General features: G+C 73.4%; 105 protein-coding genes (2 of these 105 cut by a window edge). 72 read left to right on the top strand and 33 right to left on the bottom strand.

What is annotated here, in order from left to right; genetic code table 11:
- The 3 genes in view from rsmA to PIR53_20065 are tightly spaced (each overlapping or abutting the next) and all read left to right on the top strand, a layout consistent with a single transcriptional unit that may run on beyond the window.
- Positions 1-775 carry the 3' portion of a 16S rRNA (adenine(1518)-N(6)/adenine(1519)-N(6))-dimethyltransferase RsmA gene (gene rsmA, locus PIR53_20055; GenBank protein ID WZH52293.1) on the top strand. Its footprint begins 155 nt before the window's first position, so only the last 775 of its 930 coding nucleotides appear in the window; its start codon lies off the left edge, out of view; the stop codon is at positions 773-775.
- Positions 772-1725, top strand: a complete 954-nt coding sequence (locus tag PIR53_20060; protein ID WZH52294.1) for a 4-(cytidine 5'-diphospho)-2-C-methyl-D-erythritol kinase — start codon at positions 772-774, stop codon at positions 1723-1725. The genes rsmA and PIR53_20060 overlap by 4 nt, the downstream gene beginning before the upstream one ends.
- Entirely contained in the window at positions 1725-3536 is a 1812-nt protein-coding gene (locus PIR53_20065; protein WZH52295.1) for an ABC-F family ATP-binding cassette domain-containing protein, read from the top strand. The genes PIR53_20060 and PIR53_20065 overlap by 1 nt, the downstream gene beginning before the upstream one ends.
- Before the next feature lie 394 nt (positions 3537-3930).
- On the opposite strand, the gene PIR53_20070 is transcribed toward PIR53_20065, so the two are convergent.
- Entirely contained in the window at positions 3931-4416 is a 486-nt protein-coding gene (locus PIR53_20070) for a MarR family transcriptional regulator (GenBank protein ID WZH52296.1), read from the bottom strand.
- A 64-nt stretch (positions 4417-4480) separates the two neighbouring features.
- Between PIR53_20070 and PIR53_20075 the strand changes: the two genes are divergently transcribed.
- Positions 4481-5290 (top strand): methyltransferase domain-containing protein, encoded by an 810-nt coding sequence (locus tag PIR53_20075; protein WZH52297.1) that lies wholly within the window; start codon positions 4481-4483, stop codon positions 5288-5290.
- Positions 5291-5300: 10 nt separating this feature from the next.
- Positions 5301-5780, top strand: coding sequence for a hotdog fold domain-containing protein (locus PIR53_20080; protein WZH52298.1), 480 nt, complete (start codon positions 5301-5303; stop codon positions 5778-5780).
- A 45-nt stretch (positions 5781-5825) separates the two neighbouring features.
- On the opposite strand, the gene PIR53_20085 is transcribed toward PIR53_20080, so the two are convergent.
- The 4 genes from PIR53_20085 to PIR53_20100 form a co-directional block, all read right to left on the bottom strand.
- Positions 5826-6677, bottom strand: a complete 852-nt coding sequence (locus tag PIR53_20085) for an amino acid ABC transporter permease (GenBank protein ID WZH52299.1) — start codon at positions 6675-6677, stop codon at positions 5826-5828.
- Positions 6674-7372 (bottom strand): ABC transporter permease subunit, encoded by a 699-nt coding sequence (locus PIR53_20090; protein ID WZH52300.1) that lies wholly within the window; start codon positions 7370-7372, stop codon positions 6674-6676. The genes PIR53_20085 and PIR53_20090 overlap by 4 nt, the downstream gene beginning before the upstream one ends.
- An 88-nt stretch (positions 7373-7460) precedes the next feature.
- Complete coding sequence (locus tag PIR53_20095) at positions 7461-8366, bottom strand: glutamate ABC transporter substrate-binding protein (protein ID WZH52301.1); 906 nt, start codon at positions 8364-8366, stop codon at positions 7461-7463.
- A 92-nt stretch (positions 8367-8458) separates the two neighbouring features.
- Positions 8459-9187 carry an amino acid ABC transporter ATP-binding protein gene (locus PIR53_20100; protein WZH54483.1) on the bottom strand — a complete coding sequence of 243 codons (729 nt, stop codon included), beginning with the start codon at positions 9185-9187 and terminating at the stop codon, positions 8459-8461.
- A 198-nt stretch (positions 9188-9385) separates the two neighbouring features.
- On the opposite strand from PIR53_20100, the gene miaB reads away from it, so the two are divergent.
- On the top strand, positions 9386-10894 hold the full coding sequence (gene miaB, locus PIR53_20105; GenBank protein ID WZH52302.1) for a tRNA (N6-isopentenyl adenosine(37)-C2)-methylthiotransferase MiaB: 1509 nt from the start codon (positions 9386-9388) through the stop codon (positions 10892-10894).
- A 70-nt stretch (positions 10895-10964) separates the two neighbouring features.
- On the opposite strand, the gene PIR53_20110 is transcribed toward miaB, so the two are convergent.
- From PIR53_20110 to PIR53_20125, 4 genes are all read right to left on the bottom strand, one after another.
- Positions 10965-11942, bottom strand: a complete 978-nt coding sequence (locus PIR53_20110) for a hypothetical protein (GenBank protein WZH52303.1) — start codon at positions 11940-11942, stop codon at positions 10965-10967.
- A gap of 116 nt (positions 11943-12058) precedes the next feature.
- On the bottom strand, positions 12059-12322 hold the full coding sequence (locus PIR53_20115) for a hypothetical protein (GenBank protein WZH52304.1): 264 nt from the start codon (positions 12320-12322) through the stop codon (positions 12059-12061).
- A 37-nt stretch (positions 12323-12359) separates the two neighbouring features.
- A complete protein-coding gene (locus PIR53_20120; GenBank protein WZH52305.1) occupies positions 12360-12911 on the bottom strand; it encodes an NUDIX domain-containing protein in 552 nt (183 codons plus the stop codon).
- Positions 12908-13174 carry an antitoxin gene (locus PIR53_20125; GenBank protein ID WZH52306.1) on the bottom strand — a complete coding sequence of 89 codons (267 nt, stop codon included), beginning with the start codon at positions 13172-13174 and terminating at the stop codon, positions 12908-12910. Before PIR53_20125 ends, PIR53_20120 begins: the two co-directional genes overlap by 4 nt.
- An 83-nt stretch (positions 13175-13257) precedes the next feature.
- On the opposite strand from PIR53_20125, the gene miaA reads away from it, so the two are divergent.
- Positions 13258-14190 carry a tRNA (adenosine(37)-N6)-dimethylallyltransferase MiaA gene (miaA, locus tag PIR53_20130; protein ID WZH52307.1) on the top strand — a complete coding sequence of 311 codons (933 nt, stop codon included), beginning with the start codon at positions 13258-13260 and terminating at the stop codon, positions 14188-14190.
- Positions 14187-14756 carry a dihydrofolate reductase family protein gene (locus tag PIR53_20135; GenBank protein ID WZH52308.1) on the top strand — a complete coding sequence of 190 codons (570 nt, stop codon included), beginning with the start codon at positions 14187-14189 and terminating at the stop codon, positions 14754-14756. The genes miaA and PIR53_20135 overlap by 4 nt, the downstream gene beginning before the upstream one ends.
- Here PIR53_20135 and PIR53_20140 read toward each other — a convergent pair.
- Positions 14728-15636, bottom strand: a complete 909-nt coding sequence (locus PIR53_20140) for a sterol desaturase family protein (GenBank protein ID WZH52309.1) — start codon at positions 15634-15636, stop codon at positions 14728-14730. The genes PIR53_20135 and PIR53_20140 overlap by 29 nt on opposite strands.
- 68 nt (positions 15637-15704) lie before the next feature.
- Between PIR53_20140 and PIR53_20145 the strand changes: the two genes are divergently transcribed.
- A complete protein-coding gene (locus PIR53_20145; protein ID WZH52310.1) occupies positions 15705-16316 on the top strand; it encodes a TetR/AcrR family transcriptional regulator in 612 nt (203 codons plus the stop codon).
- Between the two features lie 22 nt (positions 16317-16338).
- Here PIR53_20145 and PIR53_20150 read toward each other — a convergent pair whose 3' ends face one another.
- Positions 16339-17388 (bottom strand): lipase family protein, encoded by a 1050-nt coding sequence (locus PIR53_20150; GenBank protein WZH52311.1) that lies wholly within the window; start codon positions 17386-17388, stop codon positions 16339-16341.
- Entirely contained in the window at positions 17385-18821 is a 1437-nt protein-coding gene (locus PIR53_20155) for a M28 family peptidase (protein WZH52312.1), read from the bottom strand. Before PIR53_20155 ends, PIR53_20150 begins: the two co-directional genes overlap by 4 nt.
- 87 nt (positions 18822-18908) lie before the next feature.
- Here PIR53_20155 and PIR53_20160 point away from each other — a divergent pair, with 87 nt between their 5' ends.
- Positions 18909-19898, top strand: a complete 990-nt coding sequence (locus tag PIR53_20160; GenBank protein ID WZH52313.1) for an AsnC family protein — start codon at positions 18909-18911, stop codon at positions 19896-19898.
- Here the strand turns inward: PIR53_20160 and PIR53_20165 are convergent.
- On the bottom strand, positions 19882-21207 hold the full coding sequence (locus tag PIR53_20165; GenBank protein WZH52314.1) for an MFS transporter: 1326 nt from the start codon (positions 21205-21207) through the stop codon (positions 19882-19884). The two genes, PIR53_20160 and PIR53_20165, sit on opposite strands and share 17 nt — an antisense overlap.
- A gap of 170 nt (positions 21208-21377) precedes the next feature.
- Here PIR53_20165 and dapF point away from each other — a divergent pair, with 170 nt between their 5' ends.
- The 6 genes from dapF to PIR53_20195 all read left to right on the top strand — a co-directional run bounded on the left by dapF (position 21378) and on the right by PIR53_20195 (position 31059).
- Entirely contained in the window at positions 21378-22259 is an 882-nt protein-coding gene (dapF, locus tag PIR53_20170) for a diaminopimelate epimerase (GenBank protein ID WZH52315.1), read from the top strand.
- A gap of 134 nt (positions 22260-22393) precedes the next feature.
- Complete coding sequence (locus tag PIR53_20175; GenBank protein ID WZH52316.1) at positions 22394-23995, top strand: alkaline phosphatase D family protein; 1602 nt, start codon at positions 22394-22396, stop codon at positions 23993-23995.
- Positions 23996-24037: 42 nt separating this feature from the next.
- Positions 24038-25561, top strand: coding sequence for a GTPase HflX (gene hflX / locus PIR53_20180; protein WZH52317.1), 1524 nt, complete (start codon positions 24038-24040; stop codon positions 25559-25561).
- A gap of 127 nt (positions 25562-25688) precedes the next feature.
- A complete protein-coding gene (gene secD, locus PIR53_20185; GenBank protein WZH52318.1) occupies positions 25689-28127 on the top strand; it encodes a protein translocase subunit SecD in 2439 nt (812 codons plus the stop codon).
- An 86-nt stretch (positions 28128-28213) separates the two neighbouring features.
- Complete coding sequence (locus tag PIR53_20190) at positions 28214-28900, top strand: hypothetical protein (protein ID WZH52319.1); 687 nt, start codon at positions 28214-28216, stop codon at positions 28898-28900.
- Between the two features lie 194 nt (positions 28901-29094).
- The gene (locus PIR53_20195) at positions 29095-31059 is read left to right on the top strand and encodes an ATP-dependent DNA helicase (protein ID WZH54484.1); all 1965 of its coding nucleotides are present in this window, start codon (positions 29095-29097) and stop codon (positions 31057-31059) included.
- Here PIR53_20195 and PIR53_20200 read toward each other — a convergent pair.
- The 5 genes from PIR53_20200 to lexA all read right to left on the bottom strand — a co-directional run bounded on the left by PIR53_20200 (position 31045) and on the right by lexA (position 37738).
- Positions 31045-32394: an alkaline phosphatase family protein gene (locus tag PIR53_20200; GenBank protein ID WZH52320.1), complete on the bottom strand. Its 1350-nt coding sequence runs from the start codon at positions 32392-32394 to the stop codon at positions 31045-31047. The two genes, PIR53_20195 and PIR53_20200, sit on opposite strands and share 15 nt — an antisense overlap.
- A 1-nt stretch (position 32395) precedes the next feature.
- Positions 32396-34111, bottom strand: coding sequence for an alkaline phosphatase D family protein (locus tag PIR53_20205; GenBank protein WZH52321.1), 1716 nt, complete (start codon positions 34109-34111; stop codon positions 32396-32398).
- Positions 34112-34201: 90 nt separating this feature from the next.
- Positions 34202-36364, bottom strand: coding sequence for a hypothetical protein (locus PIR53_20210; protein ID WZH52322.1), 2163 nt, complete (start codon positions 36362-36364; stop codon positions 34202-34204).
- A 105-nt stretch (positions 36365-36469) separates the two neighbouring features.
- Positions 36470-36913, bottom strand: a complete 444-nt coding sequence (locus PIR53_20215; GenBank protein WZH52323.1) for a hypothetical protein — start codon at positions 36911-36913, stop codon at positions 36470-36472.
- 81 nt (positions 36914-36994) lie between these two features.
- Positions 36995-37738 carry a transcriptional repressor LexA gene (gene lexA / locus PIR53_20220; GenBank protein WZH52324.1) on the bottom strand — a complete coding sequence of 248 codons (744 nt, stop codon included), beginning with the start codon at positions 37736-37738 and terminating at the stop codon, positions 36995-36997.
- A gap of 355 nt (positions 37739-38093) precedes the next feature.
- Between lexA and PIR53_20225 the strand changes: the two genes are divergently transcribed.
- Positions 38094-38486, top strand: a complete 393-nt coding sequence (locus tag PIR53_20225) for a LysM peptidoglycan-binding domain-containing protein (protein WZH52325.1) — start codon at positions 38094-38096, stop codon at positions 38484-38486.
- A gap of 167 nt (positions 38487-38653) precedes the next feature.
- On the opposite strand, the gene PIR53_20230 is transcribed toward PIR53_20225, so the two are convergent.
- Positions 38654-38989 carry a hypothetical protein gene (locus tag PIR53_20230; GenBank protein WZH52326.1) on the bottom strand — a complete coding sequence of 112 codons (336 nt, stop codon included), beginning with the start codon at positions 38987-38989 and terminating at the stop codon, positions 38654-38656.
- Positions 38990-39263: 274 nt separating this feature from the next.
- Between PIR53_20230 and nrdR the strand changes: the two genes are divergently transcribed.
- From nrdR to PIR53_20300, 14 genes are all read left to right on the top strand, one after another.
- Positions 39264-39821 carry a transcriptional regulator NrdR gene (gene nrdR / locus PIR53_20235; protein ID WZH52327.1) on the top strand — a complete coding sequence of 186 codons (558 nt, stop codon included), beginning with the start codon at positions 39264-39266 and terminating at the stop codon, positions 39819-39821.
- A 205-nt stretch (positions 39822-40026) separates the two neighbouring features.
- Entirely contained in the window at positions 40027-42927 is a 2901-nt protein-coding gene (locus PIR53_20240; protein ID WZH52328.1) for a vitamin B12-dependent ribonucleotide reductase, read from the top strand.
- Positions 42928-43126: 199 nt separating this feature from the next.
- Positions 43127-44047 carry an alpha/beta hydrolase gene (locus tag PIR53_20245; protein WZH52329.1) on the top strand — a complete coding sequence of 307 codons (921 nt, stop codon included), beginning with the start codon at positions 43127-43129 and terminating at the stop codon, positions 44045-44047.
- 35 nt (positions 44048-44082) lie between these two features.
- On the top strand, positions 44083-44610 hold the full coding sequence (locus PIR53_20250; GenBank protein ID WZH52330.1) for a VOC family protein: 528 nt from the start codon (positions 44083-44085) through the stop codon (positions 44608-44610).
- Between the two features lie 73 nt (positions 44611-44683).
- Complete coding sequence (locus PIR53_20255; GenBank protein ID WZH52331.1) at positions 44684-45841, top strand: LLM class flavin-dependent oxidoreductase; 1158 nt, start codon at positions 44684-44686, stop codon at positions 45839-45841.
- Positions 45842-45857: 16 nt separating this feature from the next.
- Positions 45858-46880, top strand: coding sequence for an alcohol dehydrogenase catalytic domain-containing protein (locus PIR53_20260; GenBank protein WZH54485.1), 1023 nt, complete (start codon positions 45858-45860; stop codon positions 46878-46880).
- Positions 46873-48516: an NAD(P)/FAD-dependent oxidoreductase gene (locus tag PIR53_20265; GenBank protein ID WZH52332.1), complete on the top strand. Its 1644-nt coding sequence runs from the start codon at positions 46873-46875 to the stop codon at positions 48514-48516. Before PIR53_20260 ends, PIR53_20265 begins: the two co-directional genes overlap by 8 nt.
- Positions 48513-49088: a flavin reductase family protein gene (locus PIR53_20270; GenBank protein WZH52333.1), complete on the top strand. Its 576-nt coding sequence runs from the start codon at positions 48513-48515 to the stop codon at positions 49086-49088. The genes PIR53_20265 and PIR53_20270 overlap by 4 nt, the downstream gene beginning before the upstream one ends.
- A 55-nt stretch (positions 49089-49143) precedes the next feature.
- Positions 49144-49437 carry a hypothetical protein gene (locus PIR53_20275; GenBank protein ID WZH52334.1) on the top strand — a complete coding sequence of 98 codons (294 nt, stop codon included), beginning with the start codon at positions 49144-49146 and terminating at the stop codon, positions 49435-49437.
- A 36-nt stretch (positions 49438-49473) separates the two neighbouring features.
- The gene (locus PIR53_20280) at positions 49474-50445 is read left to right on the top strand and encodes an AraC family transcriptional regulator (GenBank protein ID WZH52335.1); all 972 of its coding nucleotides are present in this window, start codon (positions 49474-49476) and stop codon (positions 50443-50445) included.
- A gap of 293 nt (positions 50446-50738) precedes the next feature.
- Positions 50739-51866, top strand: a complete 1128-nt coding sequence (locus PIR53_20285) for a substrate-binding domain-containing protein (protein ID WZH52336.1) — start codon at positions 50739-50741, stop codon at positions 51864-51866.
- A gap of 32 nt (positions 51867-51898) precedes the next feature.
- Positions 51899-52915, top strand: coding sequence for an ABC transporter permease (locus PIR53_20290; GenBank protein WZH52337.1), 1017 nt, complete (start codon positions 51899-51901; stop codon positions 52913-52915).
- Positions 52915-54507, top strand: coding sequence for a sugar ABC transporter ATP-binding protein (locus tag PIR53_20295; GenBank protein WZH52338.1), 1593 nt, complete (start codon positions 52915-52917; stop codon positions 54505-54507). Before PIR53_20290 ends, PIR53_20295 begins: the two co-directional genes overlap by 1 nt.
- On the top strand, positions 54504-55325 hold the full coding sequence (locus tag PIR53_20300; protein ID WZH52339.1) for an SDR family NAD(P)-dependent oxidoreductase: 822 nt from the start codon (positions 54504-54506) through the stop codon (positions 55323-55325). The genes PIR53_20295 and PIR53_20300 overlap by 4 nt, the downstream gene beginning before the upstream one ends.
- Before the next feature lie 6 nt (positions 55326-55331).
- Here PIR53_20300 and PIR53_20305 read toward each other — a convergent pair whose 3' ends face one another.
- Genes PIR53_20305 through PIR53_20325 form a run of 5 tightly spaced genes read right to left on the bottom strand, consistent with a single transcriptional unit; the run spans position 55332 to position 62821 of the window.
- The gene (locus PIR53_20305) at positions 55332-56507 is read right to left on the bottom strand and encodes a VWA domain-containing protein (GenBank protein ID WZH52340.1); all 1176 of its coding nucleotides are present in this window, start codon (positions 56505-56507) and stop codon (positions 55332-55334) included.
- Complete coding sequence (locus PIR53_20310) at positions 56504-58735, bottom strand: DUF5682 family protein (GenBank protein ID WZH52341.1); 2232 nt, start codon at positions 58733-58735, stop codon at positions 56504-56506. The genes PIR53_20305 and PIR53_20310 overlap by 4 nt, the downstream gene beginning before the upstream one ends.
- Before the next feature lie 11 nt (positions 58736-58746).
- The gene (locus tag PIR53_20315; GenBank protein ID WZH52342.1) at positions 58747-59874 is read right to left on the bottom strand and encodes an AAA family ATPase; all 1128 of its coding nucleotides are present in this window, start codon (positions 59872-59874) and stop codon (positions 58747-58749) included.
- Positions 59871-61424 carry a DUF5691 domain-containing protein gene (locus PIR53_20320; protein ID WZH52343.1) on the bottom strand — a complete coding sequence of 518 codons (1554 nt, stop codon included), beginning with the start codon at positions 61422-61424 and terminating at the stop codon, positions 59871-59873. Before PIR53_20320 ends, PIR53_20315 begins: the two co-directional genes overlap by 4 nt.
- A complete protein-coding gene (locus tag PIR53_20325) occupies positions 61421-62821 on the bottom strand; it encodes an SWIM zinc finger domain-containing protein (GenBank protein ID WZH52344.1) in 1401 nt (466 codons plus the stop codon). The genes PIR53_20320 and PIR53_20325 overlap by 4 nt, the downstream gene beginning before the upstream one ends.
- A gap of 97 nt (positions 62822-62918) precedes the next feature.
- Here PIR53_20325 and PIR53_20330 point away from each other — a divergent pair, with 97 nt between their 5' ends.
- The 8 genes from PIR53_20330 to PIR53_20365 all read left to right on the top strand — a co-directional run bounded on the left by PIR53_20330 (position 62919) and on the right by PIR53_20365 (position 69454).
- Complete coding sequence (locus PIR53_20330; protein ID WZH52345.1) at positions 62919-63428, top strand: pyridoxamine 5'-phosphate oxidase family protein; 510 nt, start codon at positions 62919-62921, stop codon at positions 63426-63428.
- Entirely contained in the window at positions 63425-63790 is a 366-nt protein-coding gene (locus PIR53_20335; GenBank protein ID WZH52346.1) for a hypothetical protein, read from the top strand. The genes PIR53_20330 and PIR53_20335 overlap by 4 nt, the downstream gene beginning before the upstream one ends.
- Positions 63791-63816: 26 nt before the next feature.
- Complete coding sequence (locus tag PIR53_20340; protein WZH52347.1) at positions 63817-64347, top strand: 2'-5' RNA ligase family protein; 531 nt, start codon at positions 63817-63819, stop codon at positions 64345-64347.
- Positions 64348-64384: 37 nt separating this feature from the next.
- Positions 64385-65437, top strand: coding sequence for an iron chelate uptake ABC transporter family permease subunit (locus PIR53_20345; protein WZH52348.1), 1053 nt, complete (start codon positions 64385-64387; stop codon positions 65435-65437).
- Positions 65434-66519 carry an iron chelate uptake ABC transporter family permease subunit gene (locus PIR53_20350; protein ID WZH52349.1) on the top strand — a complete coding sequence of 362 codons (1086 nt, stop codon included), beginning with the start codon at positions 65434-65436 and terminating at the stop codon, positions 66517-66519. Before PIR53_20345 ends, PIR53_20350 begins: the two co-directional genes overlap by 4 nt.
- 14 nt (positions 66520-66533) lie before the next feature.
- Positions 66534-67361 carry an ABC transporter ATP-binding protein gene (locus PIR53_20355; protein ID WZH52350.1) on the top strand — a complete coding sequence of 276 codons (828 nt, stop codon included), beginning with the start codon at positions 66534-66536 and terminating at the stop codon, positions 67359-67361.
- 32 nt (positions 67362-67393) lie between these two features.
- A complete protein-coding gene (locus PIR53_20360) occupies positions 67394-67960 on the top strand; it encodes a hypothetical protein (protein WZH52351.1) in 567 nt (188 codons plus the stop codon).
- Positions 67961-68050: 90 nt separating this feature from the next.
- On the top strand, positions 68051-69454 hold the full coding sequence (locus PIR53_20365; GenBank protein WZH52352.1) for a PepSY domain-containing protein: 1404 nt from the start codon (positions 68051-68053) through the stop codon (positions 69452-69454).
- Position 69455: 1 nt separating this feature from the next.
- Here the strand turns inward: PIR53_20365 and PIR53_20370 are convergent, their stop codons facing one another.
- Positions 69456-69680, bottom strand: coding sequence for a DUF3099 domain-containing protein (locus PIR53_20370; protein ID WZH52353.1), 225 nt, complete (start codon positions 69678-69680; stop codon positions 69456-69458).
- 144 nt (positions 69681-69824) lie between these two features.
- Here PIR53_20370 and glnT point away from each other — a divergent pair, with 144 nt between their 5' ends.
- The 11 genes from glnT (at position 69825) to tsaD (ending at position 80817) form a co-directional block, all read left to right on the top strand.
- Positions 69825-71147 carry a type III glutamate--ammonia ligase gene (glnT, locus tag PIR53_20375; GenBank protein WZH52354.1) on the top strand — a complete coding sequence of 441 codons (1323 nt, stop codon included), beginning with the start codon at positions 69825-69827 and terminating at the stop codon, positions 71145-71147.
- A gap of 55 nt (positions 71148-71202) precedes the next feature.
- Positions 71203-72132: a hypothetical protein gene (locus PIR53_20380; protein WZH52355.1), complete on the top strand. Its 930-nt coding sequence runs from the start codon at positions 71203-71205 to the stop codon at positions 72130-72132.
- Positions 72120-72842, top strand: a complete 723-nt coding sequence (locus tag PIR53_20385; protein ID WZH52356.1) for a hypothetical protein — start codon at positions 72120-72122, stop codon at positions 72840-72842. Before PIR53_20380 ends, PIR53_20385 begins: the two co-directional genes overlap by 13 nt.
- Before the next feature lie 13 nt (positions 72843-72855).
- Positions 72856-74205: an FMN-binding glutamate synthase family protein gene (locus PIR53_20390; GenBank protein WZH52357.1), complete on the top strand. Its 1350-nt coding sequence runs from the start codon at positions 72856-72858 to the stop codon at positions 74203-74205.
- Positions 74206-74252: 47 nt separating this feature from the next.
- A complete protein-coding gene (locus PIR53_20395) occupies positions 74253-74675 on the top strand; it encodes a HutD family protein (protein ID WZH52358.1) in 423 nt (140 codons plus the stop codon).
- A gap of 33 nt (positions 74676-74708) precedes the next feature.
- Entirely contained in the window at positions 74709-75839 is a 1131-nt protein-coding gene (locus tag PIR53_20400; GenBank protein WZH52359.1) for an FAD-dependent oxidoreductase, read from the top strand.
- The gene (locus PIR53_20405) at positions 75836-77107 is read left to right on the top strand and encodes an allantoate amidohydrolase (protein WZH52360.1); all 1272 of its coding nucleotides are present in this window, start codon (positions 75836-75838) and stop codon (positions 77105-77107) included. Before PIR53_20400 ends, PIR53_20405 begins: the two co-directional genes overlap by 4 nt.
- A 9-nt stretch (positions 77108-77116) precedes the next feature.
- Positions 77117-77776, top strand: coding sequence for an XRE family transcriptional regulator (locus tag PIR53_20410; GenBank protein ID WZH52361.1), 660 nt, complete (start codon positions 77117-77119; stop codon positions 77774-77776).
- 23 nt (positions 77777-77799) lie between these two features.
- Positions 77800-78225 carry a membrane protein insertion efficiency factor YidD gene (gene yidD / locus PIR53_20415; protein WZH52362.1) on the top strand — a complete coding sequence of 142 codons (426 nt, stop codon included), beginning with the start codon at positions 77800-77802 and terminating at the stop codon, positions 78223-78225.
- Between the two features lie 121 nt (positions 78226-78346).
- The gene (locus tag PIR53_20420; protein WZH52363.1) at positions 78347-79777 is read left to right on the top strand and encodes a hypothetical protein; all 1431 of its coding nucleotides are present in this window, start codon (positions 78347-78349) and stop codon (positions 79775-79777) included.
- Positions 79774-80817 (top strand): tRNA (adenosine(37)-N6)-threonylcarbamoyltransferase complex transferase subunit TsaD, encoded by a 1044-nt coding sequence (gene tsaD / locus PIR53_20425; protein WZH52364.1) that lies wholly within the window; start codon positions 79774-79776, stop codon positions 80815-80817. The genes PIR53_20420 and tsaD overlap by 4 nt, the downstream gene beginning before the upstream one ends.
- Positions 80818-80839: 22 nt before the next feature.
- On the opposite strand, the gene PIR53_20430 is transcribed toward tsaD, so the two are convergent.
- Together PIR53_20430 and PIR53_20435 are read right to left on the bottom strand one after the other, a co-directional pair.
- Entirely contained in the window at positions 80840-82132 is a 1293-nt protein-coding gene (locus PIR53_20430; protein ID WZH52365.1) for a hypothetical protein, read from the bottom strand.
- Positions 82129-82671 (bottom strand): SigE family RNA polymerase sigma factor, encoded by a 543-nt coding sequence (locus PIR53_20435; protein ID WZH52366.1) that lies wholly within the window; start codon positions 82669-82671, stop codon positions 82129-82131. The genes PIR53_20430 and PIR53_20435 overlap by 4 nt, the downstream gene beginning before the upstream one ends.
- 106 nt (positions 82672-82777) lie before the next feature.
- On the opposite strand from PIR53_20435, the gene PIR53_20440 reads away from it, so the two are divergent.
- From PIR53_20440 to PIR53_20450, 3 genes are all read left to right on the top strand, one after another.
- On the top strand, positions 82778-83884 hold the full coding sequence (locus PIR53_20440; protein WZH52367.1) for an S-(hydroxymethyl)mycothiol dehydrogenase: 1107 nt from the start codon (positions 82778-82780) through the stop codon (positions 83882-83884).
- Entirely contained in the window at positions 83884-84516 is a 633-nt protein-coding gene (locus PIR53_20445; protein WZH52368.1) for an MBL fold metallo-hydrolase, read from the top strand. The genes PIR53_20440 and PIR53_20445 overlap by 1 nt, the downstream gene beginning before the upstream one ends.
- Positions 84517-84625: 109 nt before the next feature.
- Entirely contained in the window at positions 84626-85843 is a 1218-nt protein-coding gene (locus PIR53_20450) for an acetyl-CoA C-acetyltransferase (GenBank protein ID WZH52369.1), read from the top strand.
- Between the two features lie 15 nt (positions 85844-85858).
- On the opposite strand, the gene PIR53_20455 is transcribed toward PIR53_20450, so the two are convergent.
- Positions 85859-87046, bottom strand: a complete 1188-nt coding sequence (locus PIR53_20455; GenBank protein ID WZH52370.1) for an SAM-dependent methyltransferase — start codon at positions 87044-87046, stop codon at positions 85859-85861.
- 207 nt (positions 87047-87253) lie between these two features.
- On the opposite strand from PIR53_20455, the gene groES reads away from it, so the two are divergent.
- The 10 genes from groES (at position 87254) to guaA (ending at position 100722) form a co-directional block, all read left to right on the top strand.
- Positions 87254-87550: a co-chaperone GroES gene (gene groES, locus PIR53_20460; GenBank protein WZH54486.1), complete on the top strand. Its 297-nt coding sequence runs from the start codon at positions 87254-87256 to the stop codon at positions 87548-87550.
- 110 nt (positions 87551-87660) lie between these two features.
- On the top strand, positions 87661-89280 hold the full coding sequence (groL, locus tag PIR53_20465) for a chaperonin GroEL (GenBank protein WZH52371.1): 1620 nt from the start codon (positions 87661-87663) through the stop codon (positions 89278-89280).
- Between the two features lie 127 nt (positions 89281-89407).
- Positions 89408-90307: a GNAT family N-acetyltransferase gene (locus PIR53_20470; protein WZH52372.1), complete on the top strand. Its 900-nt coding sequence runs from the start codon at positions 89408-89410 to the stop codon at positions 90305-90307.
- Between the two features lie 10 nt (positions 90308-90317).
- Positions 90318-91832 (top strand): IMP dehydrogenase, encoded by a 1515-nt coding sequence (guaB, locus tag PIR53_20475; protein ID WZH52373.1) that lies wholly within the window; start codon positions 90318-90320, stop codon positions 91830-91832.
- 18 nt (positions 91833-91850) lie between these two features.
- Complete coding sequence (locus PIR53_20480; protein ID WZH52374.1) at positions 91851-92957, top strand: GuaB3 family IMP dehydrogenase-related protein; 1107 nt, start codon at positions 91851-91853, stop codon at positions 92955-92957.
- An 18-nt stretch (positions 92958-92975) separates the two neighbouring features.
- Positions 92976-93770 (top strand): carbon-nitrogen hydrolase family protein, encoded by a 795-nt coding sequence (locus PIR53_20485; protein WZH52375.1) that lies wholly within the window; start codon positions 92976-92978, stop codon positions 93768-93770.
- Between the two features lie 14 nt (positions 93771-93784).
- Positions 93785-95515: a glycerol-3-phosphate dehydrogenase/oxidase gene (locus PIR53_20490; GenBank protein ID WZH52376.1), complete on the top strand. Its 1731-nt coding sequence runs from the start codon at positions 93785-93787 to the stop codon at positions 95513-95515.
- Positions 95516-95606: 91 nt separating this feature from the next.
- Positions 95607-97223, top strand: coding sequence for a succinic semialdehyde dehydrogenase (locus PIR53_20495; GenBank protein WZH52377.1), 1617 nt, complete (start codon positions 95607-95609; stop codon positions 97221-97223).
- On the top strand, positions 97220-98941 hold the full coding sequence (locus PIR53_20500; GenBank protein WZH52378.1) for a GMC family oxidoreductase: 1722 nt from the start codon (positions 97220-97222) through the stop codon (positions 98939-98941). Before PIR53_20495 ends, PIR53_20500 begins: the two co-directional genes overlap by 4 nt.
- Before the next feature lie 215 nt (positions 98942-99156).
- Positions 99157-100722 (top strand): glutamine-hydrolyzing GMP synthase, encoded by a 1566-nt coding sequence (guaA, locus tag PIR53_20505; GenBank protein ID WZH52379.1) that lies wholly within the window; start codon positions 99157-99159, stop codon positions 100720-100722.
- A 21-nt stretch (positions 100723-100743) separates the two neighbouring features.
- On the opposite strand, the gene PIR53_20510 is transcribed toward guaA, so the two are convergent.
- Together PIR53_20510 and PIR53_20515 are read right to left on the bottom strand one after the other, a co-directional pair.
- Positions 100744-101130, bottom strand: coding sequence for a LapA family protein (locus PIR53_20510; protein WZH52380.1), 387 nt, complete (start codon positions 101128-101130; stop codon positions 100744-100746).
- A gap of 188 nt (positions 101131-101318) precedes the next feature.
- Positions 101319-102506, bottom strand: a complete 1188-nt coding sequence (locus tag PIR53_20515; GenBank protein ID WZH52381.1) for an ROK family transcriptional regulator — start codon at positions 102504-102506, stop codon at positions 101319-101321.
- Positions 102507-102680: 174 nt separating this feature from the next.
- On the opposite strand from PIR53_20515, the gene PIR53_20520 reads away from it, so the two are divergent.
- The 4 genes from PIR53_20520 (at position 102681) to PIR53_20535 (ending at position 107233) form a co-directional block, all read left to right on the top strand.
- Positions 102681-103754 carry a substrate-binding domain-containing protein gene (locus PIR53_20520; GenBank protein ID WZH52382.1) on the top strand — a complete coding sequence of 358 codons (1074 nt, stop codon included), beginning with the start codon at positions 102681-102683 and terminating at the stop codon, positions 103752-103754.
- Positions 103751-104566 (top strand): ATP-binding cassette domain-containing protein, encoded by an 816-nt coding sequence (locus tag PIR53_20525; GenBank protein WZH52383.1) that lies wholly within the window; start codon positions 103751-103753, stop codon positions 104564-104566. Before PIR53_20520 ends, PIR53_20525 begins: the two co-directional genes overlap by 4 nt.
- The gene (locus PIR53_20530) at positions 104563-105792 is read left to right on the top strand and encodes a sugar ABC transporter permease (GenBank protein WZH52384.1); all 1230 of its coding nucleotides are present in this window, start codon (positions 104563-104565) and stop codon (positions 105790-105792) included. Before PIR53_20525 ends, PIR53_20530 begins: the two co-directional genes overlap by 4 nt.
- 115 nt (positions 105793-105907) lie before the next feature.
- Entirely contained in the window at positions 105908-107233 is a 1326-nt protein-coding gene (locus tag PIR53_20535; protein WZH52385.1) for a cytochrome P450, read from the top strand.
- Between the two features lie 61 nt (positions 107234-107294).
- Here PIR53_20535 and PIR53_20540 read toward each other — a convergent pair whose 3' ends face one another.
- Positions 107295-108257 (bottom strand): type IV toxin-antitoxin system AbiEi family antitoxin domain-containing protein, encoded by a 963-nt coding sequence (locus tag PIR53_20540; GenBank protein ID WZH52386.1) that lies wholly within the window; start codon positions 108255-108257, stop codon positions 107295-107297.
- A gap of 305 nt (positions 108258-108562) precedes the next feature.
- Between PIR53_20540 and PIR53_20545 the strand changes: the two genes are divergently transcribed.
- From PIR53_20545 to PIR53_20565, 5 genes are read left to right on the top strand one after another with little or no spacing between them, the layout of a single operon-like run.
- Complete coding sequence (locus tag PIR53_20545) at positions 108563-109576, top strand: extracellular solute-binding protein (protein WZH52387.1); 1014 nt, start codon at positions 108563-108565, stop codon at positions 109574-109576.
- Between the two features lie 2 nt (positions 109577-109578).
- Positions 109579-110748: an ABC transporter ATP-binding protein gene (locus PIR53_20550; GenBank protein ID WZH52388.1), complete on the top strand. Its 1170-nt coding sequence runs from the start codon at positions 109579-109581 to the stop codon at positions 110746-110748.
- Positions 110745-112562: an iron ABC transporter permease gene (locus tag PIR53_20555; GenBank protein WZH52389.1), complete on the top strand. Its 1818-nt coding sequence runs from the start codon at positions 110745-110747 to the stop codon at positions 112560-112562. The genes PIR53_20550 and PIR53_20555 overlap by 4 nt, the downstream gene beginning before the upstream one ends.
- A 41-nt stretch (positions 112563-112603) precedes the next feature.
- Positions 112604-113167 carry a nuclear transport factor 2 family protein gene (locus PIR53_20560; protein ID WZH52390.1) on the top strand — a complete coding sequence of 188 codons (564 nt, stop codon included), beginning with the start codon at positions 112604-112606 and terminating at the stop codon, positions 113165-113167.
- Between the two features lie 23 nt (positions 113168-113190).
- Positions 113191-113691 carry a hypothetical protein gene (locus PIR53_20565; GenBank protein ID WZH52391.1) on the top strand — a complete coding sequence of 167 codons (501 nt, stop codon included), beginning with the start codon at positions 113191-113193 and terminating at the stop codon, positions 113689-113691.
- Between the two features lie 165 nt (positions 113692-113856).
- On the opposite strand, the gene PIR53_20570 is transcribed toward PIR53_20565, so the two are convergent.
- Entirely contained in the window at positions 113857-115095 is a 1239-nt protein-coding gene (locus tag PIR53_20570; protein ID WZH52392.1) for an MFS transporter, read from the bottom strand.
- A protein-coding gene (locus PIR53_20575) for an FAD-dependent oxidoreductase (GenBank protein WZH52393.1) crosses the window boundary here: on the bottom strand, positions 115092-115343 show its end. The gene runs 999 nt beyond the window's last position; 252 of the gene's 1251 nt are visible here — the last part of the coding sequence; the start codon falls outside the window, past its right edge; its stop codon occupies positions 115092-115094. Before PIR53_20575 ends, PIR53_20570 begins: the two co-directional genes overlap by 4 nt.

A 115343-nucleotide genomic window follows, 5' to 3' on the forward strand; every position in this document is an offset into this window, starting at 1 on the left:
CGAGGACGTGGTGGTCGAGGTCGGTCCCGGCCTGGGCTCGCTGACGTTGGCGCTGCTGGGCGCCGTACGCCGCGTCGTCGCCGTCGAGGTCGACCCGCTGCTCGCCGAGCGGTTGCCGGCCACCATCGCCGAGCACGCGCCCGCGCAGGCCGACACCCTCGAGGTCGTGCTCGCCGACGCGATGCGGGTGGACGAGATCCCCGGACCACCGCCCACCGCGCTCGTGGCCAACCTGCCCTACAACGTGTCGGTCCCGGTGCTGCTGCACCTCATGGCGCTCCTGCCGTCGCTGGAGCGCGGGCTCGTCATGGTGCAGTCCGAGGTCGCCGACCGCTTGGCCGCGGGGCCGGGCTCGCGCATCTACGGCGTGCCGTCGGTGAAGGCGGCCTGGTATGCCGACGTGCGCCGCGCCGGCGCCATCGGTCGCAACGTCTTCTGGCCCGCGCCCAACGTGGACTCGGGCCTCGTGGCCTGGACGCGCCGCGAGCCCCCCGCTGCCGTCGCCTCCCGCGCGGACGTGTTCCGCGTCGTCGACGCCGCCTTCGCCCAGCGCCGCAAGACGCTGCGGGCGGCGCTGCGGCCGATGACGGCGGCGTCGGGCGAGGGGGCGGCCGATCGGCTCGAGGCCGCGTTCGCGCAGGCGGGCCTGGCCGCCACGGTGCGTGGGGAGCAGCTCGAGGTCGAGCAGTTCGCCGCCCTCACCGACGCGCTCGTCGCGACCGGTGCGCTGGTGCCCGCCGACGCGACCGGTCCGACCCGCGGGAGCCGCGCGTGAGCAGCCGCAGCCGGGCGACGACGGCGGTGACGGTGCGCGCCCCCGCCAAGATCAACCTCTACCTGGCGGTGGGCGCGGTCCGCCCCGACGGCTTCCACCCGGTGGCGACGGTCTACCAGGCCATCGGGCTCTACGACGACCTCACCGCCCGCCCCGGCGGCTCGGGCACCAACCCGGTCCGGCTCGCCCTCCACGCCGCCGACCACGTCGACGCCGGCGCCGTACCGCTCGCCCCGGGCACCAACCTCGTGCACCGCGCCGCGCAGCTCCTCGGCGCGCACCACGGGCGGACGCTACGGGCGGACGTCGAGATCGCCAAGGCGGTCCCCGTCGCGGGCGGGCTCGCCGGCGGGTCCGCGGACGCCGCCGCCGCACTCGTGGCGCTCGACCGCCTCCACGACCTGCGCACCCCGGACGACGCGCTGCTGGCGATCGCGGCCGAGCTGGGCAGCGACGTGCCGTTCTCCCTGCTGGGCGGCACCGCGGCCGGGGTCGGCCGGGGGGAGCAGGTGACGCCCTACAGCGACCCCGCCATCGCCGACGCCGCCTGGTGGTGGGTCGTCGTGCCGCAGGCGCTCGGGCTGTCGACGCCGAGCGTCTACCAGCACTTCGACCGGATGCGGCCCGACGCGGAGGAGTCGGTCGTCGTGCCCGACCGCGTCATCGCGGCCCTCGCCTCGCAGGACCCCGTCACGCTCGCGGCGGTGCTGCACAACGACCTCCAGGCCCCCGCCCTCGACCTCCGTCCCGAGCTGGCCGACGTGCTCGCCGACGGCGAGGCCGCCGGGGCGCTGCGGGGCATCGTGTCCGGCTCCGGCCCCACCTGCGTCTTCCTCTGCGGCTCGCCCGACGAGGCGCGGGAGGTCGCCGCGCGCCTGCAGGCGTCGTACGACGTCGTGCTCGTCGCCACCGGCCCGGTGGCCGGTGCCCACCGTGTGGAGTACGTCTGATGGCCGCCCCGAACCTCGTCAACCTCGAGAAGGTCTCGAAGTCCTTCGGCGTGCGGCCCTTGCTGACGGAGGTCTCGCTCGGCATCGGCGAGGGCCAGCGGATCGGCGTCGTCGGCCGCAACGGCGACGGCAAGTCGACGCTGCTCAACGTCTTCACGGGCACGGAGGAACCGGACACCGGCCGCGTGTCGCAGACCCGCGGCCTCCTCGTCGGGCACCTGCACCAGGGCGACCGGCTCGACGACACCCACTCCGTGCGCGAGGCGGTGCTCGGCGGCAAGGCCGACCACGAGTGGGCCGCCGACGCCACGACGCGCGAGGTCGTCGAGGTGCTGCTGGCCGGCGTCGAGCTCGACCGGCCCGTCGTGGGGCTGTCCGGCGGCGAGCGGCGGCGCTGCGCGCTGGCGGAACTGCTCCTCGACCAGCACGACCTGCTCGTGCTCGACGAGCCGACCAACCACCTCGACGTCGAGGCCGTCGCCTGGCTCGCGCAGCACGTCGCGGGGCTTCCGTCGGCGCTCCTCGTCGTCACCCACGACCGCTGGTTCCTCGACGCCGTCTGCCAGTGGACCTGGGAGGTCCACGACGGGGTCGTGGACGTCTACGAGGGCGGGTACGCCGCGTTCACCCTCGCCCGCGCCGAGCGCGCCCGCGTGGCCGCCGCGGTCGAGTCGCGGCGGGCCAACCTCGCCCGCAAGGAGCTCGCGTGGCTGCGCCGGGGTGCCCCCGCGCGCACGTCGAAGCCCAAGTTCCGCATCGACGCCGCCAACGCGCTCATCGAGGACGAGCCGCCGCCGCGCGACACCTTGGCGCTCCAGCGGTTCGCCACCCAGCGGCTCGGCAAGGACGTCGTCGACCTCGAGCACGTCGACCTGCGCCGGGGCGACCGGATGCTGCTGCGCGACGCCACCTGGCGGCTCGGACCGGGCGACCGGGTCGGGATCGTCGGTGTCAACGGCGCCGGCAAGACCTCGGTGCTGTCACTGGTCGCGGGGGCGCTCGCTCCGGACGCGGGCAAGGTGAAGCGGGGCCGCACGGTCGCGCTCGCCCACCTCACCCAGCAGCTCGACGACCTCGACCCCACCGCGCGCGTGCTTCCGATGGTCGAGTCGATCCGCCGGGTGACCACGACGGCCGACGGCGAGATCACCGCGACGTCCCTGCTCGAGCGGTTCGGCTTCACCGGCGACCGGCTGACCGCCCGGATCGGCGACCTCTCCGGCGGGGAGCGGCGGCGCTTCCAGCTGCTCTGCCTGCTGCTGGAGGAGCCCAACGTGCTGCTCCTCGACGAGCCCACCAACGACCTCGACATCGAGACCCTGCAGGTGCTCGAGGACTTCCTCGACGGCTGGCCCGGGACGCTGCTCGTGGTGAGCCACGACCGCTACTTCCTCGAGCGCGCGACCGACTCCGTCTGGGCGCTGCTCGGCGACGGGCAGCTGTCGATGCTGCCGCGGGGCGTGGACGAGTACCTCGAGCGCCGCGCCGCGTCGACCTCGGCGAAGGGCGCGCTGCCGGAGTCGCCGGCCGTGGTCGGTGCTCCCTCGGCGGGTGCTCCCTCGGCGGGTGCTCCCGCCCGCGGGGCCAAGTCCGGCAGCGCCGAGGAGCGCGCCGCCCGGAAGACCGTCGCCCGTGTGGAGAAGCGCCTCGCGCGGATCGCCGCCGACGAGGCGGCGCTCAACGCCGAGGCCGTCGAGCACGCGGCCGACTACGAGCGTCTCGCCGACATCGGGGCCCGCCTGCAGGCGCTGGCCGACGAGCGCGAGGAGCTCGAGCTCGAGTGGCTCGAGGCCGCCGAGCTGTTGGGCTGAGGTGGGGCTCGGCTGGGCTGGGCTCGGCTGGGCTCGGCTGGGCTCGGCTGGGATGCGAAATGTGCGGCCGGGACATCGCCGGCCGTCCGGGAGCCGCACCGACGTCCCAGTTTCGCGACTCCTCTCGGACCGGCCCCGACCAACGCCGTGCCGCATCCGCGGCCCCGTCAGGCGTCCTCGCGGAAGATCCAGGGCAGCGGGTGGACCGGATCCTCCGCGGCCCGTCGGTCGGCCAGCTGTGGAGGACGCCGCTCACATCGCGTCCTGGGGATGACTCGCGGGCCGGTTCGCAGCGTACTGGCGAGGGTTGAAGCATCAACACGCCGCTTTGACCATCAACGTTGATGGTCAAAGCGGCGTGTTCCCCGGCTAGCCGGGGAAAGTGCCGGCCCCCTCAGCGGAACGGCCGCATGAGCTCCCGCAGCAACCCGGCGAGCGCGTCGCGCTCGTCGGCGGGGAGCTCGGCGAGCAGGGCGGCCTCGGCGGCGACGAGCGCGGCGAACGCGTTGTCGACGGCCGCCTTGCCCTCCGCCGCGAGCCGCACGAGCACGCCGCGGCGGTCGTGGGGGTCGGGGAGGCGCTCGACGAGGCCGCGGGACACGAGGCGGTCGACGCGGTTGGTCATCGTCCCGCTCGTCACCAGCGTCTCGCGCAGGAGGCGGCCGGGGGAGAGCTCGTAGGGCTCACCCGCACGGCGGAGGGCGGCGAGCACGTCGAACTCCCACGTCTCGATGCCGTGCTCCGCGAACGCTCGGCGCCGGGCGAGGTCGAGGTGCTTGGAGAGCCGGCTGATCCGGCTGAAGACCTCGACGGGGCCGAGGTCGAGGTCGGGCCGCTCGCGCGCCCACGCCTCCACCAGGTCGTCCACCTCGTCCCGCATGGCGGCATCGTAGCCGCGATCGAGAATCTTGACATCAAGATGTTTCGGGTGGACCGTGGTCGGCATGGCCTGGGACCCGAGCGACTACCTGACCTACGCCGACGAGCGCGGCCGTCCGTACGGCGAGCTCCTCGCCCGCGTCGCCGTGGAGCCCGACCGGGTCCGGCGCGTCGTCGACCTCGGGTGCGGCCCCGGCAACCTCACGGCGCTGCTCGGCCGCCGCTGGCCCGACGCCGCCGTCGTCGGTGTCGACTCCTCGCCCGAGATGCTCGAGCGCGCCCGTCGCGACCACGCCGACGTGCCCGGGCTCTCCTTCGCACTCGGTGACGTCCGCACGTGGACCGCGACGGCCCCCGTCGACGTGGTGGTCTCCAACGCGACGTACCAGTGGGTGCCGGGGCACCTCGACCTGCTGCCGGGCCTGCTCGCGCAGGTCGCGCCCGGGGGCACGCTGGCGTTCTCGGTGCCGGGCAACTTCGACGAGCCGAGCCACGTGCTGCGCCGCGAGCTGGCGGCGACCGCGCCGTACGCCATGTTCACCGCCGGCGTCGCCGACCCCGCGGCGCACGACGCGGCGACGTACCTCGGCGTGCTCGCCGCCGCGGGCGCCGAGGTCGACGCGTGGGAGACCACCTACCTGCACGTGCTCCGCGGCGATGACCCTGTGTTGACGTGGATCGCCTCGACCGGCGCCCGACCGACGCTCGAGGCGCTGCCCGCGGACCTGCGGGCACGGTTCCGGGCGGAGCTGGGGGAGCTGCTGCGGGCGGCGTACCCCACCACGGAGGTCGGCGGCGAGCCCGCCGTCGTGCTGCCCTTCCGGCGGGTGTTCGTGGTCGCGAGGCGTGTGGACGGCGTGGTTACCGAGCAGTAAGGTTCGCGTCATGTCCGCCGTGCTGAACCTCTGGAAGCAGACCACGCAGCTGCCCGTCGTCGGGTCCCTCGTGGGGAAGCGAGTGTTCTCGCTGGCGTTCGCGCAGAAGGCGCCCTACTTCGCGACGATCCGGCCGCGCTTCACCGAGCTGCGGCCCAACTACGCCGAGCTGCTCATCCCGAAGCGCCGCGGCGTGCACAACCACATCGGCACGGTGCACGCGATCGCGCTGTGCAACGGGCTCGAGGCCGCGATGGGCGCGCTCGCGGAGGCCACCATCCCTGCGGACAAGCGCTGGATCCCCAAGGGCATGGACGTGGCCTACACGGCCAAGGCCGACAGCGACATCCGGTGCATCGCCGAGACCGACCCGGAGCAGTGGACGGGCGACGACCCCGACCTGCCGGTGCGCGTGCGCGGCGTGCGGGCCGACGGCGAGGTCGTCATCGAGGGCGTCATCCGCCTCTGGGTGACGCCGAAGAAGCGCTGAGCCCTCCGGCGTCGCCCGCAGCGCCCGCCCGCTGGCGGGTCGCGCTCAGACCGTGCGCTGGTCGGCCGTGCCCACGGCCGACACCTCCAGCTGCTTCTTCTCGCCGACGAAGCGTCGCTGCACGACGTTGGCGAGCGCGGTGAGCAGCAGGTTGAGCACGAGGTAGATGGCCGCGATGACGATGAACACGGGCACGTGGTTCTGGAACTCCAGGTAGAGCGGCCGCGCGAGCGCGGTCAGGCCGGGTGCGGCGATCGCGTAGCCCAGGCTCGTGTCCTTCAGCGTCACCACGCACTGGCTGATGATCGCCGGGATCATGATCTTGACGGCCTGCGGCAGCAGGATGATCCAGACGACCTGCGTCTTGCGCATGCCGATGGCGTACGCCGCTTCCGCCTGCCCCGACGGCACCGCCAGGATGCCCGCGCGGAACACCTCGGCGAGCACGGCGCCGTTGTAGAGCGACAGCGCCCACACGACGCACCAGAACGGGCCGGAGTCCCCGTTGTAGATGCCGTAGACCGAGAAGAAGAAGATCATCAGCATCAGCACGGGCACCGCGCGGAAGAACTCGACGAGAGCCCACGACGGGACCCGCACGACGGCGTGGTCCGACAGCTTGCCGATGCCGAGCACGAGACCGAGGACGACGGCGCCGACGATGCCGCCGGCCGCCATCTTCAGGGTCTCGAGCACACCGTCGACGAGGATGCGCTCCAGGTAGGCGGGGGTCACGAAGACCTCCCACTTGTCGCCCTCGAGCTGCCCGCTCGAGGCGAGGCGCCAGGCCACCACCGCGAGGACGGCGACGAGTCCGACGATCGTCAGGACCGTGTAGAGACGGTGCCGCCGGACGGTCTTCGGGCCGGGGGCGTCGAACAGGACACTCGTGCTCATCGCGCGACCCTCCAACGTCGTTCCATGCGGTTGCTGGCGAAGGACACGATCTCGACGAGCAGCACGAAGCCGCCGGCGAACACCGCGAGCAGCCACCACCGGTCGCCGGGGTTGGCGTCGGTGAGCTGCTTGAGCTGGTAGGCCGTCTCGAGCACCGTGATGGCGATCGCCACCGTCGTGTTCTTCAGCAGCGCGATCTGGGTGCTCGCCAGCGGCGGCAGCGCGGCGCGGAAGGCCTGGGGCAGCACCACCTGGCGCATGACGCCGGAGAACGGCAGGCCGATCGCCCGGGCCGCCTCGGCCTGGCCCACCGGCACGGCGTTGATGCCGGAGCGGATGGCCTCGCAGACGAAGCAGGACGTGTAGAGCGTCAGGCCGACGACCGCCGTGGCGAACGCGTTGGTCATGCGGATGTCGCCCCACCCGGTGGGGATGACGATGTCGACGAACCGGAAGGTCACGCCGATCTTCGGTCCCGCGTAGTACAGGAACAGCAGCACGACCAGGAGCGGGATGTTCCGCACCGACGTGACGTAGACGCCTGCGGCGCGGCGCATGATCGCCACCGGTCCGACGCGCAGGGCCGCCAGGAACGTGCCGAGCAGGAGCGAGCCGATGCCGGAGACGACGAACAGCAGGATCGCGGTGACGAAGCTGATGACGATCGCCTGGTAGTTCTCGGTGATCGCGGTCATGCGGCTCCTCGGGGGTCAGGGCCTCGGCGCCCACCGGCCCGGGACGACGCAGCGCCGTCCCGGGCCAGCGGCCGCAGGGGGAGGTGGATCAGGAGCAGGAGTCGAGCGTCGGGGGCTCGGGGGTCTCGGCACCGGAGGCGCCCAGGGTCTCCTCGAAGGCGTCCGCCCACGAGCCGTCCTCGAACGACTCCTCGAGCACACCGTTGATCCACTCGCACATCTCGGGGCGCTCGAGGCTGTAGCCGATGCCGATGCGCTCCTCGGAGAACTCGTCGCCGACGACCTTGAGCGCGCCGTCGTACTGCGCCGCGAGGCCCAGCAGGATCGAGCCGTCGGTCGACATGGCGGGCACGGTGCCGTCCGCGACCTGCTCGGCGCAGAGGCTGTAGGTGTCGGCGGGGACGCCGACCGCGCCGGCCTCGGTGACGTTCTCGAGCGAGGTCGAGCCGGAGGCCGAGCAGACCTCCTGGCCCTGGAGGTCCTCGATCGACTCGACGTCGCTGTCCTCGGGCACGAGCACCTGCTGGCCGGTGAGGAAGTAGGGACCCGCCTGGCCGACGAGCTCACGGCGCGCGTCGGTGATCGAGTACGACGCGGCGACCAGGTCGACGCGGCCCGACTGCAGGTAGGGCTCGCGGTTGTCGGAGATGGTCTCCTCGTAGGTCACCTTGCTGGTGTCGTCCGGGTCGATGCACAGGTCGGCGATGAGCAGCTTCGCGATCGCGACGTCGAAGCCGCGCGGCAGGTCGTCGTTGGTGCCCTTGAAGCCGAGGCCCGGCTGGTCGAAGCGCACGCCCACGTTGATCTCGCCCGCGTCGGCGAGCTCGGCCATGCGCGAGCCCTCCTCGAACTTGCCGTCGCAGTCGTCGTCGGCCTCGACGGTGGTGTCGGCACCGCCCACGGCGTCGTCGTCGCTGCCGGCGTCGCCGCAGGCCGCCAGGGACGCGGCGAGCACCACGCCCGAAGCCGCGGCCATCATCCTCTTGAGTCGCATCTGTTCCTCCTCGCTCCCCCTCGGTGGGGAGCAGATCGATCCGGTGGGTGGGTCCCGGCGCAGGGAACGCGCCGGATCAGGTCAGGTGCAGGTCAGTGCTTGAGGATCTTCCCGAGGAAGTCCCGGGCCCGCTCGCTCTGCGGGTCGGTGAAGAACTCCTCGGGGGTGTTCTCCTCGACGATCTGACCGTCGGCCATGAACACGACGCGGTCGGCGGCCGTGCGGGCGAAGCCCATCTCGTGGGTCACGACGATCATCGTCATGCCGCCCTGCGCGAGGCTGACCATGACGTCGAGGACCTCCTTGATCATCTCCGGGTCGAGCGCCGAGGTGGGCTCGTCGAAGAGCATGACCTTGGGCTCCATCGCCAGCGCGCGGGCGATGGCCACGCGCTGCTGCTGGCCGCCGGAGAGCTGGGCCGGGTACTTGTCCGCCTGGTGGCCGACGCCCACCCGGTCGAGGAGCTCGCGGGCCTTGCGCTCGGCGTCGGCCTTCGACTGGCCGCGCACCTTGATCGGGCCCAGCGTCACGTTCTCGAGGATCGTCTTGTGGGCGAAGAGGTTGAAGCTCTGGAACACCATGCCGACCTCGGCGCGCAGGTTCGCCAGCGCCTTGCCCTCCTGGGGGAGCGGCTGGCCGTCGAGCGTGATGGTGCCCTCGCCGACGGTCTCGAGGCGGTTGATGGTGCGGCACAGCGTCGACTTGCCCGAGCCCGACGGGCCGATGACCACCACGACCTCGCCGCGGTGGACCGTCAGCTCGATGTCCTGGAGCACGTGGAGCTGGCCGAACCACTTCTGCACGCCCGTCAGCACGACCAGGGGCTCGCCCTGGCCCGCCGGCGCCGGGCCTTTCTCCAGCGTCGTCATGGCGCTGGAACCTAGTGCTGCATGGTCCTTCCGGGCCAGTCCCCCTGGTCCGGCGGGATCAATCGGGACCGATTCGTGACCGTCGGCCGGGACGCGGCGGGCGTTCCCGACTCGGCGGGGGGCCGTTCCGCGCCGTACCCTGGACCGGTCATGCCTGAGACCGCCACGCCCGCCCCGCGCACCTACGACGTCCGCACGTTCGGCTGCCAGATGAACGTGCACGACTCCGAGCGCCTGACCGGCCTGCTCGAGGACGCCGGGATGGTCAAGGCCCCGGCCGGCGAGGACGCCGACGTCGTCGTGCTCAACACCTGCGCGGTGCGGGAGAACGCGGACAACAAGCTCTACGGCAACCTCGGCCACCTCGCGCCGGTGAAGGCGCGCCGGCCCGGGATGCAGATCGCCGTCGGCGGCTGCCTCGCGCAGAAGGACCGCGGCGAGATCACGCGCAAGGCCCCCTGGGTCGATGTCGTCTTCGGCACCCACAACATCGGGTCGCTCCCGGTGCTGCTGGAGCGCGCGCGGGTGGCGGAGGAGGCGCAGGTCGAGATCCTCGAGAGCCTCGACGTCTTCCCCTCGACGCTGCCGACGAAGCGGGAGTCGGCCTACGCCGCGTGGGTGTCCATCTCGGTCGGGTGCAACAACACGTGCACCTTCTGCATCGTCCCCAGCCTCCGCGGCAAGGAGAAGGACCGCCGCCCGGGCGATGTGCTCGCCGAGATCGAGGCGCTCGTCGCCGAGGGCGTCACCGAGGTGACGCTGCTGGGGCAGAACGTCAACGCCTACGGCGTCGAGTTCGGCGACCGCCAGGCGTTCTCCAAGCTGCTGCGCGCCTGCGGGGAGATCGAGGGCCTCGAGCGCGTGCGGTTCACCTCGCCGCACCCGGCCGAGTTCACCGACGACGTCATCGAGGCGATGGCGGAGACGCCCAACGTCATGCCGTCGCTCCACATGCCGCTGCAGTCGGGCTCCGACACGGTGCTCAAGGCGATGCGTCGGTCCTACCGGCAGAAGAAGTTCCTCGGCATCATCGAGCGGGTCCGCGCCGCGATCCCCGACGCCGCGATCACCACCGACATCATCGTGGGCTTCCCCGGCGAGACCGAGGCGGACTTCGAGGACACGCTCCACGTGGTCCGACAGTCGCGCTTCTCGGGCGCGTTCACGTTCCAGTACTCCACCCGCCCCGGCACCCCCGCCGCCACCATGGAGGACCAGATCCCCAAGGCGGTCGTGCAGGAGCGCTACGAGCGCCTCGTCGCGCTCGTCAACGAGATCGCGTGGGAGGAGAACCGGCGCCTCGAGGGCCGTCGCCTCCAGCTCATGGTCGCCGAGGGCGAGGGCCGCAAGGACGCCGCGACCTCGCGCCTGTCCGGCCGCGCCCCCGACAACCGGCTCGTGCACTTCGCCGCCGACTTCTCGCTCGTCGAGGGCCAGGTGCCGCGGCCCGGTGACATGGTCGAGGTCGAGGTCACGTACGGCGCGCCCCACCACCTCGTCGCCGACGGGCCCGTGCTGGCGGTGCGCCGCACGCGGGCCGGCGACGCGTGGGAGCGCCGCACGGCGGAGCCCGCCGCGCCTGCCGGCGTCTCGCTGGGCATGCCGACCATCGGTCAGCCGGCACCGCTGCCGGTCGTCGAGAGCGCCTGCGCGCGCTGATCCCGGCTCGGCCCCGCTTGCGTGGTGGATCCGGTGCGCCTGGCGGTCGCCGATCCACCACGCAAGGGGGTCAAGCGGCTGCAGCCGCGCCCACGGGGCACCCGCTGCCGCACGGTCGGGGTGCCCCCTCCCAGCCGCGGCGCTGCAGCAGCCCGGCGAGCTTGAGCGCCGTCGCGCACGACCGGTCGACCACCTGGCCGTAGGACAGCCGCACGGTCGCGAGGCCGTCCAGGGCGGCGTCGAGGTCACGTTCCATGTCGCGGTCGCGTGCCGCGGTCGTGCCGTGGTGCAGCCGCCCGTCGAGCTCGACCACGAGCCCGTCGACGGCGGCGTCCCGGTAGACGATCCCCGACGGCGTCACGGCGCGCACCTGGCGCGAGAAGGCTGGCAGCCCGTGCGCCCGCTCGACCCGGTCGAGGAAGGCCTGCTCGAGCACCGAGCAGGTGCCGGCGGCCACGTCCTCGAGCACGCCCTGCCAGAACGCGCGGTCGCGCACCCGGGGTCGCGAGGCGAGGTTCTCGGCGAGCTTGGCCGCGATGGTGTGGCGGCCCTGGACCCCGGCGGCCAGCACCGCGATGCCGTCGAGCCGGGTCCGCGCCGCGAGGGCCACCGTCACGCTGGCCTCCTCGTACCGCTGCCGCGGCGGGGAGGTGTTCCACTGGGTGCCTGCGTCCTGCCGCTCGAGGCGGTGGATCCGGACGCCGCTCCGTCCAGCGAGCACGCGGTCGCGCGCGACCGCCACGTGGATGGGCCCGTCGTCGTCGTGCCGCCGTCGCCCCGGGCCGTCCGCCGCGCGGAGGGCGGAGACGCCGTGGAGGGAGGCCGGCCAGGTGAGCAGCACCGCTGCCCATGCGCGCTGTCGCCAGGTCAGGGGGCCGCTGTGGGCGACGTACACGCCCGGGTGGACGGTGACGAGCAGGCCGCGCTCGACCCAGCGGCGCACCTGCCACGGCGCGGCGCCGCCACCGTCGAGCAGCTGGCGGCGTGCGATCACGGAGTCCTGCTGCGCGAGCAGGGCCAGGACGGGGTCGGGGAGCGAGGGACGCACGGCTCCACGGCTACCCCGTGGCGCGGAGGAGATGCAGCCGGTCGCCGCCCCTGTGGACAACGGCTGTGTGGTGGATCAGGAGCGGACGGTCGCCCCCGATCCACCACGCAGGTGGATCAGGCCGGCGGCTCCGACTCGGCGTCGGCGTCCTCGGACGGCTCGCGGTCGTCCTCGCCCTCGGTCGGCTCCTGCTGCTTGTCATCGGGCGCGGTGACCTCGTCGGGGAGGTGGTCCTCCACGCCCGGGTTCAGCTCGGGGTCGGGGTCGGCCACCAACGGCTCGGCGCTCGCGTAGCGGTCGCCCGGCGCCGCGTCGGGGCCGCCCGGGTTGGGCTCGGCCGGCTCGATGGTGGGCTCGGGCTGGGGTCCGGGATCGCTCATCGGGGCTCCTCCTCGGGGCGCGGCACGGTGGTCTCGATCAGGACCCGAAGCCGAAGGTGGTGTACGGCGCGAGTCCGGCCCCCACCGTAGCCAGCCGCTCCACGTCCGTGCCCGCGGGCGAGGCCGCCAGCGCCTGCAGCACCGTCAGCTCGTGGGGCACGACCGGGTCGGGCAGCGCGTCGAGGGGGAACCACCGCAGGTCGGCGCACTTCGCGCCCTCCATGACCCGGGGCTCGCCGGTCCACGCGGTCGCCGCGAAGAAGAAGTCGACGCGCTCGTCGATGGCGGGCGAGACGTCCGGCCCGGGGGCGCGCCGCTGCATCGTGGTGAGGAAGGTCAGCTCCGGCTCGATGCCGAGCTCCTCGGCTGCCTCGCGCCGCGCCGCGTCGGGCGCGGTCTCGCCCTTTTCGACGTGTCCGGCCGCCCCGGCGGCCCAGTGGCCGTCCATGAACCCGGTGCCGCTGCGCAGCTGCAGCAGCACCTCGACCGCACCGGAGCCGCCGGCAGCCCCCGGGCGCACGCACACGACGTACGCCGCGGGGACCACCGCGAAGCGGCCCCGGACCGTGTCCGGGGCGCTGGTCGTCACCGGGGGGTGCGGGGGCCGGAGCCCGTGGGGCCGGTGGGGCCGGTGTCGCCGTCGTTCTTGCCGTCGAGCTTCTCGAGGCCCTCCTTGGCCTTGACGGTGCCCTTGGCGATCTTGTCCGAGTACTTGCCCTTGGTCTTCTCGTCCGCGAACTTCGCGGCCTTGTCGATGCCGCCGGTGATCTTGTCGCCGTGCTTGTCGACGGCGCTCGACGCCTGCGTCCGGGCCTGGCCCAGGACGCTCTTGAGCTTGTCGCTGAATCCCATCTGGTGCCTCCTCGCCCGGGGTCCCCGGGCAGCTGTCGGTGGTCGTTCGGTGGTCCCGCGCGGTGGCTGGAAGGATAGCGAGGGTGAGTGAACGCCCGCCGATCGTCGCCGTCGTCGGCCCCACGGCCGCGGGCAAGACCGACCTGTCGCTCGCGCTCGCCGAGCGGCTGGGCGGGGAGGTGGTCAACACCGACGCGATGCAGCTCTACCGCGGCATGGACGTCGGCACCGCGAAGCTCCCGGAGGGCGAGCGGCGCGGCATCCCGCACCACCTGCTCGACCTCCTCGACGTGACCGAGCCGGCCAGCGTCGCGACCTTCCAGGGCCAGGCGCGCGCCGTGATCGCCGAGATCCGGTCACGCGGGCGGGTGCCGGTGCTCGTCGGGGGCTCGGCGCTCTACACGCGGGCGGTGCTCGACCGCTTCGAGTTCCCGGGCACCGACCCCGCCCTGCGGGCCGCGTACGACGCGGAGCTCGCCCGCGTCGGGTCCGCGGCGCTCCACGCGCGGCTGGCCGAGGTCGACCCCGAGGCGGCCGCCGGCATCCTCCCGGAGAACGGGCGGCGGATCGTGCGGGCGCTCGAGGTCGTCGAGCTGACCGGGCGGTCCTTCAGCGCGTCGTTGCCGGTGCTCGAGTACGTCGACGAGCGCTCGGTGCAGGTCGGCGTGCGCATCGACCGTCCGACGCTCGATGCCCGCATCGCGCAGCGGGTGGACCTGATGTTCGCCGCGGGGTTCGTCGCGGAGGTGGAGCGGCTGCTGGCCGCGGGCCTCGGCGAGGGGCTGACCGCGGCGCGGGCGATCGGCTACCGGGAGGTGGCGGCGCACCTCGCCGGCGAGCTCACCGAGGCGGAGGCCCGGGAGCGCACCGTCGTCGCGACCCGCCGCTTCGCGCGGCGCCAGGAGTCGTGGTTCGGCAAGGACCCGCGCATCGCGTGGGTCGACTGGGACGCGCCCGACCGGGTGGACCGCGCGGTCGCCGCGGTGCGGGCGCTCGACGAGAGGATGGGTCCGTGACCACCACCTACTTCACCGCCTCCAGCCTCGACGGGTTCATCGCGACCGAGGACCACTCGCTCGACTGGCTGCTGACGCGCGACATCGACGAGGAGGGTCCCGGCGGTCCCACCGCGTTCGTCGCCGACGTCGGGGCGCTGCTCATGGGGGCGTCGACCTACTCCTGGCTCGTGCGGAACGCCGGGGGAGAGGCGTGGCCCTACGCCGTGCCGGCCTGGGTGCTGACGCACCGGGGCGACGAGCTGGCCGCGGCGCGGCCGGAGGCGTGGGCGGGCGCGGACATCCGGTTCGTCGCCGCGGACGACGACGAGGCCCTGCGCGCGATCCACGTCGAGGCGGTCGCCGCTGCCGCGGCGCTCGCCCGCACGGTCGTGTGGGTGCTGGGCGGCGGCGAGCTGGCGGGCCGGGTCGCGGACCTCGGGCTGCTCGACCGCGTCGAGCTCGCCTACGCGCCGTGCGTGCTCGGGTCGGGTGCCCCGGTCCTCCCGCGGCGCCTCGAGCTCGCGCTGCGGGGGACCGGCCGCAACCGCGACTTCGTCATCGCGACGTTCGACGTCGTCCGCTGAGGGCGCGTTCGGTCGGCGTCGGCGTGCCGCGCTCGGGGGTCCAGCCGGGCGGGCCCGCGACGTACCCCCACCGCTCGCGCCAGGTGCGCGCGCCGCGCACGTCGGCCCAGATCTCGCGGTAGTGGCCGTACTGCAGCTCGAGCAGGTTGAACGTCTCCACCTTCGTGGTGAGGCCGTAGCGCGGGCGTCGGTGCTCCTCGGCGAAGGTGCCGAAGAGCCGGTCCCAGACGATGAGGATGCCGCCGTAGTTCTTGTCGAGGTACTCGGGGTCGGAGCCGTGGTGGACCCGGTGGTGCGACGGCGTGTTCATGACGAGCTCGACGGGGCGCGGCAGCTTCTGGACCAGCTCGGTGTGCACGTAGAACTGGTAGACGAGGTTGAGGCCGAACGCGACGTACAGCGTCCAGGGCGCGAACCCCAGCAGCGGCAGCGGGAGCCAGAAGAAGAACTCGAACCAGGGGTTCCACTTCTGGCGCAGCGCGGTGCCGAAGTTCATGAACTCGCTGGAGTGGTGGGCCTGGTGGCCGGCCCACGCGATGCGCACCCGGTGGCTGAAGCGGTGGTGCCAGTAGTAGCCGAGGTCGACGCCGAGCACGACGAGCACCCAGTACCACCACGTGTCCGTCGGCAGGTGGAACGGCGCGACGTAGGCGTAGACCGCCACGAAGCCGACGAACGAGACGACCTTGAAGAGCGTGAGGAAGACGAGCGAGACGACGCCCATGGAGATCGACGCGCGGGCGTCCTTGAGCGCGTAGCCCGTCACGTTGTCGTCGTGGTCGAGCCAGCGCAGCGCCGCCAGCTCCACGAGGATCGTCAGCACGAAGAAGGGCGCCGCCCAGGTGACGGGGTTCTTCAACGGGTCGAGCACGTCCTGCATGGGCACCTCCGGGATATGACCTCGGGGTAACTTACTCCTAGGTCAGTTCCCCTGGCTAGGGTTGCCGCATGACCTCGGCCCCCCGCACCGGCACCAAGGGCGTGCCGCGGGCCGAGCGCGAGGCCCAGATCCTCGAGGTCGCCCTCGCCGAGCTCGGCCGGGTGGGCTACGCCGCCGCCTCCGTCGCGACGATCGCGCGGGGGGCCGGCATCTCGAAGCCGATGGTCTACAGCTACTTCGGCTCCAAGGAGGGCCTGTACGCCGCGTGCGTCGACCTCGCCGGAGCCGTCGTCGCCGACGAGGTCGAGCGCAGCGCCGCCCTCGGGGCCGTCGGGCTCGAACGGGGCCTCCTCACGGTGGCCGGCCTGACCGAGGCCCTGGACGGTCGGCCCCACCTGTGGCGCGTGCTCTTCGACCCGACGGCGCCCGGCGTCGGACCGGCCGCCGAGGCCGCGCGCCGCCACACCACCCGCCTGCACGAGCGCGCCGTCGAGGGCGTGGGGGAGATGCTGCGCCTCGCCGGTGACGCCGACCCGGCCGACCTCGACCTCATGGTGCAGGTCTGGGTCGGCATCCTCGACACCGTCATGCGCTGGTGGGCCGACCACCCCCGCGAGGACGGCGCCGCGGTGCTCGCGCGCGCGGAGCGGGTGGTCGGCGCACTCCTCGGCGTGCGCTGAGCGGTCGCCGGCTCAGCCCGGCTCAGCCCGGGCCGGCCGGGTCCAGGTCGAGCACGCGGCGTACCCACGCGACCACCGCCGGGGGAGCGTGCCGACGCTGCAGCACCCCGGAGTGGTGGGTGGGCCAGGCGCGGGCGACGACGGGCACGCCGGCCGCGCGCCAGCGCCGGACCAGGGCAGCCGTGAGGGGTGCGGGCGCGACCTCGTCGAGGAGACCGAGGTCCACGCGCACGGGGAGTCGGGGGAGCGCGACGTGGAGCACGTCCTCGGCGTGCAGGTGGGCGAGCAGCGCGGCGCGAGCGGTGGCCGCGCGCGGGCCCCACACGGCGGCGGGCGCCAGCCCGCCCCACGACGCGGCGTCGGCCAGCTCCACGAGGCAGCGCTCGTCGAGGTGGGACCAGCGCGCCGCCGCGTCCGGGGAGAGGCCGCCGTCGAGCAGGAGGGCCTCCAGTGCCGGGTCGACCGTGGTCGCGCCCCGCAGCATGAGGCCGGTGAGGGCCGTGACGACGCTCGTGCCGGGGACGCGGACGCGCAGCCGGCTGGCGAGGCCGATCGTGCGGTCCGTCCGGGTCACGGGGGTCAGGGCGGCGACACCCCGCAGGTCGTGCCCCGTCCGCTCGTCCTGCCGCGACCGGGCCGCCGCGTGCAGCACCGCCACGGCGCCCTCCGAGTGGCCGACGGCCACCCAGGCGTCGCCGATGCGCGGGTCCAGGGCACGGCGTGCGGCCGCCATGTCGAGCACGGAGCGGGCGAGCGAGGAGCCGACGAGGTAGGGATGCGGTCCGGGGCTCCCGATGCCCTCGTAGTCGGGACGCAGCACCGCCACCCCGTGCGCCAGCAGCCCCCGGCAGACCTCGTCGCCCTGCGTCATCCGCCGCCGCTCGGGGTGGTCGGGCGTGCAGGCGCTCGGTGCGGCGCGGTCGCCACCGCCGGTCGTCATGTGGCCGTAGACGACGTAGGGCCAGCCGCCCGGCGGGGGCGGGGTGGCCGGCACGTGGAGGAGGCCGGTCTGCTCCACCGCCGCCCCCCGCACGTCGTGCGACGGGAAGCGCACGACGCGTCCGGGGATCACCAGCGTCCCCGCGGCAGGCGGCGGCGCAGCCGGGCGGGCACCAGCCCGATCCGTTGCCCGGGCGCGCGGTCGGCGCGCTCGAGCAGGTCGGCGAAGAAGCGGGCCACGGGCTCGAGCTGGGCGACGTCGACCTTGTCGAGGGTGTCGGCGTCGTCGTACAGGTAGAGCGGTCCCGAGATGAGGCTGACCGTCGGGACCCCCGCCACGAGCGTGAAGGAGGCGTCGGTCGGGATGCCCGCGCGCGACAGCTCGAACGGGGTGGCGTTGAGCAGGCTCGTGCTGTGCACCCCGTGGCGCCGCAGCGCACGCACGAGCTGCACCTTCCACCAGGGGTTGAGGTTCTCGAAGAGTCCCCGCGGCTCGGTCGCGTCGAGGGTCTCGAACCCGCCGTCCGCGCCGCGCCGGGCCCGGAGACCGACGTGCTCGACGGTCAGGTTGAGCACGACGTCGTACGGCGAGGCCGGGTCGAGCACGTAGCGCCGGGTGAACTCCTGGTGGGCCTGGTAGCCGGTGAAGTGCGTGTCGAAGGTCGTGAACAGCACGTTCTTGCGGGGCCGCCACCCTCCACGGACGCGGGCGGCGAGGTGCTCGGCGAGGGCGACGACCTCCGCGGTGCCCGTGGCGTCCTCGACGGCGCCGGGGCCGACGGAGTCGTGGTGCGACTGCACCATGACGGTCTCCCGGCTGCGGCCCGGGAGCAGTCCGAGCACCGTCTGCGAGGGCACCTCGTCGCGCTGCACGTGGAGCACCAGCTCGGCGGTGGACCCCGTGCGGAGCCGGGCGCGGAGCCGCCGGCCCGTGGCGGCGGTGATCCAGGCGCCGGGCAGGCCGAGGAGGTGCCGGCGGTAGTACTCGTTGTGGTACCCCACCGACTCCGGGTAGTCGCGCAGCACGCCCACGACCGCCGCCGCCCCGGCCTCCCGGGCCGCCGCCACGACGCGTGTCAGCGACGTGACGTAGGGGTTCCGGCTGCGCATCACCTCGCGGCGCAGCACGCGCCGACCGGGGTCGTGGAACCACTCCGTCACCGGGAGCAGCGACCAGAGCGCCATGTCGAAGGAGAGGTCGAAGAGCACGACGGCGCCGCGGGCGTCGGGTCCGTCGGGCCGGCGCAGCACGGCGGGATCCGCACCGATGTCCACCACCCGCCCGCGGACGGTGCCGCCGAGCGGCCCGACGGCGTCGTGGGCGGGCAGCGCCGAGTGCAGCACGGGCGCGCAGGCGACCGGCTCCCCGTCGACGGTGAGCCGGCACTCCTCGGCCCGCCAGGCGTACGACGCGACCTCGAGCACCTCGGTCCGCAGGCCGGCGGCGGCGAGCCGCCCCTCGACGTACGCCGCGGCGGCGCGCCCGCCGGGGGTGCCGGTCGCGCGCGGGGCGAGCGCGACGAGGTCGCGCACGGTGGCGAGGATGCTGTCGGCGTCGAGGTGCACGCCGCGAGCGTAGGTCCCTGACGGCATTCGCTCTCCGCTTGCCTGGATTCCGTCACGGAAGTGCGCCGATCGCCTAGTCTCCGTCACGTGCCCGCACTGCTCGACGAGGTCGACCTCGCCGTCGTCCACGCCCTCCAGGTCGCGCCCCGGGCGCCGTGGACCCAGGTCGGCGCCGCCGTCGGCGTCGACGCCGCGACCGCGGCCCGGCACTGGGACCGGCTGGTCGGGGAGCGCCTGGCGTGGTGGACCGTCTGGCCCACCCCGGAGCAGTGGTCGACCACCACGGACGTCGCCGTCGTGCGCGTGCGTCCCGCGCCGGGGACGCTCGACGCCGCGGCGGACCGCTGGTGTGCGCTGCCCTGGGTGCTCGGGGTCGACGAGACGCCGCTCGGGCTCGTCGCCCTCGCCGCGGGAGACGGAGGGCTGGCCGCGCTCGCGGCGCGGGTGCGGGAGCAGGAGACCGCGGACGCCCGGCTCGAGCACGTGTCCCTGGCGCAGCGGGTGCTCCGCGAGGACTCGACGTGGCGGCTCCGCGTGCTCGCCCCGCGCCAGCTGCGGGTGCTCGAGGGGCCGGCGGCTCCCGTGGACCCACCGCCGCCGGGCGCGCCCGTCGCCCTCGTGCAGGAGGTCGCGGAGGCGTTGCGCGACGACGTCCGCACCTCCCACGCGGCGCTCGGGCGTCGGCTCGGCGTCTCCGAGGCGACGGCGCGCCGTGCGCTGGCACGGGTGGCGCGGGCCGGTGCCCTCCGCTTCGGCTGCGACGTCGCCATGCCCGCGGTGGGGCTGGGGCGCGGGGTGCTCCTCGCCGCGCGGGCCGTCGGCGAGGACCGCGACGGGGCCCTCGCGCGGGTCGTCCGCGACCCCGCCGTGCACCGGGTCGCCGAGCTGGTCGACGACGCGCCGCTGCTCGTGGCGCTGCGGACGGCGACGCTGGAGCGCCTCCCCGAGCTCGAGCGCGGCTGGGGCAGCGGGATCGAGGTGGTGGGTCGCACGGCGGTCGTGCGGACCCGCAAGCGCAACGGGCACCTCCTCGACGCGGAGGGCCGGTCGGCCGGCCACGTCACGCCGACGTGGTGACGCCCCCGTCGCGCAGCGCATCGTCGAGGCGGTAGCGGCGCAGCGGCACCAGGCTGAGCACCACGAGCGTCGCCGGCACGAGCGAGATGCCGAGCGCCACGGCCAGCCGTGCGGCGTCGGTCTGCTCGACCGCGCCGCCGCTGGCGGAGGCGTAGCCGCCGAGCGTGAGCACGAGGCCGAACAGCGCCGGCCCGAGCGCGTACCCCAGGAGCTCGCACCCCGACCAGACGCCGCTGAGCGTGCCGGACTGGTCCTCGCCCGAGGCGGCGGCGTCGTGCGCGGCGAGGTCGGGCAGCATCGCGAGGGGCAGGAGCTGGCCGCCGGCGTACCCGACCCCGACGACCCCCGCGCCCACGAGCAGGGCCACCGTGCCGCCGTCGCGGGCGAGCAGGAGCGCGACGAGCCCGACGGCGAGCACCCCGGTCGCGAGGGTGAAGGCGTCCTTCTTGCCCACGCGCAGGGCGACCCGATGCCACACGGGGGCGACGACGACGGCCGGGCCCACGAACGCCACGAAGGCCCAGGTCGCGAAGGCGGGGTCGCCGACGAGGGTGCGGGCGGCGTAGACGATGCCGGCGAGCACCGTGCCCATGGCCGCTGCCTGCAGCACGAAGGCGAGGAGCAGCGTGCGCGCGTGCGGGGAGGCCAGGGCCACCGCGAGCTGCGTGCGCAGCGACGCGGTCGTCGCCGGGGTGCGGCGCAGCGGCGCGCCCCGGGTGCCCCACGCGAAGGCGGCGGTGCCCGCGGCGATGACGACCGCCATGACGATCCCCATGGTCCGGTAGCCCGTCAGGCCACCGACGGCGTCCACCAGCACGGGCGCGGAGCCGCCGGCGAGGAGGATCGCGAGCGTGATCACGACGACGCGCCCGGTCATCAGTCGGGTCCGCTCGTCGTAGTCGTCGGTGATCTCCGCCGACATCGCGAGGAAGGGGACGAAGAAGAAGGCGTACGCCGCGGCGGCGACCAGCGAGCAGCCGAGGGCCCACGCCGTGGCGGCCACGGGCCCCGCCACCGGTGCCGCGAACAGGGCCGCGAAGGCGAGGGCCATGACGACCCCGGCGCGCACGACGAACGGGCGGCGCCGGTCGGCGCGGGGCGAGCGGTCGCTGACGCGGCCGGCGACCGGGTTGAGCACGACGTCGAGCGCCTTCGGGGCGAGCACGACCAGGCCGGCCACCGCGGCCTGCACGCCCAGCTCGTCGGTCAGGTAGGGCATGAGGAGCAGTCCCGGGACCGTGCCGTAGGTGCCGGTGGAGACCCCGGCGAGGGCGTAGCCCACGCGGGTCCTGCGGGGGAGCGCCGTCATGCCCGGATGCTAGGAGCGGCGTGATGTGGCTCCGGGTCGTGCGTCGAGGATCCGTCACCGGGCCACCCCGTCGCGGGCGGATCGGTCGCTGACGTCGCCCACGGGCCCGGATGCCGTCGCGCCGGCCGTGCGCTGGGCTCGGTCCCCAGGCCCGTGGGACCATCGGAGGCGTGACCCGCTCGCACGCGCCGTACCCCTTCGCCAAGGGCCACGGCACCCAGAACGACTTCGTCATCCTCCCGGACGCCGACGGCGACCGGCACGAGGAGATCGACGCCGCGGGCGTGCAGCGGCTGACCGACCGCCGGGCCGGGATCGGCGGTGACGGCATCCTCCGGGTGGTGCGCACCGCCGCCACCGCCGACCCCGCCGCCGTCGCGGCGCGGGACGAGGCGGAGTGGTTCATGGACTACCGCAACGCCGACGGGTCGATCGCGGAGATGTGCGGCAACGGCATCCGCGTCTTCGCCCGCTGGCTCGTCGATCGGGAGGGCGTGGACGCGACGACGCCGATCCGGGTCGCGACCCGGGCCGGGGTGCTGGCGGTCGCGGTCGAGCCGGACGGGCGGATCAGCGCCTCGATGGGCGCGCCGCGGCGCCTCCCCGCCTCCGCGGTGACCGTCCGTGACACCGGCGCGACCCTGCCGACGACGGGCGTCGACATGGGCAACCCGCACGCCGTCGCCTTCGTCGACGACCTCGCGGAGGCGGGGTCGCTGCTGAGCGAGCCGGTCTACGCCGCGGCGATCTACCCGACCGGCGTCAACGTCGAGTTCGTCGTGCGCCGCGGTGAGCGGCACGTGGCGATGCGGGTCCACGAGCGCGGGTCGGGGGAGACGCTCTCGTGCGGCACCGGCGCGGCGGCGGTGATGGTCGCGAGCGCGCTGGCCGACGGTGCCGTGCCGGCCGACGGCACTCCGCCCGCCGAGCCCGTCGTCTACCGGGTCGACGTGCCGGGTGGCGAGCTCGACCTCACGTGGACCCCGGCCGGCGACGTGGTGCTCACCGGGCCCGCCGAGATCGTCGCCGAGGGCTTCACCACCCTGGGCTGACGGCGCGGGGGCCGTTCAGCCGTCCGCCGGGGCGCCGAGGCGCGACCGACACCCGGGGTTCACCCCCGGCCGGTGGGCTGCGGTGCGTGTCGAGGTCACGGCTTCTCGGGCGGTCGGTCATCCAACGACGGGGCGTGCTCGCCCTGGGCGGCGGCGTGGTGGGGGGCGTGCTCCTCGGGCGGTCGCCCCTCGACGGCGACGCGGTGCAGGCCAGGGTCACGAGCCGACCGGTGCCGCGCAGCACGCCCGGGCTGGTGCGCAGCCGGGACGCGATCACCCACGCGCAGACCGGCGACGTCACGCCGACGTCGGGGGTGCTCTGGGCGCGCGGCGAGGCCCCGGGCCAGCTCCAGGTGCGCCTGCGCAGCGGCGGCCGGGTGATCGGCACCCGGGTCGGGCCGGCCGGCACCGCGGAGACCGACTTCACGGCCCGCCTGTCCCTCACCGGCCTCGAGCCGGGCCGCGACTACGAGGCCGACCTGTGGTTCGCGGGCCCCGACGGCACCGAGAGCGACCTGACCCACGTCGCCTTCACGACCCCGTCGGACACCCCGGCGCGCACGACGTTCGCCTGGTCGGGCGACACCTGCGGGCAGGGCTACGGCATCAGTCCCGACGCGGGCGGTCTCGTCGCGTACGGCGCGGTGGCCGACCTCCGCCCCGACGTATTCATCCACTGCGGCGACAACATCTACGCCGACGAGCCGATCACCGACACGGTGGTCGAGGTCGACGGGTCGGTGTGGCGGAACGTCGTCACGGAGCACGTGCAGCGGCCGGCGCAGACCCTCGCGGAGTTCCGCGGGCGCTACCGCTACGTGCTGCTCGACGACAACGTCCGGCGGCTGCACGCCACCACGCCCGTGATCTCGCAGTGGGACGACCACGAGACGACGAACAACTGGTACCCCGGCGAGATCCTGGACGACGAGACCACGACGTTCCGCTACACCGACGAGCGGCGGGTCGACGTGCTCGCGCGGATGGCCCGCCAGGCGTTCCAGGAGTACATGCCGATCGGCGAGGCCCACCTCCTGGGCCGCGGGGCGACCGGGTTCGCCGAGAAGGGGCTCTACCGCAAGGTGCCCCGTGGTGCGCACCTCGACGTCTTCTGCCTCGACCAGCGCACGTTCCGCGGGGCCAACTACGCCGGCACGGCCGAGGGCGAGCCGGCGTTGCTCGGCGAGGAGCAGATGGAGTGGCTCATCCGGGAGGTCACGGCCTCGCGCGCCACCTGGAAGGTCATCTCGGCCGACCAGCCGATCGGGCTCGCGCCGCGCCGCCAGCAGGACCTCGACGGCTACGGCAACGGCGACCACGGGGCGCCGCGGGGGCGCGAGCACGAGCTGGCGCGGATCCTGTCGGCCTTCAAGGCGGCGGGCGTGCGCAACGTCGTGTGGATCACCGCGGACGTGCACTTCACCGCAGCGCACCGCTTCGACCCCGCCGACGCGACCTACACCGACTTCGACCCCTTCTGGGAGTTCATCTCGGGGCCGCTGGCGGCCTGCGCGTTCGGGACGAAGGAGCCGGACCGGACGTTCGGGGCGACCCAGCTCTACGTCAAGGGCAATACCGTCGATCACCGGCGCGCGCCGCAGCCCGACCAGACCTACGTCGGGTGGGGCGAGATCGACGCCGACGGCCGGCTGCGGGTCGAGCTGCGGGACGCGGCCGGCACCGTGCTGTGGTCGGTGGACCTCGATCCGGAGGATCCCGTTACGCCTGCGGCTTAACCCGTCGCGCGGGTGGGACGGGCGACCTACTCTGGTAGCCGTATGAGCAACGCACCTGACTTCTCCCTCTCCGCCGAGCTGGCGGCCACCTCCGACTGGGACGACGACGACTTCGTCTCCGGGTACGCCGACGAGCCCGAGGAGCCCGACGACCTCGTCGAGGACGTCGTGCCCGTCGACGGGCCGGACCCCGAGGACCTCACGACCGGCGCGATGGACCTCGCCGAGCGCCACCAGCTGCGCCGCGTGGCCAGCTTGCGCACCGAGCTCGAGGACATCACCGAGGTCGAGTACCGGCAGCTCCGCCTCGAGCGCGTCGTGCTCGTCGGCGTCTGGACGGAGGGCTCCGTCGCCGACGCCGAGAACTCCATGGCCGAGCTGGCCCTGCTCGCCGAGACGGCGGGCTCCGAGGTGCTCGAGGCGCTCTACCAGCGCCGGCAGAGCCCCGACCCCGCGACGTACGTCGGTCGGGGCAAGGTCGAGGGCATCGCCGAGATCGTGCAGGCCACCGGCGCCGACACCGTCATCTGCGACGGTGAGCTGGCGCCCAGCCAGCTGCGCAACCTGGAGGACCGGCTCAAGGTCAAGGTGGTCGATCGCACGGCGCTGATCCTCGACATCTTCGCCCAGCACGCGAAGAGCCGCGAGGGCCAGGCGCAGGTCGAGCTGGCGCAGCTGAGCTACATGAAGCAGCGCCTGCGCGGCTGGGGTGGCAACCTGTCGCGCCAGGCCGGCGGCCGGGTCGCCGGCGGCGCGGGCATCGGTGGTCGCGGACCCGGTGAGACGAAGATCGAGACCGACCGCCGTCGCATCAACACCAAGATCGCCAAGCTGCGTCGACAGCTCGCCCAGATGAAGGGCACGCGCGACACGATGCGCTCCGAGCGTCGGCGCAACCAGATCCCCAGCGTCGCGATCGCGGGCTACACCAACGCGGGCAAGTCCTCGCTGCTCAACCGGCTGACCGACGCCGGCGTGCTCGTCGAGAACGCCCTGTTCGCGACCCTCGACCCGACGACGCGGCGCACGACCACGTCCGACGGTCGGGTCTACACGATGTCCGACACCGTCGGGTTCGTGCGCCACCTGCCCCACCAGCTCGTCGAGGCGTTCCGCTCGACCCTGGAGGAGGTCGCCGACTCCGACCTCATCCTCCACGTCGTCGACGGGTCGCACCCCGACCCCGAGGGCCAGATCGCCGCCGTGCGCGAGGTGTTCGCCGAGATCGGCGCCGACAAGGTGCCCGAGCTGCTCATCGTCAACAAGGCCGACATCGCCGACGAGATCGCGCTGGCGCGCCTCAAGCAGCGCGAGCCGCACCTGGTCGTCGTCAGCGCCCGCACCGGCGAGGGCATCGCCGAGGCGCTGCGCGTCGTCGAGGGCGAGCTGCCCCACCCGGCGGAGCCGTTCGACGCGCTGGTGCCCTACGCGCGGGGCGACCTCATGAACCGCATCCACCAGCACGCGGAGATCGACCAGCTCGAGCACACCGGCGACGGCACGCGCGTCTCCGGTCGCGCGAACGCGTCCCTGGCGGGCGAGCTCGCGCCGTACGCCGCGGGGTGAGCCCCGCTCCCCGGCCGCGTGCCGGGGAGCGGGGCCGCACGGCGTTGCCGATGCCACGGCGCGGCGGAGGGTCTGTAACCTTTCATCCGTTTGCGTCCTCGTCGGCCCTCGTCAGAGCAGGTAGTGCATGTCTCGCGGAATCATCCTCCGACTGCTGTTCGTGGTCGCGCTGCTCGCCGCCTGTGCGGCAGCCGCGTGGAAGATCGAGCCCCGGCTGGGCATCGACCTCGAGGGCGGCAGCCAGATCACGCTGACCGTGCTCTCCGACAAGGCGGGGGAGGACCCGACCGCCGGTGACGTCGACCAGGTGGTCGAGGTGCTCCGCCAGCGCGTCGACGGTCTCGGCGTCAGCGAGTCGACGGTCGTGCGCTCCGGCTCCAACCGCATCATCATCGAGCTGCCCGGGGTCGAGGACCCCGACGAGGCGCTCGAGGTGCTCGGCCAGACGGCGCAGCTCGAGGTGCGGCCCGTCGTGCGCGCCTTCACGCAGGCCGACACCGGCACCGTCCCCGAGTGCGCGGACGCCGCGGCGGCCGCCCGGGAGGACGGCTCCGCCGACGCCGAGGCGCAGGAGTGCGCCGTCACCGACGAGCAGGGCCAGGCCCTCGTGGTGGGTCCGGTCGCCCTCAAGGGCAACGACATCACCGGTGCCGCCGCCGAGCAGCCGCAGAACCAGGTCGACTGGGCCGTGACGGTCGACTTCTCCGGCGCCGGCTCCGACGCCTTCGGCGAGCTCAGCAAGGCCGCCGCCTGCGCCCAGAACCCCGCGAACCGCATCGCGATCCTCCTCGACGACGAGCCCATCTCCTCGCCCGAGGTCACCATCCCGTGCGGCGGCTCGATCACGGGCTCGACGCAGATCACCGGCAGCTTCAGCCAGGCCGAGGCCGACGACCTCGCCGTGCTCATCGAGGGCGGCTCGCTGCCCCTGCGCATCGCGAGCGAGGCGGACGGCGACGACATCGCGCCCGACGTGCGCACCATCGGCCCCACCCTCGGCAACTCGGCCATCAAGTCGTCCGCCGAGGCCGGCATCATCGGTGTGGCGCTGACGGGCCTCTTCGTCATCTTCGTCTACCGCCTCGTGGGCCTCATGGCGACGCTCGCGCTGGCGACCTACGCGCTGATCTCCTACGCGATGCTCGTCTTCCTCGGCGCGACCCTGACGCTGCCCGGTCTCGCCGGGTTCGTGCTCGCCATCGGACTCGCGATCGACGCCAACGTGCTCGTCTTCGAGAGAGCGAGGGAGGAGTTCGCCGCGAACCGGGCGGCCGGCCTGCGCCGGGCGCTCCAGGTGGGCTTCAACAAGGCGTTCACCGCCATCCTCGACTCCAACGTGACGACCCTGCTCGCGGCGATCCTGCTCGTGTTCCTCGCGTCCGGTCCCGTCCAGGGCTTCGGTGTCACGCTCATCATCGGCACCGTGGCGTCGATGATCTCGGCGCTCGTCATCGCCCGCATCCTGACGACCGCCGCCGTGTCGTCGCGCTGGGTGAACCGCAACCCGAAGGTCACGGGCCTCGCGTCCGTGGGCCGCGTCCGGCTCTGGCTCGAGCGGAAGAACCCGCGCCTGATCCAGCGACGCAAGGTGTTCGTGCTCGGCTCGCTCACCGCCTGCATCATCGCGATCGCGGGCATCGCGACCCAGGGCCTCAACCTCGGCCTGGAGTTCACCGGCGGTCGCAACGTCATCTACGCGACGGAGCAGAGCATCACGCCGGACCGCGCCCGCGAGGTCATCGCGGACGCCGGGTTCCCCGAGGCCGTCGTGCAGACCGCCGACGCCGGTGACATCTCCGTGCGCACCGGTCGCATCAGCGACGCCGAGGAGGGCCAGATCCGCGAGGCGCTCGACCAGGAGGTCGGTGTCTCCGAGGTCGTCTCCGACGACAGCCTCGGAGCCGCGCTCGGTGGCGAGCTCTTCCGCAACGCCATCATCGCGCTCGTCCTGGCCCTGCTCGCCCAGATGATCTACCTGGCGATCCGGTTCAAGTGGACGTTCGGTCTCGCCGCGGCCCTCGCGATGGCCAACGACGTCATCCTCGTCGTCGGCATCTTCGCGTGGCTCGGCAAGCCCATCGACGGCGTCTTCCTCGCCGCGGCCCTGACGATCATCGGTCTCTCCATCAACGACACGATCGTCGTCTTCGACCGCGTGCGCGAGAAGTGGTGGGCCACGGGCCAGGCGCGCAAGGACCGCCTGGCGGCGGCCGCGGAGGCCGACGCCAAGGCGGCCGAGGGCGGCACCGTGCTGACGAAGCAGGCCGCCGAGGTCGAGGACCCGAACTTCGTCGACGTCACCAACCGCGCCGTCATCGAGACCCTGCCGCGCACGGTCAACACGGGTATCGGCTCGATCTTCATCCTGGCCGCGCTCACCATCCTCGGTGGCGACTCGCTGCAGGACTTCGCGCTCGCGCTGCTCCTCGGCCTGCTGTTCGGCACGGCGTCCACGACGCTGCTCGCCGGCCCGCTGCTGACCTACTTCAACCAGCGCTCGCCGTTCTCGCGCGACAAGAAGGAGCGCGCCAGCCGCGACCCGAACGACTCGGGCGCCGTGGTCTGAGCGACGCGACCCCTCGCCGTACCGACGGCCCGCCCCTCGCCGGGGGCGGGCCGTCGGCGTTGGTGGGGGGTGGCACAGTGCCGCCCATGGACGTGCCGGCCGGGGGGAGCGCGGCGACGACCGCGCCCGCAGGCACCGTGGCGCGGCGGCTGCTCGCGATGGAGGCGGGCGGCTACCGCAGCATCGTGCGCTGGGTGCGGCGCCGCCCGGACATCCCGGCGGGTGCCGAGGCGGTCGGCTACAGCCAGATCAGCGGCCCCATGATGTGGCTCTTCGTCATCGGCTCGGCGGTCGAGGTGGTGGTCGTCCACGTCCTCCTCCACTGGTGGCCGTGGGTGCAGTGGCCGGTCCTGGTGCTCGGCGTCTGGGGGCTCGTCTTCATGGTCGGGCTGCTCGCCGGGGTGCGCACCCATCCGCACCTGCTGACCGAGGACACGTTGCGCGTGCGCTCCGGCCCGGTCCTCGACCTCGGGATCCCGTACGACGCGATCGCGTCCGTCTCGACCGCCGAGCGCTCGCTGGAGTCGTCGGCGCGGATCGTCGGGACGGACGCCCCGTCGGAGCCGCCGTCGGACGGCGGTCCCGGGACGTGGCTGGGCGTGGCCGTCTCGGGCGGGACGAACGTGCAGCTCCGGCTGGCCCGTGCGCTGACCGTTCCGCACCCCGGCCTGCGGGAGACCGGTGACCTCGAGGTCGTCGAGGTCGGTCTGTGGGCCGACGAGCCGCGGGTGCTGGCGCGCCTGCTGCGGGAGCGCGCGGGCCTGCGGGGCTGACGGGGCCGCCTGTGGATGCGCCGCGTCGTACCGGCGCCGCCGCGGCTAGGGTTGCCCGGGTGTCCTCCCCCTCCGCGAACACCCCCGACGAGCCTGCCGTGACGGCCTCCGCCGGGCGTCCGTCGCGGGTGCGCGAGGTGCTCGGCACGGCGGTCGCCGCGCTCGGCGGCGCCGAGCGGGCGGGGCAGCTGCAGATGGCGGACGCCGTCGCGGAGGCGCTCGCCGGCAAGGAGCACCTGCTGGTGCAGGCAGGCACCGGCACCGGCAAGTCGTTGGCCTACCTGGTGCCCTCGATGCTCCACTCCGAGCGGGTCGTGATCGCCACGGCGACGCTCGCGCTGCAGCACCAGCTGGTCGAGCGGGACCTGCCGCGGCTCGTGAAGGCGGTCAAGGGCGAGAAGGGCGTCGACACGTCCTACGCGGTGCTCAAGGGCCGGTCGAACTACGCGTGCCTCCACCGCATCCGGGAGGGCGTCCCCGACGACCAGGGCGTGCTGGTCGAGGTGCCGGAGGGCACGCTGGGCGCCGAGGTGCTGGCCCTGCGCTCGTGGGCGGAGGAGCAGGCGGAGTCGGGCGGCCCCGGCGACAAGGACCACGCGCCGCGCCACAACGACCGCACGTGGCGCCAGGTGAGCGTCAGCGCGCGGGAGTGCCTGGGCGCCACGCGCTGCGCCTACGGCGAGGAGTGCTTCGCCGAGCGCGCCAAGGCGAAGGCCGCCGACTCGCAGCTCGTCATCACCAACCACTCGCTGCTCGCGATCGACGCGATCGAGGGCATCCCGATGATCCCGGAGTACGACGCGGTCGTCGTCGACGAGGCCCACGAGCTGGTCGCGCGCGTGACGCAGGCCGCCACCGACGAGCTCAGCGCCAACGACGTCGACCGGGCCGCGCGCCGGGCCCGCCGCCACGTCGAGGAGGCGGACTCGCCCAGCAACCCCGCCGACGACCTGGCCGACGCGGCCGAGTCGTTGCGGGCGGCGATGAGCGAGACGGAGGCGGGTCGCCTCGACCGGCTTCCGGACCTCGTCGCCGAGTCGCTGGAGCTGGTCCGCGACGCGGCCCGCGAGTGCGTCTCGGCGTTCGCGCGGGGACCGAAGGACGCGCCCGGCGAGCCCGACGCCGGCAAGGCGCAGGCCAAGGCGGGGGTGCAGGAGGTCTTCGCGACCGCGGAGCGCCTGGCCGCCAACAGCGAGAACGACGTGGTGTGGCTCTCCCGGCCCTTCGGGTCGGGCCGCGACCGGATCCCCGACCGCCTCTGCGTGGCGCCCCTGCAGGTCTGGGGCCAGATGCGCGACCGGCTGCTGACGGAGTCGACGGTCGTCTTCACCTCGGCGACGCTCATGCTCGGCGGCGACTTCGACGTGGTGGCCTCGACGGTCGGCCTCAAGCCCTCCGAGCGCGCCGACCGGATCGGCGCCTCCGACGCGGCGCCGGCCGCGAAGGTGGACGGCGACGCCGCCGCGACGTCGGGGGTGCTGCCGTGGCGCGGCCTCGACGTCGGCTCGCCGTTCGACTACGGGCGGCAGGGGATCCTCTACGTCGCGCGTCACCTCCCGCCGCCCGGCCGCGACGGTCTCGGCGCGGCCCAGGTCGACGAGATCGTGCGGCTCATCGACGCCGCGGAGGGCCGCACGCTCGGCCTCTTCTCCTCGCGGCGCGCGGCGGAGGCGGCGGCCGAGGCCGTGCGGGAGCGCCTGCCCCACCTGACGACGCTCGCCCAGGGCGACGCGCAGCTCTCGGAGCTGACCCGCCAGTTCGTCGGCGACCCCCACACCAACCTGTTCGGCACGCTGGGGCTCTGGCAGGGCCTCGACGTGCCCGGCGACACCTGTCAGCTCGTCATCATCGACCGCATCCCGTTCCCGCGGCCCGACGACCCGTTGATGTCGGCCCGCCAGCGGGCCGTGGACGCGGCCGGCGGCAACGGCTTCATGCAGGTCGCGGCCACCCACGCCGCGCTCCTCCTCGCGCAGGGCGCGGGCCGGCTCATCCGCACGGTCGAGGACCGCGGGGTCGTGGCGATGCTCGACCCGCGCCTGGCGACGGCGCGCTACGGCCGCTTCCTCGAGGCCAGCCTCCCCGCCATGTGGCGCACGACGGACCCGGAGATCGTGGTCAAGGCGCTGGCCCGGCTCTCGGCCTCAGCCGAGGAGTGACCGCCCGTCCCAGGCCCACCGCCCGGTGGGGAAGGGCAGGCCGAGGAAGCGCGCGACCGTCGGCGTGACGTCGACGGTGGTGGCCACCAACGGGGAGGTCCGGCCCCGCGGCACGGCCGGGTGCCCGCCCGCGAGGAAGAAGGGGATCGGCTCCGTCGTGGGGTGCCCGTGGTTGCCGGGGATGGGGTTGGCGAGCACGTGCGGGTCGGAGAACCGCCAGCCCGCGCGGCAGTAGACGACGACGTCGCCGGCGTTCGCCCCGAGGCGGAGGCTCGGCACGCGCGCCCGGTCGTAGACCCCGAGCACCCCCGCCTGCGCCTTGGCGATCGCCACGATGCGGTCGACGCCCGCCTGCCGCTGGGAGGCCGGGCCCGTCCAGTAGACGAGGTTCGCGCCGCCGTTCTGGGCGATCGCGACCTTGCCCTTCAGCAGCGGGTCGGCCGCGAACGGCGAGCTCAACGAGACGACCTTGTGGGGCAGCGACCAGTCCATCGAGTGGTCGGCGAGCACCACGACCAGCGACCGCTCCCAGCGTCCGGTGGACTTCAGCATGTCGACGAAGCGCTTCACCTGCAGGTCGGTCGCCACCAGCGCCGTACGCCGCAGCAGCTCCAGCGACAGCCCGCCCGTCAGGTCGGTGTGGCCCACGCGGTCGACGTCGCCCAGGTTGACGAAGACGAGGTGGGGGTCGAACTCCTCGACGATCGAGAGCGCCGCGTCCATGGTGAACGGGTCGGGGGCGTGCCCGCTGACGGGCACGATCGGGCCGGGTTCCCAGCGGTACGTCGCGTTCCGCCCGAAGATGCCGTAGAGGTACTCCTTGCTCAGCACGGAGCCCGCCGTCATGCCGTGCTTGCGCGCGAGCGTCATCAGCGTGGTGGCCTTGAGGTCCGTCGGGAGCTCCAGGGTGCGCTCGGCGCCGAGCGCGCGGTCGTAGATCGAGTTGGCCGGCACGCCGTTCCGGTCGGGCCGCACGCCGGTCATCATCATCACGTGGTTGGGGATCGTCTCCATGATCGGGAGCGACCGTCCCTGCGGGAAGTGGAGCCCCCCGGCGCGCAGTGCCCGCAGGTTCGGCATCAGTCCCGAGTCGATCTCGTCGGGACGGCAGCCGTCGACGACGATCACGTAGGCCCGGTTGGCCAGCGCCGGACGGGTGCCGGCCGCTGCCCGCTCCGCGCCGAGGGCGGCCGAGAAGGTGAGCGCCGCGCCGCCGGCCCCGGCGACCTTGAGGAAGGTACGGCGCTGGGCCGCGGGCCGCAGGTGCTCCCGCTCGGGGTCACCGTCGAGGAACGGCGACGGGGACGCGGGGTCCCGGTGCGCGCAGTCGGTCATGTCAGCGTCCTCCCACGGGCCCGGCGGCCCGGCTGATGGTGTTGGTGCCGGCGAGCGTCTGGAACGAGGCGGCGTGGGTGCTGCCGGCACCGCGCTGGTCGCGCGGGCCGGTGACGTACCAGTCCATCTGCACCCGCGCGCTCGTCACGTCGAGCACCGAGTAGCCGTGCGAGTCGAAGTCGAGGTAGCGGACGTGCCGGTTGGCCAGCCGGATCGCCGACTCGACGGCGACGCTCCCGGTGCGCGGCGGCACGCCGAGGATGTCCTTGAGGTTGTTGGACGTGACCGAGCTGGCCACGAGCTCGACGCCGGCCGAGCGGCTGAGCGGGTAGGTCGCGACGTCGTACGGCAGGTCGGCGGCCCACCCGGAGTGGATGTCGCCGGTGACGAACACCGTGTCGCGGATGCCCCGGTCGCGGATGTGGGCGAAGAGCTCGCGTCGGTCGTCGGTGTAGCCGTCCCACTGGTCGACGTTGTAGGGCGAGCCGTCGCGCGGCAGCAGGTGCGTCACGTCGTTGACGGGGTCGAGGAGCTCGGTCGGCAGCTGCGCGAAGGTGACGGGGGCGATCATCACCGGGTTGCCGACGAGCTTCCACTGCACCTGGGTCGTGGCGACCGCGTTCTTCAGCCAGTCGAGCTGGGCGCGGCCGGTGATGGTGCGGGCGGGGTCGCTGACGCGGGCGTCGACGGCGGGGTAGGCGACCTGCTCGTCGCGGTAGGTGCGCAGGTCGAGCATGGAGAGCTCGGCGAGGCGGCCGAACCGGAGGCTGCGGAACAGCCGCGTCCCGTCGCCGAGCGCGGCGGTGCCGTTCATCCGCACCGGCATCCACTCGTCGTAGGCCCGGTGGGCCCGCGCGCGCCGCGTCGCCCAGTCGCCCTCGGTCGGCTGGTGGTTCTCGGCGCCGTCGCGCCAGGCGTCGTTGGTCGTCTCGTGGTCGTCCCACGTGACGATGAATGGGTACTTCGAGTGCAGCCACTGCAGGTCGGGGTCCTGCTTGTACTGCGCGTGGCGCTGCCGGTAGTCGGCCAGCGAGACCATCTCCCGGGCCGGCACGTGGCGGCGCACGTCGACGTTGTCCCGGCCGAGCCCGTACTCGCCCGGCCCGTACTCGTAGAGGTAGTCCCCGAGGTGGAGGATCGCGTCCAGGTCGTCGCGCTGGGCGAGGTGCCGGTAGGCGTGGAAGTAGCCCGCCTGCAGGTTGGCGCACGAGACCACGCCGAGACGGAGGCGCTCGGGCACGGCGGTCGTCGCCGGTGCGGTGCGCGTGCGGCCCACCGGGCTGGCGACGCCGCCGTAGAGGAAGCGGTAGACGTACCGCGTCCCCGGCCGCAGCCCGGTCGCGTCGACCTTCACGGTGTGGTCCGCGGCCGCCCCGGTGCGGTAGGTGCCACGCGCCGCCAGGTGGAGGAAGCGTGTGTCGGTCGCGACCTGCCACTCGACGGTGACGTTGGCGCCCCGTCCGGAACCGGGGGTCGCGTCCCGCTGGGGCGTCACCCGCGTCCACAGCACGACGCGGTCGGGGAGGGGGTCGCCGGAGGCGACGCCGTGCTGGAAGTACGGCGAGCCGGCGGCCTCGGCGGGGGGCGCGCCCCACGGGTCCGCCAGCACGGCGGCGCCGGCCACGGCGGAACCGACCACGGCGGAACCGGCGAGCACGGTACGGCGGTGGACCGGCAGCGTCGGTGCCGGCGCGTCGGGCGATGAGTCCTGGGTCACACCTCGGTAACGAGGTCCGGTCCCGCGGGTTCCGCGCGCAGCGGTGTGAGCACGGTCCGGACGGCGAACCGTCGCCCTCCGTTCACGCGGCTACTGCGCGAGGACCGGCGCCGACCGCATCCCCGGGCCCGTCCCGCGGGCGTTCACCGCGTGGACGTGCACGACCCAGCGGCCGCCGGGCAGCGGCAGGTCGACCGATCGCGCGGACGGGGCCAGGACCCGGGAGACCTTCGTGGCGGGGCTCCCGCTCGCGGGACGCGCCACCACGTAGTAGCCGGTGATCGGGGTCCCGTTCGCGTGGGCGGCACCCCACCGCACGTACGCCGTCGTCGGAGGCCCCACCGGCCCGGGCCGCACGCTGAGCCCGGTGGGCGCCGACGGGACCGTCGCCCGTGGCACGCGCACGGTCAGGGACGCCGAGGCGCCGTGGCCGACGGCCGACGTGGGACGCACCTCGACGGTGAGCGAGCTCCCGGACCGCAGCCCGGCGAGCGTGATCCGGCGCTGGCCGGCCGGGACCCACTGCGAGCGACCGCTCGCGGTCACGACGTAGCCCGTGACGTCGGCGGCGCCCACCGTCGGGAGGGCCCACGCGAGGCTCACGGACGTGGGACGCGCGTCGGTCGCGCCGAGCCGGGTCACCGCCCCGGGCGGCGTGCGCCCCGTCGCGCTCGACCAGGGACCGCGCTCCCCGCCGGCGACGCTGCGCACCTCGACCCGGTACGTCGCGGCCGTCCGCAGACCGCCCAGCTGGTGGCGGCCGCCGCGGACCGACGCCTCGCTCGTCGCCGAGCTCGCGCCGACCCGGACGGTCTCCGGGCCGCGGACCAGGTGGTCGCCGTCCCAGAGCCGCACCTCGTAGGCGGTCGGCTCACGGAACCCAACCTGGTCCGCGTCGTGTCCCTCGCCCTGCTCCTGGGCGGCCCAGCGGACCTGCAGCACCCCGGGGGCAGGCGGAGCCATCCGCACGTGGGTGACGCCCGGCGGCGCGGCGGTCGCGCAGGAGGTCGTGACACGGGCGGACCAGGCGCCGAGGCTCCCGTAGTCGGACCATGTCGGGCTCCCGTCCGCCGCGGTCCCCGTCGTGACGGCGACGCCGTCGATCTCGACGGCCCACCGACCGGCGGGCACGAGGCCGCTGACGAGGTGGGCGTCGAGACCGACGACGGCACCGTCGCCGTGCGTGCCCGAGCCCGCCACCTCCTGGACCCCGCCGTCGGGACGCAGGAGACGCAGGCCGACATCGAGGTTGCCGCCCGGGGGCGGATCCACCTGCGCCTCGATCGTGCCGGTGCAGGTGGTGTCGACGAGCAGGACATCCCGGTCCGCCCTGGTGCCGATCACGCCCTTGGTGACCGCCCCGGGGGCGACCACGGTGCCGGACGCGGGGGTGTCGCCGTGGTCGTCGGGTCGCCGCGGCGCACCGTTGGCGGCGATGACGGCGACGTCGTCGTCACGCCGGACTGCCCCGGGGTAGTCCCCGTTGCTCCACTGGACGAGCGACCGCCCCTCGCTGCGGCCCATGATGGGCGCCCAGTAGCCGTGCCCCGGGTGGTACTCGAACTCCTCGTCACCGTCGTGCCCCAGCCCGAGCGTGTGTCCCAGCTCGTGCGAGGCCGCGGCCGCCAGCGTGTCGGCGAGCGCCGGCAGCCGGCCGGGCTCGGCGCGCGCCGCCTCGAGATCGGTCGGATCGACGAAGACCCACGTGGGGGACTGGTCGGCCGAGCCGACCCGGTCGAAGGCATCGGTGAAGGCGATGCCCCCGCAGGGCTCGTCGCACAGGTGGTCGGCGGCGGACGTGCTGGTCGTCAGCAGCACCCGCATGCCGTAGACGCCGTCGGACGCCGTCGAGCGCTCGAGGGCGGCTGCGCCGGGGTCGACCGTGGTGACGTCGACCGCGAAGGGGGCCAGGTCGTCCGCGACGCGCTGCCAGACGAGCTGCACCAGGTCGAGCGACGCCTCGTCCCATCCTGCCGTGGGACGGAGGCCGGGATAGGTGGCGGACGGGAGGCCGTGGGCCGTGTTCCACGCCGTGTCGCGGACGTCGTGGCCGTCGACGTCGAGCAAGACCGTGCGTCGCGCGCCCGGGAGCGACGAGAGGGCGAGCGCGTCGGGCGCCGTGGTGGCCGCCTGCTCCGCCGCTGCGCCCGTGGAGGGGCCGTCCACCGCCCCGTCCACCGCCCCGGCTACCGGGGGCAGAGCGCAGCCGGCAACCACGAGGGCCGCGACGACGAGGAGGCGGAAGGGCGACATGACCCCATCCAACCCCGCCGGGGCGTCCGGCGGGGGACGGGTCGATCGATCGGTGGATGACGGGGCCGCGCCGTACGGGTGTGGACGGCGAGCGGGCCGCACGGGTCAGAAGAACGAGAGCACGTAGGCGCCGAGGAGCGCGACGATGACGACGAGGGCCACGACGCGTGCCCAGGTCGGGACGCTGCTGACGAAGTGGTCCGGCGCGCGGTCGTCCCGGGCGCTCGTGCCGCGCAGCTCGGGTGGGTCGTCGAGGTCACCCGCGTAGGGCTCCGGCGCCTGCCACCCGCCGCCGTTGGACGGGTGCTGGCGCCGCGCCTCGAGCTCGGCCGAGCACTGGTCCATCCAGGCGTCGACGACGCCCGCGTCGTACACCTGGGCGTCGTGGACCGGTGGGAACGGACGGGGATCGAAGGGGCCGGGGTGCAGGCCCGTGCGCCGGCCCCGGCGCATCTCCTCGACCAGCGCGGCGACGTGGGCGTCCACGTCACGGATCCGGTAGCCGTCGGCAGCCTCCAGCACCGGGAAGCGCGGGTTGTCGCTCGGCATTGCGGTCTCCTCGGGGACGGCCTCGGCGTGATCCTACGGCCGTCCCCGGGCCCGGATCGACCGGGCCCGGAGCGAGGAGGATCAGAGGCGGCGGAGGACCGCGGTGACCTTGCCGAGGATGGTGGCGTGGGTGCCGTCGATGGGGTCGTACGCCTCGTTGTGGGGGAGGAGCCAGACCTGGCCGTTGCGACGCTGGAAGGTCTTCACCGTCGCCTCCCCGTCGATCATCGCGGCGACGATCTCGCCGTTCTCGGCCGTCGGCTGCTGGCGGACCACCACGTAGTCGCCGTCGCAGATCGCCGCGTCGATCATCGAGTCGCCGGAGACCTCCAGCATGTAGAGGGTGCCGTCCCCGACGAGCTGCTGCGGCAGGGGGAAGACCTCCTCGACCCGCTGCTCCGCGAGGATCGGGCCACCGGCCGCGATGCGTCCGACCACCGGCACGTACGTCGCGGCGGGGCGCTCCTCGCCGATGTCGGTCTCGTCGACGACCGACTCGTCCGCGCTCGAGAGCGCGGCGCGCTCGACGTCGACACCGTGCCCGACGACCTGGATCGCCCGGGGACGGTTGGGGTCGCGGCGGAGGTAGCCCTTCTCCTCGAGCGCCTTGAGCTGGTGGGCGACGGAGGAGGAGCTGGTGAGGCCGACCTGCTCGCCGATCTCCCGCATGCTCGGCGGGTAGCCCCGCTCGTCGAGCGCGGTCGTGATGACCGCGAGCACCCGCGCCTGGCGCGGCGTCAGGCGTGCCTGCCCGGCTCCCGGCTGCGGCACCCCCGACACGTCCGTCACCCCTGCGTCGTCGCCCGGGTCCTTGGTCGCCGCCATGTCCGTCCTTCTTTCCGCGCCCTCGACGCTTCTCCGCTCGGTCGACTGCTCGGTGCCCCCACCGCTGCTGCAGGCGGGGCACCGTCGTGGACCGCACGCTAGTCGTCGGACCCGTGAGGATTCAAACATCTGTTCGACCGGCGTGTCTCGTGTCGGGTGCGGTGTGGACCCAGCCTGATCTCGAAGAAATGTTCGAGCGGAGCCTTGATCTGATCGAACACCTGCTCTAGTGTCGCTCAGGTGTTCGATCGAACGTGTGATCGACGGGGTGGCCGGCGGCAGCGCCGACCAGAACTGTCGGTGGCCGTCGGTAGACATCGCTCGTCACGACCCGACACTTCCCCAGGAGGTCACCATGAGCTCGACCGCATTCGCCCCGCAGCTGCCCGCAGCCCGCGCTCCTCACGCCCCCCGCCCCGTGCGGGCGGCCGGTGCGGCGCGCCCCCGGCAGGGTTCACTGCGTCTCACGCGCCGCGGTCGCCTCGTCGTCCTGGTGCTCGGTCTGATCGCGATGCTCGCGCTCGGGGTCGTGCTCGGCTCCGTGTCCGCCGCCAGTGACGGCTCCACGGCCGGTCGGACGGAGACCATCCGCGTGCAGTCCGGCGACACGCTGTGGGACATCGCCGCGGCCCGTGCCGGCTCCGGCGAGTCCGTGCAGGACGTCATCGACGAGATCCGCTCGATCAACCACCTGAGCTCCGGTGCGCTCATGGCCGGCGACCAGCTCGAGGTGCCCGCGGCCGGCTGAGGCCCATCGCGTCGCGGCCGGTCCGCGACGCCCGCGATCCCGGCAGGTCGACTCGACCCCGACCTGCCGGACCAGGGGAAGAGAGCGAGGGGGCGAGCCCGCGACGGCGGGCTCGCCCCCTCGTGCCGTCTTCGCGTGCCTCTGCGCCCGGGCGTCCCGCGGTCCGCTCAGCGGGCGGCGCGCTTGCCCCCGGTGGGGCGGGGCGGCTGGTCGTCGGACGGTCCGGCCGACCCGCTGAGGATGCGCAGGGCGCTCCCGCCGAGCAGGAGCCCGATGAAGAGGCAGGCGATGGCGCCGAGGCAGGCCAGGGCGAGCAGGAGCCAGGCGATGCCGCTGCCGTCGTCGCGCGCCGCGCGTCCGAGGTCGATCGCCATCCACACGAGGTAGCCCCATGCGACGACCGTCAGCGTGATGCCGAGGGCGTGGAGGGCCAGGGAACGCCCGGAGCCGCGGGCGCGGGTCGGCTCGTTCGAACGGTCTCCTGCGCGCTTCCCCCCGGCCACCGCCCCATCATGACCGATGGGCGCGCGACACGCCGTCGAGGCGCTCTGACCTGCAGGTTCCCGACGTTCGTGGCGGCACCTCCGGAAGCACTTGCACCGCTTGGGGGTGACGCGTACGGTTACCCCCACATCTAGTACTTACACGGATGTAGTTATCCACATCTAGTTCACAGATGGGTTCTCGAAACCCACAGGAACAGCCGAGTTCGTCCACAGGTGGGGCCGTTTCATCCACATCTGTGTCCACACCCCGGGTCCGAGGAGGAGTCGCGTCGTGCACTGCCCGTTCTGCCGCAACAGCGACACCAAGGTCCTCGACTCGCGGGTCGCGGAGGACGGTGCGTCGATCCGTCGGCGCCGTTCGTGCCTCGCGTGCGAGCAGCGGTTCACGACGGTCGAGCTCATGCAGCTCTCGGTGATCAAGCGGTCGGGTGCGAGCGAGCCGTTCAACCGTGCGAAGGCGATCGCCGGCGTGCGCAAGGCGTGCAAGGGCCGCCCGGTGAGCGACGACGACCTCGCCTGCCTGGGCCAGGCCGTCGAGGACACGCTGCGTGCCTCCGGCTCGGCCGAGATCAAGGCGCACGACGTCGGCCTCGCGATCCTCGGCCCGCTGCGGCAGCTCGACGAGGTGGCCTACCTACGGTTCGCGAGCGTCTACCGCTCCTTCGAGTCCGCCGCCGACTTCGAGGCGGAGATCGGCCTGCTGCGGCTCGACCGGGCCGAGGCGGCGGCCGCCGCCGGGGAGTCCGGAGACGGCCCCGGTCGGGACCCCAGAACTGTCAGTGCCGTCGGCGACGCTGCTCAGCGTCCGGCGCCCGCCACGAGCGGCTGACCCCCAGCTGCCCGGCACGTCGTGGGGAAGCGGCGTGCCGGGCACACCATTCGTTCGTCGGCCTCGGCCGACACGCGCACGCACGACCAGCACGCAGTCCAGCAATACATGTCGCCGCGAGGGCGTTGTACGGGGGAGACCCTGGCCCTTTCGCGTGACCAGCACGACCGAATGACACACGAGAAGCGACGATCGAGGAGATTCCATGACGGAGACGGTGAGCGGCCCGGGCGCAGCAGGCGCTGAGGGTCGTTCGGGCGCGGCCGGCCTCACCCTCACCCCGGTGTTCAGCACCCCGGGCGTGCACCCCTACGACGAGATCACCTGGGAGCGTCGCGACGTCGTCCAGACGAACTGGAAGACGGGTGCCACCGTCTTCGAGCAGCGCGGCGTCGAGTTCCCCGACTTCTGGTCCGTCAACGCCTCGACCATCGTCACGTCGAAGTACTTCCGCGGTGCCCTCGGCACCGACGCGCGCGAGTGGAGCCTCAAGCAGCTGGTCGACCGCGTCGTGAAGACGTACGTCGCGGCCGGCGTCGAGCACGGCTACTTCGCCGACGAGGCGGCGGCGCAGGTCTTCGAGCACGAGCTCACCTGGCTGCTGGTCCACCAGTACTTCTCGTTCAACTCGCCCGTGTGGTTCAACGTGGGCACCTCGAGCCCCCAGCAGGTCTCCGCCTGCTTCATCCTGTCGGTCGACGACTCGATGGACTCGATCCTGAACTGGTACAAGGAGGAGGGCTTCATCTTCAAGGGCGGCTCCGGTGCCGGCCTGAACCTCTCCCGCATCCGCTCCAGCAAGGAGCTGCTCTCCTCGGGCGGCACCGCGAGCGGCCCCGTCTCCTTCATGCGCGGCGCGGACGCGTCCGCGGGCACCATCAAGTCGGGCGGCGCCACGCGCCGCGCGGCCAAGATGGTCGTGCTCGACGTCGACCACCCCGACATCGAGGAGTTCGTCGCGACGAAGGCGCGCGAGGAGGACAAGATCCGCGCCCTGCGCGACGCCGGGTTCGACATGGACCTGGGCGGCGAGGACATCACCTCGGTGCAGTACCAGAACGCCAACAACTCGGTCCGCGTCTCCGACGAGTTCATGCGCGCCGTCGAGGACGGCACGGAGTTCGGTCTCCGCGCCCGCCAGACCGGGGAGGTCATCGAGACGGTCGACGCCCGCGAGCTCTTCCACAAGATCGCGAAGGCGGCCTGGGAGTGCGCCGACCCGGGCCTGCAGTACGACGACACGATCAACGACTGGCACACCAACCCCGAGACGGGTCGCATCACCGCGTCCAACCCCTGCTCGGAGTACATGTCGCTCGACAACTCGTCCTGCAACCTGGCGTCGCTCAACCTGCTGAAGTTCCTTAAGGACGACGACACCTTCGACGCCGACCTGTTCGCCAAGGCCGTCGAGATCATCATCACCGCGATGGACATCTCGATCTGCTTCGCGGACTTCCCGACGGAGCCCATCGGCGAGACCACCCGCAACTACCGCCAGCTCGGCATCGGCTACGCCAACCTCGGTGCGCTGCTCATGGCCATGGGCCTCGGCTACGACTCGGACGGCGGCCGCGCCATGGCGGCGACGATCACGTCCCTCATGACCGGCACGTCCTACCGCCGTTCGGCCGAGCTCGCCGGGATCGTCGGCCCCTACAACGGCTACGCCCGCAACGCCGAGGCGCACCAGCGCGTCATGCGCAAGCACCAGGCGGCCAACGACGCCGTGCGCACGATGCACAGCAACGACACGGCCGTGCACCGCCTCGCCACGAAGGAGTGGGCGCAGGTCGTCGAGCTGGGCAAGACGAACGGCTTCCGCAACGCGCAGGCCTCCGTGCTCGCTCCGACCGGCACCATCGGCTTCATGATGGACTGCGACACCACCGGCATCGAGCCCGACTTCTCGCTCGTGAAGTTCAAGAAGCTCGTCGGCGGCGGCTCGATGCAGATCGTCAACCAGACGATCCCGCGCGCGCTGAAGAAGCTGGGCTACCAGCCGGAGCAGGTCGAGGCCATCGTCGACTACATCGCCGAGCACGGCCACGTCATCGACGCCCCGGGCCTGCGCCAGGAGCACTACGAGGTGTTCGACACCGCGATGGGTGCCCGCTCGCTGAAGCCGATGGGCCACGTCCGCATGATGGCGGCGGCGCAGCCGTTCCTCTCGGGCGCGATCAGCAAGACGGTCAACCTGCCCGAGTCGGCCACGGTGGAGGAGATCGAGGACGTCTACCTGCAGTCGTGGAAGCTGGGCCTCAAGGCCACGGCGATCTACCGCGACAACTGCAAGGTGGGCCAGCCCCTCTCCGACGGCGGCGGCAAGGCGAAGAAGGACGCGGCCGACGCCGCCGAGGCTGCTGAGGCCGCCGAGGTCGTGGAGAAGGTCGTCGAGAAGATCGTCTACGCCCCGACCCGCAAGCGCCTCCCGAAGTCGCGCGTCTCGCGCACGACGTCGTTCACGGTCGGCGGTGCCGAGGGCTACATGACCTCCGGCGCCCACGACGACGGCGAGCTCGGCGAGATCTTCCTCAAGCTCGGCAAGCAGGGGTCGACCCTGGCCGGCGTGATGGACGCGTTCTCGATCGCGGTCTCCATCGGTCTGCAGTACGGCGTGCCGCTCGAGACCTACGTCTCGAAGTTCACCAACCTGCGCTTCGAGCCGGCCGGTCTGACCGACGACCCGGACGTCCGGATGAGCCAGTCGATCATGGACTACATCTTCCGTCGCCTGGCGCTGGACTACCTGCCGTTCGACGAGCGCGCCGCCCTTGGCATCTACTCGGCCGAGGAGCGCCAGCGTCACCTGGAGACGGGTTCCTACGAGCCGGTCGAGGAGACGGGCTCGGCGGCCGAGCTGCTCGAGGCGCCGACCGTGGAGATCACGCCGCTGCCCGAGGTCGCGGTGGAGGAGAAGGCTCCGTCGGCCGACGCTGGCGCCAAGCCCGCCCCGAAGGAGGCCCACACCTCCGCGGAGCTGCTCGAGAAGATCACGGGCACGGCGGTCGACAGCCCGCTCTGCTTCACCTGCGGCACCAAAATGCGTCCCGCCGGTTCGTGCTACGTCTGCGAGGGCTGCGGCTCGACCAGCGGCTGCAGCTGAGCCTCAGTCCCACTCGCCCGGCCCGGCGTCCTCCTCGGAGGGCGCCGGGCCGGCGCCATTTCTGTCCGCTCTATCCGCTTTGCGCGGAGTGCCGAGCACTTCGAGCCGCTTCGTTGGCGATGACACGCAGTCGACTCCAACCTCGTGTGTGACGGCGCTCACTACCGATGCCGTCGCTTCCAACGAGAGCGAGCGAGCGATGCGCGAAGCAATCGATCCTGGCCTGGCGGAGTTCCTCCGACAGGCCGCCGCCGCGGGCGCGCCGCCGATCACGGCCGGCACCGTGGACGAAGCCCGCGCCGGCAACGCCGTCTTCCTCCGGTCGATGCGCACCCGGCACATCCCGGTGGAGCGCGTCGAGGACCTCATCGTGCCAACCCGCGCAGGGGCGCTCGACGCGCGGTCCTACACCCCGGCAGGTTCACCGTGCGCCGTCGTCGTCTACCTCCACGGGGGCGGCTGGGTGCTGGGTGACCTCGAGGGGCACGACCAGCTGTGCCGCCACCTCGCCGTCGCCGCGGGCGCGGTCGTCGTCAACGTCGACTACCGGCACGCCCCCGAGACGCCGTTCCCCGGCCCGGCGGAGGACGCCGCTGACGCGGTCGCGTGGGCTGCCGCGACGTTCTCCCTCCCCGTCGTCGTCATGGGCGACAGCGCGGGCGGCAACCTGGCGGCCTCGGCGGCTGTCGCTTCCCGCGACGCGGGGGTGCGTCTCGATCTCCAGGTGCTGCTCTACCCGGTGCTCGACGCCGACCTGACCCGGGCCTCCTACGACCGCAACGGACAGGGTTTCCTGCTCACTGCCGCCGACATGGACTGGTTCTGGGCCCACTACGTCGCCGACGGGGACCGCTTCGACCCGCGTGCCTCCGTGCTCCGGGTCGCTGATCCCGCAGGGCTGGCACCGGCCGTGATCGTGGTCGCAGGCCGCGACCCCCTCCGCGACGAGGGCGTCGCCTACGCCGAACGCCTCGCAACTGCCGACGTGCCGTGCGAACTCGTCGAGCACGACGGCGCCATCCACGGCTTCATGACCCTCCACGCCGCCAGCCCCCTCGGGGACCAGGCGCTCGAGGACGTGGCGCGCGCTGTGCGTCGTCACGTCACCGCCACCGTCTGACCGCGCGTCCACCTCACCTCTCCGGAAGGAACCCCATGACCACGACCGACAGCTCGCCCGCACCGACCACCGGCGTCACCACCAACCCCGCGACGGAGTTCAGTCACGTCGGTATCCAGGTGCGCGACCTGGCGGTGTCGCTGCCGTTCTACCGCGACCAGATCGGTCTCGAGGTCGTCGCCGAATGGCTCGTCGAGGATCCGACGACGCGCGAGGCGATCGACCTCCCGCAGGCGAGCCTCAACATGGCCGTCCTGCGCCTCCCGGGCACGAACGCCTACATGGAGGTGATCGAGTACCAGAACGTCGGGCGGATGCCCATCGACCCGTACCACCCGAACCCGGGCACCTGCCACATCGCCTGGTACGTCGACGACATCGATGAGCTGTACGCCCGCCTCGTCTCGCTGGGCCTCGACCCCGTCAGCCGGCGAGTCGTGCCCATCGACGGCGGCCCTCTCGACGGCGGAAAGGTCATCTACATGACCGATCCCGACGGCATCCGGATCGAGTTCCTCGAGTCGTCGCTCTATCTCGACGCCACACCGCGCGTGCGTCGCTGAGCCACCCGGCTCGACCCCCATCCCAGCCCGACCGGTCCACTCCGACCACCCCACCCCAAGGAGCCCCACCACCATGAAGTTCGGAATCTTCTCCATGCCGGAGCACGTCCCGTGGGAGAACTGGACGCTGTCCTACGACCTCGACCTCGAGAAGATCCAGACGGCAGAGCTGCTGGGTTTCGACGAGTTCTGGATCGGCGAGCACCACGCGGGTGGCTACGAGAACGTGCCGGTCCCCGACTACTACATCGCCAAGGCGTCGGCGCTCACGAGCCGGATCAAGCTGGGCACCGGCACCATCAACCTTCCCTACCACGACCCCTTCCTCGTGGCCGAACGCCTGGCGTTCCTCGATCACCTGACGCACGGCCGTCTGATCGCGGGGTTCGGCGGGGGTGGTCTGCCCTTCGACCAGGCCCTGTTCGGGACGGCCGACACGGCCGCCGAGCGCTTCGAGGAGGCGCTCCCCGTCGTCGCCCAGCTCCTCGACTCGACGGAGCCGTTCTCCCACGATGGGGAGTTCTGGCAGTTCAAGGACCGCGAGCTGCAGGTGCGCCCCTTGCAGGAACCGCTGCCGATCGCCGTCGCAGGACTGCGCTCGCCGGGCAAGTACGAGCTGTGCGGCCGCAACGGGTACGGCGCGATGAGCATGTACTACGTGCGTCCCGACGGCCCCGACGACGGCCCGCTCACCCTCCGCACGCAGGGCGAGGCGATCGACCGTGGTGCGCGCGAGGTCGGCCGGGACCCGCTGGAGGCGCGCCGCGAATGGCGCATCCTGCGGGAGGTCTACGTCGCGGAGAGCAAGCAGTCCGCCATCGAGGAGCTGCGGGAGGCGGCCCGCCGCTCGTACGACTACATCATCGGTCTCGGTGCCGGAGCGCTGCTCAAGGCGGACCCGAGCGAGTCGGACGACGTGCTCACACTCGAGTACCTCGTCGAGAACCTGCCGATGATCGTCGGCTCCCCCGAGGACTGCATCCGCCAGATCCACGAGCTGCGGGAGCAGGTCGGCTCCTTCGGGACCCTGGTGCTCAACGACCGCAACTGGGTCACGGCCGACAAGTGGCGCCGCTCGAACGAGCTCTTCATGCGGTACGTCGCACCCGCGTTCCGTCGCTCCGAGGAGCAGGTGCGCCGCCGCCGGCTGGTCGACGGCGTCATGGAGGGCAGCGAGATCTGGCCGCCCCAGTGGTGGACCGACCGCCCGGTCGTCGCCGACGTGGACTGAGCCGTCCGTGAAGGTCATGGAGATCACCGAGAGCCGGGTGCTGGCGCAGGCGGAGCGCGCCGCACCGGTCCTCGGGCCCGACGAGGTCGCCGTCGACGTCGTGTTCTGCGGTGTGTGCGGCAGCGACCTCCACATGCTCGGCGACCGTGGGTTCCCCGCCGGCTCCGTCCTCGGTCACGAGCTCTCGGGCGTGGTGGCCGCGGTCGGCGCGGGCGTGGCGGAGCCGAGGATCGGCGACCGGGTCGTCGTGCTTCCGTACGAGAGCTGCGGTTCGTGCCGCTACTGCACCGAGGGTCGCGAGAACCTCTGCGTCACGGGCGGCCATCTCGGCAGCGTGATCGGGGTCCAGCGGCCCGGTGGGCTGGCGTCGACCGTGGTGGTGGCCGCTGGTTCGGTCGTGCCGTTGCCGCCGCGTGCGAGCCTCGAGCACGGGGCCCTGGCGGAGCCGGTGGCGGTGGCCTGCCGTGCGGCAGACCGGGTGCTCAGCGGCCCGGACGATCCGGTCGTGGTTGTCGGGACGGGCCCGATCGGCATCCTCGTCGCGCTGGTGCTGGCCGCGGGAGGACGCACGGCGGTGCGCGCTCTCGAGGTGAACCCCGCCCGCAGGGCCCGGGCTGCCGCTCTGGGGATCGACGTGGTGGATCCCGCCGAGGGCACGACCGCGGCTCTGCGGGGCCAGGACGTCGCGACGTTCGTCGACTGCACGGGAGCGCCTGAGGCGGTCGCGAGCCAGGTAGCCGCAGTCCGCCGAGGCGGCAGGGTCGTGCTCGTCGGCCTCGGCGCCTCAGTCGAGATCGACGCCGAGCAGACCATTCTCCGCGAGATCGAGGTGGTCGGCTCGGCGGGCTACGCGCGACGCGACTTCCATCGCGCTGTCGAGCTGCTCGCCTCGGGTGCCCTGCCCGCCGACGCCCTGATCACACGCGTCGCGCCCATCGCCGACGCCGACAACGTCTTCGCCGACCTGCGCGATCCCGCGACCACCCACATCAAGGTCCTGCTCCGGCACGACCATCGAGGAGACACGAGAGATGACTGATCCCGCACACGCCTCGACCCGGTTCGACGTGGTCGTGGTGGGGGCTGGCCTGGCCGGCCTCTACGCCCTGCACCGCTTCCGTGCCCGTGGCCTGTCCGTGCAGGTCGTCGAGGCAGCCCCCGACATCGGCGGCACCTGGTACTGGAACGCCTACCCGGGGGCCCGGTGCGACGTCGAGAGCATGGACTACTCGTACTCGTTCTCGCCGGAGCTGGACCAGGAGTGGACGTGGAGCGAGCTCTACCCCGCTCAGCCGGAGATCCTGTCCTACATCCACCACGTCGCCGACCGCTTCGACCTGCGGCGCGACGTGCGGCTCTCGACGACGGTGCAGCACGCGACGTACGACGAGGAGCGGTGCCGCTGGGCCATCGGGCTCGACGCGGGGGAGATCCTCGACGCGCAGTACGTCGTGTTCGCCACGGGCAGCCTCTCGGCTCCTCTCGACCCGCCGTTCGCGGGCTTCGACACCTTCGAAGGCGAGTGGTACCAGACGTCGCGCTGGCCCCGCCGGGAGGTGTCGTTCGAGGGCAAGCGCGTCGCGGTCATCGGCACGGGCTCGAGCGGGGTGCAATCCATCCCCGTGATCGCGGAGACGGCCGCCGAGGTCAGGGTGTTCCAGCGGACCCCGAACTTCAGCATCCCGGCTCGGAACCGCCCGCTCGATCCAGACGAGGTCGCGGCACGCAAGGCGGTCTACCCGGCTCACCGGCAGGCCCAGCGGAACTCCCCCAGTGGTGTGACCGTCGACGTCAACCCGCGCAGCGCGCACACCTATGCCCCTGCCGAGGCGCAGGCCGAGATGCGACGGCGCTGGGATGTCGGCGGGGCGCCGATCTTCAACGTCGCGTTCGTCGACACCATGACCGACATCGAGGCGAACACCTTGCTCGCCGACTTCGTGCGCGACCGGATCCGCGAGAAGGTCGAGGACCCCGCGACCGCGGAGCTCCTCGTGCCGACGGACCACCCGATCGCGGCGAAACGGCTGTGCTGCGACACGGACTACTTCGAGACCTACAACGCCGACCACGTGCACCTGGTCGACGTGCGCAGCAACCCCATCCGTCGGATCGTCCCCGCCGGGGTCGAGCTCGACGACGGGACGCTGCACGAGGTCGACACGATCGTCTACGCCGTCGGGTACGACGCGCTGTCCGGCGCTCTCGGGCGCATCGACATCCGCGGGACGGGGGGCCGGTGCCTCGCGGACGAGTGGCGCGACGCAGGCGGACCGACGACGTACCTGGGCCTCGCGGTCCACGGCTTCCCCAACATGTTCACCGTCACGGGTCCCGGGAGCCCCGCGGTGCTGGCGGTGATGATCGTCGCGATCGAGCAGCACGTCGAGTGGATCGACGACTGCCTCGCGCACCTCGCCGACCAGGGGCTCGGGGTCATCGAGGCGACCGAGGTCGCGCAGAAGGAGTGGACCGACCGGGTCGAGGACGTCATCCAGGGCACGGTGTTCCCCCTCGCGACGAACTCCTACTACGGCGGCGCGAACGTGCCGGGCAAGTGGCGCCGGATCCCGCTGTGGGCGGGCGGCCAGAAGGCGTACCGCGACATCTGCGACGAGGTCGCCGACAACGGGTACGAGGGGTTCACGCTGCGTCCGGCCCCGGAGGGGGCGTGACCGGGGTGGGGGCCGACGAGGCCCTGGGTGAGGTCGTCACCGATGCGGGTTTCCGTGCCGCCATGGGCCGCTTCGCCTCCGGCGTGACCGTGGTGACGACACGGGTGGCGGGGGAGGACCTGGGGGCGACGGTGAGCGCCTTCTCGTCGCTCTCGAACGACCCGCCCAGCGTGCTGGTCTGTCTCAACGCCTCGTCCGAGACGTGCCAGGGGGTCCAGGCCAGCGGCGCGTTCACGGTCAACGTCCTTGCGCGTGACCAGACCGACGTGGCGCTACGGCTCGCCGGCAAGGGGCGCGGCAAGCTCGACGGGATGCTCGTGGAGCGCTCGCCGCGTCTTGGCCACGCCGTGCTCAGCGGCAGCCACGCCACGATCGAGTGCGCGCTCACCCGTGCCGTGCCCTCAGGCACGCACGTCGTGCTGCTGGCGGACGTGTTGTCCATCCGGCTCGGGCAGCGGAGCAGACCCCTGACGTACCACGCCGGCGCCTTCGGGCGGTTCGTCGAGGAGCGCGGCTCCCGCGGTCGCGTCGTGCTGCCCGACTTCCACAGCCACGAGAGCGACCTGTGGTGACCCCGAGCGTCATCACGCTCATCCCCACCCGCAGCTCGACGACAAGGAGAACCCCATGCGCATCGTGAGCGACCACGGAGAAGTGCCGGCGCGCACCGTGCTCGAGGAAACCGGTAGCTTCGACGCATTCAGCATCGAGATACGTGTCCCTAGTCACACCTGGGTCGATCGTGACATCCTGTGCGAGCTCGCGGGGGACGCCGTCGACCGCGCGTGGCTGGACCGGCTCGACACGATGGTGGCGTACGCCGAGCGGCAGGGATGGGTCGACGATCGAGGGCGCATCCGCGCGCATCTCGAGGTCGTGCAAGCGGACGTCGTGGCGCAGGCCGGCTCGGGCACGGACTGACCGGGCAGAGGTGGTCGGTGCGAGATGAGTAGTGCGATGGTGAAGCGGGTGCTCCGCACCGACGATCGCGAGATCGCTGAGTCAACGGTGTCGAGCACGTACGAACCGAGCTCCATCGAGGTGGGGCCGCGGCAGGCGTTCGAGTTCACGTTGGACGCGGCGCAGCTGACCCACGTCGTCGCCGGCCGGCTCCACGTGCGCAAGCCGAGCCGGCTCCACGGCACGGAGGAGTCGGGGCAGTACCACGTGTGTCTGCCCCTGACCGGCAAGGTCATCTGCGCCGGAGCGACCGACGAGCCCGTGGCCATCGCGCCCGGGCGGGCCTCCGTCTGGGGTCCGGGGCAGGTCCCCGACACCATCTGGGCGGCCGGCACCACACTCATGTGCTTCATGGTGCCGCCCGAGGTGGTTGCCGCCGAGGCGCAGGCGCTGCTGGGCCGAGAGGTGGCGGCCCCGGTCGTGTTCGAGCCCAAGATGGACCTGACGTCGCCCGGCGGCCGCAGCTGGTGGCGGCTGGTGACCCTGCTCGCCGGTGAGCTCGAGGCGGACTCGGGCCTCATTCAGGAGGCGGTCACGCGTCATCACTTCGAGCGGCTGCTCGTGGAGGGCCTGCTGCTCGCGCACCAGCACTCCCTCAGTGACGTGTTGCAGCAGCGCTCGCGCAACTCGACCACGCGAGCCGTGGCCCGCGCGATCGAGCTGATCGAGGAGGACCCGTCCGCACCGTGGTCGGCGCTCTCGCTCGCGAGCCGGGTCCACATCAGTGTGCGCTCTCTCCAGGAGGGTTTCCGGCGCGAGCTCGACACGTCGCCGATGAGCCACGTCCGAGACGTGCGTCTGCGGCGGGTGCACGAAGACCTGGCGGCGTTGCCGCCCGGTCCGACGGTGAACCAGATCGCACAGCGATGGGGCTTCCTGCACATGGGCCGCTTCGCTGACCACTACCGACGGCGGTACGGCGAGCTGCCGTCAGTTAGTCGACGTCGCGCTGTCGTCGGCGACGTCTGAGACCCCCTGATCCGCGCTCCGGCGCCCGCACCCGACGGTGCGGGCGCCGGTCGCACGTCCGGGGTCGGTCCGCACGCGAGTCGTCTCGTGGCGCTGTATCCGAATTACGCGGGGTGTCCCGCCGCGCGTGTGGTGGCGGGCGGTTTCACAGGGCTCACACGCCGAAACGCGCAGACCTCCGCCGAGCGCCTGGACATCCATGATCATCGATCGCTTGACTCTGTGAGACGCAGGTCACACCGGCCGTCGACTCGGGACCTGGCCGCCCCATCCCCCGAACGAGGAGCAATGCCGTGACGTCTTCATCCCCCCGCCGCCGGGCCATCGCACTGGCGGCGTCCACTGCCCTGGCGGCGAGTGCCCTCGCGGCCTGCGGTACCGGCTCCGACTCGGCCGGTCCGCCCGCGTCCCAGGAGCAGCTCGACGCGGCTGCGGCAGCCGTGGAGCCCTACCGGTCGGCCCCGACGTCGATCGGCGCCGACGAGCCGGTCAGTGCGCCGCCGAGCGGCAACAAGACCATCGCCTTCCTCAGCTGCAACGTCGAGGTGTGCATCAAGTCGCAGGAGGCCGGCGTCGCGGCGGCCGAGGCGATCGGTTGGGAGGGCATCGCCATCCCGTTCGACGGCACGCCCGAGGACGTGCTCGAGAAGGTGCGCTACGCCATCGACCAGGGCGTCGACGGGATCGCCATCAACGGAGTGCCGAGTGCGACATTCGAGGCGGCGTACGACGAGGCCGAGGCAGCGGGCATCCCCATCGTGCTCGGTGCGAGCCCCGACGTCGCCGAGGGTCCGATCATCGCGGTGCAGGACGGCATCCCGGAGTTCACCACCGTGGGCGAGGTGCTCGGCAACTACATCATCGCGGACAGCGAGGGTGACGCGAACGTGCTGCTCTTCGAGATGGCCAACTTCCCCATCGGTCAGCAGATCATCGCCACGGCGGCCGAGACGATCGAGGAGAACTGTTCCTCGTGCAGCGCGAAGGTCGTCACGACGCAGGTCTCCGACATCGGTACGACCATGCCGAGCATCGTCGTCAGCGAGGTGCAGCGCAGCGCCGACGTCAACTACGTCGCCTTCGCCGACTCGGTGATGACGGGCGGCGTCGCTGCCAGCCTGCGCGAGGGCGGCGTGGCCGACCGGGTCCGCATCGTCGGCGCCAACGCCTCATCCGCGTCGCTGGAGAACGTCCGCAACGGCACGGAGCGCGGATATGTGCAGTTCTCGGTGACCTACTTCAACTGGCAGGCCGTCGACGCGTTCGTGCGGCACTTCAACGGCGACCCGCAGATCGAGCGTTGGGAGATGCCGCTGCGGCTCGTCACCGCCGAGACGGTCGAGGGCCAGTCCGAGGACGAGCTGCTCTTCGACCTCCCGGCCGACATGTCCGAGCAGTTCCTCGCCCTCTGGCAGCGCTGAGTCCTGGCCGACCCACCCGACAGGAGAGATCCATGACCGTCGTCGCCACCCCCGCGGCCGCGAGCCGCACCGCCGAGCCGGAGCCGCCTCGGCGTCGCACAGTGCGCTTCCTCAGCCTCAGCAACGTCAGCCTCCTCTTCATCTGGGCGATCCTGATCGTGACCTTCGGGCTCCTGGCGCCCGACACGTTCCTCACCGTCGACACCTTCCGCACCGTGCTGGCGGGCCAGGCCATCACCGCGATCATGGCGCTCGCGCTGCTCATGCCGATCGCGGCGGCGCAGTTCGACCTCTCCATCGCCGGGTCGATGGGGATGGGGATCGTCCTCGTCGCCACCTTCATGTCGAAGCTCGAGACGGGGGTCGCGACGGCCATGGGGCTGACGCTGATCGTCGGTGTCGCCATCGGTCTGATCAACGCGTTCATCGTGGTGCGGCTCAAGGTCAACTCGTTCATCGCCACGCTGGGCACCGGATCCGTCCTCGTGGCCGGGATCCAGTGGGTGACCGGCGGCCAGCAGATCGTCGCGGGCATCCCGACCACCTTCACCGATCTCGGGCGCCACGAGGTCTTCACGATCCCCCTGTCGGTGGTCTACATGTTCCTGATCGCCGGCGTCATGTGGTACGTCCTCGAGCTGCGCCAGACCGGGCGCTACCTCTACGCGATCGGATCCAACAAGGAGGCGGCGCGTCTCGCCGGCGTCCGGGTCGACCGGCTCACCACGATCGCGCTCGTCGTGTCCGCCGTCATCGCCACCATCGCCGGGATCGTGTTCGTGATGCGCATCGGGTCGGCCTCGCTCGACGCGGGCACGCCGTACCTGCTCCCGGCGTTCGCGGCCGCCTTCCTCGGCGCCACGCAGTTCCGGCAGGGCAATGTCAACGTGCTCGGCACCCTGGTCGCGGTGTACGTGCTCGCGACGGGCGTGAAGGGGGTGCAGCTGATCGGCGCACCCTTCTGGGTGGACGACCTCTTCAACGGGGTGGCGCTGATCATCGCCGTGGCGCTCGCGGTCCGCTCCGGGCAGCAGAAGGCGCTCGTGTGATGGGGGTCGGGGCGAGGGTCGCGCCGCTGCTCGAGATCACCGGGTTGAGCAAGACGTTCGCGGGCACGAAGGCGCTCGACGACGTGCGGTTCGAGGTGCGGGCCGGTGAGGTGCTCGGGCTGGTGGGACAGAACGGTTCCGGCAAGTCGACATTGATCAAGGTGCTGGCCGGCTACCACCGGCCGGACGGCGGGGCCACCGCCCACCTCGACGGGGAGCCGTTCGACCTCGGCGACGGCCCGACGGCGACGGAGGTCGGTCTGCGTTTCGTGCACCAGGACCTCGGGCTGGTGCCCTCGCTCGGAGCGCTGGACAACCTGGCGTTGGGACGTGGGTACCGCCGCTCCCGCCTGGGCACCATCGCGTGGCGGGCCGAGGCGACGGCGGGGCGCGCGCTCCTCGGCGACCTGGGTTACGACTTCGACCTCAGCCGGCCCGTCGCCCAGCTCCGCGCGTCGGAGCGGACGGGGATCGCCATCGCCCGTGCGGTGGGGGGATTCGAGCAGGGGGCCCGGGTGCTCGTGCTCGACGAGCCGACGGCCGCCCTGCCTGCAGCCGAGGCAGACCGGCTGTTCGAGGTCGTCCGCAGCGTCAACGAGGCGGGCGTCGCGATCGTGTACGTCTCCCACCGTTTCCCGGAGATCTTCTCGCTCTGCGACCGGGTCACCGTGCTGAAGGACGGCGTCCACGTCGCCACCCGGGACGTCGCGGACCTGACGGAGCCCGGCCTCGTGCGGCTCACCATCGGCCGGGACCTGGAGATGCCCGGAACCCGGCACACGACTGCCGCGTCGGACGAGCGGGACGGCTCCGTGCTGGTGCTGCGCGGTGTGGGCGGCGAGGGGGTGGAGCCGTTCGACCTCGACATCGCAGCCGGCGAGATCGTGGGGGTCGCCGGGGTCACCGGCTCCGGTCGGGAGTCGCTCGGGCGCCTGGTCTTCGGCGCCCTGCCCCGCACCGGGGAGGTGCTCGTCGGCGGTCGGCGGCTCGCCCGGGGTGAACCGGTGGAGTCCCTGGCTGCCGGAATGGCCTACGTGCCGGCGGACCGGCTCGCGAACGCGGCGTTCGTCGACATGACGCTGCGCGAGAACCTGACGATCGCCCGGCTCGGGGACGTGTACGGGCGGCGGGGGTTGCTGCGCGGTCGCGAGCGGGACGAGGTGACCCGATGGTTGACGGACCTCGAGGTCAAGCCGTGCGATCCCGAGGCGCGGCTTGCGACGCTCAGCGGCGGTAACCAGCAAAAGGTCATGCTCGCCCGCGCCCTGCGCCTGGGGCCTACGGCGATCGTGCTCGACGAGCCCACGCAGGGTGTCGACGTGGGGGCGAAGCAGACCATTCACGACATCGTGCGACGGGCCGCGCAGGCGGGGGCCGGGGTGCTCGTCATCGCCACCGAGTCGGAGGAGCTGATCGGCCTCTGTGACCGGGTCGCCGTGCTCGTCGGGGGGCGGTGCATCGGCACCGTCCGTACGGTGGGCCTGTCCGCGGACGACCTGACCGAGATGACGATGGGGACGGTCCGGGTCGGCGACACCGCAGCTGGGGATCCCGCCGGTCCCGCCGTCGCTCCGCTGGCGGTGAGGTCGTGACCCGGGCCGCGCTGGTCACCGGTGCGGCCGCGGGCATCGGACGGGCCGTCGCGCTGGGCGCAGCGCGGCGGGGGTTCGCCGTGGTCGCAACCGACGTCGACCGAGCCGGGCTGGGCAGCCTGCGTGACGAGCTCGTCGCGGGCGGCCACATGGTCGACGTGCTGGCCGGCGACGTCGCGGTCGCTGCTGACGTGGAGGCGGTGGTCGACCTGGCGTTCACACGTCATGGCCGCATCGACCTCCTCGTGAACAACGCAGCCATCGAGGCCACCGGCTACGCCTGGAGCACCTCGGAGGCGCAGTGGCGGCGCATGCTCGAGGTCAACGTGCTCGGTGTCGTGCACGGGTTGAGCGCGGCCGTGCCCCGCATGCTCGAACAGGGCGGTGACCCGGCAGCCGTCGTCAACGTCGCGTCGTTGGCGGCACTCGCCTCCGGCCCGGTTCGGCAGGCGGCGTACAACGCCAGCAAGCACGCCGTGCTGGGGTTGAGCGAGTGCTTGCGACTGGACCTCGACGAGGTGGGTTCCGACATCGGGGTGCACGTGGTGCTCCCCGGGCCGGTCGACTCCGGGATCTTCGACGTTGCGGTGGCCGCCGACACGGCGTCGGACGCCTACCGGGAGGAGCTCAGCTCGTACGTCCGCGCCGAGGGCCTCTCGACGGAGGCCGCCGCTGACGCGCTGTTCGGGGGTGTAGACGCGGGCAGCTTCTGGATCACCACCCATCCCGGACTGTTCGCGACGTTCGCCGACCGCCGCGCCCGGTTGTTGACCGAGCAGGAGCGACCTGTCGCGATACCGATCGGCACCCGCGGTTGAGCGACCTCACCCCGGCTGCGCCGTCACGATCCCTTCGCCCGCGGCCCACGCGGTGATGTCGCGTCGCTCGATCGCGGCGGCGATGAGGTCCGGGAACGCCTCGGGCGTGCACGCGAACGTCGGCACGCCGAGGCCGGCGAGCGCGGAGGCGTGGTCCTCGTCGTACGCGGGTGCGCCGTCGTCGCTCAGCGCCAGCAGTGCGACGACCGTGACGCCTGACGCCACGAGACGCGCGCAGCGCGCCAGCATCTCCTCGGCGATGCCGCCCTCGAACAGGTCGCTCAGCAGCACGAGCACCGTGTCGGTGGGCCGTTCGATGCGGCTATCGCAGTAGGCCAGGGCGCGGTTGATGTCCGTGCCGCCGCCGAGCTGCACCCCGAAGAGCACGTCGACGGGGTCGTCCATGTCGTCGGTGAGGTCGACGACCTCGGTGTCGAAGACGACCAACCGGGTCGCGACGGAGCGGAGGGAGGCGAGGACGGCGCCGTACACGGACGCGTAGACGACGGACGGCCCCATGGAGCCGGACTGGTCGACGCACAGCACGATCTCGCGCTCGAGCTGGTGCGCGCGGCGCGCGTGGCCGACGAGCCGCTCGGGCACGACGGTGCGGTGCTCGGGGAGGTAGTGCTGCAGGTTCGCCGCGATCGTGCGGCCCCAGTCGATGTCGGCCGGGCGGGGGCGGCGGCTGCGGGCGGCCCGGTCGAGCGCCCCGGTCACGGCCTGCACCGTCCGCGCGCGGATCCGTTCCTCGATCTCGTCGACGACGGTGCGCACGACCCGGCGGGCCGTCTGCTTCGAGTGCTCCGGGATGACGCCCCGCAGCCCCATCAGCGTGGTGACGAGATGGACGTCCGGCTGCACCGCCTCCATCAGCTCCGGCTCCGCCAACAGCTCACGGAGGCCCAGCCGCTCCATGGCGTCGACCTGCAGCACCTGCACGACGGAGCTGGGGAAGTAGGTGCGGATGTCGCCCAGCCAGCGAGCGACCCGCGGGGACGAACCGCCGAGGCCGCCCGTCCGCGAGCGGGAGCCGGAGCGCTCGCCGTACAACGCCTCCAGTGCCTCGTCCCGCTTCACGTCGTCGGCGGACAGCTCGACCCCGCCGTCGGCGCCGAGCACCTCGTCGGACGGTGCCCCGAGCACCAGCCGCCACCGCGTCCGCGCGTCGCGCTCGCTCATGCGACCGCCCCTCCCAACAACCGCGCCACCCCGGCCAGGACCGGCGCGGCAGCCTCGACGTCGAGAGCGAGGCCGCCGGACGCAGCGCCGGATCGGGGCCCCCGCCCGATGCCCCGCGCCACGGCCCGCCGCTCGGCGGCGGAGAACCGCGCGAACGTGCGTCGCAGCAGCGGCAGCAGGTCGTCGAAGACGGCGTCGGCGGTGCCGGCCATCCAGTCGTCGAGGATCCGCAGCAGGTCGTCGTCGTGGAGCAGCACGGCCGCGTCGCCGGCGAGGAAGCCGTCGAGCCACGCGGCCGCCGCCGGCGCGGGCGCTGCGGTCGACAGGCGCCGGGCCATCCGCTCCGCCGCGGTGGACGGCACGACCACGCCCGCGTCGAGCAACAGCCGGTTGGCCCGACCACCGACGGAGCCGTGCACGTTCTCGTCCGCGGCGAGCCCGACCAGTGCCTCCTGCCACGGCCGCCGCAACGCCTCGTCGTCGAGCAGCGTCACGCCCTCGTCGCAGGTCTCGATCGCGCGACGGGCCCGCGCCGCCGCGTCGTCGTCGAGGCTCGCGCAGGCGGCCCGCAGGCCGACGGAGGCCCGCACGACCACCGTGCCGAGCAGCCCGGCGACGCGGGTCGTGTCGGCGCCACGCACGTCGCCGTACCGCCGAGTCCGCGCCAGCGGCCCCACGCTCTCCGCGAGCGCCAGCGCGTCGTGCTGGTGGGTCGTGCGCTCCGCGAGAGCATCGACCACCGCGGCGAGTCCCGCCGGCAGGTCGGCGAGCAGGCAGGCCTCGACGAGGTCGCTGAGCGCCGGCAGGTCGGGGGCGGCCGCGGCGTCCTCCGCCACGGTGCGGGCCGCCGCGTCGGCGACCGTCGTGCCGCGCAGGCCCGCGTCGACGAGGGCGACGGCGAAGCCGGGATCCCACTGCAGCCGCCAGGCCTCCTTGAAGGTGCCCGTCGTGCGGCCGGCGTCGATCGGCGTGCCCCAGGCGACGCCGAGCAGGCGCAGCCGGTGCAGCAGCGCCGAGCGGGCGCGGCCGTTGGGCGTGCGCAGGTCGAGCACGGTCTCCGTCACCGACGCGCTCGGCTTGAGCCGCACGGCGCGCTGCTGGCGCGCGAGATCCGCGGCCACCGGCGCCATCGGCACGTGCTCGGGCACCTCGCCCAGCCGCTGGCCCACGACCACCTGCTCCTCGACGAGCTGCAACGGCACGGCCGAGCCCTCGCACAGCACCGTCAGCACCGCGTCCTGCAGCTCCGCGAGCCCCGCCGACGGGCGACCGCGCATGACCGCCAGCTCGTCGGCCAGCCGCGTGGCCTCCACCAGCGAGGCGGGCGGGGCGTCGATCCCGGCGGTCCGCAGCGCCCGGGCGACGGCCACCATCCAGGCCGGCACCACACCGTCCCGGTCGCGGTCGGCCCAGGTGAAGAGGTGGTCGTACCAGCCCGGCGAGCCGACACCCGCGCCGTACCCGCTCGTGAACTGCAGCCGCCCGTGCGTCCACGGCACCCACGTGACCGCCACCTTCGTGCGCGGCAGGCGCGCGAGGAGCCGGTTGTCGTGCGCAGCCGCCGGGAAGTCGGGCAGGTGCAGCGCCGGGGCGTGGAACGCACCGCACACGAACGCCACCCGCTCGTGCCCCTCCTTGAACGCCGCCCGCACGACCCGGCGCATCGCCGCCTCCCGCCGGGCGTTCTCGCGGTCCTCCTCCGGGTGCTCGGCGCGGTGCGCGTCGCGCACCTCCGTCACCGCCTCCCGCAGCAGCGCGAACCGGTCGAGCACGCTCCCCGCGGCGTCGGGCAGCTCGACGGCGTCCTCCCACCAGCGCTCGGGGTCGTCGTACCCGGCCGTGCGGGCGAGCGTGCCGATCACGTCGGGGTACGACGCGGGCTGGGCGTCCTCCGGGGCTTCCGGGGCCAGCTGGTGGACGGCGGGCAGGTCGGCGAACCGCACCGGTACGCCGCGGGCGACCGCCCAGCGCAGCGCGACCCACTCGGGGGAGAACGCGGCGAACGGGTAGAACGACGCCCGGCGCGGGTCGTCCGCGGCGTACACGAGCGCCGCCACCGGCGGCACGAGCCCGGGGTCGGCGACGTGGGCCACCAGCGGGTCGAGCTCCGGGCAGCCCTCGACCACGACGAGGTCGGGCTGCAGCTCCTCCAGCGCGGCCCGCACCGCGCGGGCCGAGCCCGGGCCGTGGTGGCGGACGCCGAGGGGGACGAGGACGCTCGTGGTCACGGGAGGGACGCTCAGCCCAGCTCGCGGCACGCGCGGTAGAGGTCCGCCCACGCGGGGCGGTCGCGCACGACAGTCTCGAGGTACTCCTGCCACACGATGGCGTCCGCCACCGGGTCCTTCACCACGGCGCCGACGAGGCCCGCGGCGACGTCGGCGGCGCGCACGACCCCGTCGCCGAAGTGCGCCGCCAGCGACAACCCGTTGGTCATCACGGAGATCGCCTCGGCGGTCGAGAGGGTCGCCGACGGCGACTTCAGGCTCGTGCGGCGGTCGAGCGTCGAGCCCGAGCGCAGCTCGCGGAACACCGTCACCACGCGCTCGATCTCGCTGGGCGCCCCGGTCCCTCCGTCGAGGTCGGCGGGCAGGCCGAGCGACCGGCCCAGCGCGGCGACCCGGCTGCGCACGATGTCGACCTCCTGCTCGACGCTGTCGGGCAGGGGCAGCACGACGGTGTTGAACCGCCGCTTCAGCGCCGACGACAGGTCGTTGACGCCCTTGTCGCGGTTGTTGGCCGTCGCGATCACGTTGAAGCCCGGCCGCGCCTGCACCTCGGTGTCGAGCTCGGGCACCGGCAGCGTCTTCTCCGACAGGATCGAGATGAGGGCGTCCTGCACGTCGGCCGGGATGCGCGTCAGCTCCTCGATCCGCACCAGGGCGCCGGTGCGCATCGCCCGCATCACGGGGCTCGGCACGAGGGCCGCCTCGGACGGTCCCTCGGCGAGCAGCCGCGCGTAGTTCCACCCGTAGCGCAGCGCCTCCTCCGCCGTGCCCGCCGTGCCCTGCACGACGAGGGTCGAGGTGCCGCTGATCGCCGCCGCCAGGTGCTCACCGACCCAGGTCTTGGCCGTGCCGGGCACGCCGAGGAGCAGCAGCGCCCGGTCGGTCGCCAGCGAGGCGACCGCGATCTCGACGAGGCGCCGCGACCCGACGTACTTCGGGCTGATCACCGTCCCGTCCGGCAGCTCGCCGCCGAGCAGGTACGTCGTCACCGCCCCCGGCGACAGCTGCCAGCTCGGCGGGCGCACCCGGCCCGTGTCGGCGTCGTGGGCCCGCAGGGCGGCGAGCTCGTCGGCGTACGCCTGCTCGGCGTGGGGGCGCAGCACCTCGGGGGTCTCGGGACTGCCAGGGGTCGTCGTCATCGCAGGGCCTCGCTGATCGTGCGTCGGAAGGACAGGAGCTGCAGGGCGGTCGAGAGGGCCCGACCGGTGGTCTCGGGCAGGTCGGTGCGCACCAGGTCGGTGAGCCGCTCGAGCGTCGCCGGCGGCGCGTCGACGAGCGCGTCGCGCAGGTGGTGGACCACGCCGGTGGGCAGCACGAGCCGCGGCGGCGGCACCCGGTGCAGCGCCTCCACCGCCTCGCGGGCCAGCCCGGGGTCGGCGGGGACGGGCAGGGCGGCGAGCAGGTCGCGGAGGTCCTGCAGGTCACCGGCGCCACGGCAGCGGGCGAGACCGGAGCCGAGGTGCTGCGTGCGCTCCTCCATCGGGAGCACCGGGAGCAGCCCCGCGGGACGGCCCTCCACGGCGATCACCGCCCGCGCCCAGGCGACGTCGCGGCGCAGCAGCACCGCGCGCCGCACGGCGTCGCGCAGGGGGTCGGGGAGGCGTTGGTACGTCGCGGCCTCGTCCACCCCGGACCCCGTGGTCAGCACGGAGAGCGGGGCGCCGGCCACCATCGTCGCGAGCCACCAGTCGTGGCGGGAGGTGCCCCGCGGGGGAGGGGTGAGCCCGTCGCGCACGCCTGCGTCGTCGGGATCGGGCGGGGTCGCGAGGTCGAGACGCCGGCCGAGGATCCCGCTCCGGGAGAGCAGCGGCGCGAGCCGGTCGGCCATCCGCTGGGCGCGCCGTGAGGTGGGCAGCCCGTCGAGCAGGGCCTGCGCGAGACCCCGCACGCGCACCGACCGGTCGTCGAGCGCCCGCTCCAGCAGGGGGTCGTCGGAGTCCGTCAGCGCCGTGCCGAGCGCCTCGAGGTGCCGGGTGCGCTCGTCGACCGGGTCGTTCGCCCACGTGGACGCGACCAGGTCCGCCGCCCTCGCTCGTTCCGCGGGGTCGGTCGACGCGCGGAGGTCGAGGAGCAGTGCGAGGCGCGCCGGCGCGGGGAGATGGGGCCACGCCGCCGGGTCGGGCCGCGTGTCGGGGGTCCCGCCGGGCGACACCGGGGTCCCGTCGTCCGTCAGCATCGCTCCCCAGCCCGGGTGCAGCGCGGCGAGCCAGCGTCCGCGCTCGTCGAGCACGGGCCGCAGCGGCGCCCGGAGCGCCGGTGACGTCCGCGCACGCTCCAGCAGCACCGGCAGCAGGTCGTGGGGCACGTGCACGCCACGCGCCGCGGCGCACTCGAGCCAGTGGGCGACGAGCACGTCCCGCTCGGCCGCCGGCACCGGCGCCGGTCGCGCGTGGAGCAGCTCGAGCAGCTGCCGGGCGCGGGGCGACGGCGAAGCGAGGGCGTCGGCGGGCGCCGGAGCGGGGGCACCCACCGGTTCCTCGGGAGCGTCGGGCGGCCCCACGGACCGGAGCGCCGCCAGCACGGTCGCCGCGTCGAGGAGCCGGGTGCCGGAGTCGGCCGCGGTCCCCGACGTCGGCGCCGTGCCGCCCAACGCCGCCGGCAGCTCCGGCGCCGCACGCCGGCCGCTGCCCAGGATCGCGGCGGCGACGACGCCGTCGGCCCAGTCCGCCACGGTGTCCGGCGCGCTCACAGCCCCACCACCCCGTCGCCCGTGCCGACGGCCAGCACCCGCAGCACGCCGTCCTGCAGCTCGCCGAACAGATCGGCGGGGTGGCCTCCGGTGCGGGCGAGCAGGGACCAGACGGCGCTCGTGGCCTCCTCCTCGTCGGCCCCGGTCGCCACCCCCGGCACCGTGCGGCCCGTGGCGTCGACGACGGTGACGGCCCCGGTGGTGTCGGCGTCCGGCCCCGGGACCACCCGTGCGTCGCGGACGACGGCGGGCACGCGCCGTACGAAGGGGTTCGCGGCCAGCGCTGCGGTGCGGTGCGCCCGGGCGGCGGCCAGGTCGCCGCCCCCGGGGAGCCGGCCGAGCTCGCCGGCGGCCACGGGCTCGGTGACGAGGAGGGCGCGCCGCGGGTCGTGGCCGGGATAGAGCGCGAGGGTGACCTCGAGGCGGCTGCCGACGGTGCGGGCCACGGGCATCGGGGCGCCCCGCGCCGTGAAGTCGAGCACCTGCACGACGTGGCCGGAACGCTCGCCGTGGAGCCAGGTGCGCTGCTCGAGCAGGCCGCCGTCGGTCAAGCGGTGGGCGCCGAGCACGGCCCAGACGTCGGCGACGGTCTCGCCCGCGCGCACCTCCTCGGTCGCCCAGGCCCAGCCGACGACGGTGCGGAGGTCGGCCGCGGTGGCCTCGTCGAGGTCGGCGCGGCGGCGCCAGGCCCGCACGAGCAGCCACCAGCGCCCGAGGACGTCGACCGTGTGCTCGGCCCAGTCGGGGCGGTGGCGGACGGTGCGGCCGAGGGCCCGCACCTCCTCGGCGACACCGGGCAGCTGGGCGTCCACGAGCCGCGCGGCGGCGGACTCCCACCAGGTCAGGTCGCGCTGCCGGGCGGCGGCGATGCCCGTGCGGGCGAGGTCGGTGAGCCAGACGGCGAGCTCCTCGACGCCCGCGTCCATCCGCGCGAGGCGCTCGTCGCGCCGCTTGGCTGCCGCCTCCGCCCGCGCGGCGAGCGTCGCCGGGTCGACCGGGACCTCCGAGCCGGCCTCCGCGGCCGCGCGCGACGCCGCCCGCTCCGCCCGCTGCCGCGCCCACGCGGCGGCCTCGTCGGGGGCGCCTGCCCCGGGCTCGAGGTCGCCCGCCGACCACCGCATCAGCAGCGCCAGGGCGTGCTTGCAGGGGAACTTGCGGCTCGGGCACGAGCAGCGGTACGCGGGACCGCTCAGGTCGACGCTCACCTGGTAGGGCGTCGTGCCCGAGCCCTGGCACTTGCCCCACACGAGCGTGGCGCTGACACCGCAGTCCGACCACGACCCCGGAGCGGTCAGCCGGCGCGCCGCCGCCAGCGACGCGGCGTCGGGCGCCGCGCCGCGCACGCGCTCGAGCGACCAGCGCTCGGCGGGGGCGTCCGCAGCCTCGGGGGTGGTCATCGCCCGCCATCCTGTCGCATCCCACCGACACCTGCGGGGTACCGGGCCCGGTCCCCACCCGTCCACACCACGGGCGATCCCCACGAACGGAGCAGAGATGTCCCACCACGACCCCGCCGAGGGCACCGCGAAGGTCGCCGAGCTCGTCGAGCAGGCGCGCATCGCGATGCTCACGACGATGACGAGCGACGGCACGCACGTGAGCCGGCCGATGGCGCTGCAGGAGGTGGAGTTCGACGGCGACCTCTGGTTCTTCTGCCACGACGACTCCGCGAAGGTCGCCGAGGTGCGGGAGCACCCGCAGGTGAACGTCGCGTTCTCCGACCCGAAGCACGCGGCGTGGACGTCGCTGTCCGGCACGGCGAGCATCGTGCAGGACCAGGCCAAGGCCCGCGAGCTGTGGTCGCCCGCGCTCGAGGTGTGGTTCCCGGACGGCCTCGAGACCCCGACGCTGGCACTGCTGAAGGTGCACGTGGCGACGGCCGAGTACTGGGAGTCCTCGTCGTCCCGCGTGCGCCGCCTCGTCGGCAGCGTCCGGGCGGCCGTCACGGGAGACCCCGGTAAGTTCCCCGCAGAGAACGAGACGACCGTCCTGGAGGACCGATGACCAGCTTCCGCCCCACCCGCCTGGTGTCCGCCGCGACGGCGGCCTACGGCGTCTACGCGCTCGCCAAGCCGAGCCACCTGCCCGACGCCCTCGGCATCCGCGGGGGCGAGCGCGCGTCGTACGAGGGCCTCGCGAAGACCTACGGCGTCCGCGACCTCCTCATCAGCACCGCGGGCATCGTGGGCGGGCAGCGCCTGCGCCGGCTCGCGCTGGGCGCGCGCATCACCTCGGACGTCGTCGACTGCCTGCTGCTCAACCAGAAGCTGTCGGACGGCGGCGCCCGCAAGAAGGCCACCGCCGTCACGCTGGCGTGGGCCGCGCTCAACACGTCGGTGCTCGTGGCGGACGTCAAGAAGGGCTGACGCGGGGCTCCCGGGGGAGCGGGCCGGTGCGCGACTCCCTCGACCTCCTGCTCGACGCCGCGGGCGAGCACGCCGTGCGCGAGGAGTGGGACCACGTGGCCGCGGCGGGCGTCCCGGGGGCCGGGGTACGCCGCGACGCCGGCCACGCGCCCCACCTGACGGTCGCGGAGCGCGACGAGGTCCCGGCCGACGCCGACGCGACGCTCGACGCGCTGGTGGCGCACCTGCCCCTGACCCTCCACCTCGGCGCCCCGCTCGTGCTCGGGGCGCCGGGGCGTCGCGTCGTCGCCCGCGTGGTCGCGCCGACCCCGGAGCTGCTGACCCTCCACGCCGAGGCGGCGCGGCTCCTCGAGGGGGGCGGGTCCCGGGGCGGCCCGCCGTGGTCGGTGCCGGGCCGGTGGGTGCCCCACCTGACGGTGACGGGTCGGCTGACCGACGACCAGGTCGCGGCGGCGCTGGGGGCGCTGGGTGCGCCGTACGAGGTCGTGGGGGCGCGGCTGCGGCGGTGGATGCCCGGGACCCGGACCCTGCGCGACCTCGGAAGCAGGCAAGGCTAACCTAAGCGCGCTCTGCTCCCGCCCCCGAAGGGCCGCCATGACCGCCGTCCTCGCTCCACCGCCTGCGCCCACGCGCGAGCGGCCGTCGCCGTCGCTCGGACCCCGGCGCGCGGCCGGCCTGGTCGTGCTGCTCGCGGCGCTCGTCGTCGCGACGGCCGCGAGCCTCGCGTTCGGGGCGAACCCGCTCCCGTTCGGGGCGGTCTGGGACGGCCTCCTCGCCCAGGACGACACCGAGGCGTCGCTCATCGTGTGGGAGCTGCGCATCCCGCGCACCGTCGCCGGGATCGTCGTCGGCGCCGCCTTCGGGGTGGCGGGCGCGCTCATCCAGGCGCTCACCCGCAACCCGCTCGCCGACCCCGGCATCCTCGGCGTCAACGCCGGCGCCGGGTTCGCCGTGACGCTGGGCGTCGGCGTCTTCGGGGTGGCGAGCGTGTCGGGCTACGTCTGGTTCGCCTTCGTGGGCGCCGCGTTCGCGACGGGGCTCGTCTACCTCATCGGGGCGGCCGGTGGTGGTGGTGCCTCGCCCATCACCCTCGTGGTCGCGGGCGTCGCGCTCGCGGCGGTGCTGGGCGGCGTGCAGCAGTTCCTCACACTCATCGACCCCACGACCTTCGACCGGCTGCGCAGCTGGGGGGTCGGCACCATCGACAGCACCAGCCTCGACGACACCGTCGCCGTGCTGCCGTTCCTCGCGGTGGGCCTCGTCGTGGCGCTCGCGCTGTCGGGGGCGCTCAACGCGGTAGCGCTCGGCGACGACCTCGCCACCTCGCTCGGCACGAACATCCTGCGCACCCGCATCCTCGGGATCGTCGCGGTCACGCTGCTGGCGGGCGGCGGCACCGCGCTGACCGGCGGCATTGGCTTCGTCGGCCTCATGGTGCCGCACGTGGTGCGCTGGTCCACCGGGCCCGACCAGCGCTGGGTGATCGCCTACTCCGCCGTCGCCGCCCCCGTGCTCGTGCTCGTCGCCGACGTCCTCGGGCGCGTGCTGGGCCGGCCCGGCGAGATCCAGGTGGGCATCGTGACGGCCGTGATCGGCGCCCCCGTGCTCATCGCGCTCGTCCGCCGCCAGAGGGCGAGCGGGCTGTGAGCGCCGTGGAGCCCCGTACGGCGCGGGTCGACTTCGGCTACACCACCGGCACCCTGCGGGGCGGGTTCTTCTCCTTCCGCTTCCCGGTGCGGGTCGTCGCCGTCTCCGCCGCCCTGGCCCTCGTCGCCGCCGCGCTGGGGATCGTCGCGCTCACCCTCGGCGACTACCCGTTGAGCGTCGCGGAGGTCGTGCGCGCCGTCGGCGGCGGCGGCGAGCGGTTCCAGCGCCTGGTCGTGCTGGAGTGGCGGATGCCGGTCGTGCTCGCGGCCCTCGTCTTCGGCGCCGTGCTCGGCATCGGCGGCGCGATCTTCCAGTCGCTCACCCGCAACCCGCTCGGCTCGCCCGACGTCATCGGGTTCGACGCAGGGTCCTACACCGCCGTGGTCGTCACGATCCTCGTGCTCGGCACCCGCGACTACTGGTCGCTCGCCGGGGCTGCCGTCGTCGGCGGCATCCTCACGGCCGTCGTGGTCTACGTGCTCGCCTACCGCCGGGGCGTGCAGGGGTTCCGGCTCATCATCGTGGGCATCGGCGTCTCCGCGATGCTGGGCTCGGTCAACAGCTACCTCATCACCCGAGCCGACCTGCAGGACGCCATGGCGGTCGGCTTCTGGGGCGCCGGGTCCATCGCCCGCGTCACGTGGACCTCGATGGTCCCGGTGCTCGTGGGCTTCGCCGTCGTCGTCGCGGCCGCCGCCGCACTGGCCCCGTCGCTGCGGCGCCTCGAGCTGGGCGACGACGCCGCGGTCACCCAGGGCACGCGCGTCGGGCTCGTGCGGCTCGCGCTCATCGTCGTCGGCGTCGCGACCACCGCCCTCGTCACGGCCGCCGCCGGACCGCTCGGCTTCATCGCCCTCGTCGCGCCCCAGCTCGCCCGCCGGCTGACCCGCTCGCCGGGCGTCAGCCTCCTCGGGGCGGCCGCCATGGGCGCCACGCTCCTCGTGAGTGCCCACCTCCTCTCCCTCGTCGTCGCGAGCGCCTACCGGCCGGTGCCGGTCGGGCTGATCACCGTGTGCGTCGGCGGGCTCTACCTGATCTGGCTGCTGGTCCGCGAGGCCCGCCGCCAGGCCGTGACCTCCTGAGACGGAACGGACCCATGACGACGACCACCGGCACCAGCGCGACCACCCACGGGCCCCGCCTCGCCGCCGAGAACGTCACGATCGGCTACGACAAGCGGACCATCTCGCGCGACCTGACCGTCGGCATCCCCGACGGCTCGTTCACCGCGATCATCGGCCCCAACGCCTGCGGCAAGTCGACGCTGCTGCGCTCCCTGGCGCGCATCCTCACGCCCACCGCGGGCCGGGTGCTGCTCGACGGCCAGGACATCTCCCGCTACCGCTCCAAGGAGGTCGCGCGGCGGCTCGGTCTCCTCCCGCAGACCTCCCTGGCCCCCGACGGGATCCGGGTCGCGGACCTCGTCGCGCGCGGACGCGCGCCGTACCAGTCCCTCATCCAGCAGTGGCGCCCCGAGGACGAGGCCGCGGTCGCGGCCGCGATGGCGGCGACGCGCACCGACGTGCTGTCGGGTCGCTACGTCGACGAGCTGTCGGGCGGCCAGCGCCAGCGGGTCTGGGTGGCGATGCTGCTCGCGCAGGAGACGCCGACCCTGCTGCTCGACGAGCCGACGACGTTCCTCGACATCGCGCACCAGTACCAGCTGCTCGACCTGCTCGGCACCCTCCACGGGCAGGGCAAGACGATCGTGGCGGTGCTCCACGACCTCAACCAGGCGGCGCGGTACGCCGACCACCTCGTCGTGATGAAGGACGGCGACGTGGTGACGACGGGGGCACCCGCCGAGGTGCTGACGGCCGCCCTGGTCGAGGAGGTCTTCGACCTCCCGTGCGTCGTGGCTCCCGACCCGGTGGTGGGGACGCCCTCGGTCTTCCCGCTGCCGACGGGCGGCGCTGCGGGCTGACCCGGGGCCGACCCCGTGCAGAATGTCTGCCCGTGACGTCGATCGGGTGGCCGCTGCGCGTGGTGCGCGGTGGCGTGCTCACGACGGTCGCCCTGCTCGCCGGCGCGGGCGGGCACGCGCTCGCCGGTGGCGCCCTCCCGGGCCTGCCGGTGCTCGGCGGGCTGCTCGTGGTGCTCACGCCCGTCGCCGCGCTCCTCGTCGGCCGCCGGGTCGACGCCCTCCAGGCCGGGCTCCTGCTCGTGCTCGGCCAGGCGGTCGTGCACCTCGCGCTCATGGTGAGCGCGGACGGGGCCCACCACGGGGTCCACGACGGGATCCAGCACGGGGGCCACGGCGCCACCCCCACCATGCTGCTCGCCCACCTCGTCGCCGCGGGGATCGGCGGGCTCTGGCTGGCCGCGGGCGAACGCGCCCTCTGGACGGTGCTCGACCTCGCCCTGGTGCGCCTCGTCGCGGTCCTCGCGCTGCGGCGTCCCCTGCCGGTGCCGGGCGCTGCCCGCGTCGTACCGGCTCCTGAGCCCCCCGCCCTCCGCGACCGTGCGGAGCGCCGCCGCCTCCCCGCCCGCGCGCCGCCGCGCGCCGGCGCGTTCCCCGCCTGAGGGGGAGCGCGCCACCGACGCGCCATCGCGGTCGGGCTGCTCGAGGAGCGGTCCGCCGCTCCGTCGTCGTGCCCGAGGAGGCATGTCCGCATGACCCAGCAGCTGACCGATCGACCGACCCCGCCACCCCCATCGACCCCGTCCCGCAGCTGGCGCCCGCTCCTGCTGCGCCTGCACTTCTACGCCGGCGTGCTCATCGCGCCGTTCCTGCTCGTCGCCGCCGTCAGCGGCGCCCTCTACGCCGTGACGCCGCAGGTGGAGAAGGTGGTGTACGACGACGTGCTCACCACCGACTCCCGCGGACCGGCCCTGCCGCTCGAGGCCCAGGTCGCCGCCGCCCGCGAGGTCGAGCCCGACCTGCCGCTCGTCGCCGTCCGGCCCGCGCCCGAGGAGGGTGCGACGACCCGCGTCATGTTCGACGCGGGCGAGGCCGCGACCTCCCGCACCCGCGCCGTCTTCGTCGACCCGGTGACGGGGGAGACGCAGGGGGAGCTGACGGCGTACGGCACGTCGGGCTCCCTGCCGCTCCGCACCTGGGTGAGCGAGCTGCACCGCAGTCTGCACCTGGGGGACACCGGGCGGCTCTACTCCGAGCTCGCCGCCTCCTGGCTAGCCGTCGTCGCGCTCGGCGGCCTCGCCCTGTGGTGGACCGGACCGCAGCGGCGCAACCGCGACGCCCGCCGCGTGCGCGGCAGCACCGGGCGCGCTCGCACCCGCGCCGTCCACGGCCTGCTCGGCACGGTGATCGCGGTCGGGCTGCTCGGGCTGTCGGCGACCGGCCTGACGTGGTCGCAGCACGCCGGCACCCACGTCACCGAGCTGCGCACCGCGCTCGACTGGACCACGCCCGCGGTGGTCAGCGACCTCACCGAGCCGCACGCGGGGGCCGACGAGCACGCGCACCACCACGGCGGTCCGAGCGAACCCGGCGACGCGGCCGGGGTGGATGCCCCCGGCGTCGGGTGGCAGGCCGCCTGGGACGCCGCCCGCGCCGAGGGCCTCACCGCGGCGGTCGAGATCAAGCGGCCGAGCACCGCCACAGCGACGTACGTCGTCTCCGAGATCGATCGCTCCTGGCCGGTGCAGGTCGACGCGGCCGCCGTCGACCCGGCGTCGGGGGAGGTGGTCGACGTGGTGCGCTTCGACGACTACCCGTTCATGGCGAAGCTCGCCCGCTGGGGCGTCGACGTCCACATGGGCTCGCTGTTCGGCCTCGCCAACCAGGTGGCGCTGCTCGGCCTCGGCCTCGCGATCGTGGTGATGGTGGTGAGCGGCTACCGCATGTGGTGGCTGCGCCGCCCGACCCGCGGGGACCGCTGGGCGATGGGCCGTCCCGTACGGCGCGGGGCCTGGCGCTCGGCGCCGCCGGCGGGCCTCGCCGCGCTCGGGGTCGTGGCCGTCGCCGTCGGCTGGTTCCTGCCGCTGCTGGGCCTCAGCCTGCTGGCGTTCCTCGTGGTGGACCTGGCGCTGGCGGCACGGGCTCGCGCCGCCTGAGTCACCGGTCGGGGTCCGGGGGCTCGGGCGGCGGGCGGTGGTCGGCGAGCGCGCCCGTGTTCGCCACCACCGCCGCGGCGGGCGGGATGACCGCGGCGACGACGCACATCGCGATGGCCAGGGGCACCGACCAGTGGCGGACCACGAGGCCGGCCAGCACGAAGAGCGTGAGGCAGGCGCCCATCATCCACGCGTAGGCCCGCTTGCGGCCGTCGGTGATCGCCACGTCACCACCGTACGCCGGTTCCCTTCACGACCCGTGCCGGACGGACCCCTGACCGTGACGCCCGCGAAACACGTCCGCAACGCTTGCACTGTTCACTCGTCGTAGACAATGATTCACAGCAGTGAACAAGTGGAGGTTCCCGCCATGACCGATCTCGCGACCCTCGCGGAGAAGGCCGGCACGACGTTCATCCTGGCGCTCTTCGTCGACCTGAACGGCAAGCCGTGCGCCAAGCTCGTGCCCGTCGAGGCGGTCGAGCAGCTCCAGACGGAGGGTGTCGGCTTCGCCGGCTACGCCGTGGGCTCCATGGGCCAGGAGCCCAAGGACCCCGACCTCATGGTCCTCCCGGATCCCGCCAGCTTCACCCCGGTGCCCTTCATCAAGGAGGGCCTGGCGATCGTCCACTGCGACCCGCACGTCGACGGCAAGCCGTGGCCGTTCGCGCCGCGCGTGATCCTCAAGTCGATGCTGGCCCGGCTGCAGGAGACGCAGGGCCTCGAGGTCTACGTCGGCGCGGAGGTCGAGTACTTCCTCCTGCGCCGCGAGGCCGACGGCACCCTCGTGACGGCAGACCCGGGCGACAACGCGGCCCGGCCCTGCTACGACGCCCGCGGCGTCACGCGGATGTACGAGCACCTCGCCACCGTCTCCCGCGCGATGAACGAGCTGGGCTGGGGCAACTACGCCAACGACCACGAGGACGGCAACGGCCAGTTCGAGCAGAACTTCGAGTACGCCGACGCGCTCACCACCGCCGACCGCGTGGTGACGCTGCGCTACCTCATCTCCATGCTCGCCGAGGAGCGCGGCATGGTGGCGACCTTCATGCCGAAGCCGTTCTCCGACCGCACCGGCTCGGGGCTCCACCTCCACCTGTCGCTGTGGAAGGACGGCGCGTCGGCCTTCCCCGACGCCGACGACGCGCGCGGGCTGGGACTGAGCGGCACGGCGTACTCCTTCACCGCCGGCATCCTCGAGCACGCCTCCGCACTGCAGGCCGTGCTCGGACCGAGCGTGAACTCCTACAAGCGCACCGGCGCGGTCTCCACGACGTCGGGCGCGAGCTGGGCACCGAGCTTCCCGACCTACGGCGGCAACGACCGCACCCACTTCATCCGCATCCCCGACCACCACCGCGTCGAGCTGCGCGGCGGCGACGGGTCGGCGAACCCCTACCTGGCCATCGCGGCGACGATCGGCGCCGGCCTCGACGGCATCGAGCGCGACCTCGACCCCGGCACCGTCGGCGGCGACAACGGCACCGTGCGCCCGCCGCTGCCGCGCACGCTGATCCATGCCGTCGAGGCGCTCGAGGCGGACCCCGTGGTGGGCGCCGCCCTCGACGCGGCGAGCGACGGCGGGCACCGGGTCGCGGCGTACTTCGCCGAGGCCAAGCGCGCCGAGTTCTTCGCCTACCACTCCCGGGTCACGTCCTGGGAGATCGACCACTACCTCACGGCCTACTGACCGGCCCTGACCGGCCCTGACCGGCCCCTGAAGTCTTCGGAGAAAGGACCCGCCCATGTGCGGCATCGTCGGGTTGCACCTGCGCAACCCCGCCCTCGCCCCCCGGCTCGGTGAGCTGCTCACCGGCATGCTCTGCGAGATGCAGGACCGGGGCGCCGACTCGGCCGGCATCGCCGTCTACGGCGACCCCCGCTGGTCCCCGGCCGGCCACGTCACCGTCTCGTTCGTGCCCGACGCGAGCTGTGTCGAGCTCACCTCCGGCCTCGCGGCGGAGGTCGTCGCCGGCGCCCTCACGACGGCGTACGGCGCGGACGTCGCCGTCGTCGACGCCGGGCCCACCCTGGTGGCGCACGTGCCCGGTGGCGACGCCGAGCTCGACCGGCTGCGCGGCGCCGTGAAGGAGGCCTACCCCGAGGCGCTCGTCGCGGGGTTCGGCGCCGACGTCGCCGTGCTCAAGGGCGTGGGCCACCCGCGCGACCTGGCGGAGGCCTACGGGCTGCCTGCGGCGCAGGGCCGGCAGGGCGTCGGCCACACCCGCATGGCGACCGAGTCGGCCGTGACGCCGGGCGGCTGCCACCCCTACGCGGTGGGCACCGACCAGTGCCTCGTGCACAACGGCTCGTTCTCCAACCACGCCTCCATCCGTCGCGACCTGGTCGCGGCCGGGGCGGAGTTCGACTCGATGAACGACACCGAGGTGGGCGCCCGCTTCGTCGCCGACCGGCTGGCGGCGGGCTACACCGTCGAGACGGCGCTCAAGGAGCTGCTCACCACCTTCGACGGCTTCTACACGCTGCTCGTCGCCGACGCCGACTCGTTCGCCGTCGTGCGCGATGCGATCGCCTGCAAGCCCGCGGTCATCGCCGAGCACGACGACTGGGTCGCGATGGCGTCGGAGTACCGCGCCCTCGTCGGCCTGCCCGGCATCGCCGAGGCCCGCATCTACGAGCCCGAGCCCGAGAGGATCTACGCATGGACGCGCTGAGCGCCACCACCGTCGAGCTGGACCTGGCGGCCGTGCCGCTGCGCACCGTCAACGCCCTGCTCCAGGGCCGCGAGGTCGCGGGCCACGACGCGCTGCCCGTCGACACGCCGGTCACGCTGACGAACCCCCGCGGGGCGCACGCCGTCGCGGTCGGGATGGACACGCCGCGCCAGGTCACCGTCGCGGGCCACGTGGGCTACTACGCGGCGGGCATGAACCAGCGCGCCGACGTCGTCATCGAGGGCAACGCCGGGGTCGGCGTCGCGGAGAACATGATGAGCGGCTCCGTGCTCGTCAAGGGCAACGCCTCGCAGTCGGCCGGCGCGACCGCCCACGGCGGCCTGCTCGTCGTCGAGGGCGACGCGGCGGCCCGCTGCGGCATCTCCATGAAGGGCGTCGACATCGTCGTGGGCGGGTCGATCGGCCACATGAGCGCCTTCATGGCGCAGGCCGGGCGGCTCGTGGTGCGGGGCGACGCCGGGGAGGCGCTGGGCGACTCGATCTACGAGGCGCGGATCTACGTGCGGGGCACGGTCGCGTCGCTGGGCGCGGACTGCGTCGCGAAGGAGATGCGCCCCGAGCACCTCGAGGAGCTCGCGACCCTGCTGAAGGCGGCCGGCTTCGAGGACGACGACCCCGCGTCGTACACGCGCTACGGCTCGGCCCGCACGCTCTACCACTTCCACGTCGACAACGCCGCGGCGTACTGAACCGGAGGCTCCCATGCACGACGACCTCACCCTGGCGCGGCGCGGCCTGCGTCCCTCGGCCACGTTCGACCCGGCCACCATCGCCGACATCCAGCGCGCGGCCACGACGGGCATCTACGACATCCGCGGCGGCGGCGCCAAGCGCGCGCTGCCGCACTTCGACGACCTGCTGTTCCTCGGCGCCTCGATGAGCCGCTACCCGCTGGAGGGCTACCGGGAGCGCTGCGGCACCGAGGTGACGCTGGGCGCGCGCCACGCGACGTACCCCCTCGAGCTGGCCATCCCCGTCACCATCGCGGGCATGAGCTTCGGCGCCCTCTCGGGCCGCGCGAAGGAGGCGCTGGGCCGCGGCGCGAGCGAGGCCGGCACGTCGACGACGACCGGCGACGGCGGCATGACGCCGGAGGAGCGGGGGCAGAGCAAGCACCTCGTCTACCAGTACCTGCCGAGCCGCTACGGCATGAACCCCGACGACCTCCGCAAGGCGGACGCCATCGAGATCGTGCTCGGCCAGGGCGCGAAGCCCGGCGGCGGCGGGATGCTGCTGGGGCAGAAGATCTCCGAGCGCGTCGCGGGGATGCGCACGCTGCCGCAGGGCATCGACCAGCGCAGCGCCTCCCGCCACCCCGACTGGACGGGCCCCGACGACCTCACCATCAAGATCGCCGAGCTCCGCGAGATCACGGGCTGGGAGAAGCCGATCTACGTGAAGGTCGGTGCCTCGCGGCCCTACTACGACGTGAAGCTCGCCGTGCACGCCGGCGCCGACGTGGTCGTCGTCGACGGCATGCAGGGCGGCACGGCGGCGACCCAGGACGTCTTCATCGAGAACGTCGGCATCCCGACGCTGGCCGCGATCCCGCAGGCCGTCCAGGCCCTGCAGGAGCTGGGCGTGCACCGGAAGGCGGACGGCGTGCAGCTCATCGTGTCCGGTGGCATCCGCACCGGGGCCGACGTCGCGAAGGCGCTGGCGCTCGGCGCGGACGCGGTCGCGATCGGCACCGCCGCGCTCGTCGCGCTCGGTGACAACGACCCGCGCTGGGACGCCGAGTACCAGGCCATCGGGTCGGCGGCCGGCTACTACGACGACTACCAGGACGGCCGCGACCCCGCCGGCATCTCGACGCAGGACGACGAGCTCGCCCAGCGCTTCGACCCCGTCGAGGGCGGCCGCCGCCTCGCGAACTACCTGCGGGTGCTGACGATGGAGGCGCAGACCATCGCGCGCGCCTGCGGCAAGGTCCACGTGACGCACCTCGAGCCCGAGGACCTCGTCGCGCTGACCGTCGAGGCCGCCGCCATGGCGCGTGTGCCGGTCGCCGGCACGGACTGGATCCCCGGCCGTCCGGGCCCGTCGTTCTGACGCCGCTGAGGCGGCTCTCGCTCGCGGACCTCGCCGGGCTCCCGGCGGTGCCGTGGCGCAACGGCGCCGGCGTCACGCGGGAGCTCGCCGCGGATCCCGGCGGCGCGTGGCGCGTGAGCGTCGCCGCCATCGAGGGCCCGGCGCCGTGGTCGGCGTTCCCCGACGTCGACCGCGTCTCGTGCGTCGTCGCGGGGGAGGGGCTGGCGCTGACGGTCGACGGCACGGAGCAGTCGGTACGCCGCGGGGAGGTGCTCGCCTACCGCGGGGAGTCGGTCGTGCTCGGGCGGCCGCTGGGCGGGCCGGTGCAGAACCTGAACCTCGTGCTGGCGCGGGGGAGGGCCACGGGCAGCATGCGGGTGGTGGACCTCGCGTCGGTCGAGCCCGGTGCGGACGACGTGCTCCTCTGGGCGCTGCCTGAGGAGGCGGGCGGTGCGGGACGGGCGGTGGTGGTGAGCGCCGCCGTGCGGTGATGATGGACGAGGCGGAACGAGGAGGGAGCGTCGGTGACGACGTACGTGGTGGTGGGAGCGGGCCTGGCGGGCGCGGCGACGGCCTGGGAGCTGGCGCGGCGCGGGCACGAGGTGACGCTGGTCGAGCGCACGACGCCGGCCAACGAGCGCGGCAGCTCGCACGGGTCGGCACGGATCTTCCGCTACGGCTATCCCGACCCGTTCTGGACGGGGCTCGTGGTGCAGGCCCGGGCGGCGTGGGACGAGCTCGAGGCCCTGGCGGGCGAGCGGCTGGTCACGCCGACGGGCTCGCTCGACCACGGGGCCGACCGACGCCCCGACCACCTCGCGACGGTGATGGCCGGGGCGGGCGTGGAGCACGAGCTGATGAGCGCGGCCGCCGCCGCCGAGCGGTGGCCCGGGATCGCGTTCGACTCCGACGTGCTGTGGCACCCCGGCGCCGGCGTCATCGACGCCGAGTCGTCGGTGCTCGCCATGGCCCGGCTCGCCGCGGAGGCGGGTGCGACCGTGCTGACGGGCTGGCCCGTGGCGCAGGTCGTGCCCGACGGTCCGGGTTTCCGTGTCGTCTCCGAGGCCGGCGCCGAGCTGCGGGCCGACCACGTCGTGGTGAGCGCGGGCGGATGGCTGCCCGACCTGCTGCCGACGCTGCCCGCGGCCCTCGCCCGGCGCGTCCCGCGCCTCGAGGTGCGGAAGGAGCAGGCCTACCACTTCCCCTACGTCGACGACGCGTCCGGCCTGCCCCGCGACGGGTGGCCGACGTTCATCCACAAGATCCCCGAGATCCAGGTCTACGGCCTGCCGGGCGGCCGCGACGCGGGGTTCCGCGGCCAGAAGGTGGCGGAGTACAACGGCGGACCGGCCATCCCGTCCGCGGCGCACTCCGACGGGCTGATCGACCCGGCCAACCGCGAGCGGGTGGTGGCCTACGTGCGGCAGCACCTCCCGGGGCTCGTTCCGGAGCCGTACGCCGAGACCACGTGCCTCTTCACCAACACCCCCGACGAGAACTTCGTCATCGACGGCGTCGACGGGATCACCATCCTCTCGCCCTGCTCGGGCCACGGCGCGAAGTTCGCGCCGCTCCTCGGGCGCCTGGCGGCCGACGCGGCCACCGGCGCCGCCGAGGTCCCGCCGGCCTTCCGGCTGGCGGGGGTGGCCGCGTGAGCGCGACCTCGTCCGCGCCCTCGGGGCCGGCGTCGGTCGCCGGGCTGCTCGGGGAGATCGCCGACGTCGGTCGGGACGCGACGCGCGGCGGGTGGTCGCGGTTCGTCTACGAGGACGCCGAGCTGACGCTGCGTGAGTGGTTCGTCGAGCAGGCGCAGCGGCGCTCGCTCGAGGTCGAGACCGACCGCAACGGCGCGATCTGGGCGTGGCGGCCGGGCACGGGCCCCGGCGGTGGCGCCGGTGCGCCGCACGCGATCGTCACCGGGAGCCACCTCGACTCCGTGCCGGGCGGCGGCGCCTTCGACGGCCCGCTCGGCGTCGCGTCGGCGCTCGCCGCCGTCGACCTGCTCGACGCCCGGGGCGTGCGCACCGAGCGGCCCCTGGCCGTCGTGGCGTTCCCGGAGGAGGAGGGTGCACGCTTCGGCGTCGCCTGCCTCGGCTCCCGGTTGCTCGCGGGCGCGATCGACCCCGACCGGGCGCGCGGCCTGCGCGACGCCGACGGTCGCACGTTCGCGGAGGTCGCGGCCGGCGCCGGTCTCGACGTCGACCGGATCGGGCCCGACCCCGCGCGGCTCGCGGGCATCGACGCGTTCGTGGAGCTGCACGTGGAGCAGGGGCGCGGGCTGGTCGACCTGGGCCGGCCCGTCGCGATCGGCTCGTCCATCCTGGGCCACGGCCGCTGGCGCTTCTCCGTGACCGGCGAGGGCAACCACGCCGGCACGACCCGGATGCCCGACCGGCGCGACCCGATGGTGGTCGCCGCGGGGATCGTGCTCGCCGCCCGCGACGCCGCCGTGGCGCACGCGGAGGCCCGGGCGACGGTCGGCCGCGTCGTACCGGTGCCCGGGGGCACCAACGTCATCGCCTCCCGCGTCGACCTGTGGCTCGACGCGCGGCACCCCGACGACGCCGTGACGGCGGCGGTCGTCGCGGAGATCGAGCGGCAGGCGGGCCGGTTGGCCGCGGCGCAGGGGTGCGCGGTGACGCTGACGGAGGAGTCCTACGGCGGCACGGTCCACTTCGACGCCGACCTGTCGGGGCGGCTGGCGCAGGTGCTGCCGGACGCGCCGGTGCTCGACACCGGGGCGGGCCACGACGCCGGCGTGCTCGCGTCGGCGATCCCGACGGCGATGCTCTTCACCCGGAACCCGACGGGCGTGTCCCACTCGCCGGAGGAGGCGTGCGAGGACGTCGACGCCGAGGCCGGCGCCGTCGCGCTCGCCGACGTGCTGGAGCGCCTCCTGCGGGAGCCCGTGGGCGTCTCCTAGGGTTCACCTGTGTCCACCGAGGAGAACGACGCCGCACTGCTGCGCAACCGGGCCGGTACGGCGCGGGAGCGACGCCCCGAGGACCCGCTCGAGGAGCTCGAGCTGGAGGAGGCGATCGCGCGCAACGTGCGGAGCCTGCGCACGCAGCAGGGCCTGTCGGTGGGCGAGACGGCGGAGAGGGTCGGCATCTCGAAGGCGATGCTGTCGAAGATCGAGAACGCCCAGACCTCGTGCAGCCTGTCGACGCTGGCGCGGTTGGCCGTCGGCCTCGACGTACCGGTCACCTCCCTCTTCCGCGGCGCCGACGCCGAGCGTCCCGCGGCGTTCGTCGCGGCCGGCACGGGGGCCCGCATCGTGCGGGCGGGGACGAAGGAGGGGCACGAGTACGAGCTCCTCGGCTCGCTGCGCGGCGAGCACAAGCGCCTCGAGTGCCTCCACGTGACGCTCACGGAGAAGAGCGAGACCTACCCGCTCTTCCAGCACCCCGGCACCGAGTTCATCTTCATGCTCGAGGGCGTCATGGACTACTCGCACTCGCGCTCGGTCTACCGGTTGCACCCCGGCGACTCGCTGCAGATGGACGGCGAGGGCGCCCACGGCCCGGTCGAGCTCGTCGAGCTGCCCATCCGGTTCCTGTCGGTGATCGCGTTCCCGGAGGCTTCGCTGTGAGCCTGCCGGGGAAGGGAGGCGCGGTGAGCATCGTGCGGTGGTGGGACCAGAGGCGGCGCAAGCAGCGGCAGCAGCCGCGGGGGAAGCGGGCCCGGCCCGGGAAGAAGAAGCGGGACTGCAGCCCCGACTGCGGTGACTGCTGCGACGCGGACTGCTTCTCGTTCCTCGCCCTGACCGTGCTGCTCCAGGCGCTGCTCGGGATGTTCCTCGCGAGCGCGGTCGACCCCCACACGGCGCGCCCGTCCTCGGCGGGCGCGCGCCTGGCGTCGCGGGCGGTGCGGTCCTACCAGGTGAACGTCTCGGCGGGCCGGTCCGAGCCGGTCTGCAACCTCAGCCCGTCCTGCTCGCGCTACGGCCTCCAGGCCATCTCCGCCCACGGCCTCCTCGGCGGCGGCATCCGCGTGCTCCGCCGCCTCCGCGCCTGCCGCGCGGCGTCGCACGCCTGCTGATCCTGCGTCGAGTTTGGTCGTACGGCGCGGCAGGTTCGTCGAGTTTGGTCGTACGGCGCGGTGACGTGGGCCTGTGGATTCGCGGTGGCGGGTGTCGGTGGGCGCGCATAGAATCGCACACATGTTTGATCATCTCTCGCCTCGCGGGTTGCTGGATGCAGCCGCTGAGGCGGTGCGCGCCCGCCAGTTGGCGGAGGTGCGTGACCTGGAGGTGATCGCGGCGTGGGCGGCGGTGCACTCGGGGGAGTCCTCGCGGCGGATGAATCCGTTGGTGATGGTGGGTGGGGAGGGTACGCCGCGGGTGCAGGACCACGCCCTCGGCGAGATCGCCCTGGCCCGCGGCTCAGGCGTGGTCGCGACGATCAACGCCCTCGCGGATGTGCTGGACCTCCAGCACCGGCTGCCGTTGACGTGGGCGGTGGTGCGGCAGGGGACGGCGGAGGTGTACGTCGCACGCAAGGTCGCCCGCATGTCCCGGCACCTGCCGCGTGCGGTGGTCGGTGTCGTCGACTCTGTGGTGGCGCGGATGATCGCCGCCGAGGCACCCGGGCGGGTGCTGACCGTGGCCGAGGGCAAGGTGATCGAGGCCGACCCCGCGCTGCACGAGGAGCGGGTGGAGGAGGAGAAGCGCCGCCGCTACGTCGGCCTGGGCCGCACCGACGAGTACGGACTCCGCACGTTGATCGCCCGGCTCGATGCCGGGGATGCGGCGTGGGTGCAGGCCACCGTCACCCGGGTCGCGGAGATCATCACCCCCGGCCACCCCGATGCGACCGCGGACGAGGTGCGGGCGATCGCGCTGGGCTACCTCGCCCGTCCGGCCGAGCTCCTCGCGCTCCTCGTCGAGCACGAAACCACCGCGAGCGGCGCTGAGACTGGAGTCGAGCCGGAGCCGGTCACCGACGACGAACCCCTGCGGCCCTCACGCGCGACCGCGCTGCCTGTCGACGTCCTCGATGCCCTCCGGAGCACCGATCTGACCAGGCTCCGCCCGAAGGCCAGGCTCTACGTCCACCTCCACGAAGCCACCCTCCTCGGCGCCCAGGGCGTCGCCCGTGTCGAAGCCCTCGGACCCCGCACACTCGGCGCCGTCCACCAGCTCCTCGCGACCACCCAGGTCACCGTCAAGCCGGTCATCGACCTTGCCGACGCCGTCCGCACCACCGCCTACGAACACCCCGAGTCAGTGAAAGAACGGGTGTACCTCACCACCGGCGGCGACTACTGGCCCTACGCCACCTCCACCAGCCGCAACACCGACTACGACCACCCCACCCCCTTCGATCCGAGCACGGCAGAGCAACAGACCGGCACCCACAACTCCGGCCTCCTGCAACGCCGTCACCACCGCTGGAAGACCCACGCCGGCTACCAAGCCAGACAGCGAGCGCCGGGCCACTACGTCTGGCTCACCCCGAACGGTCTCGGCTTCACCACCGGCCCGACCGGCACCCACCCCTGCTCCGAGAACGAGGCCCGCCTCTTCATCGCCCTCGCCGACCGACGCGAGCGGGGGAGCCCGAGCCCGCCTCTGGAACAATCCGACGCGTGAGCACCGAACCCCTCGTCCTCGGCATCGAGACCTCGTGCGACGAGACGGGCGTCGGGATCGTGCGCGGCACGACGCTGTTGGCCGACACCGTCGCGAGCAGCGTCGAGGAGCACGCACGGTTCGGCGGCGTCGTCCCGGAGGTCGCCAGCCGCGCCCACCTCGAGGCCATGGTCCCGACGATCGAGCGCGCCTGCGCGACCGCGGGAATCCGCCCGAGCGACGTCGACGCGATCGCCGTGACGAGCGGTCCCGGCCTCGCGGGGGCCCTCCTGGTCGGCGTCGCGAGCGCCAAGGCGCTGGCGCTGGGGCTCGGCAAGCCGCTGTACGGCGTCAACCACCTCGCCGCCCACGTCGCGGTCGACCAGCTCGAGCACGGACCGCTGCCCGAGCCCTGCATCGCCATGCTCGTCTCGGGCGGCCACTCGAGCCTGCTCAAGGTCACCGACCTGACCCTCGGCGTGGACCCGATGGGCGCCACGATCGACGACGCGGCGGGGGAGGCCTTCGACAAGGTCGCCCGCCTGCTCGGCCTGCCCTTCCCGGGCGGCCCGCACGTCGACCGCGCTGCCCGCGACGGCGAGATCAGCATCGACTTCCCCCGCGGCCTCACCAGCCGTCGCGACCTCGAGCGGCACCGCTTCGACTTCTCGTTCTCCGGCCTCAAGACGGCGGTCGCCCGCTGGGTCGAGGCCCGCGAGCGCTCCGGCGAGCCCGTCTCGGTGCCCGACGTCGCCGCGAGCTTCCAGGAGGCGGTCTGCGACGTCCTCGTGCGCAAGGCGCTCGACGCCGCCACCGCGGAGGGGATCGAGGACCTCCTCCTGGGTGGCGGCGTCGCGGCCAACTCGCGGCTCCGGTCGATGGTGCTGGAGCGGGCCGAGCGCGCCGGCGTACGCGTCCGGATCCCGCGCCCCGGCCTCTGCACCGACAACGGCGCGATGGTCGCCGCGCTCGGCGCGGAGATGGTGGCCCGCGGGCGCACTCCCTCCGCGCTGGACCTGCCCGCCGACTCCTCCCAGCCCGTCACGAGCGTGCTGGTCTGAGGGAGCCGACGGGCGGCCGAGGTCACCGCACGTAGAACCGCGCCTCGCCGTTGTCGTACAGGGGGTCGTACTCCTCGATCGGCGCGGCGAGGTCCGCCCGCCCGGTCGTGACGTCGATGCGCACGAGGCCGTAGCGGGCCGGTGCGTTGTCCGACACGCTCTGCTTGACGCTCACGAGCAGCGTCCGTGCGTTCTCCCATGCGCCGGCGTAGACGAAGGTCTGCATCCCGGTGGGCAGGCCGATCTCGACGATCGACTCCCCGCTCTCGGCATCGATGATGCTCTCGGCGTTCCCGTTGTACGCGACCTGGCTCTCGGACGGTCCGGCGAGCACCATGCGGCTGTCGGTCGAGAACGTCCCGTAGCTGCGGCACCCCGTCGTCGACCAGCCGAGCGGCTCGTCGTCCTCCACGCGGCGGACGGTCGCGCAGTCGCCGTCGGCGCTGTAGGACGTCCGCACCGCCAGCTCGCCGTCGGGCGACACGGCGTCGGTCAGCTCCGACGCGAGCTCGTCGACCGTTCCGTCCAGACCCATGAGCAGCGTCGCGGTGGCGAGGGAGTCGCCTGTCGTGACGACGACGTCGTCACCCCGGAACGCCAACGGGGCGGCGGAGGGCACGGAGCCGTCGCCGGCCGGCACGTCGGTGCGGCTGATCTCCACGCCGTCGGCGTCGGCGACGACGAGCTCCAATCGCCCCGCGGCCGCGGCGGCGTCGACCGGCTGCTCGACCCAGGCGACCCGCGCCGTCGCCGGGTCGTAGGCGAGCGTGGTCCCCACGGTCAGGCCCTCCTCGGGCCCCGCGACGGTCTCCACGAGGTCCCCGTCGGCGCTGAGGTGCCGCAGCTCGTAGACCCCGTCGCCCGGAGCGACGGTGGCCAGCCACTCGCCCTGCCCGAAGGGCACGACGTCCCCGACGAGGCTGGCGCCGGGCTCACCCTCGAGCGTGTACGTCGCCCCGCCCGGCAGGTGGATCGCGTCGTCGAGCAGGTAGGGCACGCCCGCGGGGACACCCGTCGGCAGTGCGTCGAGGTCGATCGTGATGCTCTCGCCCTGCACGGCGGGGATCTCGGCACTCGCCGTACCACTCGTCGCCGGGTCGACCGACCGGTCACTGGATCCTCCGCCGAGCAACCCCAGCGGCGCGACGACGGCGAGCACGACGGCGGCAGCCCCCGCCCCGACCAGAGCGGTGCGCGTGCGCCGGATCCGGCGGGCACGGCCGCGTACGGCGTCGAGGTCGAGCCGCGGCGTACCGGCGTCCCCGGCGTGCTCGCGCAGGGTGCGGGTGAGCTGGTCGTCCAGGTCGTTCGTCATCGCTGCTCCTCTCGGAGGTGGGAGGGGGTCCGGTCGCGGAGCGCCGCGAGGGCGCGGCTGGCCTGCGACTTCACGGTCCCGGGGGAGATCCCGAGGGTGGTGGCGATCTCGGCCTCGCTGAGGCCTTCGTAGTAGCGCAGCACGATCACCGCGCGCTGCTTGCGGGGCAGGGTCTGCACGAAGTCCCAGAGCCGCCCGGCGGTGCCGTCGTCGTAGTCGTCGCGGTGCTGCACGGTGTCGGGCACCTCGTCGGTGCTGGACTCGCGCTTCTTCCAGGCGCGCCGCCACAGCGAGTTGTGCTCGTTGACGAGGATCCGTCGCGCGTAGCCGTCGAGCGACGTGTGCGCCTCGACCTTGTCCCACGCGAGGTACAGCTTCGCCAGCGTGGTCTGCACGAGGTCCTCGGCGGTGTGCCGGTCGCCGCAGAGCAGGTACGCGGTGCGCAGCAGGCTCGCCTGGCGCGCGGCCATGTAGTCCGCGAACTCGTCGTCGCGGCTGCGTCGCCGGGGCGTCGTCAACGTCGCTCCTGGGGTCGTCATCTCTCACCTCCATCCTTCCGCGACCAAGACGCGACCGTCCTCGCATCGGTTGCATCGGGGAGGATGGTCCGGTCAGGTCCACGAGCTCCAGGAGAGGGAGTCGCACATGCACGAGGTCAAGGCAGTCGTCGCGAAGTCGGTCGGGGAGCCGGTGAGCCTGGAGACGATCCTGGTGCCCGACCCGGGTCCGGGGGAGGCGTTGGTGAAGGTGCAGGCGTGCGGGGTGTGCCACACGGACCTGCACTACCGCGAGGGTGGGATCAACGACGAGTTCCCGTTCCTGCTGGGCCACGAGGCCGCGGGTGTTGTCGAGGCCGTCGGCGAGGACGTGACGACGGTGGCGCCGGGCGACTTCGTCGTCCTCAACTGGCGCGCGGTGTGCGGTGACTGTCGGGCGTGCGACCGGGGTGAGCCGCAGTACTGCTTCAACACCCACAACGCGACGCAGAAGATGACGCTGGCGGACGGTACGCCGCTGTCCCCGGCCCTGGGTATCGGCGCGTTCGCCGAGAAGACGCTCGTGGCCGCGGGTCAGTGCACGAAGGTCGACCCGGAGGCCCGTCCGGCCGCGGTGGGCCTGCTGGGCTGCGGCGTGATGGCCGGCATCGGTGCCGCCATCAACACCGGCAACGTGTCCCGTGGCGACGTGGTCGCGGTCATCGGCTGCGGCGGTGTCGGGGTGGCGGCGATCGCGGGCGCCGCGCTGGCGGGTGCCGGCACGATCATCGCGGTCGACATCGACGACAAGAAGCTCGAGGGCGCCCGGAAGCTCGGCGCCACCCACACGGTCAACTCCAAGGAGACCGATCCGGTGGCGGCGATCAAGGCGATCGCGGGCGCGGCGGCGGGTCACGAGGGTGCGGACGGTGCGGACGTCGTGATCGAGGCGGTGGGTCGTCCGGAGACATGGGAGCAGGCGTTCTACGCCCGTGACCTGGCCGGCACGGTCGTCCTGGTCGGCGTCCCGACGCCGGACATGAAGGTCCCGCAGATCCCGCTGATCGACGTGTTCGGTCGGGGTGGGTCGCTGAAGTCCAGCTGGTACGGCGACTGCCTGCCCAACCGTGACTTCCCCATGCTGGTCGACCTGTACCGGCAGGGACGTCTCGACCTGGACGCGTTCGTGACCGAGGAGATCGGGATCGAGGACGTCGAGGCCGCGTTCGAGAAGATGCACCACGGCGAGGTCCTGCGCAGCGTGGTGGTCCTCTGATGGCGAGCACGCACCACGCCGCGGGCGGCGCCCGCGTCGACCACGGCGTCGTCGCGGGCACGTTCAGCCTCGACGGGGAGACGTTCGACGTCGACAACAACATCTGGGTCGTCGGTGACGACGCCGAGGTGATCGTCATCGACGCCCCCCACGACGTCGACGCCATCCTCGCGATCGTCGGCGACCGCAAGGTCAAGGCGATCGTGTGCACCCACGCCCACGACGACCACGTGCGCGTCGCGCCCGAGCTGCGCAAGCGCACGAGCGCGCCGATCCTCCTGCACCCCGACGACCGTCCGCTGTGGGAGCTGACCCACCCCGACGAGCTGTGGGACGTCGACCTCTCCGACGGTCAGGACATCGCCGTGGGCGGTACGACGCTGACCGTGCTCCACACCCCGGGCCACGCCCCGGGAGCGGTCTGCCTGCACGCCCCCGAGCTGGGTGTCGTCTTCACCGGCGACACGCTCTTCAACGGCGGCCCGGGGGCCACCGGCCGGTCCTACTCGGACCGTCCGACCATCGAGGCCTCGATCAAGGCACGGCTCTTCGCCCTCCCCGCGGAGACGGTCGTCCACACCGGTCACGGCGACGACACCACCATCGCCGCCGAGATGACGAACCTCACCTGACCGAGCGCTCGGTCCGTCGCCCGTCTAGGCTGGACGGCGGACCGAGCGCACGGGGCCTCCCCGCTGCTCTCCGGCTGTCCGACGAACCCGAGAAGCACAGGAGCCCGCCATGCCCGAAGCCGTCATCGTCTCCACCGCCCGCTCGCCCATCGGCCGTGCCGGGAAGGGGTCGCTCAAGGACATGCGCCCCGACGACCTCGCCGTGCAGATGGTCGAGGCCGCGCTGGCGAAGGTGCCCGAGCTCGACCGCAAGGACATCGTCGACCTCGCCCTCGGCGTCGGCCAGCCCGCCGGCGAGTCGGGCAACAACCTGGCCCGCGTGGTGGCCGTGCTCGCCGGGATGGACCACCTCCCCGGCGTGACGGTCAACCGCTACTGCTCGTCCAGCCTGCAGACCACCCGCATGGCGTTCCACGCCATCAAGGCCGGCGAGGGCGACGTCTTCCTCTCCGCCGGTGTGGAGACCGTCAGCCGGTTCGGCAACGGCTTCGCCGACGACCCGGCCGCGCAGAACCCGGTCTTCGGCGAGGCCGTCCGCCGCACCGAGGCGCGCGCGGCCGGTGGGGCCGACACGTGGCGCGACCCGCGCGAGGACGGCGCGCTGCCCGACATCTACATCGCGATGGGCCAGACCGCGGAGAACGTCGCGCAGAAGCTCGGCATGAGCCGCGAGGAGCAGGACCGCTTCGGCGTCCGCAGCCAGAACCTCACCGAGGAGGCCATCGCGAGCGGCTTCTGGGCCACGGACATCACCCCCGTCACCCTCCCGGACGGCACCGTGGTGTCGACCGACGACGGTCCGCGGGCGGGCACGACGTACGAGGCCATCAGCCAGCTCAAGCCCGTCTTCCGTCCCGACGGCACGGTCACCGCGGGCAACGCCTGCCCGCTCAACGACGGCGCCGCGGCCCTCGTGATCATGAGCGACACCAAGGCGAAGGAGCTGGGCCTCACCCCGCTCGCGCGCATCGTGTCCACCGCCGTCACGGGCCTCTCGCCCGAGATCATGGGCCTCGGCCCGGTCGAGGCGATCCCGGCGGCCCTGCGCAACGCCGGCATGAGCGTCGGCGACATCGACCTCTTCGAGATCAACGAGGCGTTCGCCGTCCAGGCCCTCGGCTCGGCGCAGCAGATCGGGATCGACGTCGACAAGCTCAACGTCAACGGCGGCGCCATCGCCGTCGGTCACCCCTTCGGCATGACCGGCGCGCGCATCACGAGCACCCTCATCAACTCGCTGACGTGGCACGACAAGCAGTTCGGCGTCGAGTCGATGTGCGTCGGCGGCGGCCAGGGCATGGCGATGGTCATCGAGCGCCTGTCCTGACGCGAACGGCCGGGGTCAGACGGGGCGCACCAGCAGCGCCGTACCCTCCCCGGCCACCCGGGTCAGCACCACCGTCGCCTCGGCGTCGCCCCGGAGCGCCAGCCGCTTGCGCAGCTGCTCCGGGACGACGTCGACGCCGCGCTTCTTGATGGTGAGCCGGCCGACGCCGCGCTCGCGGAGCGCTGCGCGGAGCGCCTTCTCGCGGTAGGGCAGCTCCTCCACCACCTCGTACGTCGCGGCGAACGGCGTGCGGAACCCGGCGTCCGAGGTGACGTAGGCGATGTGCTCGTCGAGCAGGCCGCCGTCGACCGCTCCGGCGACGGCGGTGACGAGCCCGGCGCGGATGACGGCACCGTCGGGCTCGTAGAGGTAGCGGCCGACGGCGCGGACGGGGCGCTCGGCGCCGTCGTAGGGGTCGTCCTCGTCCGTGAGCGTCGCGAGCCCCTCGGCCCGGAGCACGGTCGCGCGGCGGCGGGTGACGGCGAGGTGGGGCGACCAGAGCACCGCCTCCTTCACGTCGCCGCGGTCGCTGACCCACTCCGCCTCGACGCCCGCGGGCACGAGGTCGTGGGGGAGGCCCGGCGCGAGCTTCGCGACGGCGGGGCGGCTGGTGAGGAGCCCGGCGACGAAGTCCCAGGACGGCACCCAGGCGTCGGCGTCGAAGACCCGGCCGCGACCGTCGCGGCGGGCGGGGTCGACGGTCGCGACACCGAACCCCCCGAGCGGCAGCGCCGTCGCGTCCGCGACGGTGACCGCCCCCTCGAGCCCGAGGGCGGCGAGGTTCGCCTCGGCCATCGCGACACGGAGTGGGTCGAGGTCGACCCCCGCCGCGACGAGACCGGCGCGGGCCAGGGCCGTCAGGTCGCCGCCGATGCCGCAGCCGAGGTCGACCACGGAGGAGGGCCGGGCCGCGGCGAGCCGGGCGGCCCGGTGGTCGGCGACCGCGCGGCGGGTCGCCTGCTCGAGGCCGTCGGGCGTGAAGAACATCCGCAGCGCGTCCTCGCCGAACTTGGCGACGCCGCGCACCCGCAGCCCGACCTGGGTCAGGGCCGCGGCGGAGCGCTCGGGGTCCGGCTCGGTGCGCCGCACCGTCGCCGCCGCCCGCACGGGGTCGCCGTCGGCGTCGGCGTAGGCGCGCGCGGCGACGTCCAGCAGCGTGCGCCCGTCGTGCGTCAGCAGCCACCGGAAGGTCTCGAGGTCCACGGCGTCCATCCTCCCAGACACTTCTGGCACTCGCTCTGGTGGAGTGCTAACGTCGGCGCTGGCACTCTCCGGGTGAGTGTGCCAATCGTCGACGACGACGGCGCGACCCCCGCGACGGCGCGCTCGGAGCCGGCGACGACCACAGCCCCGTCGGGCGGCGTCCGCCGTCCGGCATTCGGATCCGCACGGAAAGTGGAGGTCGACATCGTGTCGGTCAACATCAAGCCCCTCGAGGACCGCATCGTCGTCAAGCCGCTCGACGCCGAGCAGACCACGGCGTCCGGTCTCGTCATCCCCGACACCGCGAAGGAGAAGCCCCAGGAGGGCGAGGTCCTCGCGGTGGGCCCCGGGCGTTGGAACGAGGACGGCGACGAGCGCATCCCGCTCGACATCGCGGTCGGTGACAAGGTCATCTACAGCAAGTACGGCGGCACCGAGGTCAAGGTCGCGGGCCAGGAGTACCTGATCCTCTCGGGTCGCGACGTCCTCGCGATCGTCTCCTGACCCTCGAGTGATCCTCGAGCCGTGCGCCCCGTGAGCCCGCCCCCGGCGGACTGCTCCGGGGCGCACGGCTCGCGCCGTACCCACCACCCGCAGCATCTCTGAGGAGAGACATGCCCAAGATCCTTGAGTTCGACGAGAACGCCCGTCGCTCGCTCGAGCGCGGCGTCGACGCGCTCGCGAACACCGTCAAGGTGACGCTCGGCCCCAAGGGCCGCTACGTCGTCCTCGACAAGAAGTGGGGCGCCCCGACCATCACGAACGACGGCGTGACCGTCGCGCGTGAGGTCGAGCTGGACGACCCGTTCGAGAACCTCGGTGCCCAGCTCACCAAGGAGGTCGCGACCAAGACCAACGACGTCGCCGGTGACGGCACGACGACCGCGACGGTGCTGGCCCAGGCCCTGGTGCACGAGGGCCTCCGCGCCGTCGCCGCCGGCGCCAACCCGCTCGGCCTCAAGCGCGGCCTCGACCTGGCCGCCGCGGCCGTCGGCGACGCCCTGCGCGACGCCGCCCGCGAGGTCGACAACAAGGAGGACGTGGCCAGCGTCGGCACGATCTCCTCGCGCGACGCGCACATCGGCGCCCTGCTCGCCGACGCCTTCGACAAGGTCGGCAAGGACGGTGTCATCACCGTCGAGGAGTCGAACACGCTCGGCACCGACCTCGAGTTCACCGAGGGCATGCAGTTCGACAAGGGCTTCATCTCGCAGTACTTCGTCACCGACTCGGAGGGCCGCGAGGCCGTCCTCGACGACCCCTACATCCTCCTGCACCAGGGGAAGATCTCGGCCGTCGCCGAGCTGCTCCCGCTGCTCGAGAAGGTCATCGCCGCGGGCAAGTCGCTCTTCATCATCGCCGAGGACCTCGAGGGCGAGGCGCTCTCCACCCTCGTCGTCAACAAGATCCGCGGCACCTTCACCGGCGTGGCCGTCAAGGCGCCCGCGTTCGGCGACCGCCGCAAGGCGATCCTCCAGGACATCGCGGTGCTCACCGGCGCCCAGGTCGTGGCTCCCGAGGTCGGGCTCAAGCTCGACCAGGTCGGCCTCGAGGTGCTCGGCCAGGCCCGCCGCGTCGTGGTGACGAAGGACAACACCACGATCGTCGACGGTGCCGGCGACGCGTCGGCCGTCGAGGGCCGCGTCAACCAGATCAAGGCGGAGATCGAGAACACCGACTCCGACTGGGACCGCGAGAAGCTCCAGGAGCGCCTCGCCAAGCTGGCCGGTGGCGTCGTCGTCATCAAGGTCGGCGCGGCCACCGAGGTCGAGCTCAAGGAGAAGAAGCACCGCATCGAGGACGCCGTCTCCGCGACGCGCGCCGCGATCGAGGAGGGCATCGTCCCCGGCGGTGGCTCCGCGATCATCCACGCCGCCGCGGCGCTCGAGGGCGACCTCGGCCTCACCGGCGACGAGGCCGTCGGCGTGCGCATCGTGCGCAAGGCCGTCGACGAGCCGCTCCGCTGGATCGCCGAGAACGGCGGCGAGCAGGGCTACGTCGTGGTCTCCAAGGTGCGCGAGCTCGGCGTGGGCAACGGCTACAACGCCGCCACGGGCGAGTACGGCGACCTGGTCGCCCAGGGCGTCCTCGACCCCGTCAAGGTGACCCGCTCCGCCCTGGTCAACGCCGTCTCCATCGCGGGCCTGCTGCTGACGACCGAGACCCTGGTCGTCGACAAGCCCGAGGAGGAGGAGCCGGCCGCCGCCGGTCACGGTCACGGCCACGGCCACTGAGCGACCGCTCCACCTGCTCCACCGCTCCGCCCCCGGCGCCCTCGCGGCGCCGGGGGCGGCGTGCGTTGTTGCACCGCCGAAACACGGCCGTCCCGGTCGCGCAACACGCGCGGCGCACCGTCAGCCCATGCTGTGGCGAGTGCGCACCACCCTTCCCGACCGACCGGGCACGCTGGCCGTCCTCGCCGCCGAGTGCGGGGCCGCGGGCGTCAACATCCTCGCGCTCCAGGTGTTCCCGGGCGTCGACGCCGTCACCGACGAGCTCGTCGTGCGCACCCCGGAGGGGTGGACCCTCGAGCAGCTCACGGGCCTGCTGGAGGGCGCGGGCGGGACCGACGTGGTCGGCACGCCCTGCACCGAGGCGGCCCTGGTCGACCAGCCGGCGCGCTACGTGCAGGCGGCCCGCGCCGTGATCGCGCGGCCCTCCCGCTTCCCCGAGGTGGTCGCGCAGCTCTTCGACGCCGAGCCCGGCGACGCCGCCACGGGCGACGTGATGGAGATGACGGTCGGCGACGTCCAGGTGCAGGTGCGCCGCCGGGCCGCCTTCACGCCCACCGAGCACGCCCGGGGAGCAGCGATGGCGGACCTCGTCTCCGACGTGCTGGCCCGCACCCCGACGGTGCTCGGCTCCAGCGCGCGCCGGATGGGCGGCGGGGCGACCCCGACCTTCGAGCTGGTGGGGCGCACGGTGCAGGCCAGCGTGCAGGGCGTCGTGGTCGGCGTGGCCGTGCTGCGCGACGCGGAGCCGGGCGCGGAGCCGGGTGCGGAACCGGGTCTGCACACGGTCGACCTCGAGGTCGACCCGGGTTGGCAGCGCCGGGGGATCGGCACGCGCCTGCTCTCCGACGTGGCCCGCCTCGCGGCCGGCGAGGGCGTCCAGGACATCGTCCTGTCGACCCGTGCCGACAACCAGGCGGTCCTGCCGCTCGTGCTCGCGGCGGGCCTGCGCGGCCGGATCCGCATGTCCGCGGACGTGCTGACCGTTCGCATCCCGGTGCGGGAGCTGAGGCCGCTGCCGCGGGCCTAGACTGGCCCCCATGAGCGCCACCGCAGGAGTCCCCGACAAGTTCGCCGCCCTCGGTCTCACCTACGACGACGTGCTGCTGCTGCCGGGCTACTCCGACCTGGCGCCCAGCGAGATCGACACCACCTCGCGGCTGACCCGCGAGATCTCCCTCAAGGCCCCGCTGATCTCGGCGGCGATGGACACGGTGACCGAGTCCCGGATGGCGATCGCGATGGCGCGCCAGGGCGGCATCGGGATCCTCCACCGCAACCTCTCGGTGGCCGACCAGGCCTACCAGGTGGACCTCGTCAAGCGCACCCAGACGGGCATCATCTCCAACCCCGTCACGATCGGCCCCGACGCGACGCTCGAGGACCTCGACCGCATCTGCGGGGAGTACCGCGTCTCCGGCCTCCCGGTCGTCGACTCCGCGGACATGCTCCTGGGCATCATCACCAACCGCGACCTCCGCTTCACGCCGGTGGCCGAGTGGGGGACCACGAAGGTCGACGAGGTGATGACCCCGATGCCGCTCATCACGGGCGACGTGGGCATCAGCCGGGACGACGCCACCGCGCTGCTGCGCAAGCACAAGCGGGAGCGCCTCCCGCTGGTCGACGCCGACGGCAAGCTCGCCGGCCTCATCACCGTCAAGGACTTCGTGAAGTCCGAGCAGTTCCCCGACGCCTCGTACGACGCGGACGGCCGCCTCCTCGTCGGTGCGGCGATCGGCTACTTCGGTGATGCGTGGGAGCGCGCCACGACGCTCATCGAGGCGGGCGTCGACGTGCTCGTCGCCGACACGGCCCACGGCCACGTGCGGCTCCTGCTCGACATGGTGAAGCGGCTCAAGTCCGACCCGGCGACGAAGCACGTGCAGCTCATCGGCGGCAACGTGGCCACCCGCGAGGGCGCCCAGGCGTTCGTCGACGCCGGTGCGGACGCGGTCAAGGTCGGCTTCGGTCCCGGCTCGATCTGCACGACGCGCGTCGTCACCGGCGCGGGCGTGCCCCAGGTGACGGCCGTCTACGAGGCGTCGCTCGCCTGCCGGCCGGCCGGCGTCCCGGTCATCGCCGACGGCGGCCTGCAGCAGTCGGGCGACATCGCCAAGGCCCTCGTCGCGGGCGCGGAGTCGGTCATGATCGGCTCGCTCCTCGCCGGCTGCGAAGAGTCCCCGGGCGAGCTCGTCTTCGTCAACGGCAAGCAGTACAAGGCGTACCGCGGCATGGGCTCCCTCGGCGCGATGAGCAGCCGGGGCAAGAAGTCCTACTCGAAGGACCGCTACTTCCAGGCCGAGGTCACCAGCGACGACAAGATCGTGCCCGAGGGCGTCGAGGGCCAGGTGGCCTACCGCGGCCCCCTGGCGGCCGTGGCCCACCAGCTCATCGGCGGCCTCAGCCAGTCGATGTTCTACATCGGTGCGCGCACCGTCCCGGAGCTGCAGGAGAAGGGCCGCTTCGTGCGCATCACCTCGGCGTCGCTCAAGGAGAGCCACCCCCACGACATCCAGATGGTGGCCGAGGCGCCGAACTACCAGTCGCGCTGAGGTGGGAGACTCCTCCTCGTGACCGAGATCGAGATCGGCCGCGCCAAGCGCGCCCGCCGGGCCTACTCCTTCGACGACATCGCCATCGTGCCGTCGCGGCGCACGCGCGACCCCGAGGAGGTCAGCGTCGCCTGGCAGATCGACGCCTACCGCTTCGAGATCCCCGTCGTGGCGGCGCCGATGGACTCCGTGATGAGCCCGGAGACGGCGATCGCGCTCGGTCGCGCCGGCGGTCTCGGCGTGCTCGACCTCGAGGGTCTCTGGACCCGGTACGAGGACCCGACGTCGCTCCTCGCCGAGGTGGCCGGGCTGCAGGGCGTGGCCGCGACGGCCCGCCTGCAGGAGATCTACACGGAGCCGGTGAAGGCGGAGCTCATCACCGAGCGGCTGCGCCAGATGCGCGACGCGGGCGTGACGGTGGCGGGCTCGCTGTCGCCGCAGCGCACGCGGGAGCACGCCAAGACGGTGGTCGACGCGGGTGTCGACATGTTCGTCATCCGCGGCACGACGGTGAGCGCGGAGCACGTCTCGAGCCAGGCGGAGCCGCTCAACCTCAAGGAGTTCATCTACGAGCTCGACGTCCCGGTCATCGTGGGCGGCTGCGCGACCTACCAGGCCGCGCTCCACCTCATGCGCACCGGCGCGGCCGGCGTGCTCGTCGGCTTCGGCGGCGGCGCGGCCCACACGACGCGCACGGTGCTCGGCCTCGCGGTCCCCATGGCGAGCGCGGTGGCGGACGTCGCCGCGGCCCGCCGCGACTACCTCGACGAGTCCGGCGGCCGTTACGTGCACGTCATCGCCGACGGCTCCATCGGCACGTCGGGCGACCTCGCGAAGGCGATCGCCTGCGGCGCTGACGCGGTCATGGTGGGCTCGCCCTTCGCGCGCGCCTCCGAGGCGCCCGGCCGCGGCTTCCACTGGGGCGCCGAGGCGTGGCACGCGGAGCTGCCGCGCGGCCAGCGGGTCGAGTTCGACACCGTCGGCTCGCTCGACGAGATCCTCTTCGGCCCCTCGCGGGTCGCCGACGGCACGATGAACCTGGTCGGCGCGCTGCGTCGGGCGATGGCCACGACGGGCTACACGGAGCTCAAGGAGTTCCAGCGCGTCGAGGTCGTCGTGCAGTGACCCGGCCGTGAGCCTGCGATGACCCGGATCGCGGCCGCCCAGGGGGAGGCGGTCGCGGGCGACCTCGCCGCCAACGTCCGCTCGGCCGCGCGGCTCGTGTCGCGCGCCGCCGGCGAGGGCGCCGACGTGGTCGTGCTCCCCGAGGCCTTCCTCACCGGCTACGCCGACGAGGTCTTCGCCGGCCCGCTGCCCACGGTCGCGGACCTCACCGGCCCGCTGCTCGACCCGCTCCGGGCCGCCACGGCGGCCGGCGCCGTCACCGCGCTCGTCGGCACCCCGGTGGCCCGCGGTCGCGTGGCGACGCTCTCGCTCGCGCTGGTCACGCCGGACGGCGGCGTGTCCGTGCCCTACGACAAGCAGCACCTCGACGGCACCGAGAAGCACCACTTCGTCGTCGGCGACCACGGCGCCTCGGTGCGCGTCGGCGATGCCGAGCTCGGCCTGAGCATCTGCTACGACGGCTGCTTCCCCGAGCACGCCGCCGCGGCCGCCCGCGACGGCGCCGTCGGCTACCTCGCCTCCGCGGCGTACTTCGTCGGCGGCGAGCACCGCCGCGACCTCTACTACGCGGCCCGGGCGCTGGAGAACGGCATGTACGTCGCGTTCGCCGGCCTCACCGGGCGCTGCGGTGGCCGCGAGCTGAGCGGCGGGTCGGCGATCTACGACCCGGAGGGCCGCGTGCTGGCCCGGCTGGGGCGCGAGGAGGGCGTCGTCGTGGCCGACCTCGACGCGGCGCTGGTGGCGAGCACGCGCCGTACGCACACGATGGTCGTCGACCACCGCACGAGCCTGGGGCCCCGCCGCCGGGTCTGAGGCAGGATGGGGACATGACGGCGACGCCTCCCGGAGTCCTCGGCCCTGCCGCGCGCGACGCGGCCCTCGGCGCGCTGGCCGGCACGGCGGACCCCGGTGCCGGTGAGCTCGACGTGCTGGTGGTCGGGGGAGGCGTGGTCGGGGCCGGGGTGGCCCTCGACGCCGTCACCCGCGGCCTGAGCACCGCCCTCGTCGAGCAGCGGGACCTCGCGTCGGGCACGTCGAGCCGTTCCAGCAAGCTGGTGCACGGCGGGCTGCGCTACCTCGAGATGCTCGACGTCGGCCTCGTGCGCGAGGCGCTCGAGGAGCGCGGGCTGCTGCTCACGCGGCTGGCGCCGCACCTGGTGCGCCCGGTGCCGTTCCTCTACCCCCTGCGCCGCACGTGGGAGCGGCCCTACGTCGGCGCCGGGCTCGCGCTCTACGACTCCATGGCCGCGCTGGGGCGGCACGACATGGGCGTGCCGCGGCACCGGCACCTCTTCCGGCGGCAGGTCGCCCGCATCGCGCCCGACCTGCGCACGGACGACCTGACCGGCGCGATCCGCTACCACGACGCGCAGGTGGACGACGCCCGCCTGGTGACGACGATCGCCCGCACGGCGGCCCGCCACGGGGCGCACGTCGCGACCCGCACGAAGGTCACCGGCTTCCTGCGCGAGGGGGAGCGGGTGGTGGGGGTGCGCGCCCGCGACCTGGAGACCGGCGCGGACCTGGAGGTGCGCGCCCGCGTCGTGGTCAACGCCGCCGGCGTCTGGACCGACGAGATCCAGGAGATGGTCGGCGGCCGCGGCGCGCTGCACGTGCGGGCGTCGAAGGGCATCCACCTCGTCGTGCCCCGCGACCGGATCCGCTCGGAGGCCGGCTTCATCACCAAGACGGAGAAGTCGGTGCTCTTCGTGATCCCGTGGGGACGGCACTGGATCATCGGCACGACCGACACCGCCTGGGACCTCGACAAGGCCCACCCGGCCGCCTCCAGGGCCGACATCGACTACGTGCTGGCGCACGTCAACACCCTCCTGCGCGAGCCGCTCGACCACGACGACGTCGAGGGCGTCTACGCCGGGCTGCGCCCGCTCCTGAGCGGCGAGTCGGAGCCGACCTCGAAGATCAGCCGGGAGCACACGGTCGTCGCCCCCGTCCCGGGCCTGGTGATGATCGCCGGGGGCAAGCTGACGACGTACCGCGTCATGGCGAAGGACGCCGTCGACGCCGCGGCGCCGTCGCTGAGCGACGCGGGCGGGGTGCGGGGGTCGATCACCGACCGGGTGCCGCTGCTGGGGGCCGACGGCTTCGAGACCCGCTCCAACCAGCGCGTCATGCTCGCGCGCCGCTCGGGGCTGCACGTCGCGCGGATCGACCACCTGCTGGGTCGGTACGGCGCGCTCGTCGACGACCTGCTGGCCCTCGTGGCCGCCCGGCCGGAGCTCGCCGAGCCGCTGGCCGGGGCCCCGGACTACCTGGCCGCCGAGGCGGTGTACGCCGTGACCCACGAGGGCGCGCGCCACCTCGACGACGTGCTCGCACGTCGCACCCGGATCTCGGTGGAGACCTTCGACCGGGGCACGGCGGCCGCGCGGACGGTCGCGGAGCTGATGGCCGCCGAGCTCGGGTGGAGCGCCGCGCGCACCGACGAGGAGGTCGACCACTACCTGCGCCGCGTGGAGGCGGAGCGGCAGAGCCAGCGCAAAGCGACCGACCAGGAGGCCGACGAGGCGCGGGTGCAGGTGCGCGACCTGGTCTGAGCGCTGCTTGACATCCGTGGCGAGGTTGTCAAGAGCGGCCAATTGTTACCGAGAGGTAGAACACACGCCGTCGCGGACATACTCTCGGTACATGAGCAACTCCATCCCGGCCGGCGGTCCCCTCGTCACGGGGCCCGGCGACCCCGAGCACGACCCCACCGCGGCGTACGCGCTGGAGCCGGACCAGGTCGCCGCCCTCACCGCACGCCTGCTCGCCACGACCGGCGAGACGGTCCTCACCCGCACCCCGCTGACGGGTGCGCCGCTCGCCCAGGTGCCGCAGTCCTCGGAGGCCGACGTCGCGGAGGCGTTCGCCCGCGCCCGCCGCGCCCAGGAGGCGTGGGCGCGCACGTCGCTGGCCCACCGCCAGGAGCTGCTCCTGCGCCTGCACGACCTGGTGCTCGACCGCCAGGAGGAGATCCTCGACCTGATCGTGTGGGAGTCGGGCAAGGCCCGCAAGCACGCGTTCGACGAGCCGCTGCACATCGCGCTGACGGCACGGTACTACGGGCGCACGCTGCGCCAGGACCTCGAGACGCGCCGCGTGCCGGGCGTCATCCCGGGCCTCACGCGGGTGGAGGTCAACCGCATCCCCAAGGGTGTCGTCGGCGTCATCTCGCCGTGGAACTACCCGTTCACCATGGCGCTCTGCGACGGCATCGCGGCGATCGCGGCCGGCAACGCCGTGGTGTCCAAGCCCGACTCGCAGACGATGCTGAGCGCGCTCCTCGCCGCGCAGCTCCTCGACGAGGCGGGGTTCCCGCGCGACCTGTGGCAGGTCGTGGCCGGCCCGGGCGCCGAGATCGGCGGCGCCATCATCGACCGCGCCGACTACGTCTGCTTCACCGGCTCGACGGCGACCGGCCGCCGCGTCGCCACCCGGGCCGCCGAGCGCCTCATCGGCTGCTCGCTCGAGCTCGGCGGGAAGAACCCGCTGCTCGTGCTGCGCGACGCCGACGTGGAGAAGGCCGCCGAGGGGGCCGTGCGGGCCGCGTTCTCCAACGCGGGGCAGCTCTGCGTCTCGATCGAGCGGATGTTCGTGGCCGACCAGGTCTACGACCGGTTCGTCGAGCGCTTCGTCGCCCGCACCCAGGCGCTCACGCTGGGGGCGACCCTCGACTGGGGCAACGACATGGGCTCGCTCATCAACGCGAACCAGCTGGAGACGGTGACGAAGCACGTCGAGGACGCCGTCGCCAAGGGCGCCACGGTGCTCGCCGGCGGGCGGGCCCGTCCCGACCTGGGTCCGTTCATGTACGAGCCGACGATCCTCGAGGGCGTCACGCCCGAGATGACCTGCTTCGGCAACGAGACCTTCGGCCCCGTCGTGGCGCTCTACCGCTTCAACGACGAGGCCGAGGCCGTCGCGCGGGCCAACGACGGGGAGTACGGCCTCAACGCGTCGATCTACAGCCGCGACGGCGAGCGCGCCCGTGCGCTGGCGCGACGCATCAAGTGCGGCACGGTCAACGTCAACGAGGCGTTCGCCGCGACCTTCGCCTCCCTGGGCGCCCCCATGGGCGGCATGCGGTCCTCAGGCATGGGGCGTCGCCAGGGCGCCGAGGGCCTCTTGCGCTACACCGAGACGCAGTCGGTGGCGACGCAGCGGCTCGTGCCGATCGCCCCGTCGTTCGGTCTCTCCGACGAGTCCTACGCGAAGGTGATGAACCTCAGCCTCCGGCTCCTCAAGAAGGCGGGACGCGCGTGAGCGGCTTCGACTACGACGTCCTCGTCGTCGGCTCCGGGTTCGGCGGTTCGGTCTCCGCGCTGCGCCTGACGGAGAAGGGCTACAAGGTCGGGGTGCTCGAGGCGGGCGCCCGCTTCGAGGACGCCGACTTCGCGTCGACGTCGTTCGACCTGAAGAAGTACCTCTTCGCCCCGCAGGCGGGGTGCTACGGCATCCAGCGGATCGACGCGATCAAGGACTGCCTGATCCTCGCCGGCGCGGGTGTCGGCGGCGGCTCGCTGGTCTACGCGAACACGCTGTACGAGCCGCTCGACGCGTTCTACGACGACCCCTCGTGGTCGCACATCACCGACTGGAAGTCGGAGCTCGCGCCCTACTACGACCAGGCCAAGCGGATGCTCGGCGTGGTCGAGAACCCGGTGCGCACCGCGAGCGACGACGTCATGCTCAAGGTGGCCGAGGAGATGGGCGTCGGGGACACGTTCCACCCGACCCCGGTCGGCGTCTTCTTCGGCGGGCCCGAGCACGGCGGGGCCGAGGAGGGAGGCGTCGACGTCGAGGACCCGTTCTTCGGCGGGGCCGGACCGCGCCGTACGACGTGCCGCAACTGCGGCGAGTGCATGACGGGCTGCCGGCACAACGCGAAGAACACGCTGGTGAAGAACTACCTCTACCTGGCGGAGCAGCTGGGCGCGACGGTCCACCCGCTGACGACGGTGACGCGGGTGCGCCCGCTGGCCGGCGGCGGCTACCGGGTCGACGTGCGCTGGACGAAGGCGAAGCTGTCCCGCCGCTCGGCGGTGCGCAGCTACACGGCCGAGCAGGTCGTCTTCTCGGCGGCGGCCCTGGGCACGCAGAAGCTGCTCCACCGGCTCAAGGCGACGGGCGACCTGCCCGGGGTCTCCGACCGGCTCGGCGTGCTGACGCGCACCAACTCGGAGTCGATCCTCGGGGCGCTCGCCCCGGACCTCTCGACCGACTACAGCAAGGGCGTCGCGATCACCTCGTCGTGGCACCCCGACCCGGTGACGCACATCGAGCCGGTGCGCTACGGCAAGGGCTCCAACGCGATGGCGCTCATGCAGACGGTGCTGACGGACGGCGACGGCCCCGGCCCCCGGTGGCAGACGTGGCTCAAGGAGCTGTGGCGGGAGCGCCGCAACGTCCTCGACCTCTACGACATGAAGCACTGGTCGGAGCGCACGGTCATCGCGCTCGTGATGCAGACGCTCGACAACTCCATCACGACGTTCCCGAAGCGCACCCCGTTCGGCTGGCGGCTGTCGTCGAAGCAGGGCCACGGCGCCCCGAACCCGACGTGGATCCCGATCGCCAACGAGGCGACGCGTCGCATCGCGGCCATGATCGGCGGCAAGCCGGGCGGCACCGTGGGGGAGCCGTTCAACCGGCCGCTCACGGCGCACTTCATCGGCGGCTGCACGATCGGGGAGTCGCCCGAGACCGGCGTGGTGGACCCCTACCAGCGGATGTTCGGGCACCCGGGGCTCCACGTCGTCGACGGCTCCGCGATCTCGGCCAACCTCGGAGTGAACCCGTCGCTGACGATCACCGCCCAGGCCGAGCGCGCGATGGCCTTCTGGCCCAACAAGGGCGAGGCGGACACGCGGCCACCGCTGGGCGCGGCGTACGAGCGCGTCGGAGCGGTCGCGCCCCGTCGTCCGGCGGTGCCCGCCGAGGCGCCGGCGGCGCTGCGGCTGCCCATCGTCGGGGTCAGCTAGAAACTCCTCGACGGACCACGTAACCCACGTCACGCGGCCTCGTTGTGCTGGACGGGTCCGGCATGTTTGCTCCCTCCCAGCCCGGGCCCGGTCGTCCTGGGCTGCGCGCAGTCGACAGGACCGTCAGGGCCCGGCCACCCTCCCTCCCCGGCCGGGCCCTGACGCGTTTGCGGGCTAGACTCCGCGGGTCCCCGCAGGCAAGTGAAAGGCCCTCGATGTCGTCTGCCCCCGACCACGACCTCGTCCTGGTGGTCGACTTCGGCGCCCAGTACGCCCAGCTCATCGCGCGCCGCGTGCGCGAGGCCCGGGTCTACTCCGAGATCGTCCCGCACACGATGCCGGTCGCGGAGATGCTGGCGAAGCAGCCGGCGGCCATCATCCTGTCGGGCGGCCCCTCGAGCGTGTACGCCGAGGGAGCGCCCCGCATCGACGCGGACCTCTTCACGGCGGGCACGCCCGTCTTCGGCATGTGCTACGGCTTCCAGCTCATGGCGCAGAACCTGGGCGGCACGGTGTCGCCGACGGGCGCGCGGGAGTACGGCCGCACGCCGGTGACGGTGGGGGAACCGGGCACGCTGCTGGCGGACCTGCCGGGCGAGCACCGCGTCTGGATGTCGCACGGCGACTCCGTCACCGCGGCCCCCGACGGCTTCGCCGTGCTGGCGTCGACCGACGTGACGCCCGTGGCGGCCTTCGAGAACACCGACCGCCGGCTCGCCGGGGTGCAGTGGCACCCCGAGGTGCTGCACTCGGAGCACGGCCAGGAGGTGCTCGAGCGCTTCCTCGTCGACATCGCCGGCTGCCGCCAGACCTGGACGATGGTCAACATCGTCGAGGAGCAGGTCGAGCGGATCCGCGCCGAGGTCGGCGACGCCCGCGTCATCTCGGCGCTCTCGGGCGGCGTGGACTCCGCCGTGTCGACGGCGCTCGTGCAGCGGGCGATCGGCGACCAGCTCACCGCCGTGTTCGTCGACCACGGCCTGCTCCGCGAGGGCGAGGCCGAGCAGGTCAAGCAGGACTACGTGGCGGCGACCGGGGTGGACCTCAAGGTCGTCGACGCCCGGGAGCAGTTCCTCGGGCACCTCGCCGGGGTCACCGACCCGGAGACGAAGCGCAAGATCATCGGCCGCGAGTTCATCCGCGTCTTCGAGGCCGCCGAGCGCGAGGTGCTGGCGACGCCGGGCCCGCCGGTGAAGTTCCTCGTGCAGGGCACGCTCTACCCCGACGTCGTCGAGTCCGGCGGCGGCGCCGGCACCTCCAACATCAAGAGCCACCACAACGTGGGCGGCCTGCCGGAGGACCTCGAGTTCTCCCTCATCGAGCCGCTGCGCACCCTGTTCAAGGACGAGGTGCGCGAGGTGGGCCGCCAGCTCGGCATCCCCGAGGCCATCGTCGCCCGGCACCCGTTCCCCGGCCCCGGCCTCGCGATCCGCATCATCGGTGCCGTGGACGAGGAGCGCCTCGCGATCCTCCGCGCCGCCGACGCGATCGTGCGGCAGGAGACCACCGCCGCCGGGCTCGACGGCGAGATCTGGCAGTTCCCCGTCGTGCTCCTCGCCGACGTCCGCTCGGTCGGCGTGCAGGGCGACGGCCGCACCTACGGTCACCCCGTCGTGCTGCGTCCCGTCTCCAGCGAGGACGCCATGACGGCCGACTGGACCCGGCTGCCGTACGACGTGCTCGAGCGGATCTCGACCCGCATCACCAACGAGGTGGCCGAGGTCAACCGCGTCGTGCTCGACGTGACGAGCAAGCCGCCGGGCACCATCGAGTGGGAGTGACCCCGACCCTCCGGTCGTAGGTCAGCGGCGGCCGCGGGCCCGGTGCGGCTCGCGTCCGACCTCCTTGCGCGTGCGGCGCCGCAGCTGCCAGATCCGCAGCGAGCCGGCGATCGCGGTGAGCAGGATGCCCGCGGCGGTCGCGATCAGCAGCGACACGGCGAGGGGGGCCCGGCCCTCGAAGCCGAAGAACCGCACCGTGGTCTGCTCCGTGTTCTGCGCGATGAACACGACGAGCAGCAGCAGGAGCACGCCCAGCGCGACGGCGCCGATCCACAGGCCGCTCGTGCGCGAGCCGCGCAGGGGGTCGTCGTGGGGACGCTCGGCGTCCTTCGGGGGCGGCGGCGGGGGCGGGGGCGCGGTCGGGGGAACGGCGGGATCGCCGGCGGGGGACGCCTGGGGGACGGTCATGCCGTCGAATCTAGCCGCGCCGGCCTCCGAACCGGAGGGCGTTCGGGGCCGGCGTCCGGCGTCCGGCGGGCGTGACGGCTGCGTCGAGCGTTGTCGCGAAATGGGACGTTGGGACACCCGGGACCGGCCCGGGCGGGTCCCAGGTGCACTTTTCCGCGCGCCGGGCGGGTCCCGCGCGGCAGCAAGCCTCAGACGAGCAGGTCCGTCAGCTCCGCCGCCAGCAGCACGGCCCCGACCAGGGAGGCCCGCTCGCCCAGCTCGGACAGCTCCACGGGCGTCGCCGCGACGGCGTCGAGCACGTGGCGGCGCAGCTCGCGGCGTACCGACTCCAGGAGCAGGTCGCCCGCCCGCGCCATGTCGCCGCCGACGACGAGCACGCCCGGGTTCATCAGGTTGACGACGCTCGCGAGCGCCCAGCCGATGTGGCGGCCCGCGTCCTCGAGCGAGCGCTGGGCGGAGACGTTGCCGCCCTGGGCGGCGGCGACGACGTCGTCGAGCGTGGCGCCGGGGAGCTGGTCGGCCAGCATCGCCAGGACGCTGCCGACGGAGGCGTAGGCCTCGAGGCACCCGCGGCTGCCGCAGCGGCAGACGGGACCGCGCTCGTCGAGGGTGAGGTGGCCGATCTCGCCGGCGGCCCCGCCGGACCCGTGGAAGAGCCGGTTGTCGATGACGATGCCGGCACCGACGCCCGAGGAGATCTTCACGAAGAAGGAGTTGTCCTCGCCGCGGGCGACGCCGAGCCGGTGCTCGGCGAGCGCGCCGAGGTTGGCGTCGTTCTCGACGGTGACGGGCACCCCGAAGGCCTCCTCGCAGGCCGCGAGCGCGTCGACCCCGACCCAACCGGGGAGGATCGCCGCGGCCGCCACCACCCGCTGGTTGATGGGGGCCGGCAGGCCGGTGGCCACCGTGCGCAGCGCGGTGCGGTCGAGGCCCTGGGCCGCGAGCAGCCCGTCGAGCAGGGCGGTCGCGATGGCGAGGCCCTCGGTGTGCGAGTGCGTGGGGGAGAGCCGCTGGCGCTGCTCCGCGACGAGGTGGCCCGTCACGTCCCCGATGGCGACCGCGACGTGGCTGTGGCCGAAGTCCACCCCGGCGACGAGACCGGCGCCCGGGGAGAGCCGCACGACGGTGCCCCGGCGGCCGCTGCCGGGCTCCGTGGCCACGAGCCCGGCCGCGGCCAGGTCGCGGATGATGTTGGAGACCGTGGCGGGCGCGAGCCCGGTGACCCGCGCCAGCTCCGCCTGCGTCGGCGGCGGCGCGTCGTCGACCTCGGCCCCGTTGCCGGCTGCCCGCAGCACGTCGAGCACGCGCCGCTGGTTGGCGGTGCGCAGCGTGGCGGTCGAGCCGGGCGCGGCCGGACGGAGGTCGGGGGTGGACACGGGCGTCACCCTGACGTGTGAGGTCACGAACCGTCAAGACATGTTCTCAAACCGGGCTCGAAACTCGCTGGTAACGATTTTGCGTTCATGTCTTGACGACAAGGGCTGTGGCGCACAACACTCCGACCGTTACCACGCGACGGTGCTGTCGCACCCGGTCCACGAGGAGAGTCCATGTCCAGCAGCAAGATCAAGCGCGGCATCGTCAGCACGGCCGCGATCGTCGTCGGGGTCGGCCTGCTGGCCGCCTGCGGCGCCAACGACGCCCAGGAGGGCGACAGCGACACCAAGGTCATCGCGCTCCTGCTGCCGGAGTCGAGCACCACGCGCTACGAGGCCTTCGACAAGCCGCTCTTCGAGGCCAAGGTGCAGGACGTCTGCGGCGACGAGTGCGAGGTCGTCTACTTCAACGCCGACCAGGACGAGGCGAAGCAGACCCAGCAGGTCGACTCGGCCATCTCGCAGAACGCCGACGTCATCGTGCTCGACCCGGTCAACGGCGCCGGCGCGGGCGGCATGGTCCGCACCGCGCAGGAGTCGGGCGCCGAGGTCATCGCCTACGACCGGTTCATCGAGGGCGCGGACTACTATCTCTCCTTCGACAACGAGACCGTCGGCCGCATGCAGGGCGAGGCGCTCGTCGAGGCCACCGGCGGCACCGGCGGCATCCTCATGCTCAACGGCGCGCCCAGCGACCCCAACGCCGCCCAGTTCAAGTCGGGCGCCCACGAGGCGATCGACGCGAGCGGCCTCGAGGTGCTGGCGGAGTACGACAACCCCGACTGGAGCCCCGACAACGCCCGCACCTGGACCACCGACCAGCTCGCGCGCTTCGACGCCGGCGACATCGCGGGCGTGTACGCCGCGAACGACGGCCAGGCCGGCGGCGTCATCGCCGCGCTGACCGGTGCGGGCGTCGACCCGACCGCGCTGCCGCCCATCACGGGCCAGGACGCGGAGCTCGCCGCCATCCAGCGCATCGTCGCCGGTGAGCAGGCCATGACGATCTACAAGCCCATCAAGGTCGAGGCCGAGAAGGCCGCCGAGGTCGCCGTGGCCCTCGCCAAGGGCGAGGACGTCGGCGAGACGACCGACTACGAGGGCGTCGCCTCGTTCATCTTCGACCCGATCGTCGTCACGGCGGACAACGTCAACGACACGGTCATCGCCGACGGCTTCTACTCGGTCGAGGACATCTGCACCGCGGACTACGCCGACGCCTGCACCGCCGCCGGCATCGGGGCGTGAGCTCGGCCGTGGAGCTCAGCAAGACGACCCGCGCAGCGACGGGGTCCGCCCTGTCGCTGCGCGGGGTCAGCAAGCGGTTCGGCGCCGTCCAGGCGCTGTCCGCCATCGATCTCGACGTCGCGAAGGGCGAGGTCGTCGCCCTCGTCGGCGACAACGGCGCCGGCAAGTCGACGCTCGTGAAGATCATCTCGGGCGTCTACCAGCCCGACGACGGCACGATGACCCTCGACGGCCGCGAGGTCGTCGTGGGTGGTCCGCGCCAGGCGCAGAAGCTCGGCATCGCGACCGTGTTCCAGGACCTGGCGCTGTGCGACAACCTCGACGTCGTCGCCAACCTCTTCCTCGGTCGCGAGCGCACCGCGGGCGGGGTGCTCCTCGACGAGGTCCACATGGAGCAGGAGGCGTGGCGGCTGCTGCGCCGCCTCTCCGCGAAGATCCCGTCGGTCCGCATCCCCATCGCGGCCCTCTCGGGCGGACAGCGACAGACCGTCGCGATCGCCCGCAGTCTCGTCGGCGACCCCGGCATCGTCATCCTCGACGAGCCGACCGCCGCCCTCGGCGTGGCCCAGACGGCGGAGGTGCTCTCCCTCGTGGGGCGCCTGCGCGAGACCGGCCTCGGCGTCATCCTCGTCAGCCACAACATGGCCGACGTGCTGGCGGTCGCCGACCGCATCGAGGTGCTCCGCCTGGGCCGCAACGCCGCGCGCTTCGACGCCGCGGATGTGACCACCGAGCAGCTCGTCGCCGCGATCACCGGCGCCGGGGAACGCCCGGCCCATCCCTCCGACTCGCCCGCAGGAGCCCGCCCATGACCGTCGCCGCCGACCTCGCCGACGAGCGGCTCGTCCGCAGCCGCGGCGCCCGTGGCGCCCTCGACGTCGTCTGGAACCGCCTGCGCGGCGGCGACCTCGGCAGCCTGCCGGTGGTCGTCGGCCTGATCGTGATCTGCACGGTCTTCTACAGCCTGGACCCGCGGTTCCTGTCGTCGTTCTCGATGGTCAACATCCTGACCTACGCGGCACCGGTCGGGATCATCGCGCTCGGCATCGTGCTGGTGCTGCTGCTCGGCGAGATCGACCTCTCGGTCGGCTCCGTCTCCGGCATGGCGGCCGCGATCATGGCGGTGCTCGTGGTGAAGGAGGGCCAGCCGGCGTTCGTCGGCCTGCTCGCCGGCATCGCGGTCGGCGCGGTCGTCGGCATCGCCTACGCGTTCCTCTACACCGTGCTCGGCATCCCGAGCTTCGTGTTCTCCCTCGGCGGTCTGCTCGGCTTCCAGGGCGTGCTCCTCTACGTGCTCGGCTCCGACGGCACCATCAACCTGCCCGACGGCTCCGGTCTCACCGAGTTCGCCCGGTTCAGCTTCGTGAGCGGAGCCGCGGCGTACGTCGGCGTGGCGGTCGTCGTCGCGCTGTACGTCGCGTCCCGCCTCTGGACGATCCGCCAGCGTCGCGCGGCCGACCTGTCGGCGCCGTCCCTGCTCGGTGTCGGCCTCAAGGCGCTGGCGCTGGCGGCCGGGCTCGGCTGGCTGACGTGGTACCTCGGCGTCGACCGCGGCTGGAGCTACAGCTTCCTGCTCTTCGCGGCCCTCGTGGTCGTGATGGACCTGGCGCTGCGCCGTACGCGGTGGGGACGGCACGTCTTCGCCGTCGGCGGCAACGAGGAGGCGGCCCGCCGCTCGGGCGTGAAGGTGACGCGGATCTACGTGTCGGTCTTCGTGCTGACCTCCACCCTCGCCGCGCTCGGCGGCCTGCTGGCCGCCGGTCAGCAGACCTCGGTCTCGCAGGCCACGGGCACGACCGACACCAACCTGACCGCGATCGCCGCGGCCGTCATCGGCGGCACCAGCCTCTTCGGCGGGCGCGGGTCGGCGTACGCCGCGATGCTCGGCATCATCGTCCTGCAGGCCATCCAGTCGGGCCTCAACATCGTCGGGGTCGACTCCTCCGTCCGTTTCATGGTCACCGGCGGCGTGCTGCTGCTGGCGGTCGCCATCGACTCCGTCGCCCGTCGGGCGCGGTCGGCGAGCGGACGCGGCTAGCGCGCGTCGTACCCCGGCGTCGGTTCAGAGCAGGGGTGGAGCCGGGGGCGTCTCGGGGCACGGCCATGGGCGTGCCGGAGAGGCGCCCCCGGCCCGCGTTCGGCACACTGCTCCCGTGAGCAGACTGTTCGGGGGACTCCGCCAGGCGCCGGCGCGCGTGCTGGCGGGCGTGCAGACCGGGGTGCGGGGGTTCGTGCTGAAGCAGGTCGGCGGCCGCGTCGACCTGTCGAAGATCGACCGCGTGCCGGCCAGCCTCGGCTGGCCGTTGGAGCGTGAGGCGCTCGACCCGCCGGGGCGGCTCGAGGAGATGCGGGCCGAGCACCCGGTGAGCCTGCTGACCACGTTCCTCGGCATCAAGGTGTGGCTGGTCACCGGGTACGACGCGGGCCACGAGGTGCTCGTCGACCGCGGCGCGGCGTACTCCACCGACATCCGGCCCTACGTCGGCAAGGCCGGCGCCGACGGCGGCGACATCGGCGGGCTCGGGTTCACGGACCCGCCGGACCACACGCGGCTGCGGAAGTACCTGACGCCCGAGTTCACCCGCCGTCGCCTGCAGCGCCTCGAGCTGCTCGTCGACGCGATCATCGAGCGGCAGCTCGACGAGATCGAGGCGGCCGCCCGGGAGTCCGAGGACGGCGTCGTCGACCTCGTGCAGCTGTTCAGCTTCCCCATCCCGTTCCTCGTGATCTGCGAGCTGCTCGGCCTCTCCGACGAGCGGCGGGCGATCTTCCAGGAGCTCGGCTCCGCCCGGTTCGACGTCTCCAGCGGCGGGATCGGCGCCTTCGGCGCCATCTCCGGCTCGCGCGAGTTCCTGCTCGCCGAGACGGCCCGCCAGCGGCACGACCCCGGTCCCGGACTCATCGGCCAGATCGTGCGCGACCACGGTGACGAGATCAGCGACTACGACCTCGGCGGTCTCGCCGACGGCGCCTTCACGGGCGGCATGGAGACGTCGGCCGGCATGCTCGCGCTCGGCAGCGCCGTGCTGCTCGAGCACCGCGAGACCTGGAAGCAGCTCGCCGCGGGTGAGGCGGACGTCGACGCCGTCGTCGAGGAGCTGCTGCGCTACCTCTCCGTCGTGCAGGTCGCCTTCCCGCGGTTCGCGACGAAGGACGTCGAGGTCGCGGGCCAGCAGGTGCGCAAGGGCGACGTCGTGCTCGTGCACCTCCCGGCCGTCGACCGCGACCCGTCGTCGTCGGGCGCCTGCCCGCACGCCTTCGACCCGGGCCGCGAGGACAAGTCGCACCTCGCCTTCGGCCACGGCATCCACCGCTGCGTCGGTGCCGAGCTGGCCCGGATGGAGCTGCGCAAGGCCTACCCGGCCCTCGCCCGCCGGTTCCCCGACCTCGCGCTCGTACGCGGGACGGACGACCTGGAGTACTTCGGGTCGTCGATCGTGTACGGCGTCGAGCGGTTGCTCGTGCGGCCGTTGGGGTGAGAGGCCGGTCGGTTCCCCGGCTAGCCGGGGAACTATCCACTTAGACCATCAACGTTGATGGTCAAAGCGGTCGGTTCAGTGCACGTGGTCGACCGCCAAGGGCCCTCTTGGTCCGCTCGACCATCCGGTCGTGGTGGTCCAGGTCGCGCCACGTGTAGCGGATGAACCCGCAGTCGAGCAGCTCGCGCACGGTGTCCTCCCGGGCCTTCTCGCGCTCGAGCGCATCGGCCGGCGTCTCCCCGGGCCTCAGATAGCGCCCGTACTTCACCATTCCGTCGAACTCGCCCGCCAAGCCGTGCTCGGGCCACCAGAAGTCGAGCTCGGCGACGAGCCGACTCCCGTCGTACACGCGGTGCTGCTGCACCGGCGCCGGGACTCCGCCGCGGAAGAAGGCGTACATGGTGCGGCTCTCACCCACCGAGCCCGATAGGGGGCTCGCGAGCCGGCCGGCGAGCGCCGTGTGGAGCGTGCCCGGCCAGGCGGTCGCGGTCTCGATCATCGCGTCCAGGTCGGCCTTCGTCGTGGTGCCCTCGCGGAGCAGGCTGTCCATCACGACCACGGTCCGCTCGGTGTCGACCAGGGTGGAGAGCTCGACCGCTGCGCGGGCAGGTACGACGGTGGGCAGGCCGTCCACCTCCGTCACGTGCTCCTCGGGGAGCGTGGCGCGGTGGTGCGTGAGGCCCGACTCGCGACGTTCGGCGCGGCGCAGCGGGTTCGTGAGATGCACGTGGCTGAGGTCGAGGCCCCAGTGACCGTCGGTGTGGAGGAGCACAGCCGAGGTGTGGGACGCGACGTGGCGGGCGGTCGCGCGCTCGAGCGAGGCGCGGAGCCGTACGAGGTGTCGCTGTGGCTCGGTGAGTGTCGCCCAGGAGCCCGGCAACGCGTAGGTGCCGTGACGGATCGAGACGACCTGCCCCGCCCGCTTCGCGCGGTAGAACGAGGCCGCCGTGTAGCCGACGGCGAGTGCGTCGCGCGTGAGGAAGTAGCCCTGCGCGGCGTCGAGCGCTTGGAGTCGTGGATGCATGGCCGGTCCGTTCCCGCGGCGCGCCGCTGCCAGCGGTGGGCGATGCCGGCTGGGGATGAGGGCACCTCACGGCGGGCCTGGGGACGACGAGTGGGCCGGTCCCGCGGCGTACCGCTGGGTTGAAGCATCAACGCGCCACTTTGACCATCAACGTTGATGGTCAAAGCGGCGTGTTCCCCGGCTGACCGGGGAACCGACCGCCTGCGCCGGTGGACAAATCTATGCGAATGATTATGATCACTCGGGTGACCCGGGCCACTTCCTGAGCGGCCCGCCGACTCCTCCACCCGAAAGCAGGCTCTCCTGTGAAGCGTCTCCCGGTCGTCGCCGCCGTGTCCTCCCTCGCCCTCGTGCTCGCCGCCTGCGGCGGGTCCGACGAGAGCGCCGACGTCGTCACCGGTGACGCGGAGGGCCTGGTCGAGGCGGCGAAGGAGGAGGGGTCGCTCGACTGGTACTCCGACCTCCCCGAGGCCCTCATCGAGAGCGTCGCGACGGGCTTCGAGGAGAAGTACGGCATCGAGGTCAATTACATCCGCAGCGTCTCCAGCCAGCTCGGCAGCCGCTTCGCCGGTGAGGCCCAGGCCGGCGACCCGCAGGCCGACGTGCTCAACATCGCGAGCCAGGGCTTCTGGGAGGAGGCCGTGAGCCAGGGCTGGTTCGCCGAGCTCACCGACGACACCGTCGAGTCGCTCGACGCGTGGCCGGAGGAGTTCCTCTACGACGACACCTACGCCCTCATCAACGTGCAGCCGCTCGGCATCGCCTACAACACCGACACGAGCCCCGTGCAGCCCACCGGCTGGGAGGACGTCGCCGACGACGCCCTCGAGGGCCGGCTGATGATGGGCGACACCGCGGTGGTCGCCTACTCCGCCGAGTACCTCTTCCTCATGGACACCTACGGCGAGGACTTCCTCTCCGACCTCGGGGCGCTCGACCCGATCGTGGTGGACAGCCTCGTGCCCGGCACCCAGCAGATGGTCGCGGGCGAGGCCGACGTGGCCATCCCGTCGCTCAAGGCCGTCGTGCAGCCGCTCATCGACGAGGGCGCTCCCCTCGAGCTGGTCATCCCCGACGACACCTCGGGCGTCAACCAGTACGCGGGCGTCGTCAAGGACGCCGCGCATCCCAACGCGGCGTACCTCTTCCTGAGCTACCTGCTGAGCATGGAGGGCCAGGAGCGGGTCACGGCCGGCATCGCCGCCTCCGTCCTCGAGGGCGTGCCGGGTGCGATGGAGCTGCCGTCGGGCTACACCGAGATCGCCGAGTCGGACGTGGTGGACCAGCAGGACACCATCGACGAGCTGCTCGGGTTCTGAGCATGACCGTCACCCACGAGCGCCCGGTGCGCACCGACGTCGGCGTCGCCGGCGGCCGCATCGAGATCGCCGGACTGGCGAAGACCTACGTGCGCAACGACGGCACGAAGGTCCCGGCCATCGACGACATCGCCCTCACCGTCGAGGCAGGCGAGTTCTGCGTGCTGCTCGGCCCCAGCGGCTGCGGCAAGACCACGTTGCTGCGCTGCCTGGCGGGGCTCGAGGAGCCGCAGACGGGTTCCATCGCCGTCGGTGGTCGGCCGTTCTACGACCGGTCCCGCCGCGTGTCGCTGACCCCCCAGCAGCGCCGCCTCGGCATGGTCTTCCAGTCCTACGCCCTGTGGCCGCACATGAGCGTCGAGAAGAACGTCGCCTTCCCGATGACCACCCGGCGGGCCCGCGGGTCCTTCAGCCGCACCGAGGTGCGCGAGCGGGTGGCGAAGGCGCTGGCGACGGTCGACATCGCCGAGCTCGCCGGACAGCCGATCTCGGCGTTGTCGGGCGGCCAGCAGCAGCGCGTCGCCCTGGCGCGCGCCATCGCCTTCGGCAGCGACGTCGTGCTCTTCGACGAGCCGCTGTCCAACGTGGACGCGAAGGTGCGGGTGCAGCTCCGCCAGGAGATCCACGCCCTGCAGCGCGAGCTCGGCTTCACCGCCGTCTACGTGACGCACGACCAGGAGGAGGCGATGGAGCTCGCCGACGTCCTCGTCGTGCTGAAGAAGGGCAAGATCGAGCAGGCGGGCCGCCCGCGCCAGCTCTACCGCGCCCCCGTCTCCCGGTACGTCGCGGACTTCGTGGGCACCGCCGACGTCCTCGACGGCACGGTCACCGCGGCCGTCGCCCCGGGCCGTACGCCGCGGGTGCAGGTCGCGACGCCGCTCGGCGAGCTGGTGGTCGCCACCCCCGCGCCGGTCGCGGTGGGCACCGAGGTCGGGGTCGTCGTGCGCGCGGAGGACTGGCGCGTGCTCGACGCGCCCGGCCAGCGGGCCGGCGTGAACGAGCTCGACGGGGTCGTGCGGGACAGCGCCTACCTGGGCGCGGCTACGCAGTACCTCGTCGACGTCGCCGGCCACGTCGTGCGGGTGCGCCCGCAGGGCTCCGCCGAGCTGGCGGAGGGCCACCGCTTCGTGCTCCACCTCGACCCGGACGACCTGCACCTGGTGACCGCGTGAGCGCGCCGACGCTGGAGCGGACGGGGCGCCCGGACGCCGCGCCAGCTCCGGCGGGACGCGCGCCGCGGCGTCGGCCCGACCCGTTCAAGTTGGTCGGCTGGCTGGTCTGCGCGCTGGTCTGCCTCGCGATCCTCTACCCGATCGCGATCCTGCTGCGGGACGTCGCGGGGCTCGGTCAGACCCCCTCGATCCTCGGTGACATCAAGGACGAGGCCCTCGCCCCCGGGGCCCTCGAGACGCTGCGCACCACCGTGCTGCTCGTCGTCCCGGCGGGCATCACCGCGCTCCTCATCGCCTCGCTGCTGGCCTGGATCAACGAGCGCACCGACGCCCGCATCGGCGCACTGGCCGACGTGACCCCGATCCTCCCGATGTTCATCCCGCCCGTCGCGGGCGCGATCGGCTGGGTGTTCCTCGCCGCCCCGAGCGCCGGGCTGCTCAACGGCGCCATCGAGGGCTTCTTCGGCTGGTTCGGGATGGACGTCGACGGCCCGCTCGACATCTTCACGTGGCAGGGCCTCTTCTTCGTCTACGTGCTCGACCTCGTGCCGTTCGCCTACATCACGCTGGCCGCCGGGTTCCGCAACCTCGACCCGGTCGCCGAGGAGGCCGCCCGCATCAGCGGCGCCGGGCCCCTGGAGACCTTCCGCCGTGTGACGCTGCCCAGCCTCGGACCGTCGTTGGGCGGCGCGCTGCTCATCGTGATGGCCATCGGGTTCGCGCTCTTCTCGACCCCGGTGGTGATCGGCACGCAGGCGGGCGTCGACGTGCTGTCGGTCGAGATCGTCGAGGCGATGACCCGCTCGTTCCCGGCCGACGAGGCGAAGGCCCTCGGCCACGGCGTCCTGCTGCTCGGCATGGTGACCATCGCCTGGCTCCTCCAGCGGCGCCTCGTGCGCTCGACGGGCCACGCCACGGTCGGCGGCAAGGGCCTCAACTCCCAGCCGACCCGCCTCGGCGCGTTCCGCCACGTCGCGCGGTTCGTGATGGTGCTCTACCTGCTCGGCGCCAGCGTGCTGCCGATCCTGGCCCTCGTCGTCGTCTCCCTCGAGCGCTACTGGACCGCCTCGATCCCGTGGGGCAGCCTCACCCTCGACAACTACCGCGCGCTCCTCGACAGCGCCATCGTGGTCGAGGCGCTGCGCAACAGCGTCGTCGTCGGTGTCACCTGCGCGACGATCGGCATGGCCCTGGCCGCGATCGTCGCCCGCATGACGCACGGCGAGACGTCCCGCTGGGCGGGCGTCGTGGAGGCCGTGACGCGCATCCCGGCGGCGGTGCCGATCCTGGTGCTGACGCTGGCGTTCATCGCGGCGTACCTGGGGGAGCCGTTCCGCCTCGGCGGCACGACGCTGCTCCTCGTCATCGCCTACACGGCCATCTTCTTCCCCCACGCGGTCGTCAACGCGACGTCGGCGTACCTGCAGGTCGGTCCCCAGCTCCGCGAGGCCGGAGCGGTGTTCGGGGTCTCGGAGGGCCGCACGTTCTGGCGCATCCAGCTGCCGCTGATGCTGCCGGGCCTGACGTCGGGCTGGGCGTTCCTGTTCGTGCTGGTCGCGGGCGACGTCACCGTCGCCTCCCTGCTGGCGGGTACCGGCAACCCCGTCGCGGGCTTCGTCATCCTCGACCGCTACAACACCGGCACCTACCCGCCGCTCGCCGCGATGGCCGTCATCACGACCCTCCTCACGACCGTGGTCGTGGGGGTCGCGCTCGGGCTGGCGCGCTGGCAGCGCTCCCGGGCGACCTCCGGCGTACGGCGGCGCGCAGGTCTCGCCGTACCCGACCCGTCCGCCCCGCCCGTCACCCACTGACCCCCGCCGACCTCACCGGCCCCTACTGAAGGAGCAGCACCATGACCGACCCCAGCACGCTCTCCGCCGAGCAGCGGCTCGCCCGGCTCGAGGACCGCGCCGCGATCCAGGAGCTCGGCGTCCTCTACGGCTACGTGATGGACGAGCGCGACGAGAAGGGCATCCGGCAGATCTTCGCCCCCGACGCCCGGCTGACCTCCGCCGACGGGGTGTTCGCGGCGACGGGGATCGACGAGATCGTCGAGACCTACCTGGGCCGCTTCAAGGCCCTCGGCCCCACGAACCACTTCTCCCACGGGCACGTCGTGCGCTTCGGCGACGACCCCGACCGCGCCCGCGGCCTGCTGGCCAGCCACGCCGAGGTGTCCCGCAACGGTACGGCGATGCAGGTGGCGCTGCGCTACAAGGACGAGTACGTCCGCAACGACGGACGCTGGCAGTTCGCGGCGCGCGAGATGAGCTACATGTACTACCTGCCCATCGAGCAGCTCTCCCAGCTCGGCGACCGCAACAGCGTGCGGGCGTACGGCGACGAGCGACCGTCCGACTGGCCCGAGGCGCTCTACGCGGAGACCGGCAGCTCCTGGCTGCACGCCTACCTCTGAGCCGAGGCCCTAGGGTGGCGGGCGTGAAGGACGTCCTGGTCGTGATCGCCGCCGCCTTCTGGACCGTCGTGGCCGGCGTTGCCGGCTACCAGCTCGGGGGGCGCGGGCTGCCGGGCCTCCTGGTCCTCCTCCTCGTGATCGTGGTGGGAGTCGGTGCGGCCCTGCGGTTGCGTCTGAGGGAACGTCCCGTCGTCCGGGACCTCGCCGGCCCGGCGGCGGCCGTCATGGACGCCCTTGCCTCGGCTGCCGCGGAGCGGGAGAAGGTGCGCGAGCGTCCCGCCCCCGGCGTCCTCCTGGTGAAGACCTCGATGAGCACGTGGTCGTGGGGGTCGGTCTGGCGCTTCGAGGTGCTGCCCGGCGGCGCTGACGATGGCGGCGCGAGCACGCGGGTCGTGGCCACGATCCACCGCCGCGGCAGCGTCGTCGCGGGTGTGACCGAGCTGCGCAAGGTCCACGCCCTCCTGGACGTCGCCGAGCAGTGTCTGGAGGACGGCCGGGTCGCGGGGGTCGAGCGACTCGACTGACCTCTCGGAGCCGCCCCACCCGGAGAAGGAGAACGCGGACCGGACGGGCGTGCGCCTCGGCGTGTCGCCCCGACCGGTCCGCGTTTTCTTTCCCCAGGTCGTGGCGCTGTCCGCGTTTTCTCTCCCGCACCGGACCGGCACCCGGACCCGCGCGGGGGCCCCGCGCTAGATGCTCCGCCCCGGCCGGTACGCCGGCAGCCCGGCCAGCATCACGACGGCGAGGGCGAGCATGACGCCGTACCCGGCGCCGAAGCCCCCCGTGAGGTCGCGGAGCACCCCCAGCACCAGCGGGCCGAGGGCGCCCGCGAGGTAGGCGACGAGGATGACCATGGCGCCGAGCCGGGCGCCGTCCGCCTGCGTGTGGGTGACGTCGGTGATGAGCACCAGGCCCAGGGCCGATCCGCCGCCGACACCCATGCCGAAGAGGGTCATGGTCGGGAGGGCGAGGCCCACGGGGTCGACGAGGAGCATGACGATGCCGACGACGGTGCAGCCGAGCACGATCCCGAGCAGCGGGCGTCGGTCGCGGGTGTGGTCGGCGAGGGCGGGCAGCCCCAGCATGGTGACGACCTGCACGACCTGGAAGACCACGAACATCGACGCCGCCTCCTGGGGCGCGAGGCCGTGGCTGACGTAGAGCGGCGTGATCCAGGCCAGGCCGCTGAAGCCGATGACCATCTGCGAGGTGGTGAAGGCGACGACGAGCCATGCCGTGGTCGACCGCCAGGGCATGCGGTGGTCGACGAGGACGGCGGCGGCCGGGTCGACCGCGTCGCGGCGGGGGCCGCGCAGGGCCGGGGTGAGCAGCAGCCAGAGCGCGGCCGTGGCGGCGCTGACGGCGCCCCAGAAGGCGAGGGCGGGCCGCCAGCCGCCGAGGCCGGCGGACAGCGGCACCGCCGTGCCGGCCGCCACGGCCACGCCGAGCGCGAGGCCGGTCGAGTAGATGCCGGTGGTGAGTCCCCGGATGCGGGGGAGGTGGTGGGCGATCAGTGCCGGCATGAGCGCCGAGCAGCCGCCCATCGCGGCCCCGGCGAGCGCCGCGCTGCCGAACAGCAGCGGCGCGCCCAGGGGCGCGAGGCGCAGGAGCCCGGCCAGCGCGAGCACCAGCATGAGCAGTCCCGTCGCGAGCTCCGACCCGATCCGTGCCGCCAGCCGTTGCCCGAACGGCGCGGAGAGACCCATGCAGGCCACGGCCACCGACGTCAGCAGCCCGGCCTCGGTGCTGGACAGCCCGAGGTCGCGGTCGATCTCGTCGATGAGGGGCGGCAGGGATCCCATCGTCGCCCGCAGGTTGAGCCCGACGACCGCCACGAGGCCCACGACGACCGCCACGGGCAGGCGGGAGGGGCGCGGGGCGTCGAGGTCCCGCGCGGGGGCCGGGGCGGGGAGCGGTGCCTCGCTCACCCCGCGGGCTCGAGGGTCCGCGCCCCCTGGGCCTCGGTGACGGCCGTGCGGAAGTCGAGCATGCGCTTGGCGAGGCCGAGGAGCACGACGCCGACGAGCAGGCCGTCGCGGTCGTGGTAGCCGACCGCCGCCTCCCCGTGGAGGTCGCCGTCGAGCACCCGCACGTCGTCGTGGCCGAGGTGCGGCACGCCGAAGGACTGCAGCCGCACGCCGTACTGCTCGCTCCAGAACGTCGGCAGCGGCGCGAA

Source organism: Nocardioides alkalitolerans, assembly GCA_038184435.1.
Taxonomy (GTDB): Bacteria; Actinomycetota; Actinomycetes; order Propionibacteriales; family Nocardioidaceae; genus Nocardioides; species Nocardioides alkalitolerans_A.

What these genes read in the sequence shown, in the direction of transcription:
- PIR53_20065 (WZH52295.1), top strand. Translation starts at nt 1,725, where the DNA reads ATGGCCGCCCCGAACCTCGTCAACCTCGAGAAGGTCTCGAAGTCCTTC.
- PIR53_20070 (WZH52296.1), bottom strand. Translation starts at nt 4,416, where the DNA reads ATGCGGGACGAGGTGGACGACCTGGTGGAGGCGTGGGCGCGCGAGCGG.
- PIR53_20075 (WZH52297.1), top strand. Translation starts at nt 4,481, where the DNA reads ATGGCCTGGGACCCGAGCGACTACCTGACCTACGCCGACGAGCGCGGC.
- PIR53_20080 (WZH52298.1), top strand. Translation starts at nt 5,301, where the DNA reads ATGTCCGCCGTGCTGAACCTCTGGAAGCAGACCACGCAGCTGCCCGTC.
- PIR53_20085 (WZH52299.1), bottom strand. Translation starts at nt 6,677, where the DNA reads ATGAGCACGAGTGTCCTGTTCGACGCCCCCGGCCCGAAGACCGTCCGG.
- PIR53_20090 (WZH52300.1), bottom strand. Translation starts at nt 7,372, where the DNA reads ATGACCGCGATCACCGAGAACTACCAGGCGATCGTCATCAGCTTCGTC.
- PIR53_20095 (WZH52301.1), bottom strand. Translation starts at nt 8,366, where the DNA reads ATGCGACTCAAGAGGATGATGGCCGCGGCTTCGGGCGTGGTGCTCGCC.
- miaB (WZH52302.1), top strand. Translation starts at nt 9,386, where the DNA reads ATGCCTGAGACCGCCACGCCCGCCCCGCGCACCTACGACGTCCGCACG.
- PIR53_20115 (WZH52304.1), bottom strand. Translation starts at nt 12,322, where the DNA reads ATGAGCGATCCCGGACCCCAGCCCGAGCCCACCATCGAGCCGGCCGAG.
- PIR53_20125 (WZH52306.1), bottom strand. Translation starts at nt 13,174, where the DNA reads ATGGGATTCAGCGACAAGCTCAAGAGCGTCCTGGGCCAGGCCCGGACG.
- PIR53_20140 (WZH52309.1), bottom strand. Translation starts at nt 15,636, where the DNA reads ATGCAGGACGTGCTCGACCCGTTGAAGAACCCCGTCACCTGGGCGGCG.
- PIR53_20145 (WZH52310.1), top strand. Translation starts at nt 15,705, where the DNA reads ATGACCTCGGCCCCCCGCACCGGCACCAAGGGCGTGCCGCGGGCCGAG.
- PIR53_20165 (WZH52314.1), bottom strand. Translation starts at nt 21,207, where the DNA reads ATGACGGCGCTCCCCCGCAGGACCCGCGTGGGCTACGCCCTCGCCGGG.
- hflX (WZH52317.1), top strand. Translation starts at nt 24,038, where the DNA reads ATGAGCAACGCACCTGACTTCTCCCTCTCCGCCGAGCTGGCGGCCACC.
- secD (WZH52318.1), top strand. Translation starts at nt 25,689, where the DNA reads ATGTCTCGCGGAATCATCCTCCGACTGCTGTTCGTGGTCGCGCTGCTC.
- PIR53_20190 (WZH52319.1), top strand. Translation starts at nt 28,214, where the DNA reads ATGGACGTGCCGGCCGGGGGGAGCGCGGCGACGACCGCGCCCGCAGGC.
- PIR53_20195 (WZH54484.1), top strand. Translation starts at nt 29,095, where the DNA reads ATGGCGGACGCCGTCGCGGAGGCGCTCGCCGGCAAGGAGCACCTGCTG.
- PIR53_20200 (WZH52320.1), bottom strand. Translation starts at nt 32,394, where the DNA reads ATGACCGACTGCGCGCACCGGGACCCCGCGTCCCCGTCGCCGTTCCTC.
- PIR53_20210 (WZH52322.1), bottom strand. Translation starts at nt 36,364, where the DNA reads ATGTCGCCCTTCCGCCTCCTCGTCGTCGCGGCCCTCGTGGTTGCCGGC.
- PIR53_20215 (WZH52323.1), bottom strand. Translation starts at nt 36,913, where the DNA reads ATGCCGAGCGACAACCCGCGCTTCCCGGTGCTGGAGGCTGCCGACGGC.
- lexA (WZH52324.1), bottom strand. Translation starts at nt 37,738, where the DNA reads ATGGCGGCGACCAAGGACCCGGGCGACGACGCAGGGGTGACGGACGTG.
- PIR53_20225 (WZH52325.1), top strand. Translation starts at nt 38,094, where the DNA reads ATGAGCTCGACCGCATTCGCCCCGCAGCTGCCCGCAGCCCGCGCTCCT.
- PIR53_20240 (WZH52328.1), top strand. Translation starts at nt 40,027, where the DNA reads ATGACGGAGACGGTGAGCGGCCCGGGCGCAGCAGGCGCTGAGGGTCGT.
- PIR53_20245 (WZH52329.1), top strand. Translation starts at nt 43,127, where the DNA reads ATGCGCGAAGCAATCGATCCTGGCCTGGCGGAGTTCCTCCGACAGGCC.
- PIR53_20250 (WZH52330.1), top strand. Translation starts at nt 44,083, where the DNA reads ATGACCACGACCGACAGCTCGCCCGCACCGACCACCGGCGTCACCACC.
- PIR53_20255 (WZH52331.1), top strand. Translation starts at nt 44,684, where the DNA reads ATGAAGTTCGGAATCTTCTCCATGCCGGAGCACGTCCCGTGGGAGAAC.
- PIR53_20260 (WZH54485.1), top strand. Translation starts at nt 45,858, where the DNA reads ATGGAGATCACCGAGAGCCGGGTGCTGGCGCAGGCGGAGCGCGCCGCA.
- PIR53_20265 (WZH52332.1), top strand. Translation starts at nt 46,873, where the DNA reads ATGACTGATCCCGCACACGCCTCGACCCGGTTCGACGTGGTCGTGGTG.
- PIR53_20275 (WZH52334.1), top strand. Translation starts at nt 49,144, where the DNA reads ATGCGCATCGTGAGCGACCACGGAGAAGTGCCGGCGCGCACCGTGCTC.
- PIR53_20280 (WZH52335.1), top strand. Translation starts at nt 49,474, where the DNA reads ATGGTGAAGCGGGTGCTCCGCACCGACGATCGCGAGATCGCTGAGTCA.
- PIR53_20290 (WZH52337.1), top strand. Translation starts at nt 51,899, where the DNA reads ATGACCGTCGTCGCCACCCCCGCGGCCGCGAGCCGCACCGCCGAGCCG.
- PIR53_20295 (WZH52338.1), top strand. Translation starts at nt 52,915, where the DNA reads ATGGGGGTCGGGGCGAGGGTCGCGCCGCTGCTCGAGATCACCGGGTTG.
- PIR53_20305 (WZH52340.1), bottom strand. Translation starts at nt 56,507, where the DNA reads ATGAGCGAGCGCGACGCGCGGACGCGGTGGCGGCTGGTGCTCGGGGCA.
- PIR53_20315 (WZH52342.1), bottom strand. Translation starts at nt 59,874, where the DNA reads ATGACGACGACCCCTGGCAGTCCCGAGACCCCCGAGGTGCTGCGCCCC.
- PIR53_20325 (WZH52344.1), bottom strand. Translation starts at nt 62,821, where the DNA reads ATGACCACCCCCGAGGCTGCGGACGCCCCCGCCGAGCGCTGGTCGCTC.
- PIR53_20330 (WZH52345.1), top strand. Translation starts at nt 62,919, where the DNA reads ATGTCCCACCACGACCCCGCCGAGGGCACCGCGAAGGTCGCCGAGCTC.
- PIR53_20335 (WZH52346.1), top strand. Translation starts at nt 63,425, where the DNA reads ATGACCAGCTTCCGCCCCACCCGCCTGGTGTCCGCCGCGACGGCGGCC.
- PIR53_20345 (WZH52348.1), top strand. Translation starts at nt 64,385, where the DNA reads ATGACCGCCGTCCTCGCTCCACCGCCTGCGCCCACGCGCGAGCGGCCG.
- PIR53_20355 (WZH52350.1), top strand. Translation starts at nt 66,534, where the DNA reads ATGACGACGACCACCGGCACCAGCGCGACCACCCACGGGCCCCGCCTC.
- PIR53_20365 (WZH52352.1), top strand. Translation starts at nt 68,051, where the DNA reads ATGACCCAGCAGCTGACCGATCGACCGACCCCGCCACCCCCATCGACC.
- glnT (WZH52354.1), top strand. Translation starts at nt 69,825, where the DNA reads ATGACCGATCTCGCGACCCTCGCGGAGAAGGCCGGCACGACGTTCATC.
- PIR53_20380 (WZH52355.1), top strand. Translation starts at nt 71,203, where the DNA reads ATGTGCGGCATCGTCGGGTTGCACCTGCGCAACCCCGCCCTCGCCCCC.
- PIR53_20385 (WZH52356.1), top strand. Translation starts at nt 72,120, where the DNA reads ATGGACGCGCTGAGCGCCACCACCGTCGAGCTGGACCTGGCGGCCGTG.
- PIR53_20390 (WZH52357.1), top strand. Translation starts at nt 72,856, where the DNA reads ATGCACGACGACCTCACCCTGGCGCGGCGCGGCCTGCGTCCCTCGGCC.
- PIR53_20420 (WZH52363.1), top strand. Translation starts at nt 78,347, where the DNA reads ATGTTTGATCATCTCTCGCCTCGCGGGTTGCTGGATGCAGCCGCTGAG.
- PIR53_20430 (WZH52365.1), bottom strand. Translation starts at nt 82,132, where the DNA reads ATGACGAACGACCTGGACGACCAGCTCACCCGCACCCTGCGCGAGCAC.
- PIR53_20435 (WZH52366.1), bottom strand. Translation starts at nt 82,671, where the DNA reads ATGACGACCCCAGGAGCGACGTTGACGACGCCCCGGCGACGCAGCCGC.
- PIR53_20440 (WZH52367.1), top strand. Translation starts at nt 82,778, where the DNA reads ATGCACGAGGTCAAGGCAGTCGTCGCGAAGTCGGTCGGGGAGCCGGTG.
- PIR53_20445 (WZH52368.1), top strand. Translation starts at nt 83,884, where the DNA reads ATGGCGAGCACGCACCACGCCGCGGGCGGCGCCCGCGTCGACCACGGC.
- PIR53_20450 (WZH52369.1), top strand. Translation starts at nt 84,626, where the DNA reads ATGCCCGAAGCCGTCATCGTCTCCACCGCCCGCTCGCCCATCGGCCGT.
- groL (WZH52371.1), top strand. Translation starts at nt 87,661, where the DNA reads ATGCCCAAGATCCTTGAGTTCGACGAGAACGCCCGTCGCTCGCTCGAG.
- PIR53_20470 (WZH52372.1), top strand. Translation starts at nt 89,408, where the DNA reads ATGCTGTGGCGAGTGCGCACCACCCTTCCCGACCGACCGGGCACGCTG.
- guaB (WZH52373.1), top strand. Translation starts at nt 90,318, where the DNA reads ATGAGCGCCACCGCAGGAGTCCCCGACAAGTTCGCCGCCCTCGGTCTC.
- PIR53_20485 (WZH52375.1), top strand. Translation starts at nt 92,976, where the DNA reads ATGACCCGGATCGCGGCCGCCCAGGGGGAGGCGGTCGCGGGCGACCTC.
- PIR53_20490 (WZH52376.1), top strand. Translation starts at nt 93,785, where the DNA reads ATGACGGCGACGCCTCCCGGAGTCCTCGGCCCTGCCGCGCGCGACGCG.
- PIR53_20495 (WZH52377.1), top strand. Translation starts at nt 95,607, where the DNA reads ATGAGCAACTCCATCCCGGCCGGCGGTCCCCTCGTCACGGGGCCCGGC.
- guaA (WZH52379.1), top strand. Translation starts at nt 99,157, where the DNA reads ATGTCGTCTGCCCCCGACCACGACCTCGTCCTGGTGGTCGACTTCGGC.
- PIR53_20510 (WZH52380.1), bottom strand. Translation starts at nt 101,130, where the DNA reads ATGACCGTCCCCCAGGCGTCCCCCGCCGGCGATCCCGCCGTTCCCCCG.
- PIR53_20520 (WZH52382.1), top strand. Translation starts at nt 102,681, where the DNA reads ATGTCCAGCAGCAAGATCAAGCGCGGCATCGTCAGCACGGCCGCGATC.
- PIR53_20530 (WZH52384.1), top strand. Translation starts at nt 104,563, where the DNA reads ATGACCGTCGCCGCCGACCTCGCCGACGAGCGGCTCGTCCGCAGCCGC.
- PIR53_20540 (WZH52386.1), bottom strand. Translation starts at nt 108,257, where the DNA reads ATGCATCCACGACTCCAAGCGCTCGACGCCGCGCAGGGCTACTTCCTC.
- PIR53_20550 (WZH52388.1), top strand. Translation starts at nt 109,579, where the DNA reads ATGACCGTCACCCACGAGCGCCCGGTGCGCACCGACGTCGGCGTCGCC.
- PIR53_20560 (WZH52390.1), top strand. Translation starts at nt 112,604, where the DNA reads ATGACCGACCCCAGCACGCTCTCCGCCGAGCAGCGGCTCGCCCGGCTC.